Annotated in this window: 96 protein-coding genes and 1 CRISPR repeat array (2 of these 97 running past the window's edge); of the genes, 44 read left to right on the top strand and 52 right to left on the bottom strand. The window is 48.1% G+C overall.

The window, feature by feature from the left end:
* From C5O19_RS21295 to C5O19_RS21275, 5 genes are all read right to left on the bottom strand, one after another.
* Positions 1–449: the 5' portion of a LytR/AlgR family response regulator transcription factor gene (locus C5O19_RS21295; protein ID WP_207766498.1), read on the bottom strand. Its footprint begins 334 nt before the window's first position; 449 of the gene's 783 nt are visible here — the first part of the coding sequence; it begins with the start codon at positions 447–449; its stop codon lies off the left edge, out of view.
* Positions 446–1,585, bottom strand: a complete 1,140-nt coding sequence (locus tag C5O19_RS21290) for a sensor histidine kinase (RefSeq protein WP_104715396.1) — start codon at positions 1,583–1,585, stop codon at positions 446–448. Before C5O19_RS21290 ends, C5O19_RS21295 begins: the two co-directional genes overlap by 4 nt.
* 13 nt (positions 1,586–1,598) lie before the next feature.
* A complete protein-coding gene (locus C5O19_RS21285) occupies positions 1,599–2,999 on the bottom strand; it encodes an efflux transporter outer membrane subunit (RefSeq protein ID WP_104715395.1) in 1,401 nt (466 codons plus the stop codon).
* Between the two features lie 123 nt (positions 3,000–3,122).
* The gene (locus C5O19_RS21280) at positions 3,123–6,257 is read right to left on the bottom strand and encodes an efflux RND transporter permease subunit (RefSeq protein ID WP_104715394.1); all 3,135 of its coding nucleotides are present in this window, start codon (positions 6,255–6,257) and stop codon (positions 3,123–3,125) included.
* Between the two features lie 44 nt (positions 6,258–6,301).
* The gene (locus tag C5O19_RS21275; protein WP_165796088.1) at positions 6,302–7,420 is read right to left on the bottom strand and encodes an efflux RND transporter periplasmic adaptor subunit; all 1,119 of its coding nucleotides are present in this window, start codon (positions 7,418–7,420) and stop codon (positions 6,302–6,304) included.
* A 237-nt stretch (positions 7,421–7,657) separates the two neighbouring features.
* Here C5O19_RS21275 and C5O19_RS21270 point away from each other — a divergent pair, with 237 nt between their 5' ends.
* The 4 genes from C5O19_RS21270 (at position 7,658) to C5O19_RS21255 (ending at position 14,320) form a co-directional block, all read left to right on the top strand.
* Positions 7,658–8,113 carry a hypothetical protein gene (locus C5O19_RS21270; protein WP_104715392.1) on the top strand — a complete coding sequence of 152 codons (456 nt, stop codon included), beginning with the start codon at positions 7,658–7,660 and terminating at the stop codon, positions 8,111–8,113.
* Between the two features lie 215 nt (positions 8,114–8,328).
* Positions 8,329–9,477, top strand: a complete 1,149-nt coding sequence (locus tag C5O19_RS21265) for an alpha/beta hydrolase (RefSeq protein WP_133163416.1) — start codon at positions 8,329–8,331, stop codon at positions 9,475–9,477.
* 369 nt (positions 9,478–9,846) lie between these two features.
* Positions 9,847–11,280, top strand: coding sequence for an arylsulfatase (locus C5O19_RS21260; RefSeq protein ID WP_104715390.1), 1,434 nt, complete (start codon positions 9,847–9,849; stop codon positions 11,278–11,280).
* Positions 11,281–11,506: 226 nt separating this feature from the next.
* Positions 11,507–14,320 carry a glycosyl hydrolase gene (locus C5O19_RS21255; protein WP_104715389.1) on the top strand — a complete coding sequence of 938 codons (2,814 nt, stop codon included), beginning with the start codon at positions 11,507–11,509 and terminating at the stop codon, positions 14,318–14,320.
* A gap of 147 nt (positions 14,321–14,467) precedes the next feature.
* Here C5O19_RS21255 and C5O19_RS21250 read toward each other — a convergent pair whose 3' ends face one another.
* The 3 genes from C5O19_RS21250 to C5O19_RS21240 are packed head-to-tail and all read right to left on the bottom strand — an operon-like array spanning position 14,468 to position 16,534.
* Positions 14,468–14,914, bottom strand: a complete 447-nt coding sequence (locus C5O19_RS21250; RefSeq protein ID WP_104715388.1) for a hypothetical protein — start codon at positions 14,912–14,914, stop codon at positions 14,468–14,470.
* A 52-nt stretch (positions 14,915–14,966) separates the two neighbouring features.
* Entirely contained in the window at positions 14,967–15,836 is an 870-nt protein-coding gene (locus C5O19_RS21245; protein WP_104715387.1) for an AraC family transcriptional regulator, read from the bottom strand.
* An 8-nt stretch (positions 15,837–15,844) separates the two neighbouring features.
* Positions 15,845–16,534: an SIP domain-containing protein gene (locus C5O19_RS21240; RefSeq protein WP_104715386.1), complete on the bottom strand. Its 690-nt coding sequence runs from the start codon at positions 16,532–16,534 to the stop codon at positions 15,845–15,847.
* Between the two features lie 633 nt (positions 16,535–17,167).
* Here C5O19_RS21240 and C5O19_RS21235 point away from each other — a divergent pair.
* Positions 17,168–19,534 (top strand): ABC transporter permease, encoded by a 2,367-nt coding sequence (locus C5O19_RS21235; protein WP_104715385.1) that lies wholly within the window; start codon positions 17,168–17,170, stop codon positions 19,532–19,534.
* A gap of 64 nt (positions 19,535–19,598) precedes the next feature.
* Here the strand turns inward: C5O19_RS21235 and C5O19_RS21230 are convergent, their stop codons facing one another.
* From C5O19_RS21230 to C5O19_RS26080, 5 genes are all read right to left on the bottom strand, one after another.
* Positions 19,599–20,516, bottom strand: coding sequence for a helix-turn-helix domain-containing protein (locus tag C5O19_RS21230; protein ID WP_104715384.1), 918 nt, complete (start codon positions 20,514–20,516; stop codon positions 19,599–19,601).
* Between the two features lie 47 nt (positions 20,517–20,563).
* Positions 20,564–21,349, bottom strand: a complete 786-nt coding sequence (locus C5O19_RS21225) for an SDR family NAD(P)-dependent oxidoreductase (RefSeq protein WP_104715383.1) — start codon at positions 21,347–21,349, stop codon at positions 20,564–20,566.
* Positions 21,350–21,510: 161 nt separating this feature from the next.
* Positions 21,511–22,473 (bottom strand): AraC family transcriptional regulator, encoded by a 963-nt coding sequence (locus C5O19_RS21220; RefSeq protein ID WP_104715382.1) that lies wholly within the window; start codon positions 22,471–22,473, stop codon positions 21,511–21,513.
* Between the two features lie 135 nt (positions 22,474–22,608).
* A complete protein-coding gene (locus C5O19_RS21215; RefSeq protein WP_104715381.1) occupies positions 22,609–23,448 on the bottom strand; it encodes an SDR family NAD(P)-dependent oxidoreductase in 840 nt (279 codons plus the stop codon).
* 142 nt (positions 23,449–23,590) lie between these two features.
* Complete coding sequence (locus tag C5O19_RS26080; RefSeq protein ID WP_165796087.1) at positions 23,591–23,911, bottom strand: hypothetical protein; 321 nt, start codon at positions 23,909–23,911, stop codon at positions 23,591–23,593.
* 629 nt (positions 23,912–24,540) lie between these two features.
* Here C5O19_RS26080 and C5O19_RS21210 point away from each other — a divergent pair.
* Positions 24,541–24,819, top strand: a complete 279-nt coding sequence (locus C5O19_RS21210) for a BfmA/BtgA family mobilization protein (protein WP_317046521.1) — start codon at positions 24,541–24,543, stop codon at positions 24,817–24,819.
* Positions 24,776–25,375: a TraM recognition domain-containing protein gene (locus C5O19_RS21205; protein ID WP_104715379.1), complete on the top strand. Its 600-nt coding sequence runs from the start codon at positions 24,776–24,778 to the stop codon at positions 25,373–25,375. The genes C5O19_RS21210 and C5O19_RS21205 overlap by 44 nt, the downstream gene beginning before the upstream one ends.
* On the opposite strand, the gene C5O19_RS21200 is transcribed toward C5O19_RS21205, so the two are convergent.
* Complete coding sequence (locus C5O19_RS21200; RefSeq protein ID WP_104715378.1) at positions 25,372–26,325, bottom strand: hypothetical protein; 954 nt, start codon at positions 26,323–26,325, stop codon at positions 25,372–25,374. The two genes, C5O19_RS21205 and C5O19_RS21200, sit on opposite strands and share 4 nt — an antisense overlap.
* 89 nt (positions 26,326–26,414) lie before the next feature.
* Here C5O19_RS21200 and C5O19_RS21195 point away from each other — a divergent pair, with 89 nt between their 5' ends.
* Positions 26,415–26,822: a helix-turn-helix domain-containing protein gene (locus tag C5O19_RS21195; RefSeq protein ID WP_165796086.1), complete on the top strand. Its 408-nt coding sequence runs from the start codon at positions 26,415–26,417 to the stop codon at positions 26,820–26,822.
* Between the two features lie 83 nt (positions 26,823–26,905).
* Complete coding sequence (locus C5O19_RS21190) at positions 26,906–27,256, top strand: hypothetical protein (RefSeq protein ID WP_104715376.1); 351 nt, start codon at positions 26,906–26,908, stop codon at positions 27,254–27,256.
* A gap of 132 nt (positions 27,257–27,388) precedes the next feature.
* Here C5O19_RS21190 and C5O19_RS21185 read toward each other — a convergent pair whose 3' ends face one another.
* The 3 genes from C5O19_RS21185 to C5O19_RS21175 form a co-directional block, all read right to left on the bottom strand.
* Complete coding sequence (locus C5O19_RS21185) at positions 27,389–27,805, bottom strand: hypothetical protein (protein ID WP_104715375.1); 417 nt, start codon at positions 27,803–27,805, stop codon at positions 27,389–27,391.
* On the bottom strand, positions 27,802–28,005 hold the full coding sequence (locus C5O19_RS21180) for a hypothetical protein (protein ID WP_133163414.1): 204 nt from the start codon (positions 28,003–28,005) through the stop codon (positions 27,802–27,804). Before C5O19_RS21180 ends, C5O19_RS21185 begins: the two co-directional genes overlap by 4 nt.
* Positions 28,006–28,717: 712 nt before the next feature.
* Complete coding sequence (locus C5O19_RS21175) at positions 28,718–29,155, bottom strand: outer membrane beta-barrel protein (RefSeq protein WP_104715373.1); 438 nt, start codon at positions 29,153–29,155, stop codon at positions 28,718–28,720.
* A gap of 167 nt (positions 29,156–29,322) precedes the next feature.
* On the opposite strand from C5O19_RS21175, the gene C5O19_RS21170 reads away from it, so the two are divergent.
* From C5O19_RS21170 to C5O19_RS21165, 3 genes are all read left to right on the top strand, one after another.
* Positions 29,323–29,664 carry a restriction endonuclease subunit S domain-containing protein gene (locus C5O19_RS21170; RefSeq protein ID WP_207766496.1) on the top strand — a complete coding sequence of 114 codons (342 nt, stop codon included), beginning with the start codon at positions 29,323–29,325 and terminating at the stop codon, positions 29,662–29,664.
* A gap of 6 nt (positions 29,665–29,670) precedes the next feature.
* Positions 29,671–29,796 carry a restriction endonuclease subunit S gene (locus tag C5O19_RS26560; RefSeq protein ID WP_207766515.1) on the top strand — a complete coding sequence of 42 codons (126 nt, stop codon included), beginning with the start codon at positions 29,671–29,673 and terminating at the stop codon, positions 29,794–29,796.
* 74 nt (positions 29,797–29,870) lie between these two features.
* A complete protein-coding gene (locus C5O19_RS21165) occupies positions 29,871–30,881 on the top strand; it encodes a PDDEXK nuclease domain-containing protein (RefSeq protein ID WP_104715372.1) in 1,011 nt (336 codons plus the stop codon).
* Between the two features lie 428 nt (positions 30,882–31,309).
* Here C5O19_RS21165 and C5O19_RS21160 read toward each other — a convergent pair whose 3' ends face one another.
* Positions 31,310–32,113 carry a helix-turn-helix domain-containing protein gene (locus C5O19_RS21160; protein ID WP_104715371.1) on the bottom strand — a complete coding sequence of 268 codons (804 nt, stop codon included), beginning with the start codon at positions 32,111–32,113 and terminating at the stop codon, positions 31,310–31,312.
* Positions 32,114–32,167: 54 nt separating this feature from the next.
* Positions 32,168–33,046 carry an SDR family NAD(P)-dependent oxidoreductase gene (locus tag C5O19_RS21155; RefSeq protein ID WP_104715370.1) on the bottom strand — a complete coding sequence of 293 codons (879 nt, stop codon included), beginning with the start codon at positions 33,044–33,046 and terminating at the stop codon, positions 32,168–32,170.
* A 923-nt stretch (positions 33,047–33,969) separates the two neighbouring features.
* Here C5O19_RS21155 and C5O19_RS21150 point away from each other — a divergent pair.
* Positions 33,970–35,412: a mannitol dehydrogenase family protein gene (locus C5O19_RS21150; protein ID WP_104715369.1), complete on the top strand. Its 1,443-nt coding sequence runs from the start codon at positions 33,970–33,972 to the stop codon at positions 35,410–35,412.
* Between the two features lie 32 nt (positions 35,413–35,444).
* Positions 35,445–36,764, top strand: a complete 1,320-nt coding sequence (locus C5O19_RS21145) for an MFS transporter (RefSeq protein WP_104715368.1) — start codon at positions 35,445–35,447, stop codon at positions 36,762–36,764.
* Positions 36,765–37,420: 656 nt separating this feature from the next.
* Here C5O19_RS21145 and C5O19_RS21140 read toward each other — a convergent pair.
* Complete coding sequence (locus C5O19_RS21140) at positions 37,421–38,110, bottom strand: DUF1949 domain-containing protein (protein WP_104715367.1); 690 nt, start codon at positions 38,108–38,110, stop codon at positions 37,421–37,423.
* Between the two features lie 204 nt (positions 38,111–38,314).
* On the opposite strand from C5O19_RS21140, the gene C5O19_RS21135 reads away from it, so the two are divergent.
* The gene (locus tag C5O19_RS21135) at positions 38,315–38,686 is read left to right on the top strand and encodes a hypothetical protein (RefSeq protein WP_104715366.1); all 372 of its coding nucleotides are present in this window, start codon (positions 38,315–38,317) and stop codon (positions 38,684–38,686) included.
* Between the two features lie 178 nt (positions 38,687–38,864).
* Positions 38,865–40,499, top strand: coding sequence for an alpha/beta fold hydrolase (locus C5O19_RS21130; RefSeq protein WP_165796085.1), 1,635 nt, complete (start codon positions 38,865–38,867; stop codon positions 40,497–40,499).
* 108 nt (positions 40,500–40,607) lie between these two features.
* Here the strand turns inward: C5O19_RS21130 and C5O19_RS21125 are convergent, their stop codons facing one another.
* The 18 genes from C5O19_RS21125 to cas6 all read right to left on the bottom strand — a co-directional run bounded on the left by C5O19_RS21125 (position 40,608) and on the right by cas6 (position 61,504).
* Positions 40,608–41,522 (bottom strand): alpha/beta hydrolase, encoded by a 915-nt coding sequence (locus C5O19_RS21125; protein WP_104715364.1) that lies wholly within the window; start codon positions 41,520–41,522, stop codon positions 40,608–40,610.
* A gap of 90 nt (positions 41,523–41,612) precedes the next feature.
* Positions 41,613–42,491: a helix-turn-helix domain-containing protein gene (locus C5O19_RS21120; RefSeq protein ID WP_104715363.1), complete on the bottom strand. Its 879-nt coding sequence runs from the start codon at positions 42,489–42,491 to the stop codon at positions 41,613–41,615.
* Positions 42,492–42,562: 71 nt separating this feature from the next.
* Positions 42,563–42,883, bottom strand: a complete 321-nt coding sequence (locus C5O19_RS21115) for an Imm32 family immunity protein (protein ID WP_104715362.1) — start codon at positions 42,881–42,883, stop codon at positions 42,563–42,565.
* A 61-nt stretch (positions 42,884–42,944) separates the two neighbouring features.
* Positions 42,945–44,174 (bottom strand): multidrug effflux MFS transporter, encoded by a 1,230-nt coding sequence (locus C5O19_RS21110; protein ID WP_104715361.1) that lies wholly within the window; start codon positions 44,172–44,174, stop codon positions 42,945–42,947.
* 211 nt (positions 44,175–44,385) lie between these two features.
* A complete protein-coding gene (locus C5O19_RS21105; RefSeq protein ID WP_104715360.1) occupies positions 44,386–45,303 on the bottom strand; it encodes a DUF4267 domain-containing protein in 918 nt (305 codons plus the stop codon).
* A gap of 55 nt (positions 45,304–45,358) precedes the next feature.
* Positions 45,359–45,970: a Crp/Fnr family transcriptional regulator gene (locus tag C5O19_RS21100; RefSeq protein WP_104715359.1), complete on the bottom strand. Its 612-nt coding sequence runs from the start codon at positions 45,968–45,970 to the stop codon at positions 45,359–45,361.
* Positions 45,971–46,179: 209 nt separating this feature from the next.
* Positions 46,180–47,217: a ClpXP adapter SpxH family protein gene (locus C5O19_RS21095; RefSeq protein WP_317046519.1), complete on the bottom strand. Its 1,038-nt coding sequence runs from the start codon at positions 47,215–47,217 to the stop codon at positions 46,180–46,182.
* A gap of 377 nt (positions 47,218–47,594) precedes the next feature.
* Entirely contained in the window at positions 47,595–47,786 is a 192-nt protein-coding gene (locus C5O19_RS21090; protein ID WP_104715358.1) for a cold-shock protein, read from the bottom strand.
* A gap of 24 nt (positions 47,787–47,810) precedes the next feature.
* Positions 47,811–48,251, bottom strand: a complete 441-nt coding sequence (locus C5O19_RS21085; protein ID WP_104715357.1) for a cold-shock protein — start codon at positions 48,249–48,251, stop codon at positions 47,811–47,813.
* Between the two features lie 6 nt (positions 48,252–48,257).
* Positions 48,258–49,403 (bottom strand): DEAD/DEAH box helicase, encoded by a 1,146-nt coding sequence (locus C5O19_RS21080; RefSeq protein WP_104715356.1) that lies wholly within the window; start codon positions 49,401–49,403, stop codon positions 48,258–48,260.
* Between the two features lie 730 nt (positions 49,404–50,133).
* Positions 50,134–53,051: direct repeats of the CRISPR family, unit length 30 nt; unit sequence ATTTCAATTCCACTCTGGTACGATTAAGAC.
* Positions 53,052–53,265: 214 nt separating this feature from the next.
* Positions 53,266–53,529 (bottom strand): CRISPR-associated endonuclease Cas2, encoded by a 264-nt coding sequence (gene cas2 / locus C5O19_RS21075; protein ID WP_104715355.1) that lies wholly within the window; start codon positions 53,527–53,529, stop codon positions 53,266–53,268.
* A 61-nt stretch (positions 53,530–53,590) separates the two neighbouring features.
* Positions 53,591–54,601, bottom strand: a complete 1,011-nt coding sequence (cas1b, locus tag C5O19_RS21070) for a type I-B CRISPR-associated endonuclease Cas1b (RefSeq protein WP_104715354.1) — start codon at positions 54,599–54,601, stop codon at positions 53,591–53,593.
* Positions 54,602–54,641: 40 nt separating this feature from the next.
* Entirely contained in the window at positions 54,642–55,148 is a 507-nt protein-coding gene (cas4, locus tag C5O19_RS21065) for a CRISPR-associated protein Cas4 (protein WP_104715353.1), read from the bottom strand.
* Between the two features lie 9 nt (positions 55,149–55,157).
* Positions 55,158–57,485: a CRISPR-associated helicase/endonuclease Cas3 gene (locus C5O19_RS21060; protein ID WP_104715352.1), complete on the bottom strand. Its 2,328-nt coding sequence runs from the start codon at positions 57,483–57,485 to the stop codon at positions 55,158–55,160.
* Complete coding sequence (gene cas5b / locus C5O19_RS21055) at positions 57,469–58,152, bottom strand: type I-B CRISPR-associated protein Cas5b (RefSeq protein ID WP_104715351.1); 684 nt, start codon at positions 58,150–58,152, stop codon at positions 57,469–57,471. Before cas5b ends, C5O19_RS21060 begins: the two co-directional genes overlap by 17 nt.
* The gene (gene cas7i / locus C5O19_RS21050) at positions 58,152–59,225 is read right to left on the bottom strand and encodes a type I-B CRISPR-associated protein Cas7/Cst2/DevR (RefSeq protein WP_207766494.1); all 1,074 of its coding nucleotides are present in this window, start codon (positions 59,223–59,225) and stop codon (positions 58,152–58,154) included. The genes cas5b and cas7i overlap by 1 nt, the downstream gene beginning before the upstream one ends.
* Positions 59,226–59,233: 8 nt before the next feature.
* Positions 59,234–60,655, bottom strand: coding sequence for a type I-B CRISPR-associated protein Cas8b1/Cst1 (gene cas8a1 / locus C5O19_RS21045; RefSeq protein WP_104715349.1), 1,422 nt, complete (start codon positions 60,653–60,655; stop codon positions 59,234–59,236).
* A 54-nt stretch (positions 60,656–60,709) separates the two neighbouring features.
* The gene (gene cas6, locus C5O19_RS21040) at positions 60,710–61,504 is read right to left on the bottom strand and encodes a CRISPR-associated endoribonuclease Cas6 (RefSeq protein WP_104715348.1); all 795 of its coding nucleotides are present in this window, start codon (positions 61,502–61,504) and stop codon (positions 60,710–60,712) included.
* A 128-nt stretch (positions 61,505–61,632) separates the two neighbouring features.
* Here cas6 and C5O19_RS21035 point away from each other — a divergent pair, with 128 nt between their 5' ends.
* A complete protein-coding gene (locus tag C5O19_RS21035) occupies positions 61,633–62,631 on the top strand; it encodes a helix-turn-helix transcriptional regulator (RefSeq protein WP_165796084.1) in 999 nt (332 codons plus the stop codon).
* 66 nt (positions 62,632–62,697) lie between these two features.
* On the opposite strand, the gene C5O19_RS21030 is transcribed toward C5O19_RS21035, so the two are convergent.
* From C5O19_RS21030 to C5O19_RS21010, 5 genes are all read right to left on the bottom strand, one after another.
* Complete coding sequence (locus C5O19_RS21030; RefSeq protein WP_104715346.1) at positions 62,698–63,132, bottom strand: DUF3997 domain-containing protein; 435 nt, start codon at positions 63,130–63,132, stop codon at positions 62,698–62,700.
* A gap of 89 nt (positions 63,133–63,221) precedes the next feature.
* Entirely contained in the window at positions 63,222–63,746 is a 525-nt protein-coding gene (locus tag C5O19_RS21025; protein ID WP_133163413.1) for a hypothetical protein, read from the bottom strand.
* Positions 63,747–64,037: 291 nt separating this feature from the next.
* Complete coding sequence (locus C5O19_RS21020; RefSeq protein ID WP_104715344.1) at positions 64,038–65,282, bottom strand: hypothetical protein; 1,245 nt, start codon at positions 65,280–65,282, stop codon at positions 64,038–64,040.
* 29 nt (positions 65,283–65,311) lie between these two features.
* On the bottom strand, positions 65,312–65,650 hold the full coding sequence (locus tag C5O19_RS21015) for a potassium transporter KefB (RefSeq protein WP_104715343.1): 339 nt from the start codon (positions 65,648–65,650) through the stop codon (positions 65,312–65,314).
* 346 nt (positions 65,651–65,996) lie between these two features.
* Entirely contained in the window at positions 65,997–66,599 is a 603-nt protein-coding gene (locus C5O19_RS21010) for a hypothetical protein (protein ID WP_104715342.1), read from the bottom strand.
* 468 nt (positions 66,600–67,067) lie between these two features.
* On the opposite strand from C5O19_RS21010, the gene C5O19_RS21005 reads away from it, so the two are divergent.
* The 6 genes from C5O19_RS21005 (at position 67,068) to C5O19_RS20980 (ending at position 75,383) form a co-directional block, all read left to right on the top strand.
* Positions 67,068–69,326 carry a S9 family peptidase gene (locus tag C5O19_RS21005; RefSeq protein ID WP_207766492.1) on the top strand — a complete coding sequence of 753 codons (2,259 nt, stop codon included), beginning with the start codon at positions 67,068–67,070 and terminating at the stop codon, positions 69,324–69,326.
* Positions 69,327–69,387: 61 nt separating this feature from the next.
* Complete coding sequence (locus tag C5O19_RS21000; RefSeq protein WP_243406467.1) at positions 69,388–71,067, top strand: DUF885 family protein; 1,680 nt, start codon at positions 69,388–69,390, stop codon at positions 71,065–71,067.
* A gap of 36 nt (positions 71,068–71,103) precedes the next feature.
* Positions 71,104–73,821, top strand: coding sequence for a DUF5695 domain-containing protein (locus C5O19_RS20995; RefSeq protein WP_207766490.1), 2,718 nt, complete (start codon positions 71,104–71,106; stop codon positions 73,819–73,821).
* A gap of 141 nt (positions 73,822–73,962) precedes the next feature.
* Positions 73,963–74,295 (top strand): ArsR/SmtB family transcription factor, encoded by a 333-nt coding sequence (locus tag C5O19_RS20990; RefSeq protein WP_104715338.1) that lies wholly within the window; start codon positions 73,963–73,965, stop codon positions 74,293–74,295.
* Positions 74,292–74,765, top strand: a complete 474-nt coding sequence (locus tag C5O19_RS20985) for an SRPBCC family protein (RefSeq protein WP_104715337.1) — start codon at positions 74,292–74,294, stop codon at positions 74,763–74,765. The genes C5O19_RS20990 and C5O19_RS20985 overlap by 4 nt, the downstream gene beginning before the upstream one ends.
* 51 nt (positions 74,766–74,816) lie before the next feature.
* Positions 74,817–75,383: a DUF4256 domain-containing protein gene (locus C5O19_RS20980; protein ID WP_104715336.1), complete on the top strand. Its 567-nt coding sequence runs from the start codon at positions 74,817–74,819 to the stop codon at positions 75,381–75,383.
* A 91-nt stretch (positions 75,384–75,474) separates the two neighbouring features.
* Here C5O19_RS20980 and C5O19_RS20975 read toward each other — a convergent pair whose 3' ends face one another.
* The 3 genes from C5O19_RS20975 to C5O19_RS20965 form a co-directional block, all read right to left on the bottom strand.
* Positions 75,475–77,829 (bottom strand): glycoside hydrolase family 127 protein, encoded by a 2,355-nt coding sequence (locus C5O19_RS20975; RefSeq protein WP_104715335.1) that lies wholly within the window; start codon positions 77,827–77,829, stop codon positions 75,475–75,477.
* Between the two features lie 276 nt (positions 77,830–78,105).
* Complete coding sequence (locus C5O19_RS20970) at positions 78,106–79,215, bottom strand: serine hydrolase domain-containing protein (RefSeq protein WP_104715334.1); 1,110 nt, start codon at positions 79,213–79,215, stop codon at positions 78,106–78,108.
* Positions 79,216–79,506: 291 nt separating this feature from the next.
* Positions 79,507–80,424: a polysaccharide deacetylase family protein gene (locus tag C5O19_RS20965; protein WP_104715333.1), complete on the bottom strand. Its 918-nt coding sequence runs from the start codon at positions 80,422–80,424 to the stop codon at positions 79,507–79,509.
* 209 nt (positions 80,425–80,633) lie between these two features.
* On the opposite strand from C5O19_RS20965, the gene C5O19_RS20960 reads away from it, so the two are divergent.
* The 3 genes from C5O19_RS20960 (at position 80,634) to C5O19_RS20950 (ending at position 82,846) form a co-directional block, all read left to right on the top strand.
* The gene (locus C5O19_RS20960; protein WP_104715332.1) at positions 80,634–81,140 is read left to right on the top strand and encodes a hypothetical protein; all 507 of its coding nucleotides are present in this window, start codon (positions 80,634–80,636) and stop codon (positions 81,138–81,140) included.
* Positions 81,141–81,480: 340 nt separating this feature from the next.
* Positions 81,481–82,440 carry a bestrophin family protein gene (locus C5O19_RS20955; protein ID WP_104715331.1) on the top strand — a complete coding sequence of 320 codons (960 nt, stop codon included), beginning with the start codon at positions 81,481–81,483 and terminating at the stop codon, positions 82,438–82,440.
* A gap of 103 nt (positions 82,441–82,543) precedes the next feature.
* Positions 82,544–82,846, top strand: a complete 303-nt coding sequence (locus C5O19_RS20950) for a hypothetical protein (protein ID WP_104715330.1) — start codon at positions 82,544–82,546, stop codon at positions 82,844–82,846.
* 120 nt (positions 82,847–82,966) lie between these two features.
* Here C5O19_RS20950 and C5O19_RS20945 read toward each other — a convergent pair whose 3' ends face one another.
* The gene (locus C5O19_RS20945) at positions 82,967–84,766 is read right to left on the bottom strand and encodes a glycoside hydrolase family 15 protein (RefSeq protein ID WP_104715329.1); all 1,800 of its coding nucleotides are present in this window, start codon (positions 84,764–84,766) and stop codon (positions 82,967–82,969) included.
* A gap of 143 nt (positions 84,767–84,909) precedes the next feature.
* On the opposite strand from C5O19_RS20945, the gene C5O19_RS20940 reads away from it, so the two are divergent.
* Positions 84,910–87,030 (top strand): alpha-amylase family protein, encoded by a 2,121-nt coding sequence (locus C5O19_RS20940; RefSeq protein ID WP_104715328.1) that lies wholly within the window; start codon positions 84,910–84,912, stop codon positions 87,028–87,030.
* Positions 87,031–87,176: 146 nt separating this feature from the next.
* Here the strand turns inward: C5O19_RS20940 and C5O19_RS20935 are convergent, their stop codons facing one another.
* Positions 87,177–88,334: an iron-containing alcohol dehydrogenase gene (locus tag C5O19_RS20935; protein WP_104715327.1), complete on the bottom strand. Its 1,158-nt coding sequence runs from the start codon at positions 88,332–88,334 to the stop codon at positions 87,177–87,179.
* A gap of 457 nt (positions 88,335–88,791) precedes the next feature.
* On the opposite strand from C5O19_RS20935, the gene C5O19_RS20930 reads away from it, so the two are divergent.
* The 11 genes from C5O19_RS20930 (at position 88,792) to C5O19_RS20880 (ending at position 105,716) form a co-directional block, all read left to right on the top strand.
* Complete coding sequence (locus C5O19_RS20930) at positions 88,792–89,484, top strand: YetF domain-containing protein (protein WP_104715326.1); 693 nt, start codon at positions 88,792–88,794, stop codon at positions 89,482–89,484.
* Positions 89,485–89,503: 19 nt separating this feature from the next.
* Entirely contained in the window at positions 89,504–90,202 is a 699-nt protein-coding gene (locus tag C5O19_RS20925; RefSeq protein WP_104715325.1) for a DUF421 domain-containing protein, read from the top strand.
* Positions 90,203–90,240: 38 nt separating this feature from the next.
* Positions 90,241–91,845 carry an alpha-amylase family glycosyl hydrolase gene (locus C5O19_RS20920; RefSeq protein ID WP_104715324.1) on the top strand — a complete coding sequence of 535 codons (1,605 nt, stop codon included), beginning with the start codon at positions 90,241–90,243 and terminating at the stop codon, positions 91,843–91,845.
* A gap of 53 nt (positions 91,846–91,898) precedes the next feature.
* Complete coding sequence (gene treZ, locus C5O19_RS20915; protein ID WP_104715323.1) at positions 91,899–93,749, top strand: malto-oligosyltrehalose trehalohydrolase; 1,851 nt, start codon at positions 91,899–91,901, stop codon at positions 93,747–93,749.
* 288 nt (positions 93,750–94,037) lie between these two features.
* Complete coding sequence (gene glgX, locus C5O19_RS20910; RefSeq protein ID WP_104715322.1) at positions 94,038–96,167, top strand: glycogen debranching protein GlgX; 2,130 nt, start codon at positions 94,038–94,040, stop codon at positions 96,165–96,167.
* Positions 96,168–96,170: 3 nt separating this feature from the next.
* Positions 96,171–98,015, top strand: a complete 1,845-nt coding sequence (gene treZ / locus C5O19_RS20905) for a malto-oligosyltrehalose trehalohydrolase (protein WP_104715321.1) — start codon at positions 96,171–96,173, stop codon at positions 98,013–98,015.
* Complete coding sequence (gene treY, locus C5O19_RS20900; RefSeq protein ID WP_104715320.1) at positions 98,008–102,120, top strand: malto-oligosyltrehalose synthase; 4,113 nt, start codon at positions 98,008–98,010, stop codon at positions 102,118–102,120. The genes treZ (C5O19_RS20905) and treY overlap by 8 nt, the downstream gene beginning before the upstream one ends.
* Positions 102,121–102,390: 270 nt before the next feature.
* A complete protein-coding gene (locus C5O19_RS20895) occupies positions 102,391–103,383 on the top strand; it encodes an aldo/keto reductase (RefSeq protein WP_104715319.1) in 993 nt (330 codons plus the stop codon).
* A 64-nt stretch (positions 103,384–103,447) separates the two neighbouring features.
* Positions 103,448–104,431 carry a helix-turn-helix domain-containing protein gene (locus tag C5O19_RS20890; protein WP_104715318.1) on the top strand — a complete coding sequence of 328 codons (984 nt, stop codon included), beginning with the start codon at positions 103,448–103,450 and terminating at the stop codon, positions 104,429–104,431.
* 98 nt (positions 104,432–104,529) lie between these two features.
* A complete protein-coding gene (locus tag C5O19_RS20885) occupies positions 104,530–105,081 on the top strand; it encodes a hypothetical protein (RefSeq protein ID WP_104715317.1) in 552 nt (183 codons plus the stop codon).
* A gap of 266 nt (positions 105,082–105,347) precedes the next feature.
* The gene (locus tag C5O19_RS20880) at positions 105,348–105,716 is read left to right on the top strand and encodes a hypothetical protein (protein ID WP_207766489.1); all 369 of its coding nucleotides are present in this window, start codon (positions 105,348–105,350) and stop codon (positions 105,714–105,716) included.
* 373 nt (positions 105,717–106,089) lie between these two features.
* Here the strand turns inward: C5O19_RS20880 and C5O19_RS20875 are convergent, their stop codons facing one another.
* Together C5O19_RS20875 and C5O19_RS20870 are read right to left on the bottom strand one after the other, a co-directional pair.
* Positions 106,090–107,001 carry a helix-turn-helix domain-containing protein gene (locus C5O19_RS20875; protein WP_104715316.1) on the bottom strand — a complete coding sequence of 304 codons (912 nt, stop codon included), beginning with the start codon at positions 106,999–107,001 and terminating at the stop codon, positions 106,090–106,092.
* Between the two features lie 2 nt (positions 107,002–107,003).
* Positions 107,004–107,822 (bottom strand): SDR family NAD(P)-dependent oxidoreductase, encoded by an 819-nt coding sequence (locus C5O19_RS20870; protein WP_104715315.1) that lies wholly within the window; start codon positions 107,820–107,822, stop codon positions 107,004–107,006.
* A 599-nt stretch (positions 107,823–108,421) separates the two neighbouring features.
* On the opposite strand from C5O19_RS20870, the gene C5O19_RS20865 reads away from it, so the two are divergent.
* The 4 genes from C5O19_RS20865 to C5O19_RS20850 all read left to right on the top strand — a co-directional run bounded on the left by C5O19_RS20865 (position 108,422) and on the right by C5O19_RS20850 (position 112,311).
* On the top strand, positions 108,422–108,964 hold the full coding sequence (locus tag C5O19_RS20865; protein ID WP_133163412.1) for a hypothetical protein: 543 nt from the start codon (positions 108,422–108,424) through the stop codon (positions 108,962–108,964).
* An 80-nt stretch (positions 108,965–109,044) separates the two neighbouring features.
* Positions 109,045–109,290, top strand: a complete 246-nt coding sequence (locus tag C5O19_RS20860; protein WP_102203106.1) for a hypothetical protein — start codon at positions 109,045–109,047, stop codon at positions 109,288–109,290.
* Between the two features lie 263 nt (positions 109,291–109,553).
* Positions 109,554–110,615 (top strand): 3-oxoacyl-ACP synthase III family protein, encoded by a 1,062-nt coding sequence (locus C5O19_RS20855; protein ID WP_207766488.1) that lies wholly within the window; start codon positions 109,554–109,556, stop codon positions 110,613–110,615.
* A gap of 88 nt (positions 110,616–110,703) precedes the next feature.
* A complete protein-coding gene (locus C5O19_RS20850; protein WP_094815965.1) occupies positions 110,704–112,311 on the top strand; it encodes a Na+/H+ antiporter in 1,608 nt (535 codons plus the stop codon).
* 58 nt (positions 112,312–112,369) lie between these two features.
* Here the strand turns inward: C5O19_RS20850 and C5O19_RS20845 are convergent, their stop codons facing one another.
* Positions 112,370–113,506 (bottom strand): acyltransferase family protein, encoded by a 1,137-nt coding sequence (locus tag C5O19_RS20845; protein WP_104715314.1) that lies wholly within the window; start codon positions 113,504–113,506, stop codon positions 112,370–112,372.
* 242 nt (positions 113,507–113,748) lie between these two features.
* Entirely contained in the window at positions 113,749–114,102 is a 354-nt protein-coding gene (locus C5O19_RS20840; RefSeq protein WP_207766486.1) for a winged helix-turn-helix transcriptional regulator, read from the bottom strand.
* A 106-nt stretch (positions 114,103–114,208) separates the two neighbouring features.
* Between C5O19_RS20840 and C5O19_RS20835 the strand changes: the two genes are divergently transcribed.
* Both C5O19_RS20835 and C5O19_RS20830 read left to right on the top strand, forming a co-directional pair.
* On the top strand, positions 114,209–114,964 hold the full coding sequence (locus C5O19_RS20835; RefSeq protein ID WP_104715313.1) for an SDR family NAD(P)-dependent oxidoreductase: 756 nt from the start codon (positions 114,209–114,211) through the stop codon (positions 114,962–114,964).
* A 108-nt stretch (positions 114,965–115,072) separates the two neighbouring features.
* Positions 115,073–115,343, top strand: partial view of an SDR family NAD(P)-dependent oxidoreductase gene (locus C5O19_RS20830; RefSeq protein ID WP_104715312.1) — the 5' end (the start) only. It continues 731 nt past the right edge of the window; 271 of the gene's 1,002 nt are visible here — the first part of the coding sequence; its start codon is at positions 115,073–115,075; its stop codon lies off the right edge, out of view.

The raw sequence follows: 115,343 nt of genomic DNA, 5'->3' as shown, positions 1-115,343 counted from the left end.
CGGGATGGTTTCATCTGCTTCTGATACAAGGCTAGAAACTCGGCGTAAAGCGTAGCTGAGTCGGTGGTGGGTTGGGTAGGATGCAGCTGATCGAACTTATCCAGGGCCTGAGCTAGTTCGTCGGCGTCAATGGGTTTTAACAAGTAATCAATGCTGGTAACCTTAAAGGCCATCATCAGGTACTCATCGTAGGCTGTCGTAAAAATGATGGGGCTACTGACGGGTACCTGCGAGAAAATGTCGAAACAAATGCCATCCGCCAGCCGAATATCCATAAAAATTAATGGTGGCTTCGGCTGCGTTTTCAGCCAGGCCACACTTTCGCTAACGGTACCTAAAACCGCCAAAATCTGATGATTTGGGCGAAGGCTTTGCAGCAGTCGAATCAGACGGTTCACATTGGCTTGTTCGTCTTCAATAATCAAACAGGGCAAAAGGCTCGTATTCATTCGTACGTAGTGCTCAGGCTAAGACTGGATTGCGGGGCGTGTGGAAAATCAAATAGGGGGAGTTCTACCCAGAAGTGCTGACCATTGGCGTTTACCACCGGTACCTGACTGGAAAGAATGCGATACCGATTCTTAATGTTTTTCAGTCCCAAACCCGAAGAGGGTAGCGGCGTCGGAAAGGGCTGGATGTTGTTGGTCACGCACAGGCGATTGCCCACTTGTTCGATACAAATAGTTAAGGGTTCGGCTAGGGTCGCCCGGTTGTGCTTGATGGCATTTTCAATCAGTAATTGAATGGAAATGGGTGGAATCCACTTATGACCGAGTGACGGATTAAGGTCCAGTTCAATCAGCACCTGTTGCCCGTGCCGGATGCCAATCAGGTATTGGTAGGCTTTGACAAAAGCAATCTCGTCCTTCAGGGGTACTAAATCCTGCTTCATGTTCTGGATCATGTAGCGGTACACCTTGGCCAATTTATCCAGAAAGAGGGAAGCCTTGGAAGGATTTTCCAGAATCAGTTCGGATAAAGTACTGAAGTTGTTGAAGAGAAAATGCGGATCGAGCTGAAGCTTGAGCGATTGTAACTCCGCCTGCAGGGCCATTTCTTTCAGTTCCAGCGTCTTTACTTTCAGTTCGGCCGCTTCTTCCAGCGTGGTTTTCCAGCGGTTCAACAGAAAGTAACCCGTATGATAGGTGCTCACCATGAGAGCTACGATTAGATTGACGACGAGAAACTGCCAGGCTTCCAGTACTTCCTTAGGCGTGGGCGTTTCCGGATAAATCCAGGCATATACCTGATCCTCAATCAACAAAATGATCACACTGGCCAGTAGCGTACAGACGGTCTGCACAATAAACCGCAGGAGCGGTGAGCTCGACCAGGGAAACCAGCCTTCCAATCCATCGGCAATACCGATACTCACTTCGATCAACAGCCAGCAAAACAGGAAGGTAATGGTCAGATCCGTCGCCCACTGTTTGCAGACGAGCGTACTCCCAATATTCCAGAGCGAGCTTTCCGGATTAATGAGGTAATACAGCACGTGAATGGCCAGCATGACCACCGGGGTCAGGGCCAGTCGAATGTACCGTTTATAGGTACGACGATCCAGATGCAAAGGAGTGCCAGGCATACGCTTGTTGGAATTAACGCCAGCCACCGCCCAAAGCCCGGTAGAGCTCAATGGTAGCACTGGCTTTTTCGCGTTCTAATTGGGTGACGGCCAGTCGGGACTGCAAGTAATTACTTTGGGCGGTAATAATTTCCAGATAGTTCGCCATACCGTTTTTAAACAACAGCTCCGTTGAGCCGATGCCTTCTTCGAGGGCTTGTCGCCGGTTGGTAGCTGATTGAATCTGTTCTTCGAGTTTCTGGTTGGCTACCAGGGCATTCGATACTTCCATATAACCCGTGAGTACGGCCTGCTGAAAGGTAATGGCTGCCCGTTCCTGATCAATACGAGCTTGCTCCACCTGCGTTTTCAACTGGCGACGCTGGAAGATGGGCTGGGTGAGCCCTCCGGCGATGTTCCAGAAAAACGATCCCGGTACACTCAGCCAGTTTGAAGCCTGGAAGGAAGTAAGACCACTCTGTGCGGTAATGAGTAAGCGAGGATACAGGGCCGTTTGAGCAATACCCAGCCGGGCGTTGGCCGAGCGAAGGGCGTATTCGGCGGCGTGAATATCGGGCCGGGCTGCTAGTAGGGATACCTCATAGCCGCCTTTGGGGTTAATCGTAAATTCCGGACCGGTATGGGCCTGACGTAGAATCGCTTTGGCGTATTGTCCGCAAAGCAGACTTAAGGCGTTTTCCTGTTGGATAATACTTTGCTGAATTTGCGGAATCAGTTGCTTGGTGGCTTCGAGTTGAGCTTTGGCTTGCTGAATGGCCAGTTGCGTCGCTTCCCCGACGCGGTACTGGATGTTCGTAATCCGTACGGTAGAGTCACTCAACTCCTGACTATGGACGGCAATTTTGAGCTGTTCATCCAGCATCAATAGGTTGTAAAATCCACTGGCTACATCAGCTACCAGCCGCGTTTGTACGCCACGTTTGATTGCTTCGTTTTGAAGCAAATCCGACAAGGCTTGTTCTTTTTGTCGTCTGACGCGACCCCAGAGATCAATTTCCCAGTTCAGGCCCATATTCAGACTAAAGTCGCTGACATTTAGCGTACCAATAAACGCTTCATTACCCAGACCGGCGAAGCTGTTCCGGGCCGTTCGGTTGCGACTCACCTGCAATTGAGCGTTCAGATCAGGCAGGTAATTGAGTTTCACCTGCTTTAACGTGGTCTGAGCGTATTCGATGTTTTTAATGGCAATCCGCAAATCGTTATTGGACGTCAGGGCTGTATCAATCAATGCCTGAAGTAAGGGATTGGCGAAAAAATCCCGGAGGTGAGGCAGCGTAGCCAGACTAGAATCGGCGGGCTGATCGTTTCGAAACTGCCGGGGCGTCTGAGTATCGGGGCGTTTGAAATCCTTACTCACCCGGCAGGAGGTAAGCAGAACAAACACGAGTAGTAGGGAATAAAAGGCTTTCATGTGCTAATCAATCGATTAGATAAGGGAAATGTGGATGGAAGCAAACTCCGAACCCGCCTCACAGGCCAGCAAAAACGGGCCGGAGCTTACTACTCATCTATCGTTAACCTGGCTTATTTACGCCTATACAGGTTGGGGCCGGGAGCGTTTCCGGCTTATTTTTTCCTGTAAAGACTGGCAAAGGACAAACAGTAGTGGAATAATGAGCAACCCTAACAGGACGCCGGTGATCATTCCTCCCGCTGCACTGGTACTGATGGAACGGTTACCTACGGCGGAGGACCCCGTTGCAAACATTAGCGGGATCAAACCTGCCACGAAAGCCAGCGAAGTCATCAGAATGGGACGGAAACGTTGCCGGGCTCCTTCTACGGCCGCCTCCACAATACCCAGCCCCGACTGTCGGGCTTTGAGGGCAAATTCAACGATCAGAATCGCATTTTTAGCCAGCAATCCAATCAGCATGATCAAGCCAATTTGCACGTAAATGTTGTTAGTAATACCCGCCATGCCGATGGCCAGATACACGCCCAGTAAACCCGTCGGAATGGATAAAATAACGGCTAGGGGTAGCAGATAGCTCTCGTACTGAGCCGCCAGCAGGAAGTAGGTAAACACCACGCACATGCCGAAGATGAGTACCATCTGGCCCGCGGATTCTTTTTCCTCCCGGCTCAGTCCGCTCCATTCGTAACCGTAGCCCGCGGGTAATTTTGCCTGGAGAATACGCTCGGTAGCATCCATGCTTTGGCTGTTGCTGTAGCCTTCCTTGGCCAGAATATTGACGGTAATGCTGTTAAACAAGTTGTAGCGGTTGACCACGTCGGGGCCGTATACCTTGTGTAAGCGAACCAGGTTGCCAATCGGGATCATCTGACCACTCGCATTTTTGACAAAGACCTGATTCAGGGATTCTTCATCCATCCGGAATTGGCCTTCGGCTTTGACGTTCACCCGGTAGAATTTCCCGAAGCGAACAAAATCACTCGACTGGGCACCGCCGTAAAAGAGTTGCAGCGTCGTCATGACCTCGCGGGGCGTAGTGCCCAGCTGGTAGGCTTTATCTTCATCAACAATCACTTCAAACTGCGGGAAGTCACTGCGGAAAGTGGTGAACGCCGCTCCAATGGCCGGGTCCTGATTCAGAGCTCCAATGATTTGCTGAGCCTGGGTGTTAAAGCTGCTCAGATCGCCGCCCGTTTTGTCCTGTAGCACGAGTTCTGAGCCGTTTACGCTGCCAAAACCTTCCACGGGAGGTGATCGGAAGAGACTGAAATCCCCTTCCTTGACGTTGGCCAGCCGCTGGTTCATGGCTTCGATAATCTCGTTCATGTCCTGAATTTCTCCACGGTCCTTAATCGCTTTCAGCCGAATGAAGCCAACAGCGTAGGCGGGACCAGCACTGTTACTCAACAGGTTAAAACCGGATACGCTGGTTACGGATTCTACCTCCGGCATTTTCTTAACGGCCTGATCGATGCGGCGAATAGCGGCGGTCGTGAATTTTAGGTTATTGCCGGGAGGTAAGGAAAGCGAGTAGACAATGAAGCGATCGTCTTCGTTGGGTACGAAATCCTTGGGTGCCCGGCTCATCAGGAAAAAGGCCAGTCCGGTGACCAGGGCCAGAGCGGCAATCCCCACCCATTTGCGGGCAATGAGAAACTGGATGATACGGATGTACTTGGACGTCAGGTTGTCAAAACCCGCGTTGAAGGCCGTTACAAAGCGTTGACTGAAATTCTGCTTGGGCGTCTGACCATGCGTATTTTTCAGAAACAGGGCACACAGGGCCGGACTTAGCGTCAGGGCGTTGACGGCTGAAATCAGAATGGCACTCGCCAACGTAAAGGCAAACTGCTTGTAGAAAATCCCCGCCGGACCGCTCATAAAGCCTACGGGAAGGAACACGGCCGCCATCACCATGGTAATCGATAAAATGGCTCCCGTAATTTCCTGCATGGCGGAAACTGTAGCCTGTTCGGGTTCCAGATGTTCTTTTTCCATTTTGGCGTGAACGGCTTCCACCACGACAATGGCATCATCCACGACAATCCCGATGGCCAGTACCAGAGCAAAAAGCGTCAGTACGTTAATGGAAAAGCCGATAATCTGCAAAAAGAAGAAGGTACCCACAATGGCCACGGGTACGGCAATTGCTGGAATTAGCGTGGAACGCCAATCCTGCAAAAACAGAAACACCACAATAAACACGAGAATAAAGGCCTCCACCAGCGTCTGCTTCACCTGATCGATGGATTGATCGAGGCGTTCTTTCACGCTTTGGATGATGTCGTACTGCACGCCCTTGGGGAAGCGTTTACTGCTTTCATCGAGGGTTTTGCGAACGGCAATTTCAATTTCATTGGCATTGGAACCACTGACCTGCTGAATGGCGAGGGTAACGGCTGGTTTACCATCTTCTTTGTTATCGCTGTCGTAAAAAGCGGAACCGAACTCAATGCGGGCCACGTCCCGAAGCCGGAGTAACGATCCGTCGGGTTTGGCTTTCAGAATGATGTGTTCAAACTCTTCGGGTTTGTTGAGCTTGCCCTTGTATTTGACAATGTACTGTAGGGGAGCCTTCGATTCTTCACCCAGTTTCCCCGGCGAAGCTTCCAGACTACTGTTAGCAATGGCGGTTTCAATATCCTGCGGAACGAGGTTGTTTACCGTCAGCTTTTGCGGGTTCAGCCAGATTCGCATCGAGTAGTCCTTACTGCCGAAAATCTGCACGTTTCCTACCCCTTTGATCCGCTTAAGGGCCGGCACCAGGTTAATTTTGGCGTAGTTCTGAAGGAAAAGCTCATTAAACTTAGCCGAATCCTGACTCATCACGTTAAAGAACATGATGTTACTGTTCTGCTGTTTGATGGTCGTAATCCCCGCCCGAATCACTTCCGCGGGAATCTGACTGTTGACCTGAGCAACCCGGTTTTGTACGTTTACCGCTGCCTGATCGGGATTTGTGCCCTGATTAAAGATGACCTGAATGGAAAAGGAGCCATCGCTACCCGCCGTAGACTTGATGTACTGCATGTTTTCCACCCCGTTGATGGATTCTTCCAGGGGCGTAATCACCGAACGCGTGACGCTTTCACTGTTGCCACCAGGGTAGAGACCGGATACGTAAATGGTTGGGGGGGCAATGTCGGGGAACTGCATGACCGGCAGCTGGGTCAGGGAAATAAGGCCCAGCAGCACCAGTACAATGGAGATGACCGTGGCCAGTACGGGCCTATGAATAATTTGTTGAAGCATAAGGAGAAATGATTCGCCAGTGAGTACTGGCTACAGGAGATCGTTTACTGAACCGGTTGTACCTGCTCGCCTTCCGTTACCATTCCGGCGTCTTTGGCAATGATGCGGTCACCCGCGTTGACGCCTTTAACCAGCACGTAGTTATCGCCGCTTTTTCCGTTGACCTCAATCGGTACCCGCTCGGCGTGGTTATCCTTGGTCAGACGGAAGACGTAGAACTGATCCTGAATATCAGCCACGCCCTGCGTTGGGATGAGAATGACACTCTGCCGGGTTTCGGGCAGTACAATGCGACCCGTATTGCCCGAGCGGAGCAGATACCGGGGGTTGGAAAAAGCCGCCCGAACGCTGATACTACCCGTGCCCGTGTCAAACTTTCCGTCCACCATCTGTACTTTGCCGGGCTGCTCGAAAGGCTTCCCATCGGCGAGTACCAGCTGTACGTTCGGCAATTTTTGGAGGGTTTCGCTGAGGGACTGCGTAGAATTTCGGCTGAGCTGAAGAAAGTCCTGCTCGGTCATTGAAAAATAGGCGTAAACCTGACTGATGTCCGAAAGCGTCGTCATGGGTTCGGTATCGCTGCGGGAAGCCAGGTTACCGAGGCGTTTAGGAATCCGGCCAATGTAACCGCTGACGGGAGCCTTGACCAGGGTAAAGCCCAGATTGATCTGAGCCGTGGCGACGGCAGCTTGCTGCAGGGCCACGTTGGCCTTGGCCGTTTCGTAGGCGGCTTTAGCCGTTTTTAGCTGAAATTCGGAGGTGACCCGGTTCTGACTGAGTTCGGTGAATTTTTCAACTTCCAGCGTCGCTTTCTTTAATTCCGCCTGGGCGGCTCCCAGGTTGGCCTGAGCCGTATGCAGGGCTTCGCGGTAGGGAGCATCGGCTATTTTGAACAGCGGCTGACCCGCCCGGACAAACGCTCCTTCTTCAACGTAAATCTTTTCCAGATAGCCTTCTGCCTGCGGACGAATGTCAACGTTGACCTTGCCTTCAATGCGGGCGGGGTATTCTTTGTGAAGCGTTACGGAACGTTTCTGCAGGGTTAGTACGCTGCGTCGTTGCGGGGCAGCGGCCTGCGTGGTTTGGTTTTCTGCGGAGGAATGGCAACCAGCCAGGGTTATAAGAGCACCCAACAGCACCAACAACAGCGTATCGTTTTTCAAGAATGGGAAGTGTTTCACTTTGATTGCATTTTTAATGCAGCAAATATAGATAGGCCGCAAAGGTAGGATTCCTTTTTTGTTACCCAGTCTGTCAAACGGCCTACTCAGTCGGAAAGAACGCCGACTCATTCGTCTAGTTTAAAGAAGAATATGCAGGGAGTACAAAAAATTTACTTTCTCTTTGCCAACTATAGGTTGTATTGACGTGTCTGAGCGAAGTAACAAACCAATTTTCCTATGAAACGACTGCTCTCAGTACCCGTAGCATTAGTAGCGATGTATGCACTGGTGTGGATCTTCAGTGCCTGCCAAAAAGATGAACCAGAAGCGGTCTGTAAGAATACCTACGAAAATGTGGATGCCCTACTAAGCGAAGCCCAGGGAAAATGGGCTCTGGTCTCTTCTCAATCAGGCTGGACCAACCAAACTACTTTAATCGAAGATAATATTCGGATACAATTGGCTCAGGATCAGTCTATGATCGTTCTTAAGAACGATTCAACGGTACAAACGCTTCAATTTACGATCACTAAAACCAACGGGGTATTTGAGTACGCTCAAAGAAAGCAATCCGATGATAGAAGGGTATTGTTTTTAAGTAATGGGGAAATTTCACTTTGTGGGAACAATCAGCTTAGGTTAGATAACCGAATGGTGGACGGACCTTTGTACGTTTTTAAAAAAGTTGACTAAGGCGGGATAGAACTAGCTGTTGTTGAGGGAAATGGAGCGTTAACTCTAGTATTGAACCAATGAATGGGCGGTACGTAAGGTTCATGATTTTAACGTAAGAATACGGGCTAAGCGTATTTTTGCCCGTATTCTTAGTAGCAAACGAGACTCCTTTTGTAACTTTTCTGCCTACGCAGAGTAATCAGGTGTGTGTTCAACTTTTACCGGAAAACCTGATGAAATCGTATCGTTTCTTTTCCACTCTGTTGGGGTGGGCCGTCCTTCTCTTTTTGAGTTTTAGTACCTCTGCTCAGTCTACCGCCGCTACTGATTTGTTACTCCCCGCACCTAGTGGTAAGCATGGCGTCGGGCGGTACTGGTTATGCGTGAGGGATAGCTCCCGGGGAAACCGGGAAATCTCCGTATTCGCTTATGTTCCGACTGAGAAAACCAACCAAAGACAATTCGTAATTCCAACGCAAGCTTGGCGGAGTGCTTATTTGCCAGTACTGCAAAAAAAGCTGGGTGAGTCCGCCGCCAACGCGGTGGCGACGAGTAAAGCGTATCTAACCGAGCATCCAAGCCTGTCCGGCCGAAAGAAATGGCCTGTTATTCTGTTTGCTCCCGGTTTAGGCTGGTCTACGCTTGAGTACAGCTTTATTATTCAGGAACTGGTCAGTGCGGGCAACGTCGTTGTCGCGGTGAATTCTTCGCCGGTATCACCCGTCGTGCAAAGCCCAGTCGGTTCATTCGTAACGGAAAGCGTTTCCGGGGATAAATACCAGGTAGTGGCGGACGATCTTAGCTACGTGCTAAATCAACTTCACACAAAAGCGGCCGAGTTTCAACCGATTCTAGCACACGTTGACTTTCAGCGAATGGCGGTGCTGGGCCACTCCCTAGGCGGAGCAGCGGCTCTGTTGACGGCGAGTACGCACGAAAATCTGAAAGCGGCCATAAATCTGGATGGGGACCTAATGGAAGCCAGTGCCCAAGCCAAGCCGCATTGCCCGGTTCTGTTTCTCAATCAAATCCCTGCTCCAATGGAAAAACGGTCCTGGCAGGCTCTGAAGCAGGATTCGGATCGGGGCTGGCGGTATGAACAAATGGCAAAAACAACGGCTCAGGCTTCGCAGGGCCTGTACATCTCCATTGCCAGTATCTATCATTCCAATTTTCAGGACTACGCCTTACTAGCCCCCGATTTAATTCCCGAAACCATTCGAAAGGTGCGGTTAGGTCCTATCGATGGACGTACAGGGCTTCAGCGAATTACGTTTCTCTTGCGTACCTATCTCGATCAGGTATTAAAAGGTACAAAAGTGGATTGGCAGAGCATAAGCCGACAATATCCGGAGGTTCGGATTATAGATACCAAATCCTGAAGCAGTCGTTTGTCGTTAAACCCAAAGTCCTTCGCCCGCTGTACACTAAACGTTTCTGGCGGAGGATTTTTTGTTGCTTTTTCTAAAGTAGCCATTGAGTTTAGGTCATATAATGTATTGATAACCATTAATAAATTATTGTTTGAATATGAATTGTTCGCCATTGAATGTTAAAAAAGTTGCCTCAGTCTTTTTATCTGCTTTTATTTGCCTATCAATTTAGTAGATTAATAGGTTTTGTTGGGTCTTTCTTCCCTTTTGAATCAATGAACGGTTGTCACGAGCTTTCAGCGTGCTTTCTACGGCTTGAGTAAGGGAGTACCCCACCGGTTGTGCGTCTTTTTCAGACCTGTTTCAAAACTCTTTGTCATGCGATTTACCTTCAGCTATACGGTTATACTTATACTGTCCTTTGCTTCGATAGTTCAGGCTCAAAAAGCTCCCCGGCCCAACATCGTCTTTATTATTGCGGACGATCTGGGCTACGGCGATGTAGGATTCAACGGCCAGAAGAAGATCAAAACGCCCAACCTTGATCGGCTGGCCGCCGGAGGCATGCGGTTTACGCAGTTTTACGCCGGTACCTCCGTTTGTGCCCCTTCGCGGTCCTCTCTCATTTCAGGCCATCACACGGGGCATACGTACATCCGGGGCAACAAGGGCGTATTGCCCGAGGGGCAGGAGCCCATCGCCGACTCGGTCGTAACCGTGGCCGAAGTATTGCAACAGGCGGGGTACAAAACTGGGGCGTTTGGGAAGTGGGGCCTCGGACCCACGGGCTCCGTTGGCGATCCGAATCGCCAGGGCTTTGAGGCTTTCTACGGCTATAACTGTCAAACGCTGGCCCATCGGTACTATCCTAACCATCTCTGGGAAAATGACCGAAAGATTGTTTTGGAAGCTAATGAGAGCCTTCGTCAAACGAAGCAGTACGCTCCTGATCTCATTCAGGCCAAAGCACTGGACTTTATCGAAGCCCAATCCAACGACCAACCCTTCTTCCTGTTCTTGCCCTACATTCTACCCCACGCCGAATTGCTGGTTCCCGACGACAGTCTATTGCAGTACTACAAAGGGAAGTTTCCCGAAAAACCCTACGTGGGGCAAGATTACGGTGCCGAAGCGACCCGGGGCGGATACACTTCGCAGCCCTACCCACACGCTACCTTTGCGGCCATGGTGGCAAGGCTGGATTGGTACGTGGGGCAAATCGTAGCTAAACTCAAGGAAAAAGGGCTGGATAAGAATACCCTTATCATTTTTACCAGCGATAACGGACCTCACATCGAAGGCGGAGCCGATCCGGATTTTTTCGATAGCAACGGACCTTTCAAGGGGTACAAGCGGGATCTGTACGAAGGAGGCATTCGGGAGCCGTTCGTGGCCTACTGGCCCGGTACGATCAAAGCGGGTTCATCGAGTGCCTACCTGGGAGCCTTCTGGGATTTATTACCCACGTTCGGTGAACTGGCGGGTACGAGTGCTCCCCAAGGCATTGATGGGCTTTCGTTTGCGGCGACCTTGACGGGGCGTGGCAAGCAGCCTCAGCACAGTTACCTGTACTGGGAATTTCACGAACAAAACGGCAAGCAAGCCATTCGCCAGGGCAACTGGAAAGCTGTACGATTAAACGCGGGTCGTCAGCCGAATGGCCCGGTTGAACTATACGACTTGTTAAAAGATCCCGGTGAAACTACTAATCTAGCCTCGAAATACCCCGCGAAAGCCAAAGAACTGGGTCAGTTGATGAACCAGTCGCACGTTCCCTCGGCTTTATTCCCTTTTGGAACGGCGGAGAAGTAGCGTATCGTTTTACGAAGTGCATACATACGAGTTAAGACAAATCCCTGCTCAAACGCTTCTCTAAATCCCAGAAAAATTTTGCTGGATCTTAAAACGTATAGAGAATAGAGTTAGTGCTGATTCTGACGTAACGGTCTATTGTCTGTAAGGGTAAAGTCCGGTAAAAATAGATCACTTTAGTAACGTACCCGCGTGCCCGAATTCCGGTGCCCTGATGTAACTGCCTATGAAAAAAACGACGCTATCCGCCTGCTTGCTGACCTGCTTACTGAGTGTCGCCGGAGCCAGTCAGGCTCAGGTGAACTGGCCCGTAATTACCTTTCAGCATAAACCCTGGTCCCGTTGGTGGTGGGAGGGCAGTGCCGTTAAGAATCAGGAACTTCGTAAAGCCCTGGAAACTTACCAGAAAGCCGGTTTGGGTGGACTCGAAATTGTGCCGATTTACGGGGTGAAAGGCTACGAAAAAGATTTTCTCACTTATTTAAGTCCGCAATGGATGGAGGCTTTAGCGTATACCCTCCAGGAAGCCAAACGCCTGAATCTGGGGATTGATATGTCGCAGGGCTCGGGCTGGCCCTTTGGTGGCCCCTGGGTTACCGAGAAAGATGCCGCCAAAACGGTATATCACCAAACCTACGAACTCAAAGAAGGACAACACTTGGCGGAGAAAGTACTTTACTCGGTACCCGGATTCGTTCGAACGGCGAATCCAACGAAACTGGAGTTGTCGCAGGTAAAAGCCCCTTTATCCGCTAATACTAATCTGCAGGAGCTAGCTCTGGATCAGATTCAGTACCCCGCACAGCTCAAAGCCCAGCGGCTGGTGGCTCGAAATCAGCAGGGTACCACGCTGGATCTGACCAGCAAACTCGACGAGAATAATACCCTCAACTGGCAGGCACCCGCCGGATCATGGAAACTACTAGCTCTCTTCGAAGGCATGCACGGAAAGATGGTTGAACGGGCGGCCCCTGGCGGGGAGGGTTACGCCATCGATCATTTCTCGAAAGTCGCTACGGATCGGTACCTGAACCAATTTGATCAGGCATTCAAGGGTCATACGCTGAAAGGCTTACGGGCGATGTTCAACGATTCCTACGAGGTGGACGACGCCCGGGGCCAATCCAACTGGACGCCGGAATTCTTTGCCGAATTCAGGAAACGTCGGGGCTATGCACTGGAAGAGCACCTCTTCGATTTATTAGACAAGGGCGAAAACCAACTCGGCGTTTTATACGATTACCGACTAACCATCAGTGAATTATTGCAGGAGAATTATACATCAGCCTGGCGAAAATGGGCGAATCAGCGGGGCTATCCCATTCGTAATCAGTCCCACGGCTCACCCGCCAACATTCTGGATTTGTACGCCACCTCCGATATTCCAGAAACTGAAGGCCGGGATATTTTCCGTTTTAAGTTCGCTTCCTCGGCTGCTCATGTAACGGGCAAAACGCTCGTTTCCTGCGAGGCGGCTACCTGGCTTAATGAGCACTTTGTCTCCACGCTGGGCGATGTCAAGCGGGCTACGGATCTGTACTTTCTGGGCGGCGTGAATCACCTGTTTTACCACGGTATTGAATATTCGCCTAGTACCGACCCCTGGCCGGGCTGGTTGTTTTACGCGGCTGTCCATTTTCAGCCCACCAACCCCTTCTGGCACCATTTCCCAACGCTCAACCAGTATATTGCCCGGTCGCAGTCCTTTCTTCAGCAGGGTCGGGCCAATAACGATGTCCTGCTGTATTATCCGCTAGCCGATAAGTACAACGAACCCGGTCGCGAGTTGCTGCAACACTTTGATGGCATGGAGAAGGGTTTTAAAGGTACCGTTTTTGAAGCCAGTGCCGAAGAAATGCAGGCGAAAGGTTACGCGTTTGACTATATTTCGGATAAACAAATCCTGACGTTACAGACCCAGCAAAAGCAGCTGATTAGCCAAGGAGGCCGCTACCAGACGCTCGTCTTGCCCGCCGTGCACTACCTGCCCCTAGCAACGCAAAAAGCTCTCTTGCAACTAGTACACAACGGAGCCACGGTCATCTTTTACAAAAACCGTCCCGAGCGGGTGCCGGGCCTTTTCCAGCACGAAAGCCAGCAAAAGGCTTTTGACGAAGGTTTCGCGGGTTTACAATGGTCGAAATCGGAGGCTGGTCAGCGGGCCGTCTGGGGTAAAGGTCAACTGTTGTTGGGTAATGATTTGACCGAGTTATTTGAGCAGGCTGGGGTACGGCGGGAAGCGATGGTAGCCGAAGGGATTCAGTTTAGCCGCCGGTTGATCGGATCAAAGACCTTGTACTTTATCCTGAATACCAACAAAAAAGCCTGGGATGGCTGGTTGCCGCTTTCAACCAGGGCCGCCTCGGTTGCTTTATACGATGCGTATACGGGCAATAAGGGACTCGCCCGCCTGCAAGACGGAAAAGTTTGGGTTCAACTAGCCGCCGGAGCCTCGTTGTTGCTGGAAACGGCACCTACCCAACAGACGGGCACACCCTTTCCCTATTACAAAACAGCTGGAGCGAAAACAGCCCTGAAGGGTCCTTGGAAGGTACACTTTAGGGAAGGAGGCCCAAGGTTACCGGCAGATCTAGAACTAACTATATTAAAACCCTGGACGGAGGTCAACCAACCTGAATTACTGGAGTTTTCGGGACTGGCTAGTTACCAAACTACGTTTACGAAACCCGAAGGTTCAGCCAAACGCTGGTTGTTGCAACTGGGTAAACTTCATGGCAGTGCCGAAGTGCTGGTAAACGGAACATCAGTGGGCACTTTATTGGAAGATGATCAGCAGGTAGTGCTCGAAGAACGCTGGTTAAAAGCTAGTAATAGTCTGGAGATCAAAGTAGCCAATGGCATGGCTAATCGCATTATTAGTCTGGAGAAGCAGGGTGGGGCGTACAAGAAGTTTTATAATACCAACTTCCCGGCCCGGCTCAAAGAAAACGTGGGTAAAGATGGCCTGTTTACGGCCAAAGACTGGAAGCCCCTGCCGTCCGGACTGGAAGGGGAAATCACGATTCAGCCCATTGAGTAAGTTGCCCGTACAGGTGAAGGTTTCATTCACTCGGGTGGAAGCTTTATTTCGATTCAAAATGAACAGGAAGGAATTGGATAGTCCGCCCCCCTATTCAAGCTACTCTTTTAAACTTGAGTCCGATCGGACAGATCGTAAGTCAGGTATTTAAGCAAAAAGGCCAAGCGTTTTACACCAGGCAAAAAATTGAAAAAGGGCGGTTTGGTTTAATTCTGGGTACGTGAAGATTTTATGAATCCGGGATACATCAGACCGGAGATTCGAGGAAATACCGTCCTGCAAAAAGAGAAAAACCAGTTTTTGCTGGTGAAGTAGCTGTCGAATCGATAACCGGTCTTCGGTACGGGACGCAAGGGTGTCGTTGCCTTTAAGGAGGTCCGGGGTAAGGAATGAATAGGCTGAGCTTACGGTAGCTAACGCGGGCTGAACGATCACAATAGCATCCGAAATTTTTAACCCCGGTGTTTCCGCGTCAGACTGGTCGGCATCTAAACTTTGTAAATAAATTTCATTACCCTTATTCCATAGATAATCCGCTACATCAAACGTTAGCGAATCTTCCGCCTGGGTGTCTCCGATGATTAGAAATTTCATAACTAAGTGGGTCTGTTACTGCTATAAATCGGGGTGTCTCTTACCGAGAGGCTTACTCGGAAACGTGTAGTTTTCGGAAATCCGTGGGGGACTTCCCAACGAGCTTGCTAAACAAACGGGTGAAATACTTCCCGTCTTCGTAACCCAGGCCATAAGCAATTTCCTTGACGCTTTGGGTCGTGTAGAAAAGCTGTCGTTGAGCCTCCTGGATTACCTCCTGCTGAATAAAATACGTCGAAGGAAAACCCGTAACCGATTTTACCGTATCGTTTAAGTAACTCACCGTAATGTTGAGCATCGCGGCGTAATCCGCGGGTCTTTTCAGGTTCAGAAAATGGACTTTCACCAGTTGCTGAAATTTCTTCGATAGGTCAACGCTTCGCAGGGTATGCTGCTGAATGCGTTGCTCTTCCTGGATCTGAAAGAGATGAGCGGCCTGATAAAAAAAGGCATTCAGCAAGTGCTGCAACAGCTGAACCTGAAAACGCTCGGGCTGCCCGGCATGGACCCGCGTATGAATGAGCTTAAACAGGTGAATGAACCAATCCAGGCTGGACGCGTCCAGACGCATGAGTACGATTCGGGAAAAAGCCTGATCAATCACGGTGCGGGCTTTGGGATCAATCAGAGCCGCATCGCAGGCCAGCATCCAGCCGTGAGCCTGCCGGGCAAAACCCAACTGGTGGACTTGTCCGGGACAGGAGATTAACAGACTCGATGTACCGACTTCCATCTGCTGAAAATCAATGCTAAAATTAACCGCCCCCCGTTCCAGCAAAAAACAGCAGTAGTGATCATGGCGATGAGGAAGCATGCTTCGATCCTGGTCAAGTACCTCGATTTCATCAAAAGAAAACGACTGAATCTCAATGCCCGATAGGCTTTCAATGAGCGAGTAAAGGGCTATGGTTTCCTGGGTCATGGCTGTAGTCAGGACCAAAAGCCGAGTGCATAAATTTTAGCGTGCACGTCCGGCATGGTTTTTAGTTTTTTTCGCAGGCCTTGTACCAGCGGGATATTTCCGGCAATATAAATGCTAGTATACACTTGTAACGACTGCGTTTGAAGCCATGGTTCCAGCTCCGCCTGTCCATTGCCGTGACTTTTTACTTTAAACTCAAACTCGGGGTACTGCCAGGAGGCCGGAAACGCGTAATCATCCGTGAGCAGAACGCAACCTTGCATGGGATAATGTTCCCGGTTTGTGAGTTGTCGCAAGCTCAAAAAGTGACCCAAGGCACTGGCGTCCCCCAGACAAAGGATTTTCCCCGGCTTTTCGGGCAAAGGAGCCGCATGAGCGAGGCCCAGCAAAATGGTATCACCCGCTTTGAGTTGCCGGGCCCAGCGACTGCCAGCCCCCGCGTGCCCCGTTTCGATGTAGAAGGTACATTGCCGGGTGTCAACGTCCCATTCGGCGGGCGTATAATCGCGGTACGTAAGTGTTTCTACCTGACACTTGAAACGTTTGATACTTTCCCACTTTTCCATGGCAACGGTTGGGGTATGAATGACAATTTCGTGCAAGGTGGATGGTTGCCAGGCCCGGACGCTAACTACCTGAGCCGGAGTAAGCATTCTTTCCATTAAACCCGACGCCGCTTTTTTAAGAAGATTGGCCATAGTTGATTGATTTGTTGGCAAAACTACGAGCCCATCAACTGCCTTTTGTCTAACAAAGAACGGGGATAGGTGGACAAATGGCGGTAAATGAGAGCAGAACGGAATTGCAACCCTGGTCTAAGAAACCTTCAGTCGTGGATCTGCTGTCGGATGTACTACTTTTCAGTACGGGCTTATTTTAAAGTCAGGGGCACGCGATCGCATGAGTTTTGATCACCTTGTTAGGAAGGCCATTCAATAAAATGATCAAAATTGGTGTAAAAGGGTAGAAAGATCGTGGTACACGGATCACTATCGGTTCTGATGATAGTGCTTATCTGCTCGCGTACCTGACCTTATCCATAGCGTTCATGGCTATGCAGAGCGGGATGGTACGGGCGAAACTAAAATACCTAAGATGTTCAAAAGTGAACAGGAATTGTACGTTTTTGAACATCTTAGGTATTTTAGTTATTGGTTATCAGTAGATTATATTTGACTGTGCTAGTGGGCATAGTTTTAAACGTATTCTTTACAAAGGTGCCTCATCCGTGCGAAGTCTTTTCCGGTACTACGCTTCAGCAAGTAGAGGCAACTCGTTTGATTGGTTTGATTGAAAAGCGTCCTCTTGCGAAGTTTTAAACTACGACCTCTATGTTGGTTAACCATTTTAAAATTGCCAAACGAACCCTAAGCCGAAATAGGGTCTTTTCAATTATTAACGTGATTGGTCTGACTTTGGGGATGGCTAGTAGTCTGCTCATCTACTTATGGGTACAAGATGAATGCAGCATCGGCAAGCACTATAAAAACGCTTCTCATTTGTACCGTGTTTACGAGCGTCATGATCGTAATGGTGAAATCAGTGCCGCTGCCGGAACCCCTGCATTACTCCCTGCTGAGCTTAAGCAACAATTTCCCGAGGTCGTATACGCAGCGGGCTTGACCTGGGAGGAGCCGCACTTGGTACAGTTTGATGAAAAAACGGTGCGTTTACTGGGTAGATCAGCCGGCGTCGACTGGTTTCGCATGTATGATACCCCACTGCTAGCCGGTAATCCAGCTACGGCTCTTCAGGCTCCCAATAGTATTGCTATTTCTCAAGCAATGGCTCAAACCTTATTCGGAGGCGTTACTCAAGCGTTGGGTAAAAGGGTACTACTCGATCATCAAAGGGATTATCAGGTCTCCGCAGTATTTGAAAAGAGTCATGATTCCGCAGAAGACACGTATGATTTTTTAGTAAGCTGGTCTGATTTTATGAATCGAACGGCCTGGGCAAAGGAATGGGGAACGAGTAGCCCTCAGACGCGTATTCTACTCAAGCCTGGAACGAATCCGGCTGCTTTTGAGACAAAGATTAAATCGTTTTTGAAGGGTAAACACCCAGGAATCGGATCGGGTTTTAGTACGGAATTATTTTTGCAGCCGGAATCAAAGGCGTATCTGTACTCAGATCTGTCCAGTGGTTATGCCAAGGGAGGCCGAATTCAGTACGTACGATTATTCAGCGTAGTGGCCCTCTTTCTCCTGCTGATTGCCTGCATTAATTTTATGAATTTAGCTACGGCTCGCTCCATAAAACGAGCGAAAGAAGTTGGCGTAAGAAAGGTAATGGGGGCCAGTCAAAGCGAGCTAGTGGGACAATTTCTGAGCGAAGCTCTAATATTGGCGTTACCAGCCTTGGTATTAGCTCTTGAACTTGCTTCCCTGGTTTTGCCGGCCTTTAATACGTTGACCGGAAAACAGATAGAGTTGCCATTAACCAGCCCGACTTTCTGGATGGCATTAATTGGGCTTTGGGCATTCGTAGGCTTGATCTCAGGAAGTTACCCTGCCCTCTATTTATCTTCTTTGCAACCAAGCCGAGTACTCAAAAGTGCCTTCCGTTTGACGGGACGAGGCCTCACGTTTCGGCAGGGTTTAGTCATTTTTCAATTCACCCTATCCATTCTTTTGATGATTGGTACCGTGGTCGTGTATCAGCAGCTTGATTATATGAAGACCAAGAATCTGGGCTATGAGAAAGACAATTTGATTTATGTAACAGCGGAAGGAGCGGTAGCCTCCAAGTACGAAACCTTTAAGCAGGAGCTTTTGCGTCAGCCTGCTATTTTGAGTGTTACGCGAGTCAATGATCGCTTATCTGATTTTGGTAATAGCACCAACAGCGTTCATTGGAAGGGTAAAGCGGCTGATCAAAATACGGACTTTCAAATTCAGTCCGTGGGGTATGATTTGGTAAAAACATTGAAGCTACAGGTCAAGGGGCATGATTTTTCATCCGCTTTGGCCACGGATTCAACCCATTATTTGATTAATGAAGCCGCCGCCCAGCGTTTACCTTATCAGGATCCGCTGGGTCAGGATTTAACCGTTTGGAATAAGCCCGGTAAGATTATTGGTGTTGTGAAAGATTTCCACTTTGGGTCTTTGCATAAAGCCATAGAGCCGCTAATTATTCGGCTTAATACAGAGGCTTCCGAGCAAACCATCATGATTCGGACGCAGCCCGGTGCTACTGAAACCGCACTTGCTCAACTACGCACCACCTATCAACGGTTTAATCCAGAGTACCCTTTCAATTACCAATTTGCGGAGGCAGATTATGAGCAATTATACCAGAAGGAACGGGTAATAGGCGTATTGGCTAACCTCTTTGCGGGTCTAGCCATCGTCATTGCCTGCTTAGGACTTTTTGGACTGGCCGCCTTTATGGCAGAGCAGCGAACCAAGGAAATTGGCATTCGCAAAGTACTGGGAGCGTCCACGGCGGGAATTGTCGCCCTGCTTTCAAAAGATCTGTTAACCTTGGTTTTATTAGCTGGTGTAGTAGCCGCTCCAATCGCCGGATATAGTATGAATCAATGGCTTGAAGGCTTTGCGTATCGCATCGAATTATCGGGCTGGATTTTTCTCGGAGCGGGTTTATTCGCCCTGGTGGTAGCCTTACTCACGGTTAGTATTCAAGCAATGAAAGCGGCTCGTTTGAATCCGGTTAAAACCCTAAAAAGTGAGTAGTCGGATTGCGGATCGGATACGATTGAATTCCGCCGTTTAATCCTTCTGGGTAGATTCTCCTACCTTAGTTGAACGTGGCCCTGAATTCCAGTGGAGAAAGGTTGGTCTTACTTTTAAAAAGTTTACTGAAAGACTGAGAATGCTCGAAGCCCAGTTCGTAGGCAATCTCACTGACGTTTAGCTGCGTAGTAGAAAGTTTCTCTTTCGCTTTTTCGATCAGCTTATAGCGAATATACTGTTGGGCGTTTTGGCCAATCAACGAACGTAGTAGATCACTCAGATAGCCAGGTGAAATATGCAGGTGTTCGGACAGAAACTGAACCGTAGGGATGCCCTGGTGTAAGGGTAATCCCTTTTCAAAATACTCATCCAGAATTGTTTCTACGCGTTGCAGTACGTCATGGTTGACCGATTTACGAGTAATAAACTGCCTTCTGTAAAAGCGGTTAGCGTAACTGAGCAGCAGTTCAATCTGGGCGATGACGATATCCTGACTAAATTCATCAATTCGGCCCTGTAGTTCTTTTTCAATGATTTGATAAACAGATAGAATAATTTCTCTTTCGCTGTCTGATAAATGAAGGGCTTCATTGGCCGTATAGGAGAAGTAGCCGTATTGCTTAACCTTATGGGCCAAGGGATAACCGAGAAAAAAGTCGGGATGGATGAGCAGGATATAACCCTCGGAATTTTCCGCGTAATTGCCGCTACCGACCAACTGATTCGGAGCCACAAAGAGCATACTGCCCTCGTCATAGTCGTAATGACCCTGACCATACCGCAGCTGGCCGCTTAATTTGGTAATGAAGGTCACCTTATAGAAATTCAGTACATCGTAAGCCGGTAGTTTCGTAAGATCAGGGCTATCACCGAGCGTAAAATTCATTACACTAATCAGCGGATGTTGCGGCTTGGGCAGTCCAAAAATCTGGTGTACTTCCGATATAGAGTTGATCCGAATGAGCTTTTCGTCGTTTTTCATAGGCATAGTCCTTACGGCCCCTTAGACCGTAAGGGTAATAAGGGTTCTTACCAAGGTATAATGACCTCACCAGGACCCGTGAACTGGCCGGAATGTCCGTCCTCATCCAGGGCGACCCGTACGGGCTCACGCGATCCTTCTTCCACCGTATCCGTGCCCTGAAAATTATTAAGGGCCGTGGCTGTAAAGCCCGGACTGACCGCACGAACGTTGATGTTTGCCTCTTTCAATTCAAGAGCGAGGGCTAACGTAATGGCATTCAGGGCAGTTTTGGAAGCTCCGTATATGACTTCAAATGATCCGTAAAAAGGCCAGGATGGATCCGAATTCAGGGTTAACGAACCCAGAGCACTCGAGACATTGACAATACGGGCAGCTGACGATTGACGCAGGAGCGGTAAAAAGGCTTGCGTAACCGCCAGGACACCAAAAACGTTGGTTTCCCAAACGTTACGCATTTCCTCCAGCGAAGCTACACTGGCCCGGTTTGCCTGCATAACCGCTTCAAGCGTACGGCCGGGTTTCCCGGCGTGGGAGATGGCAGCGTTATTTACCAAAAGATCAAGACGTCCAAATTCCTTTTCCACCTGGGCTACAGCGGCCTCTATAGACGAGGGGACGGTGACGTCTAACTGAATCGCTTGTGCCCGGCCTCCGATGTCTTGCGCGGCTTTTTGACCATTTCCCCAGTTTCGTGAACCTACGTAAACCATGTAGCCGTTATCGGACAGTGCTTTTGCGATTTGAAAACCTACGCCTTGATTGGCCCCGGTTACGAGTGCAATTTTTGATTGACTGGGTACGTGCGAATGAGCGATAGCTGATTGATGCATTAGATACGAATTAAGTGATGCAGCAAAGCTCAGGGTTCTCGTGCTAGGGTTTGTAGCCAAAGTCAGACTCTTTGTAGCTGAATCGAGGATGTTACGGATACCTTATAGGCCAATGGATTGACAAGGCAATCCCATCTTTATAGTAAATAACCCAACTCTTGCTAAGCCATGTGTTGGAGGATGGATTGATTCGCCAACGAACTGTTTTTTCGAAACAACGAAGGGGACACATTAACCTTTTTTCGGAAAAAGGCAGTAAAGGCCGACTGCCCCGAGAAGCCCAGCCCGTCGCTGATTTTATTGATATCCCAATCGGTTTGTACCAGCAGGGACTTTGCTTCGTGCAACAGGCGATCCTGGATGTGTTCCCGCAACGTTTTGCCCGTATGATTTTTAATCAGAGCATTTAAATAGTTGGGGTGAACGTGTAATTGGTCCGCGAACTCGGCGGCGGTTTTCAGCTTTATGGAATCGTCAGGGGCCTGTACCCGAAAGGAAGATTCCAGTAGGGATAAGAAGCGATAAATGTAGCCGTAGTTTTCAGAAACGGGTTTTTGGATGCTGTTCTTTCCGGCCCGTTTACTTTCTAGTAACACAAGCTGTAATTGTAATACAATGGCCTGCTTTTTATCTTCCGCCTTGCCCCGCTCTTCGCTAAGCATGGTAGCAAAACACCCATCAATTACCAGTGATTGACGATCTTCTAACTGAATAACGGCCTGGTCGGCTTGGAAATAGGGAAACTGTCTCAATAGCTGCAACACATGCTCTGCATCGGGGCCGAAATAGTGCGGATGAATTAAGCAGAAATGACCACCGGTTTCTTCCGAGGTCGTTTGCCAGGACATGATTTCGTCAGGATGTACAAAGGCGATTTCATGGGGCCCCATTTCATAGCGATGCAGTCCAATGGTAAGAATACCCGTACCCGAAGTCATATGGAAAATCTTGTAAAATTTTCTGCGGTGCGGAGAGATGTAATCCTTGACCGGATACGCATTACGGTTTTCAACGATGAAATGACTGGAATGAACCGGATAATGCTCCACTTTCAGCAAGGGGACTTTGTACTCTTCAGCTGCGAACGTTTCCAGTTCAATCCGGGGTATACCGATATTTTCCATATACACTAATGGTCTAGAGCACATAACAATAATCCGCTCGCTTGGGCTGAGCGGAATCACCTTTACAAAAATGGGCATGAATCGGTAAAAACTAGCCACCCGACTGCATGATCAGGTGGCTAGCGACAGGGCCATTTAAAAATCAGTGGACTTGCTCACGCGTTCAAAGGTTTTCAAATCATTTTGCAGCATCTCGATCTTACTATGAGCCATGGCGAAGGCATCGGAACCGAGAAACAGATGGAGTGGCTTGGTTTCCAGTTCTGCCACCTGGATAAAGGCCGCGGCCGCTTTTTCAGGGTCACCGGGTTGGTTGCCAATGATGTGCTCGTTATGAACGATTTCCAACTCGCGTGCTTCCGTGTAGTCGGCGATCGGATGAGCCGCCGTACGCAGGGATCCTTGTAGCAGGAAGTTTGTTTTAAAGTAACCGGGGTATACGACCGTTGCGGAGATCCCCATGGATTTGGTTTCGGCGGATAAGGCTTCGGTTAAGCCGACCACCGCAAACTTAGTAGCGTTATAAATGCCCCATCCCGGGAAAGTACCCATAAAGCCCGCAATGGAAGAGATGTTGAAGATTGAGCCAGACTTCTTTTCGCGGAAGAGCGGCATCACGTGGCGGATCACGTTCAGAGTTCCGAATACATTTACATCAAAGTTCGCCCGAGACTCTTGGTCACTCAGTTCCTCCAGGGTTCCCAACTGACCGTAACCGGCGTTGTTGACGACTACGTCGATGGTACCGAACTGGCTAACAATCTGCCGAATCGTATCCGCCATAGCCTGGCTATCATTCAAATCGACCTGGAGGGGCAGAAACGCATCACCCGTAAAGCCTACTTCTACTTGCAAAGCCCGGGCATCGCGTGACGTGGCTGCTACTGTATATCCTTCAGTCAACAGGCGTTTTACCAAGGCCAATCCTAATCCTTTCGAGGCTCCGGTAACGAACCATACTTTTTTTGTTGCCATGATTTTCTTTGTTTTTGTGTGATACAAAGTTGGCATGGTTCAGCAGGCCGGGGTTTGTTCCAAAGAAAGCAGTATTTGTTAGTTTCAAAGATTCACTCCCGTCTATGAAATCAGGTCTGCGGTTTAGGGGCAAAAGCTTAGGCTATAGACCTAAGCCAGGGTAGCGGAGAAGAAATACGCTTAGAGAGGTAGCAATGGATAATATAACTGCGTAGCCGCTACTTTTAAAGGTCAAATTTTTAGCCATGCCGAGAAAATCAACCGCTATTCCTGTAACTCCAATGGCCCATGAATTAGGTTGTGAGAGGCTATTGAACGATTCACGGTCAAAAATGCGGCGTATTGTGCTTCGCCAGCGACGGGAAATGGCGGAACGATAGCCATGGTCGGCGGCGGAGCTCTGGCGGATGTCCTTGAGAAAAATAATGGCGATTACAAGGCTGCCTTTGATGCTTATAATCAAGGATTACCGTCCTTTGTAAAAGAAGTGTAGGCAGAGGCTAAAGAGAATGTAACCAAGTATTTGGTCCCTAGAACGCAGGAGGTAATCCGGGAAAGAAAGGAGGGTCGGTTGTTAGAACGAAGCACCCGAATGGCAAGAATTAAAGATAGATCCCATGAGTAGTTGCGGCACGTATACGAGTGTAAGCTGAAATTTGTTTAGTAGTACATGCAAGGCTTATGATTGTCGCTATACGAGTTTAGGACTTCCTTTTTCCGAGGATTGGAATCAACTCCTGGAAGACCTGATTCCTTATTTGCGAGGTCCGTTAAATTAGATCCAAACAACGCTGGGATGTAATCGTTTTGAGGCGCCTGATGCTCCGAGTCGGGTAGGGAATATCTAAGTGCTACAAAGGCTTTTTTCTACTAGCAAGCCGTAATGCCGCTTGGGCGTCATACAGCTTGCTTTATAGAGATAATTATATGATTATCAGACATTTATATTTCTTATTTAAAAATCGAAAATTAAGTGAAACTTAACAAGCAGGGTTAAGTCATTGATAATCAGTGTTCTAATCTTAATTTATTCTTAATGATGGTCGAAGAAAAAGTCAAACATATTACTATTAGCGAGGCTGCTTTAAAGACATTGAAAGGTTAACTCCTAGCTATAAACTCTATCATAAAGCGCTGTTGGAAATCATGATCCACTACTTCAAAGTCAATGATGTCGACACCCGGGAGCCGCAGGCGGGAAATCCCACTGATGCCATCAAGGGCCTGGATCGGCGGCTGATTAGCTTGATTAAGCAGCAGGAAAAAGAGCAGCTGCGCCGCATCAAAGGCGAGCTGGTGCTAATCACTAAAAAGTTCTACGCGTTTGATGATGAAGCAGAGGATCTGGGTAAAGGTCGCGACCATCTTTGAGGCCCAGGATATAAGTCAGATCAAGGACCTCTACGGAACGGCCAAAAAGAATGCCCTTTTGGCCACTCTAAACAATCAGTTTTTTGGAAGAGTGGCCAGTTATCCGACGGCTCAGTACGTGGTGAATCTCTGGGGAAAAGCCTACGTCAAGTCTGAGTCGGTGAGTGAGCGTAAGTCCAGAGACAAAACCTCCGTTTCCAAGACGCAGCGTCTGCACGAGCGCAGCCGGGTGACGCTGCAACAAGTGCTGAGTCTGGAGACGGGCGAGTTTTTAGGCCAGCTGGTGGAATCGAGTATGAGCAGCTTTAAAGCCAAAATCCGCGTGCAAAGTAGAGGAGAGTGCGTGCCCCTTCCAGCGTTTAGAAAGGTGGATGCTACGTTGATAAAGGCAAACTTTAGTCGCATTCGAAGGGAAGTAAAAGCGTTGTTAGAGAAGAAGGAAGACCCGGTCAGGCGAGACCCGGTCAGGATAGATCCGGCCGGGCTAAACCCTACTCAAGCACCCTTGAAGGTAAAGCCAACGGATTCATCGGAAAGCGAAGGCCTAGACTTTTAAACCGCGTTATCCTGACTTATAAACAAAAGGTAGCAAGCTTCCAAAAGCCGGGTGAGCTGCTGCGTGAAAGGCAGAATCAGCTCGGGCTCTACGATGGTCGAAAAGCTTTCTTTAGCTAGTGCCGCCCGCAAAAGATCGTGCAGCAATATTTGCCACTCTTCTAAATCAAAGCGTTCACAACATTCTTTGATGACCAGCAGGGGATTCTGCCATTCGGCCGGACTTAAATGCAGCGGAAAGTCTTCTACCTGCTTGAGACGAGTTTCGATTACAGCCAGTGCAGAGGACACGTTTAGGGTGGGAGAGGGAAGAAGCTCTGCTTCTAAACCCTGCGCTTCATACAGCTCAAAGGCGGCCTTGGTGAAGGCGAGCATCTGATCGTGCAGAAAGAGCAGATTAGCGGGCCGCTCACAGACCTCCTCCGTAGCCATGGCCGTAGCGAGCCAATCTTCCAGCTCTGCTCTTAGGTCGGCTACGTAATTTAAATCAAAGAAGTCCTCAAAGGCGGGGTGATGAATGGCGGGTGAAAGAGGAGTGGTACTCGGTTGCTCAAGGCTAGGTTCCATTAGCGACGCACTTCCATTAGGCTGATTACCCTTGGCTGAGGCCTTCTCAGCAAAGAGCAGGTGACTAGCTTCTAAATGGCAGCACAGCTGCTCAAAAAAGTAAACCAGGGTAGAAGCCGGTGCCTGGCAATGATAGCCATCGACGTTGCCCTTCAAAGCGCCGGAGAGGAGCTCCCAAAGCAGAAAGCGGCATTCGGGGATCTCATAGCCGCCCCAGAAGCTTTCCAAAAAGCCCCTGGGATCCTGTTTTTCCGTTTCATCCAGCCAGACGGGTAGAGCATCTGAATCGATATAGGTCGTTTTTCGCATGGCAGAAAGCAATTCAGTAAAACCATGCAGTGAAATTGGACCGGCGGGCGTTTCTAAACTATCCTCTACTGGCATAGTTTAGAAGCAGAGAATGCGTAATTTAGCTACTTGGAAGTCTTTCACCCACTATAGCTACCTTTGCCATGCAACCAACGAAAAGTCACATGCCCATTCACCACGGAAGAAATGTCAAGCGGTTTCGGGAGATGCTCGGCCTCAAGCAGGAGGGCCTGGCCTATGAGCTGGGTGAGGAGTGGACCCAGAAGCGGGTCTCACTTTTAGAGCAGAAGGAAGTCATTGAGCAGGAACTGCTGGAGCAAATTGCTCAGGTGTTAAAAGTACCCGCCGAAGCCATCAAGAACTTTGATGAAGAAACGGCTATCTATAATATTCAACATAATTATGAGGGGTCGAATAATCAAGGGGCTATCATAGGACATCAAGTTAACTTTAACCCTTTGGACAAGCTCATAGAGGTCATGGATGAGAACAAAAAGCTGTATGAGCGACTGTTAGAGTCAGAGAAAGAGAAAGTAGCTCTATTGCGCGAAGTGCTGAAGGGGCATGACTAAAAGTAGGGCTTGAAGAGTTTTCTTCAGGCAGAAAACTTACCCTTGCTCCAGTGAAAAGAAGCTAGGCATAAAAAAGATGAAGGTTGCATAAGTTGCCTGGCATCGCCCAGAACAATACCAGCGATAAAGAGCGAAGCCCAGAAGCGAATGCTGCCCAACAATTCATTCATGAATCGATTAAGCTTGCTTTACGTACAACGAAAGTGAAAAGCTTTGCAGAGCTGAAAGAGGAGCTTGAAAAGAAAGGGATTGAGGTCAAGCTCATGGAAAACAAGAATGGGGTGTCTGGTATCTCGTTTCGAGCACAGGGCTTTGCCTATAAAGGGCAGGATGTCAACTTCAAAACCGCTGATCTAAAAAAGCAGCTCGAAAAGAATCAACTGGCCGAAGAGAAAAAGCAAGCGCTAGTGTTTAAAAGAGGACCTCGGTTATAGGAGGTGAGATTTATAAAAGATGATTATTAGTAACCCATTGAGGTATGTTTTTATGGAGAGAGGTTAGCTCAGTGACCGAGTTATAGGTTACATCGACTAATCGCATTTCATGAAATAAGCTTCTATGCTCTATTAGAAGTGGTAGTGTGTTCTTATACATTTCCTTAATGCTTCAGCTTTTACCTCATGCCCTCCATTCAGAAAACGTATGGCCGCACGGTCCAGGCACAAGTTCGCATCATCCGTGAAAAATAGTACCAGATGGATACGGTTTGATGGGTTATAGCGGGCTAGGGATTTCAAGAAACCATAATGTGATGCAAAACCCAGATTTAGCTCAAGAGCAAAATCCTGTTGAAGAGCCAGAAACGATTGAACTCGCTGGTTACTGGCTAGGGATGCTGCATCCTGAGAATCCGTAAAACCACGTTTTTTATATTGATACGCGGCGAGATCGTGATCAATAATGGGAACGCCCGCTGGAATAAAAGCTTTCCCATTCGTACTCTTTCCAATGCCGGGAGGCCCCGCAATTAAATACATGATCATCGGATGATCATAATTCGGCCGTCCTGATGTTCGGCTACAATATGGCCATCACGCTCGTAGACTAAGGGCTGGCCAATAGAAAACAAATACTCTTTAGCCTTTTGAGCGATCTGTTGTTGCCAAATGGTACGTTCCTGTTCATCCATGGAACTGGGACTTTTGACCATTTCGCCCACTTTAAGTATGATCTCGTCTTTCATGGATTCGGTCTTTTCTACAAAGATACACCAAGGAAGTTCTTTAAGTTCGTAGTAGGTAGAGTAATCAAATGTAGTAAAGCAAGTATCGTAACGGACGTACATCGATGTCTTACCACACAAGGTCCGGGGCGTGGAAGCCGATCTGACTCAACACAGGGGCTCAGGAACACCGGAAACTCTAATTCAGACCTGTCTCATAATCCGGGAGGGGCTCAAGCTTATCAGAATACTGAAAGAAGGTAGAGCAGCCGTATGGGTTTCGGACGGAACAGGTATTTGACTTAATTCTGTTGGTTAGAAAGGAATAGAGGTATTTTATAGAATTCATTGATCCTATAAAATACCTCTATTTAGCAATATAATTATAAACAAAGATTAACTTATGCTGGTACAGAAAGATAATAAATAATATCTAACAAGCTATAACTGACTTAGTTGAAATAGTTTGCATTAATTGGAAAATGCATAGTCATAACAAATTTTATGCTGTAATACTCAAAATATTTTTATTCTTAAATACAAATCAATTATCTATAATGAATTTATTAAAAAATTAATGGGAATAAATAAACTTAATTACAAGGCTTGATTTTTCCAGGAATCTGCGTAATCTGGGTTAGTTAAATTTCTTTTGGAAAAGCTTTTTTCATAACTTACCTTAATTGTAAAATAGTCGCTGTCGGATAAAAGAATCTTGTTGCCCAGGCAAAGCTCACCCCCCCCCCCAATTAAGTTTTTTAAACCGATTCCTAGCATTTTCTACAAAATCTCCGCCTTGAGTATTAGTGTAGATATGTCTAGAAACACCAAGAATATAACCCGTGGATAAGCCTATAGAAACAAATGGTTTAAATGAAGGTCTTTCTAATAATGATACTTGTATAAAGGGTTTAAGCTCCAACATCTTTAATCTGTATTCCAACCTCCAAAATATTATAGTTTGATTATTTAATGGGTCAATACCTGAGTCAGTTTTATTATCTGCATACGAAGAATATGTCAAGCTTACTCCAGCATCAATAAATGAATTTAACGAATAGATGTTTGTCAGTCCAGCTTTAAAGCCAACACCAGTTTTAAAAGGGCTGATACTTTGGTTAATGGAAGTTGCCCCAATAGGCCCCTGTATGCCCCAATAGCTACTCTTCATGTGTTGATTAGCCCGAAAGGAATTTTCCTGTTCTCTTGAAAGAAAAAAAGATAAGCAGTAATATAAAAAAGGGCGTTATGTAGCAACTCCTTAGCCATAAAGATGAAAAAGGGAATGATTATCCGAATTGGGAGTTGAAGAAGTTGAGGGGGATCGCAAGTAATATCATGTATAGTCTTAATGCCGCTTCTAAAGAATTTGATGGAGAGAACAAGTATATTAGAATTATGGATATTAATGATAATTTCAGACCTTTTATAAATAATGGTATAACTTCTCCAGATTGTGAATTGGATGATAAATATCCTTTGAAAGAAGGAGATTTGCTATTTGCTCGCACTAGTGTTGTTAAATCTTATCTATATAATTCCAAAGACGGTAAAGTTTATTTTGCAGGATTTCTAATTCGATTATCTTTGCAGGGTAATATTCTTTATTTTATTTTTCAGCAAACATTACAACCTTCCTATAATAAGTGGGTAACTAAAATGTCAATGCGTTCTGGGTAACCTGGTATTAATGCAGAAGAGTATAAGAGCTTTCCGATAATATTACCTTGTATAGAAGAACAAACCAAGATCGCCAATTTCCTATTCACGATTGACGAAAAAATAGAAAAAGAACACGCCTGGATTAAATAGGCCGAAGCTTGAAAAAAGGCTTGTTATAACAGTTATTTGTATAGATCGCTCTCTTTTTATTTATTTGTATAGGTATGACGAACGTAGAACCGCAGTTTCAGCACATTACCCGTCTGATCGGGGAGGCCCGGCAGCGGGCTTTTCTGGCGGTGAATCATGAACTAGTGCAGCTCTACTGGCAGATTGGGCAGTACGTAAGTCAGCAGGTAAGTAGTAAAAGCTGGGGTAAATCCGTGGTGAAAGAACTGGCCGAATACATCCTCCAGACCGAGCCCCAGCTCAGTGGTTTTTCCAGTCAGAATATCTGGCGGATGAAGCAGTTTTACGAAACCTATCAGACCTATCCGCAACTCACTTCGCTGCTGAGCGAAGTGAGTTGGACGAATCATTTACTGATTTTACCCTGTTCCAGTCCCGAAGAACGCGAATTTTACCTGCGGCTGGCTGCTCGCGAACGGTACTCCAAGCGGGAACTCAGTCGTCAGATTACCAGCTCGTATTACGAACGGGTGATGTTGGGTACTCAAAAACTCGCACCAGTGGTGCGAGAATTACCGCAAAGCCTGACCGACTCGCTCAAAGACACCTACGTACTGGAATTTTTGCAACTGCCCGAGTTGCATCTGGAAGGAGAGTTGCGGAAACGCATCAGTCAGAACATTACCCGTTTTCTGCTGGAGTTTGGCCGGGATTTTGCCTTTATCGGCGAAGAGTATCCCCTTCAGGTAGGCGATCAGGATTTTCGCATCGATCTGTTGTTCTACAACCGAACGATGAATTGTCTGGTTGCCATCGAATTAAAGGTTGAACGTTTTAAGCCCGAACACCTCGGTCAGCTCAATTTCTATCTGGAAGCATTGGATCGGGACGTCCGTAAGCCGCACGAAAACCCCTCAATTGGCATTTTACTCTGTAAGGGAAAGAACGATACCGTTGTGGAATACGCCCTTAATAGAAGTCTGTCGCCCACGCTAGTCGCCGATTATCAGACCAAGCTCCCCGATAAACGCCTGCTACAGGCCAAATGGCAGGAAATTCTGGATACGCTGACAGAGGAAGCCGACGGAGAAAACTCAGTTGTATAAACGCACCCGTTTAATAACATAACCCCTCCGTCCCGCACTACCCCTATGAATACCTCCGCTTCGGAATGGCCAGATGAGATCACGACTGAACGCTACGCCGCGGAAAATGCGGTTTCAACTGCTACCCTGGGTATTAGCTGGCATTAGTGACGTTTTTTGATCGGGAGGGTAATGGCCGGGAAGGTCTGTCAGGCTCTGATCTGGACAAACGCCGGATCTGTAAAGAGGTAGAGGTCAATCAAGCGGGTACATAATAACTTATTACAGTGAGGATTGCCCCTCTCAAATTGGGCCGAAGCCTGAAGAAGCGGCGTATAGGGAAGCGAAATGACAGGCTGTCCCTGCCAAATGGCTGTGGGCTAAACTAAGCAAAAATAAACGCGAGCAACGCGTATTTCCAGCGCTGGATCGACGGGAGGTCAGGGCAGCTATCCTAAGGTTTTGGGAGCATACCCAAACTGTTTCTTGAAAGCATACGAAAAATGCGACAAGTTTTCAAAACCTACTTCCCGGTAAACCTCTACGGGTTTTTGTTTGCTTTCTGAAAGTAGAAAATAGGCCAACTGCAACCGTTTCTGCGTGAGCCAGCGCTGGGGAGTAGTTTTATATATTTTTTGAAAATCACGCTTAAAGGTTGTCAGGCTTCTTCCCGTCAGATGGCTAAATTTTTCCAAAGGCATATTAAACCTGTAATTATGCTCCATAAACGAAGCAAGATCAATTTTGCCCGGTTCTGAAAAATCGGCTAAAAAAGCATCGATCCCTGCATCAATGGTACGTAAAATCGTTAGTACTTCCTCGATTTTCAACGCGATTAGCTTTTCCGGCCATTCCTGCCTCCATTCCAGATAGGGCTCTAAAGAAGCAAAGTAACTCTCCAATAGGGGATGGTGCTCATAAGCTATCAATGCTGACGAACGTTCATTTCTTTCAACCGCAGGATTTCGGGAATAGTATTCTTTGAGTCGTTCATTCCTAAGAATAATAAGCACGCACTTATAGGCCTGATTATCTTTCGGGTACTGAATCACCGTTGAAAGTTGACGTCGGGGCAGCAGGATGGTAGCACCGGGTCCAAAAACCTGGCGGGAATTGGTTTGAATGATTTTCAACTCACCCGAGAGGATCCGAACGAAGCAATGATCTTCTAGTAAGACTTCATTTTTCAAATATTTTTCTTCCAAACAAGCCAGTACTACTTCCGCCGCCGGATCTTTTAACCGCTTTTCCATCGATTCAATTTACAAAAATTAGGAAAGTGAACCAACGTTCGTTGGTTCACTTTCCTAATTTTTTACGTGCATTAAGTGACTCATCTGAAAGGCCTCGTACACTTTTTCGTTCGCTTTTTCCAGTTGTTCATTCAAGGGAGCAACCAGATCACCCATAAACATGCGGTCTACTTCCGTGCGCACAGGACGCTTGCCGTGCGGCAATTTGAGCAGATTCACCAGGGCTTCGGCAACTAATTCAGGCCGTTGCTCGGGGTTGGCTTCAAACACCCCTTTTAAGGAGGCTAGTAAGGTGGCCGGCAATTGATTAATGGCTCCGTAATCCAACGCGCGTTCCTGATCGCTAGGTTGCAACAAAGAACCGATGAACGCCGTAGGGAACCCACCCGGCTCAATAATGCAGGTTTCAATACCCAAATGGGATACTTCCAGGCGATAGCTTTCGGCTAATGCTTCAGCCGCCCATTTGGAAGGACTGTAAGGACCCTGAAAAGGTACAGAAAGCCGGGCACTCAGACTCGAAATCAGAATTAAAAGCCCGCGCTGCCGCTGTTTCATATAGGGCAAGACCGCCCGCGTCATGCGTTGGACACCGAACACGTTCACGTCAAACACTTTTTTCCAATCATCGGCCGTAAATCCTTCCTGAATCCCGCCCGCGCCCAAGCCTGCGTTATTGATCAGAATATCAATACTTCCCATGTGTGCTGCTGCCTGCTGCACGCCCAATGCCACGCTTTCATCACGGGTTACATCGATTTCAACGATCGTTACTCCCTGGCTGCGTAAGGTTTCAGCCACCGCTTTATTGCGGCCATTACTATCTCGCATTGCGCCGGTTACGGTATAGCCTTCCTTACGTAAAGCTTCAATAATAACGCCGCCAAAGCCACCCGCAGCACCGGTAATGAGTACATTTTTCAGTTCTTTCATGGTTGATTAGTGTTTATTACCTTCGGCGGACAAAAGTAGCGGGTAGCTGATTTTGGGGCTTTGTTCAAACGTCCTATTTTCATTTGTTCAAACGGCTGGGTAGAAGGGTACATGCCCGTACGAAAGCATCTGGCAACCGATCACTTCAAGCATAGGGCGCCAGGCTAAGGTCAAGGTCTGGGTCAGACCTATAGGGGTGTCCTGCTTCGAGGCTGGTGCTCCCGGTAAGGTCGGTGGTATTGGGCGTTCTCCAGCGTTATGAAAACCTGGGGAAAGCCATGAAGCCGGCTCTTTCCATCCCTGTTTTCTGAGGCTGGGCTGCAAAAGGTATGGAGGTAAGTTTCCACCGTTTTTGGTTTACGACCTAAGACCTCATCTAAATCCGGGCTTACTAGTTCGTCGTTTCCTTTTTGAACCGCCTCTTGCATACCCCCTATGGCTTAAGTCAGTGACTCATCGAATCTCAGGCGCCTTCAGGATTGCTTGAACGCTTCGACTTCGGGTAGCTGTGATGAACAGGTCGGCGGGAAATACCACTTAATAGCTTTGTAATGAAGGGGCATAAGACGAGCTCAGATCTGGTTAATGGGATGAAACGAGGTACATAAGGACTCTGCGTATCCGCACCTTTCCCCTTTGGTAAAATACGTAGTAACTGCCCATACGGAAACGTTGGCGGAAGTGCTTTCTGCCCTCGTAGCCTGGGGACATTTGCACCGAAAAAAGGGAATGAATCGTGGATAGCTAAGCCCGGCAGGCTCGTTTCCGGGTTAAAAGAACGGTATTCTCTTTACGGCTAGGACGTCCCATCGATGCATCAATATATCTCCTAAGGTAGGATTTTAAGAATTACCGGCCTTCTTACGTTGGGATGGAATACGGTTTTTAGCATACTACTGACGAATCCTACCTAAAACACACGTATGCATACCTCTGTTATTTCGTACCGCTATGACCGCCGGGACATCCAGGCGGGTATTCTGCACATCGGCGTAGGAAACTTCCACCGGGCCCATCAGGAGTTTTATACCCATCAGGTTCTTGAGTCGCCCGATCAGCGGCATTGGGGCATTTGCGGCGTTGCCCTGCTACCCTCGGATGAGACCCTGGTTGGTAAGTTAACCCAACAAAAGGGCGAATATTCACTCACCGTCTGCGGACGCGAGGGCCAGGACCAAGTGTATGTCATGGGGTCTTTAATCGAAGTGATCTGGGGTGTTTCAGACCCGGAGGCAGTACTTAATAAAATGGCCGATGAAGCCATTCACATCCTTACACTGACGATTACCGAAGGAGGTTATAATCTGGATAAGGCGACGCAGGCCTTTAATTTTGAGCACGAAGGGGTCAAACACGACCTAGCGTTTCCGACTCAGCCCCAGACCGTTTTTGGGTTTGTTGCGGAAGGACTACGCAGGCGTAAGGCGGCTGGTCATCAGGGCCTGACGATTCTATCCTGCGACAACCTGCAACATAACGGACATACAACCCGGAAGGCCTTTCTAAGTTTCATCGAAGCCCAGGATGCTTCGCTGGCCGAATGGGTGAAAAGCCACGTGACGTTTCCCAGCAGTATGGTGGACCGAATTACCCCGGTTACCTTACCCGAAGACGTCCAGCGGCTCAATGCCCGAAGTGGGTTGAATGATCAGGTACCCGTGTACTGTGAGGACTTTAGTCAGTGGGTCATTGAAGATAACTTTGTTGGGGGCCGACCCGCCTGGGAACGGGCAGGGGTTGAATTTACCGAGGATGTGAGTGCCTACGAAACTATGAAGCTTAGCCTGCTGAATGCTTCGCATACCTTGTTGTCCTATCCGGCCTTTTTAGCCGGGTACCGTAAAGTAGACGATGCCATGCATGATCCGGTCTTCGTCCAGTTTGTTCAGAATTTTATGGATAGGGACGTCACGCCTTACGTTCCTGCACCCGGGAATACCAATCTGGAGCTGTACAAACAAACGCTGGTGGAGCGTTTTGCCAATCGGTCGGTCAGTGACCAGCTAAGTCGACTGTGTTTCGATGGTATTTCCAAATTCCCCGTGTATATCCTGCCCAACTTGGCTCACATGATTCGGGATCAGAAAGATCTGACGCGGCTAGCCTTTCTATTCGCTTCTTATCGACATTACCTCAAATATAAAACGGATGATAGCGGGGAGGCTTTTGCCATAGCCGAACCCTGGCTGACGTCCGAAGATGAGCGGGTTATTGCGAGCGAGGATCCGGTTGAGTTCTTAGCCCTTTCTGCTTTTCAAAGCCTGAACCTTGAGTCGGTTAAGGACTTTGTCGGACCGTATCGGGCATTTGCCAAGCGTATTCAGGGTGAAGGGGTAAAAGTTACTCTGGATTCGATTCTCCACTAAAGCATCCCGCGGACATTCTAGCTCGACAAGGTATGGAATCTAAATCTCAGCCCAGCATCGTACCCTTTGCAATCATTACCTTCATTTATTTTATTATTGGATTCTTAACTACGATCAACGAACAGCTTCAGGCTCCGCTAAAATTTACCTTGTTGGCGGATGCCGGAAGTTTACGGAATACACTAACGACGCTCATTTCCTTTTTCTTCTTTTCTGGATACCTGATCAATGGGACGCTGGGCAGTCGGTGGGTGAATGCCGTGGGGTATCAAAAGACGATCCTGCGGGGGCTGGGATTTACCATCGCGGGTTTGCTCATGTATTTCACTTCTTCGCTGGTAAGTGATCAGTTTCCTGATCTGACCTTTAGCGTGACCGATGCTCAAATTCCGACCGGCTACCTTATTTTTCTGCTGGGTTCCTATCTAATGGGCACTTCGGCGGCAGTAGTCCAGGTGGTGGTCAATCCTTACGTAGCGTCTTACCCGTTACGGGGAACCCAGCCCGTTCAGCGGTTGAACATTACAACGGCCATTAATTCCATCGGTACGACGTCAGCTCCTTTTTTTGTAACCGTGGTTATGTTCAGTGGAATTCCCATTGATCGGATTCAGATTCATCAATTGTTATTGCCCCTGAGTTTGTTGATATTTACTATCCTGTCGGTAATTCTGATTACCAGTCGCCTTCACATTCCCGACCTGGAAAACACCCGAGCCGGATCCACCGAAAAATTGGAACGAAGCATTTGGTCGTTCCGCCACTTTGTCTTGGGAGTCGCGGCTATTTTTTTCTACGTGGGAACGGAAGTAGCCATCGGTGCCAATATCAACCTGTATGCCTTTGAACTCATGGATTCCGGTCATCCCATTACGTTTTTTGGTCGAACCGATCTGACCATTGCCGGACTGGATTTGGGTATTCACGCCCTGCTTTCTACGCTTTACTGGGGAGGATTTTTAGTAGGGAGGGCTATCTCCAGCTTTTTCACCACCATTTCGGCCCGAACGCAACTGATCGTCACTACGGTTCTGGCGACGCTACTGGCCGTTTTCGCCATGGTTGCCCAAAACCTTTGGTTTTTAGTAGCTATTGGTCTGTTACACTCGTCCATGTGGAGCTGTATTTATTCGCTCTCGATCCGGGGATTACAGAAATATACCTCGAAAGCGTCCGGCGTATTTATTTCCGCCGTCTTTGGTGGAGCCGTTTTTACGCTAATTCAGGGCGGATTAGCCGATCTTTTCGGCTCTTGGCGTTGGACCTGGTCGCTTACCGTTTTGTGTGAGTTGGTGATGCTGGCGTATGCCGTATTCGGGTACCGAATCCGGGAGCCGGATCAGCTGAATTGAGAATCGGGGGTAGTAGATCTCCTGCCACAGCGTAGAAGTGTAGTATAGCAAAGCTCCCTTTGCTGATACCCGTGTAAGGCAGCGTTCAACTTAATGAACTTTAAATAGCTTAATGAGTAAGAAGTGGGTTGCCATCGCTACCTCCTAACGAGGTGACAAATCCTCCGTAAAATTACTTTTTACGTATACGCAACCTCCTGGCTGATCCAAATATCTTTATTCCACTGAATCAAGTGGGTCTTGTAGGATCTTTGACTCAAACGCTTCCTTTATTTCAGCTGACTTTTTCTCTGTGAAATCAATCTTAATCTTTGCCTTCGTAGTGGCTCCTTGGTGTCTTCGGGCACAGCCATCGAACCTACAAAAGTTAAATGCCTTTTTTGATTATATAGAGCATCATAACCCGGTAAGGGGGGCTTTCGCTATTTACAAAAACGGTCATCCTGTCTACAGTCGCCGCTTTGGAGTGGCTTCTGATCAAGTCTTGAAGGAGTAATTACGTTAACGAAAGAGTAAGACTGCACAGGCAAGAATAAATCACTTTCGCCGGGTGCTTCAATCGTTGAAAGGTGGGCAGGATGAATACATGCATTTAAAGCTTTCGGAAGCCTGACTTTCAATAGCGTGAATGAGCCTCCCGAAAGCTTTCCGAGAGACTATAGGGGTTCAAACCGCTCTACGGTAATAAAAGCTACCTGCTTATCCTGGAAATGAATTTGTACCTGATCAAACGAGCGGTTATCTTTTGGATAAACCAAGGTCCAGGGTAGACGGGCCTTAACGGGATCGTAGATAGCATAGCTGTAGCGGGAGGTAAGTACCATCTTCTGAAATTTAGTGGCATAAGCCGGTTTTTTACTTAGCTCCACCAGTTTGCTGTACAATTGTTCGGGGGTGTCACCCACTTGGAGAGCACTTTTGGAGTCGATCGCCTCGGGCCATTGGCTTAAGGAGCGGCGATTATTGAGCGTCAGGCTTTTGACCTTACCCGCGGCTAGTTCAATCTGTACGCCAGAATCCGTGTCGTATGATTCATCCAGCGTCAGCCAATCAAACTGGCGAAGGCGATTTTTTAAGTCGGTAAGATCGGAGAAATACGTATTGACTGCACTGAGATAAGTCACGGACTTTTGCTGCCGATGCTGCTCAAGAACCGTATAAGCTTCATCGACAAAACTATGAATTTCCACTCCCTCATAACTCCCCTGCCGAATGGTATCACGGGCGACGAGCTTGACTGTGATTGGAACGGGAGGATCTACGATTACGGGTTCCAGCTGCTCTTTTGAGCAAGCCATCAGAGTAAACAGAACAAATAAAGAAATGCCGGTCGAAAAAAGTCGCATACGGAACATTGGTTTAAAGATTTTCTCTAAGACCCTGATTGTCTGCTTTACGTTGTAAGACGCCGCCTGATTTTTATCGGAATGGTACGCAAGGGATCGTAAAAAACAAGGCAGCTGTCAGAGGCGGATGCAACGTTAAGAGGAAGTTCTTCATCTCTTGAACGTAACTGAATCCGTACTTAAACCCGTTTAACGGCCTTCGCGATGAAACGATTTCTTGTATACGCTACCATTGCCTTGCTATTGAATTCTTGCACTTCCACTAAAAACTGGCAAGGCTCTTCTACCCCTGAACGGACCCAGGCAGAATTCAAAGAACTAAACGGTACGCAAAACTTTACGCTCCGGGTACCGGATAATGATACCTATCTCGCGTACCAATTCAAGGAAACGGGGGGTGAATTAGAGGCTTCCATCCAGTCGCCTTCCTCAGTTATTCTCAATAAAAAAATTGATTCGCTGGAAGAAAAGCGAATCCATCTGGTGAATCAGAAAGGAGCCGAGTATAAGGTGACCATCAAAGGGAAGCAGGCTTCTGGAGCAGTAGATGTCAGGTTTGTAGATACTGATAAATAAAAGTTAGTTTCCAGTACATAATGGCCTGATTGATTCATTTAATACAAGCTTTTTCGCTTCCAAAGGAGCTTTCCTGGATTACTCAGCCTGGAGTAGAGGCCAGCAAGCAGTCATTACTGAAATTTTTGTTCACCAAAAGCTTCAGTAATGACTCGTTCGTTTGGCAAGTATGAATGGTATGAAAAATAGTATCTTCCTTCTTTTTCTTAGTTTGTGGTATTACCCATCGTTCGCTCAGACGAATCTGACGGGTCGAGTAGTGAATCAGGCGGGTGAAGGCATTCCGTATTGTGCCATTGGGATCCGACGTACGTCGATTGGGACCTTAGCCGATGAGCAGGGCCATTTTAAACTGACCCTTGCTGATTCCTTACGTAATGCTGAAGTCATTTTTAGTGCCGTAGGCTACCACGATAAGGCCATCGCCCCTTTTCCCGCCGGACGCGAATCGGTCGTGGTTTTAGAGCCGAATGCCCGGGTGCTTCAAACGCTGGTCGTTTCAGCCCAAAAAAACAAAGCGAAAGTAGTGGGCGAAAAGTCACGTCCCATGTTGACGTTTTCGAGGATGTTCGATCAGCACGCTCCTGCCGTTGAGCAGGGGATGTTGCTGACTGTTCCGCCGGAGGCCTGGCTGAATGCCTTCAATTTTTACATCATGCCGAGTTCAAAGTACGCCGAAATTACCCTGAAGCTCAATATTTACGAGGCTTCGAACGGTACCCCGAGCCAATCTTTACAGCAGACACCGATCCTGTACAAAACCACAACTACTGGCTGGCAAACGATCGACCTTTCCAGCTACCAGCTCAGAGCAACCCGGACGGGGAAAGTTGCCTTTACCCTGCAACTCGTTCAGTATACGGCCTCCGCTCAGGATAACTTCATCTTTGGATTATCGGCTAAAAAATCGCTCGCGAACCAGTTACTGTTCCGCTATCAAAGTCAGGGGAATTGGGAAAAACATGCCGGTACTTTTATTGCCCATGTGGCCGTTAGTTACGCGAAACATACGACGGAAACGCCAGCCGACCGTTCGGCCGAACCTTCGGAAGAGCCGGACGCAATGACCCGTACCATGCTGCAGGTATACCAACATCACGAAGCAGCAAAAAAGACTCGCTACGGGCAGGATTCCAGTGGAACTTATGCGGATCTGGGAGATGCCAAGCTGTACTATGAAATCTATGGTCAAGGAGAACCACTGGTCTTATTGCACGGGAACAACGGGAGTATGGCCGATTTTTACCAGCAAATTCCGGCTTTGTCCAAACAGTATCGGGTGATTGCTTTGGATACGCGAGGACAGGGGAAAAGTACGAATCGGTCTCCCGCTGACTATACGTACGACACCTTCGCCAGCGATCTTTGCAAACTGATGGCCCAATTAAACCTCCCCAAAGTACACATCCTGGGGTGGAGCGACGGTGGAAATACGGGTCTGTCTTTTGCCCGAAGCTATCCCGAAAAAGTAGGGAAAGTGATTGCCATTGGGGCCAATGTTTCGCCCGATGGAATCAAAGAAGAAGTACTGACGATGTTTAAAAATCAGCTAAAGCAGGACTCCGGGGATCACCGCCTGCTTCGCTTGATGCTTACCCAGCCGCAGTTGACGGCGGCGGACCTTCAGAAAATTACCAGTCCCGTATTGCTCATTGCGGGTCAGAACGACGTTATACTAGAATCGCATAGCCAGCTGATGCAGAAACTGATCAACAACGCCCGACTGGAAATTTTCCCGGATGCTACCCATTATTTGCCTTTTGAGCAAGCCCCAAAACTCAATCAGCTAGTACTTTCCTTTTTAGGTGAATAAGCGTAGGCAATGACGATTTGAAAATTTTCGGAACTTAGCTAAAGTACATACCCCTGAATATTTAGAAGCGAGTACAATCTTCGTAGACCGTACTCGCTTCTTTTTTAGTTATACCAAATTGTTGCGGAAAAAGGGAATAAGCTGTTCAAGAGCCTCACCCGTAGCCTTTGGATCATCGTACAGATCGTAATGGCCGGCTCCAGCCACCACATGAATCTTTTTAGAGGTAGAGGCCGCTTTATTGTAAAGTTCAAAACCGTCCCGATACGAACCAAAGCCACCGACTTTGTCACCTACCACAATGCATAAGGGCTGTGTCAGTAACTGATCGGCTAGGTGGAAGGCATCAAAAACAAGGGCTATGCTGATGCCTGTATACAGAAGTTTGTTGTCCGAATTGGGATGTTGTCCGCGGGGCGTCCGGTAATAGTCCACCGCCTGGAGTAGATCCATCTCTGTGGCTCCGGCCTGCCTGGCTTCTTCGGGCGTATGGGGAATCCAAGGAGTAATCAAGGCTTCTGCTCCGTTGGCTTCAGCCGTTCTTTGCTGGCTTACGGCTTCAAGAATCTCAATCGCATTCCCCTGTTCGTGATATACCCGGGCGAAATTGCCCGGAACGACGACTCCCACGGCTCTGAACCTGCGTTCCGTTAACGCGGCATTCGCTGCGTACGTACCACCCGCACAGATGCCTAGAATTCCAATTCGATTCCGATCAACGAAGGCAAGCGTGGTGAGATAATCGACCGCACAGCGAATGTCCTCCACCCGGGTAGCCGGATCTTCCAGGTGACGGGGTCCGCCACCACTTGCTCCCTGAAAGGAGGCGTCAAAAGCTAGAGCGATGAATCCCGCCTGGGCTAATTTGGCCGCGTAAAGCCCTGCGGTTTGCTCCTTTACGCTACTGCCGGGGTGAACACAAACGATGGCCGCATACGACTGACGCTCATCAAAAGCTTCGGGCACGTGAAGATGGCCCGCTAGTTGCCAGGTTTTGTGTTTAAATGTTACTTCCTGAATCATGATCGGTTTGCGTTAGCTGTCAATAGACGGGCAAAGTTCACCAATCGAAACCCCCTAAAAAGAAGGATAGCAAACAGAAAACGATACAAATCAAACCACGGCAGCCGTTCGAAACGCATGAGGCGTGACGCCCTGCATTCGCTTAAAACATTGAATGAAGTAGTTGGCGTAATCAAAGCCCAGAGCAAAGGCAATGTCGGCGATAGGCCAATCCGTGTGCAGCAGTAGGGCTCGGGCCTCGGCAAGGATTCGCTCGGCAATGTGATCCCGGGTGGATTGCCCCGTGATTTGCTTAACGGAGCGATTGAGGTGGTTAACGTGAATGTTGAGTCGCTGGGCGAAATCCTGGGGATTTTTAAGCAAAAGCTGCTGCTGTCGGTTATCGATGGGAAACTGCCGTTCGAGCAAGTCCAAAAATAAAGTGGAAATCCGGGAAGCGGCGTTTCCGGCTACCGTACTGCCGGGAACGGGTTGTAACTTATGAGCCTGATGGACGATCAGATTCAGGTAGTTACGGATCAATTCATCCTGGTAAACATAGCTGGAATCCTGTTCTTCCAGCATTTGCTGAAAAAGGACTTTTACGCGCGTATACGCCTGATCGTCGAGGGTGAACAAAGGGGAACCCCCTACTTTAAAAAAGGGCGATTCCTGGAGACTTTTGCTCCGATCACTGCCTTTAATAAAATTTTCAGTAAACAGACAGGTAAAGCTCGTATACTGAGTGGATTCAATCTCCCAGGAATATGGAATTTGCGGGGTAGCGAAAAATAAACTATGCTGTCGAACGAACAAAGTTTTGTCAGCATAATGCACCAGACTATCCCCACTGAAAAGGCATATTTTATAAAAGTCTCGACGCGAATAGTCAGGTATCCCCGGTGAAGACGGATGCACCTCGTACATTCTAAAGCCCTTTAGCTTTAAATCCAGCGGCTGTAATCGCTTGACCTTAGGTTCAGCTTTCATCGTGTGCAGTGACAAGGATCCATCATCCTTGATGGCAAGTGAATAGAGTGTTGCCAATGGATGGAGAACATTTATTGATCTTTTGGGGTATACCGGGCATAAAATTCACCCGTACCCTTAGCATCGAGTCTACCTATGATCACCTCCGAAGAGCTTTTACTTAGATCGACGTTAGGAATTAGGTGCAGGTGTATTCTGGCTTCCTCGGGAAGGTCGCTCTCTTGGTTCTGATCCAATTCGGCCAACTGAAGCAGGAGTTGACCCAACGATTGCAAGCCCGCTGAATCCCCATGAATCAGGATCTGCAGCCCGTGCGTACGCTCTTCTTCAGCGTTGTCTTCTGGATCAATTACTATCAGGTCCAGATGTCCTTTAATTTCGGATTTTTGCATGAGAAAGTTTTTAAAGTGAACACCGCACTAGCCGTTTGGTTGCGTAAAGCAAGAGTCAATATTAATGTAAAAAGGCTGCTTCCGCGTCCTGTTGCACTTCCACTTGCTGTTTAATGGTTTTCTTACCCACCAGTAACACAAGCAGGGCGAGACTGGCAGAACCCGCCATAGCAGCTACCATCGGTAAGGCCGAGGGTTCTTCAAACTGGCTCATCAACACCGAGATCAGGGTTCCCATGCCCATTTGCACGGCTCCCATTAATGCTGAGGCACTACCCGCATTTTTAGCGAAAGGGGCTAATGACAAGGCGGAAGCATTGGGATTCGTAAAACCAATACAGCTTAGAAACAGGAATAGAAAAACAAGCGTAATGGGCAACGTCAGCCATCCATTCAAGGCTACCACTAAAAAGGTAAGAGCGATAAGCACCTGACTCATCAGGGCTACCCTGACAATTTGTTCGCTCTTGTATCTATTCAGCACTAATGTATTGACTTGGCTTGATCCAATAAAGCCCACGGAAAGAAAGGCAAAGATCCAGCCGTATACCTTTTCATCAGTATGAAAGACTTCCATAAATAAAATGGGCGAACCAGAAACGTAGGCAAAGAGTCCGGCAAAGGCAATGGCTCCGGTGAAGGCATAGGTATAAAACTGAGGTTCCCGTAAGACCTTCCAGAAGTTTTGCAGAATGGGTTTCGGCTTCAGGGAAATGGAGGAGTCGGGCTGGTAACTATCGGGTAACCACAGGAAAACGGCCAGTAAAATCAGCAGTCCCATCCCCATCAGGATCATAAATACCATCTCCCAGCCAAATACCGAAGTGACGTAACCACCGACCGTAGGGGCAATCATGGGGGAAGCACCTACCACCAGCAGGAGTAGTGAAAAGACTTTGGCGTTGTCCTTTACCGGGAACAAATCGCGGACCATGGCAATGGAAGCAACCGAAGCCGCACAACTACCAATGGCCTGAATGACCCGCATGAAAATCAGACTATCGATACTCTCCGTATACGCACAGCCCACCGAAGCCAGGATGTAGATCACCAGTCCAACGTACAAGGGTTTTTTACGCCCAAACCGATCAAGTAAAGGCCCATACAGCAACTGCCCGAGGGAGATGCCAATAAAAAATCCGGACAGGGAAAGCGAAACTTTCGCAGCCGTGGTATGCAGATCTTTAGCAATGGCCGGAAAGCCCGGCAGGTACATATCAATGGAAAAGGGTCCTAATGCCGTGAGGCTACCTAAAATTAGGATTAGGAAAACATACGTTTTGCGAGACATGGGAATAAATTGAAGTACTAGCGTAACAAGAGAAGACCAGGTAGTCAGGAGAAATTGAAAGTATGAAGCGATGCCTGACTACGAGTTATACAAATATTTCGCTTTAATAATTCAATACCCGCAAAATAGAACTTATATCTAATTGAAATGAGTATACGAAAACCCAGTTCAAAAATGCTCAACGTAACTAGCACGGATGGAATACTAGGGCTTAGCTAATCGCATAGTTCGCTTTAAGTTTAGCTAATCGGCCTTGTTGCGTAGCATAACTGGCTAGAAGACGAAAGAAAGGTTCTGCTAGTTTGGAAAAGCCGATCATGTGTGAATCATTGAGATGGATGAACAAGGCCAAATCCAATAGCTTTTTCGGCGTTCCGCTCGTGCTGGCGAAACCATCCTTCGCCAAACCCTTATAGATGAGCAGGGATTCCTCAAAGTTCTGATTTCCGGGCGAAACCGTTACTTGAATCAAACATTCCTTTCCCGATGTGTTACTAAAAAAGTGCTTCTGCCCTAGCTCGATGGTAGCCGTTTGTCCCTCACGTAAGAGAAGCGTTTGTTTACCCCGACCCACGGTTAATTCGCCTTTCAGTATCTGAAATGTTTCAGAAAATAATTCATGGTAGTGCCAGGGTGTATGTTCGCCGGGTAGGATCAGTAATTCCAGTATACTATTGCTGCCTTCTGATAGGGACGAAAGGCGTTTAACGGAAGCATGTTCTGACGAATTTGGCTTCAATGGAGGTATAGTCTGTGCTAAGAAGTAACAAAGAATCCATAGGGTGAGTGCGGTCCCGCCGTGAATCAGCATGGCCCAAAGATTACTGCCGGGCGTAACCCAGACGATCAGCATATCCGTCAGAGGTATCAACGAACCGGCCAGAAAGGCTAGCAAGAGGGGTTGGCGGTAATGGTACCAGGCCAGCAGGAGTATCATCAGGCCGGAAAAGATATCGCGTATGCCCTTAATGGCGTGGAATGCGTAATTCGGCTGCTGATACTGCAGGCCGAAACCGACTTCACCGGCTTCGGGAGCCAGTAAAAAGCGGCCACCAATGAAAAGCATACTTAAGCCAAGCAGGAGACTAATCAATCGGAGCGGGGACGGAATACGTTGCGTGGTGATCATTGTTGTGCGTATTAAAGTACCTCACAAAATTGATCAGCCTCGTTGGCCCCTGCATTCACTCAGGTGAAGAAAGACGGGTATAAGGCTTACCCGCCCAGCGGGCCCGAATCCGGCTTAACGACTGGGGTTTGACTCCTACGTAAGAAGCAATGTGATATTGGGTAATCCGGGTTGAAAGGGTTGGATAGTGCTCTAGAAAGGCCTGATAACGGGACTCGGCAGAGTCGGTATACAGAGAGACGAGCTGTCCCATCGTCTGGACGTAAATCTGCTCGGTCACGATTCGGCCAAAGCGTTCGCCATGGGTCAATTCGGTGAATAAACGTTGGAGGTTCGCCGGAGAGATGATGATCAACGAGGTGTCTTCGATAGCCTGAATGGCCCGGCGGCAGGGCCGTTGTGAAAGAAAGCTTTCGTAGTCGCAGACAAAGTCATTTTCCAAACCGAAACTATAAATCTTTTCGTCGCCATCCTGATTGACAAAATACCGCAGTAAGCCCCTATCAATGAAACCAACGCAGGGGCATACCTGTCCTTGCTGGACGAAGTAATCCCCCTTTTTCAGTGACCAGGGCTGGAATAAGGTTCCAATCAGCGTACGATCGGCTTCAGTGAGTGGTACGGTTTGAAGGATCGTTTGAATAAGAGCAGTCAGCGGCTCACGCATCGGTTTTCTGTTTAAATGCCTACTAGATCCATCGTACCACATTTCCCTGGGAATGCCTTATAAAGGAAGCAGAAAACGGCCATTTCTAAAGGCCGAATGTAATAGATTACTTATAAATCGAATAGTCCTTCAGGCTTAGCGTTTCCGTATTTTAATACAAAACGGAGGGCGTGATTTAAGAATCACGCCCTCCGTTTTGATACAATCAGTTATCGTTGATAAGCTGCTCTTTGAAAAAGGGGTCCATTTTTGGACGGTACTAGTTTGATTTTATGTTCACTCGCTAAGTTTTTCAAAATAGCTTCTCCTTCTGCCAGCGGTAGCTCACTGAGTTCAGAAAATTCGCGTATCGTCAGAGTAGGATAGTGCTGAAATAGATTCTCCCAGGAAGCATCAAAGGTTCGTTTTTCGATCGAAGGATAAATGGCCTTTATCGCGTTTTCAAAGGTAGTATACGGTTTAACCCCATAGACGAATTCCTGCTTTCCTGTCGCATCCGTAACAAAAATGGAAGGGAAACCCCGAACACCCAGTTGACGGGCCAAGGCCAGGTCCGCTTTGAATAAGTCCTGGGCCTGGTGCTCATACGCCTCCTTGAGTTCTTCCGCATTCAAGCTTACCACCCTAGCCGCGTGGGCCAGGTGCTCCCATTTCGTAATGTTCTTTTTTTCCAGGAAAACCATTTCCCGAAGTACTCGCAAAAACGAGATGGCTTTCGCTTTATCCTGTAATTGGGCGGCTTTGAAGGCAATGGAGGGTGGATATGAAGAGTCCAGGGGATCTTCCAGCCAGACATCGCCATCAATAGGCATCTTGTAGTGAGCACTTACTTCATCCCAGTGATGAGCCACGTCAGAAGGTTTACTGATGCCACCGCTGTTGTAACTCCAGTCGGGAAGCAATCCACCCATGTGGTACTCAAATGCTACGGAGTGGCCGTATTCCAGTTTTAATTTTCGCAACTGCGGCTCGATTCCCCAACACGACGAACAAATCGGGTCGGTGAAATAAATGATCTTAACGGGTTTATCTTCTGCTTTGACAGGATTGATACGCTTACTTTCGACTTGCTCCGGCATTTCGCAAACGCCCGTTTCGGGATCACACAACAAGGGATTAGTATTCATGGCTTTTGGATTTTGAGCGTGAGCATTAAGGCAAAGAAAGAAAAACAGGTAGGCCGTATGTAAAAAACTAGCTCCGGTGACTTTGTTTGCTTGTAAATAAACGAGTACTTGATCTTTCATAGTCCACCCTTTACTAGCCGCTTTTCAAATAGCGGACGCTTTTCTCCTTTTGATTTTCCTTAGACTATGCAAAGATTAAACGTCAGGAAAGCAGAGTCAATAAGTCAAAAAAAACTGACTAGTAGAAACAGGGGTCGTGTGATTAACATGCGAAGGGCTATAGGTCAGGTATAAACGCCAGAACTCGGGTCTGGTAACCTTTAACAGATACTCAACGAGCCCAAGCTCTGGAGCAGTTAAGATGAGGTAGGCGTATACAAAACGAACTCCCGAAGGTGCGGTCTGTAACCACGCTTCGGGAGTTCGTTTACTCGGTGCTCATCGGGAAAGAATCCGGATGAACCTACACTAAGATGCCTACCAGTTTATAGATAAACCTAGACAACGCGTACATTAATTGCGTTGAGGCCTCTTTTGCCGTTTTCTACTTCAAAAACCACTTTGTCGTTTTCACGGATGTCATCCGTAAGACCGGAAATGTGAACAAAGACATCTTGGCCACCTTGCGTGGGGGTAATGAATCCAAAACCTTTGGTTTGGTTGAAGAACTTAACGATTCCTTCTTGCATGAAAATGGATGTTTAACTGATTTATTACTTACTTACTTTATTAATGCGTACGGCACTGAATCCTCGGGCCGTTTTTTCTTTTTCGAACGTAACGCGATCCCGCTGTTTAACGGGCTGTGCGAGCTGGCTGGAGTGGAAGAATAAATCTTCCCGGGTTTCATCATCCGTAATAAAACCAAAGCCTTTGGCTTCATTATACACGGCAACAATACCGGATCGCTGCGGATCCTCCTCGATAATGGCGGCTGCCCCTAGGCGAATATCGTCTGGATTGATTTCTTTCCGATTACGCATATCCGGTGGTGTAGAAGTCAGATTGCCATTTTCATCAATGTAGGCCATCATGTCTTCCATGGCCTTGCCCTTGTTATTGTTGGTCTTTCGCTCTTCTATTTTCTGAGCTTTATCCTGCTTCTTCTTCGCTCTTTTCTTTTGGTTTTCTTTCTTCGAAAAAGATTCACTCATAGTTGGTTATTTATGGTTAATAGCATCTCCTGCGGGGGTGCTGTACTTCATCATAGGCATGCGGAGGCCAATTAATTTTTGGATGTTCATCCAATCCGCTTTTTCTTCCGAATCACAAAAGGAAACGGCCACGCCATTGAATCCGGCCCTACCGGTGCGGCCAATGCGGTGAACGTACGTTTCGGGTACTTCGGGAATTTCATAATTTACAACGTGGGGCAGTTCGTCAATATCGATGCCTCGGGAAGCAATATCCGTTGCGACGAGCACGCGTATGCGACTGTCCCGGAAATCATTCAATGCTTTCTGACGGGCATTCTGTGACTTGTTACCGTGAATAGCCGCGGCCTGAATACCCGTTTGAGCCAACTGTTTTACCAGTTTGTCAGCCCCGTGTTTGGTACGGGTGAAGACGAGGGTACGGCGAATGGAGGCATCCTTCAGTAGCGTCACGAGTAAGCCCGTTTTCTGCTTTTTCTCAACGAAATAAACCGATTGCTGTACGGTTTTGGCCGTGGATGAAACCGGAGTCACGTTGATTTCGACGGGGCGGCGTAGGATCGTATTGGCAAATTTCCGAATCGCCGTCGGCATGGTTGCCGAAAAAAACAGCGTCTGTTTAGCAGCGGGGAGCTTCGTCAGTATTTTCTTTACGTCATTGATAAAACCCATATCCAGCATGCGGTCGGCTTCATCCAGAATCAGTAACTCAACCTGAGAAAGGCTGATGTGACCCTGTTGTATCAGATCCAGCAGGCGGCCCGGTGTAGCAATGAGAATATCGACACCCCTTTTTAACGCGGTTACCTGCTTGCCTTGGGGAACTCCACCAAAAATGGACAGACGTTTTATAGGCAGGTATTTACCGTATGTTTGAAAATTTTCGTCAATTTGAATGGCCAGTTCCCGCGTTGGTGTTAAGACCAAAGCCCGAATACCGGGTTTAACGGGTGCTTTTTGGTGTAAAAGCTGGAGGACCGGAATGGCAAAGGCGGCGGTTTTACCCGTACCCGTCTGTGCACAGCCAATCATATCCTTTCCTTGCAGAATCGGAGGAATGGCCGTGTGTTGAATTTCTGTTGCCTGGGTATAACCCGTATCGGTTAAGGCCCGGAGTATCGGTTTAATTAGATTTAAATCTTGAAAGTTCATAGTCTATTCTATTTGTATCCGATATATAGGGTATGAGCTAATGGATTATTTATTCCGGTTATATAACTTTTATTCAAGCCTAGCTTCCGTCCGTGACAGTATTTACGAACAATAACTTCCCTGCTTGAACCGAGAAAATAATGGAGTGGGGATAAGCCTGCTTTAGTCGCATTACTGGCTGTATGATAGCTCAGTAATAGCTCTATAGCTGTCAAAATCAGATTAAGTAAGAAAATCAAAGAATTCAAAACGTCTGGTTTCTAGCGGGTAACGCCCGAAAATCCAGTTTAAAGTGGAATAAATGGTGGTAGCTGAGAGAGCGAAAACTGTTGATAGAGGAAAGAATAATCCCAAACTATATCAGAAAAAGCAAAGGCAGGAACCTGTTATTGCGTAAAGGTACGAAATAATAAGGGAATCGGATGGGAAATAGTTCAAATTCGATTACTTATTCTTTAAACGTAAGGTCTGGAATCGGTGTGAACAGTTTATGTTTACTTATAATGAGCCCTTACGCAGGGTTTTGACTGATTCAGTCAGCTAGGGGCACATTTGGGGAAGAGATATACTTCAGCAAAGGAAGCTCGCATGGTTCACTCCATACATTATCAACCACTACTTAGCTGAGCTTAATTACACTTTCATTTTACGTATATTTATATACGGTGGTCTTTAATTCCCAAATAAAATTCGTACGGCTAATAATATTAGGTTTCTCAGTTATGAGCTTATTTTAATTACACTCTTGTACGATTAAGACAGCCGATGCCCCAGAACCCGTCAAAGCCCTGGTAAATTTCAATTCCACTCTGGTACGATTAAGACCCCCTTCCTGAATGATGTAGGAGGATCCTATCAGCTATTTCAATTCCACTCTGGTACGATTAAGACCTTCTTTATTACGGGCCGTTTCCACCTGGTTTACTAATTTCAATTCCACTCTGGTACGATTAAGACATGACCCCAACCCCGTTCCGCCGCCCCCTTCCCCTAATTTCAATTCCACTCTGGTACGATTAAGACGATTTTGAGTTGAGCGACCGTAACGTTTGCTTGCTTATTTCAATTCCACTCTGGTACGATTAAGACCGTATTGCTCGTCAAGAGCTTCGAGGTTTTTATCTATTTCAATTCCACTCTGGTACGATTAAGACTAGCGAACACCGATGTTCAAGCGGGAAAGACTCTGATTTCAATTCCACTCTGGTACGATTAAGACCAGTCCCTTATCCACCCGCTCTTTCACTGTAGCTTCATTTCAATTCCACTCTGGTACGATTAAGACCCCTAAGCGTAAACTCAACCGTGAGCATTTAGTTCTATTTCAATTCCACTCTGGTACGATTAAGACCCTATCTACCATAGCCAAAGAGATCATTTCAAAATAATTTCAATTCCACTCTGGTACGATTAAGACAAGGGTATTCATATCGTCGGACACGTTTTAATCGAATTTCAATTCCACTCTGGTACGATTAAGACATTACCCTATGGGGCCGACAGTAGCAGAACAATTAGATTTCAATTCCACTCTGGTACGATTAAGACCCTCACCTGCACTACGTCAAATGGGAGATAGATTACATTTCAATTCCACTCTGGTACGATTAAGACACACTCGCAAGGCACATCGTAATAGCCCCAAAGCTGATTTCAATTCCACTCTGGTACGATTAAGACAACGCTGGAAAAGCTACATTGGCAACCAGCCGTTTAATTTCAATTCCACTCTGGTACGATTAAGACATCCTGAGCCGCCCAGCGAAACCACTGCTTACTGTATTTCAATTCCACTCTGGTACGATTAAGACAGGTATCCGAATCGCAGATATTACCTTCCCCCAATATTTCAATTCCACTCTGGTACGATTAAGACGGCAACGATGGCATCTTCCTTGCCCACGTTCACCAGATTTCAATTCCACTCTGGTACGATTAAGACTGTATTCAGCGGCATCACCGTAGTACTTCAGATCAGATTTCAATTCCACTCTGGTACGATTAAGACAGAAATACCAGGCTACCCGTCGGGTCGTCCAATATCATTTCAATTCCACTCTGGTACGATTAAGACTGAATCATGAATCTGAACTGGTACCTCATTGACTATATTTCAATTCCACTCTGGTACGATTAAGACCCGAACGGGCAGCATACCTTTCGTAGCCTTATCGGATTTCAATTCCACTCTGGTACGATTAAGACACTTTCCCAAGCCTATTATAGCCTATACGGCTTACGATTTCAATTCCACTCTGGTACGATTAAGACTGTGGGGTGTAGATGTTTATCCAATTAGAGAACAAATTTCAATTCCACTCTGGTACGATTAAGACGCCCTGGGAATAGGGCATACACTAAATCCCCCAACAATTTCAATTCCACTCTGGTACGATTAAGACAGGGCGTTGGCTTATCCGCGTTTTCGGCGAATCCTTATTTCAATTCCACTCTGGTACGATTAAGACGCATTGGCTCCGTAACACGTCTTGGTGATGAGTAGAATTTCAATTCCACTCTGGTACGATTAAGACTTTGATCTCGTACTCGGCCTGGATTTCGTCGATTTATTTCAATTCCACTCTGGTACGATTAAGACTGCAGGCCACCGTTAGTGCGATTGGCCAGCTGACAGATTTCAATTCCACTCTGGTACGATTAAGACCTCGTCGGTGGGAATTCGCAGGTAAAGAATAAATTATTTCAATTCCACTCTGGTACGATTAAGACGAAAGAGGTGTTAAAGCGAACAAACGCACAGCCTAATTTCAATTCCACTCTGGTACGATTAAGACTTTCATTCACGAATCGAATAAAAACCCAGCATTACGATTTCAATTCCACTCTGGTACGATTAAGACATTCTTTCTTAATATTACCTAGCCAAGATTTGCCACATTTCAATTCCACTCTGGTACGATTAAGACTATTCTTCTAGGGTCATGGGTTGTTTTTCTTAAGTATTTCAATTCCACTCTGGTACGATTAAGACCTGCCCGGATAGTCATCGGCGTGCAGCTGAAGAAAATTTCAATTCCACTCTGGTACGATTAAGACTCGACAACGGAACATCGTCATTTGAAGGGGCACCTAATTTCAATTCCACTCTGGTACGATTAAGACTTGCTTCAATTCTCCGGAGTTGATCAAGACTTAAGTATTTCAATTCCACTCTGGTACGATTAAGACACGATCTCGGGAATGCCCGTAAGTCAGTACGGTATTATTTCAATTCCACTCTGGTACGATTAAGACTAGAAGTAAGTCTCTCTGAAACTATCTGTGCTGCCATTTCAATTCCACTCTGGTACGATTAAGACTCCGGCGTATGTAACCCATACGTCGGTTTTACTTTATTTCAATTCCACTCTGGTACGATTAAGACTGAACGCCCTGATCAAACGTTGGGGCATTCGAAATCATTTCAATTCCACTCTGGTACGATTAAGACCCTATTAAGAACGCCGATGGTGACAGGTCTTGACCATTTCAATTCCACTCTGGTACGATTAAGACGGTTGCTCCCAACTGGCAGATCATGGACCCCGCCACATTTCAATTCCACTCTGGTACGATTAAGACCCCGACGCGGAGCCCTTGCCCCCCTGCCGGAAGATCATTTCAATTCCACTCTGGTACGATTAAGACCCCATTCGGAAATAGGTAAAAAAGGCCTTTTCAGGCCTCTGTACGGGGTTTGTTTTTCCGAAATTAAACTGAAAAATCGTCGATCTCCAAAGGTATGAAAATACCCGTCGATCGACGACTCCTCATAATCAGGGACTTATGCAAATACAAGGGTAGTGAATGCCAGAAAGAGGTGACTGCCAGTGAGCCCTATCAGTCGATCGACGATGCAATCCTACAAAAAATCGTCAGTTGATTGCCGCTCGATGCCGACGATTTGCTTGTCCATCCACTTCTGATCCCGGTTTTTAAAGAGAATCAGGCTGTCCTGCTCTTCATTCATGATGCGTTTGGCTTCGTGCAACATCTCTTTCAGCTGTACTTCGGTCATCTCGCCTTCAAAGACGGAATTCTGGATCCAGTTCAGATACCGCCGACAAAGCTTCAGCATCTTCCCCACGCGTTTCTGCCCAAAATCATAAACCAGAATGATATACATAGTGACTTCCTTTTACTTATTGAATTCTGGATTTTTATACCTCCTGCCCTTAACTCAACCCTTACCACCACGCCTTAAAGGGCTTGTATGCATCAATTCCCAACAAATGCCGCTGTAGTTTGTAACATTCCAGCTTGATCAGGTGCTTGTAACTGACACTTCGGCCCAGCGAGCGGTGTTTGATAGTTTCTTTGAGCGAGGCGTCGAATTCCTGCACGAACCGCTTCCGGGCGGATTCTTTCATCAGGCAGCCTTCCACTTCCATCCGAAAGTCCGAGGGCTGCAATTGTCGCTTGTTGACCATGCGGAAAATGAGCCGATCAATCAGGATGGGTTTAAAGATTTCGGCCATGTCCAGAGCCAGCGAATACCGACGGGCACCCGGCTCGTGCAGATAGCTGATGGTGGGATTTAGCTGCGTATGGTAAATCATGCCCAGACAGGCCGAGTAACACAACATGTTGCCCAGCGAGATCATGGCGTTGAGCTCGTTTTGCGGCGGACGCTTGCTACGTCCATCCAGACAAAAGGTTTCGCCCAGAATGGCATCGAAGCACCGGTAATAGATTTGCCGGATGTTGCCTTCAATGCCCATCAGCGTGGGTACATCCGGTACTAGTGGAATAGAAGCCATCAGCTGCTCGATGGTGGCGATGGCGTCTGCCAACGAACCCGTTTTCCGGTTATCGTAATATTTGAGCACCCGTAAAATGTTAGTGGCCGCACCTTCCACAAACGCTCGTGCAAGTACGATACGCTTTTTGGGGAAGGTGTAATGCTTCGTTTGCTCCACCTGCATTTTGCCAGCCAGCAGGTATTCCCGCGGCATAAATGAGCCCGTATAATGCTCGTAATAATCAAAAAAATGAACGGCAATGCCTTCCTTACCCAGGAAGTTATACAAGGCCGAGTTGGCATCTAAACTCCCGAAAACATACAGATCCGAGACTTGCTCCACGGGTAGAAAACGCGGTTGTCCTTCGTTGCCGGCTTCATCTACGGGCGTAAACTTGAGGGTATGATCCTGTCGGCTCAACCGACCGGGATTCATCAGGTACTTGGTTTGTTTCATAAAAGGTGAAGGGAAAAGTTATTCGGTGATACAAAGAGGTTTATTCCTCTTCGGCGTAACAAAATTCGAAGTAACTGCACGAACGGCAGCGACTTTTGGCAATCCGTCCGGGACACTGTTCGGATTCTACTATACGTTCAATTTCCGACACCCAATTTTCTACTTGTGAAATGTCTTCCTCGGCGAGGGTTACGGTTTGCGTTTGTCGGAGTTTGGGGTATTCAATTAAACCAGTGGCTCCTTTCACGCCATTTTTCCAGAGCAGGTACAGATAAAATTGCACCTGAGCCACGTGCGAGTGCTCCAGCTTGTCAGACTTCTTGATTTCGTGGACGACTTTGTTGTAAGGGTCGTAGAAATCGATTTTGGAACCGTCAATCAGCATTTCCCGGTAACGCTCGGCTCGCTGGGGATACGACTTTTCGCCAATAAACGAGCCTTCGGCTACCAGTTCCGAATTGTGTTCCATTTCAATTTTATGATGGAACAACCAAAGTTTGCGAAAGCAGACTTTGTAGTATTTGATGTAGGTGCCGGTGATGGTCATAGGGTAAAATCAAAGCCAGATAGACGTATCAATCCATTCTTCCTGCTGATCGTAACATAGCCCTAGTTCAGCGTCGTACTTTTTGGTGAGAACAAAGTATTTTATTTCAAGTAGCGTACCATCTTTCTTCTCGATTGCATAAGACTCTGATCGAAGGTTTTGGTCATTTTCTCTTAATAACTGAGCAAACTTGTTTTTACGGATTTGTACTTTAAGACTTTCTGCACCAATGAAATCAAACTGTTTGAGACGTTCAACAAAAGCATCCTTTAGAATAACAGGTAATACTTTTATACCGTCAAATTGCTTGTAAAAGTCTTCCTCACCCAACTTTGATCGATACATGGGAACCAGACGTTCTGCTGATACCGACAAGCTATTGTAAATCAGATCGAATTGCTCCTTTTGCTTAAGTTGCCAGTCAGGATACACAAAATCAATATACTGCTGTAGTCGAGCTTCGTCGATGATTCCGTCTGTTTCTGCAATGATTTCTTCGAATGCCTGGATGGTGCGGTTTACTAGTTCATTCGGATAGATATATTGATCAGTTGCATTAGATGTGCGGAAAACTACTACCGGACTTTGTCCCTTTTCGCGTTTCCGATTAACCCGCCCGAATCGTTGAATTAGTGCATCAATAGGAGCTGGTTCTGTGTAGATGATATCGTAGTCAATATCCAGACTCACTTCAATCGCCTGAGTTCCTACTAGTAACTGAATTGATCCATCTTTTTCTCCTTGCTTCAATTCTAATTCATGACGAGTCCGATCAATACCATTGAATGCACTATGTAACAACACCGCATTACAAGCATCTCTCCGCAACTCATTGAATACAGATTGAGCATTTTTAACGGTATTACATACTACCAATACCTTCGTTCCTGCCTTCAATGCGTTACGAATCAAATCCAGATTCTCCGTTAACAAACCCTCCTGTAGTTCGACCCGATGTCGTACGAATTGGCTATACAGGCTTTCCGACGCTTTTACCTCCGTAAATTCTCCAATCGCCTCTTCCAGCTCTTTTTTTAAAAACGTCGGCATGGTTGCGGTCATGACCATAACCCTTACCTGTAAATGCTTTACGGTATATTGGAGCAATACTTTGATTTGTGCAAAAACATCGGCACTGTACGCATGGATTTCATCGAAGATAAAATAGCTGCCTACCATTTCAAACAATCCCTGCTCAAAGCCTTTCAGACCAAACAAGTGCTTTAGAAGCTGAAAGGGTGTTACGACTTTAACGGGTGTTACCAGCGTTTTAAATTTATCCTTCAACGCATCAATTTGCTCTTTCTTTTGACTAAGGGAATATTGAAAATCATCGAAATAGTCGTAGAGATAATCACTGAGCTTCCCATGTAACATTCCGACATATTCTGGACCCATTTCCTTTCCCAACCGTTCATACATGGCATTAATGGAAGCCGTAAATGGAAGAATATAGAAAACCCGGCCTTGTCCGAAGTGTTTCATCTGCTGATGCAGCCATAAAATCGAGCTTTCTGTTTTACCAGAACCAGTCGGCGAAGTCAAGATCAGATTACCGGTTACATTTCCGCAGGCGAGCTGATGATCGTAAAAATCCTTTTTCTTGGTTTGAAGATCGGTACGCTTACGCTCTAGAAACTGAAACTGTGTTTCGGAAAGTTGTAGTAATTCCTGAATTCGGGCGGAACCCAGATGATCGCAATGCTTCAATCCTCCAAACAATAGTAGCAAGTCAAAATAACCAGGATTAGAAGCGTTCATTTTTCCAATCTGAGGCTGATAGGTTAAGATTACCTGTTCAGGATGTTCAATCGTGAATGGTCTAATCGTGACGTGATACGCTTCTTCGGCTAATTGAAGAAGAAGTTGGGTCTTCACGTTTTTTCGAAACTCTTCTTCGTAATCAACCCGTCCTTCAGCACCCGGTATACCAAACATATCATTTTCAGACTGATAAAAATCGCAGATATACCGTTTCCAGAGTTGGTCATAATCTTTGTGATGTCCTGCCACAACTAATCGGATTAGTTCACGAATCCGTTTCTCTTCCTGTAACCCTTCGATAAAAGGAATTGAAAACAATTCATGCCGTTGTTTACGCCATCGATTGGGATGGTTTTGTAGTAATTTTTGAAAATCAGCATGACCTTTTCCCAGATCATGGCAAACAATAGCCAAACGCAGAACTCGCCAGAAGTCATACGAGAGGGATAGTCTGCTGATTTGAGGAAAGTTTTTTTGTAACAGTCCCCAAATCAGCAAGCAATCATCAACGTGTTGTTGTAAGGTGAGCTGCGGATCTGATTTAGCCAGAATTTCGTCATACGGCTTGGTCATGCTCCGAAAAGTCTAATTGGTGTAGGTAAATATCAGTACCTGCCTTTCCTAAGTTTTTATCGTGAATAGCGGGTAAATTAGCCTTAACGAAAGTGAGATGACTGATAACTGAGTAAGGCTCAGTGCCAACGTTCTGTCTCGGAAAGGTATCCGTAAAGTATTTAGGAAGGGCCTGAATTTGGCCCGCTAAATAATTTTCTCTGAAGGGAATAACCTGACCCGCTAGGCGAGAAGCGTAAGCAACTTCGGGTAAATCAAGGGTTGTGATCTGCTCGACTGTTGCTAAGTCATTCATTCGCCCAAGAACCAGGGAGTAATAAGGCTGACGAAAGTAATCCGCTAGCTTTGGGTCAGTTAGATAGATTCTCAATCGAGTATTGAACAGAAATTCACGACGAATGATATTGGACTTCGCATTATTGGTGGCTCGTCCATTCGTACTGTCAATCTGATAAATCGATTCCAGATCAACAGCTTTCGCATCAAACTGGAAGTAATACCCTATTTCCAGCTTCTGATGGTGCAGATATTGTCCCGCCGCTGCATTAAGTAAGCCTAATACGGTACTGACGGGGGGCACTTCCAGCGTAGGCTGAACCCCACTGATCAGGTTAGGGTACCGGAAACTGGCCGTCCAGCTGCTTAAGTCTATCACGTGTACTTGCATCAGGAAAACTGATTTTCGAGTTGAGTACAGTACGCGTCAATGGTCTCATTGATCGTACCCAGCTGAATGGTCGGATAGGCATCGCCAAGGGCAAGCAGCTCTCTAAGTTCGTCATTGTATTCATTTAAAAACCCGCTACGCTTCCCAATGAATACCGTACCAACGATTTGCTCTTTGTAGTCTTTTAATACTTCTTTCAGACCATCCAGGTTCAAGGCTACTCTATCCAGATTCATGCCTTCACTCGTTACAATGTGCGAAAAGGGGTGATTACCACTAGTTGTACTAACGAGAATGATAAACTTTGGCGTTACATCACTCATGTTGTTCGTTTGCATGGCTCCGCCAGAGATAGTCTTCAGAGCTTGAATGGTATCCTTAGCCCGTTGCAAGCGTATATTCCTGTTTAATTGAACCAGCTTCTGGGCATTTCCTTTACTATCTTTCACGAAAGGATCGTCAATTTCAATAGCTCCCTGACTTAGAGCATCCATTTTTAGCTTTTGCGTAATGTTCTTGAAACCGGTTTTGTTATAACTCGCAAAAGTGCCAAGCTGAGCTAGATCAAGCGAGAACATTCCCTTCATGATGGCACTGTACTCTTCTTTGCTGTAAGGTACTGAATCACCATCCTGCCGAGCCATGCTAGACCAGTTTTCAACCGTCCGAGCAGATCCAACCGATACAATCGCTGAATTTTTAAGAGGCGAAACACGGGTTACCGTAGCATCTACTTTCTTAGCTTTTCCTTTTTCGTCCAGCACCTCTTCTTTAACGGCTTTCATATAGCCAAAAACATCGTCATCCGCATATAACAGAGGGTTTGCCTCAGTAAAAGCAATTTTGTTATCCCGCGTAATCGGTGATAAAGACCAGCCTACATTTTTTTGTAAGGCTTCTCGCCACCAGTACCGCCAAGCTTGGCCAGATACGTAAGTATAGGTACGACCATTTTTTAATATCTTTTTGGTAGCAACCGCATTTTCAAAATTGCTGGTAGAACTCTTTCCCGCATTATTTAAAGCGACAACATCAACGTCTAGCAGGACAAATCCTTGGGTTTTCAGGTTCATAGGTATGATTAATCTAAAGGTTCAATTACTTCGTTTTGTTCTTCAAATTCAGTAGCGATCTGCAGGTTTTTTTCGTGAAGTTTTTCGTAAACGGCGATTAATAATAGATCTCTGATCTCCCGCCAGCTTACCGTTTCGGGAAATAAATACTCTACTTCATCGATTTTAAGCAAAGGTTCCTGTGAACCCCCTTTGTAGTTGTCATCAATGAGCTTAAGCAGATACTGTCTCACTTCCTGCACATATTTTGCTCGGTTTAACCTCAGGATAGCTTTCTTAATACTATCCTCATCGCGGCTAACGATGAAGCCCGCGATGTCCTTGATTTTTTGTACGGTTCGTTTATCCATCTGGTTTATGTAAATAAGGTAAGTCTCAATAAGTTGAAAAGGAAAGCGATTCGTACTAATCCATGCTTTGAAGTAGGGCACCAACGTTTGTCCATTCAGTAACCGCTCCAAAATAGGATTACGCCAGGTACTGTATGAATCATAAGCCAGTTCCTCTTTGGGAGACACCCATGTATCTGTACCTTGATTATACTTAGCATCCTTGAACTTTGAGTTTCGATAATGCGATGCTACGAATGGATGCCAGATTTCGTAATAAGTGATGGATTGGCAGAGTGCATAAAAGCCAAACACAGTAGCTGACAACTGGTATAGCACTACCTCAGGTTTGGCTCCAAAATTGGTAAAATGGTATAAACTCAGGCTAGTGTTTCGGGCCTCAACCACATTTTCAGAGGGATTGGCATAAATGGCTGTCCTAATATTTTTGAGGCAGGAATCAACGAATGCAAAAAGAGCATTAGCTGGAATCCCGTAATTTGAACGGGCAACACCGCTGGATAAACCCCGGCCCACAGTATTCAAATGTCCATCAGGTCCGGTCAGGAGTTGCTCTACGTAATAGTTGGCGACAATCGTATTATTACTGCTAATTAGTCCAAGTTTGTCACCTAACTGCATTACCCCCAGCGGGACGAAGAAAAAACGGACGATTATTTCTTTTGATACATATAGTCCGTTCTCAAATCCGTGATGAAAATTGATAAATGTGCTTGATCCGGATAGAATATGGTTATCTCTCCCCGCTACGAAAAGGTTGGCTTTGCGTCCTGAAAAACGGCAATATCCTATTTTCGAAGGAGCCGTTTCATTCAGTATGCTTTTATAATAGGTAAGCGTTTCCTCCAGCTTTCGCTTACTATCGAAAGCGGGTTGCGTAATTTTCGAGTTGAGAAAGAAGGCATGTAGATTAGCATTCCATTGATTGATGTAGAGGTTAGCTACGTACTCAATCAACCCTAGAATGTCTTTATCTTTTAATGCAGGCTCTTTCCAGAGGCTTGCAATGACATACCCGCCTGCATCTGCGAAGGGGTCGCCAGTAGGGTGAGTTAAATTTTCCTTTAATACAAGCTCCATAGTACTCTAGGTTAGTAGTGGTATAGTATATAAACAACTTGTTGATGGGCCGTTTTAGCTTATTCCCACACACCCAAACCCCTCTGCATTATACCGCCCCACACCCGCAAGTACAGCCAACTCCAAAACCTCCTTGGGCCCGGACAATTCAAACGAAAACCCATAATATCCCCGCACTTTCGTCTCCTCCCGGGAGTTCTCCTTGATTGTGACCAGCCGGGATTTGGGTTCGGTACGGCCCCGAATGAATCGAAACCTCAGTGAATCTTCCGTAAAGTCTTCCTCACTTCCTGTTAATACTAGCACGCTCTTCCATTTGGCCAGCAGATTCGAAACCAGTAAAGGCCCGAAGGCTTCATCAGCGGGATGCAGGTATTGATCCATGCCCCGTTCGTCTTTTTGAGCGATGACTACCGGAGAAAGGGTTCGAAGTTGTAGGGTATTTTCTGTAAGGTTAAGGGGAAGAGCTTCTACCCGTTCGACGATAAATTCTGCCCGATGGCGGGGGGAAGCAATGACGCACTTCTGATCCTGAAAAAGCCCCATGATGAAATGCTGAGCCGCCTGATCGACGTAAAAACTTACCACCCATTCGATCGTAGGGCTATTCACCCATAAGCCACCGGCTCTGGCATCCACACGGGCCTGGGGCATGATCAGATCCGAAAACGTAAAAAGCTTGAATCGCCGGGTTGAGGAATATTCGTATCCCTGATTATGTAAGAATTGGGCGTACTGAGCATCGGTGTCGGCCAGTACGCTGTAAATGAAGGCACTCAGACGATACGCGTAGTTAAACGGTACGAGCGTCTGAGTAGAAGTAGGTCTGAGGCTTAAGCGAAATTGCATATCTACTTATCAAAATTTGGGTCAAAAGGTTAACACGAAGTACAAAATTTCTCTTCGTTGGCCTGACAAAGATTCGTAAGTTGCGTGCAGACTCCATGCACGATGCTGGATTTTTCCATTTTTATTTCATGCCTTTCTCTCAATCGCAACGATTTCAAGCTATTAACGAACAGCTTCGACGCGGAGCCGCCGTCCGTACGGCTGATCTCATGAAGCATTGTAGCGTAGCTGAACGTACCCTTAAAGAAGACATTGCCCGGATGCGGGAGCGGTACGCGGCTCCCATTCAGTATGACCGCCGACGGGGAGGCTACTGTTATACCCAATCATTTGATTTGAAAACGGTCGAAATCGAGCTAACGGATCAGGACGTAGCCGCCCTAAAAAATGCCGTAGCAACGCTGAATCAATTCCGGGATTTGGCCGTATTTTCTGATTTTCGGGGAACCGTTGAGAAGATTGAACAGGCCGTACGTTTCCGTTTTAGTCAACCTACGCAGTCGCAGGCTCATATCATTTTCGAAGCCGTGCCTTCGGGTCGAGGCCATGCGTTGCTGGATGTAGTACTGGCGGCCTGTCTGCAGAAGCAGGTGATAGAATTCCAGTATCAGAAATACGGCGAATCCGAATCCCGGTTGCGAACGGTTTTTCCGCACCTGCTCAAGGAACATCGCAACCGCTGGTACATCATCGGCTATGAGCTGGATCCGCCCCAACTAAGGGTTTTTGGTTTAGATCGGGTAGTAACGGGAACGCTTAAGCGGAGTGAACTATCGTTTGATTCCCCACGGTTTGATGCGGAAGCTTACTTTCGTCCTGCCTTAGGGGTAGCCGTATACGATCATCCGGCCGAAGAAGTAGTCTTATCTTTTTCGCACCGGGAAGGCCTTCGCTTTCGGGCTCAGCCTTTTTATCCTTTTCGGGAGGAGGATATTTTACTAGATACACCGGAAGAATTTCGCGTAAGACTATCGATCATTATTAACCAGGAGTTAGTCTTCGAACTGGCCCGTCTCGGCGATTCCGTACGAGTACTCTCGCCGCCCGCTTTGATTGATTCGCTACGGCAGTTTCACAGGCGGGCCGGACAGCAATACGAAGCCTTACCGCCGGATAAACCGAGCTAGCAAACGCCCTGACTATGTATTTCTACTAGGGAACTACACTAATGTTGGTAAAGCCAGTCTCCCCTTTTATTTTAGAACTAGAGAAGCCGGGATACGTAATGCTCGTCTTTGCTGCTGGTACTCGTTTTCACTGAAAGGTCCGTAACGTTTACCGGTGTGATGGTTGATAATCCAGTAATTTTCTTTGGCAGAGAAGATGCGTTGATAAAGGGAATCTTCAATGGCGATGTGTTGATACTCGCGATAGTCGGGCTTTTGTCGGGCGATAATGTAGGTATCATCATACGCATACTGGACGACCTTACCACCAATACTTTCTTTGCGTAAAGGAGCTAGAATTGCATCTCCATCACCACCCCGAAAGAGATACCTATTGGGCAGGTCTTCGTAATAATCCATGCCGCCTGCCCCAAGCATGAGTAAGGCTAAAATGGGCAAAAGGAAAATCAGGCCTGCCAGGGCTAGCCCTAGTAACAGTTGCCATAATAGACGAGTACGCATAGGAGATAAAGTCAAGAACCAATTGAAGCGAATCCGTTTTTATAAAGGAGTGCTAGTCGACTACCGATAAAGCCTATACGGGAAAATAATCAGAACAAACCACAGGGGTCAATCTGATTAAAAGCCTCTTGTACTTCAATCACATAGTAGTAAGACTTGTACTTTTTGGCTTTGTAGATGTGGTCGTAAAATGGTGACTTGTGGTGGACAAAGTTGGATACCCAATGCACGATATTGATGTACTTATCACGATCCGTTCGGTGGGCAATTTGTATGGTCACTTCTCCATTACTGCATACCTTGTACGATAAGAAATTTTGCTCCTCGGGGCTTAGATAGGTAGCTAACTGGTTCTGAACGGTTTTAGGGAGTACTACCGGAAATGATTCGTTCTTCGCTCGCTCTTCGGTGATAAACGTATAACAGCCTTCCGACTCCCTCTTTAATGTATCTTTTAAAGCCTCTTCGAGCAAAGCATTCTTTTGCTGAAATAAAAGGTCGATGACTTTGCTGTACCGGGGCATATTCAATTCCACACGTTTGTAATAAGTCGCTTTCTTCAACTCCATTTGCTTTTCGGGCCAGGGAAGAGGTTGTTCGTTATAGGTGGACATGATCAAGACAAATGCAGCCCAGCTCAGAACGGGCGTAAAAACAGTAACAGACAAATGATAATCAGGACGATATAGAAACCTTTCATTGGTTAATAAAGGATGCAGGTTGATAGTTTTGGGTTGCAGTTATTAAGGAACACGGATGTCCTTGTTATTCATACGGAACAGGGGTAAGGATATCCATTTGAGATACGGGTGAAACCGGGAAGCTTGTGTCTATTACAAGCGTTCATTCTGCTTGGAAGAGAGGTTCGAATAGGTATACTGGAAACAGCCTGTACATCACCGGACTTACTTAAATCCGAAAAACAAGGGAAAAAGGAATGTAACGATTACCGTCCAAACGCTATAAATGGGCAAGTAAAAGGCTATGACCTTGCCCACGTCCGTGAGGTCTGATTTTTTGGCGATGACGTTAAAAAGCCGAAGCGTAACGAGTAGTAGGTTGATGAGTATCAAAATATTACTACCCAGCACGGCCAGCCGATTGGGCGTGATACCCCATTCTGAAATTCGGAATATAATCGCTGACAGAGCGATGCTATTCACTATGATGGTAACTACCGATAAGAGAGCGAGTATCCAGACCTCAAACATTCCCTGCTGGTTTTTGCTTGTTTCCGCTATCGAAAAGAAGATGAGGGCCATTACGCCAATCAATAAAGCATTAAACAGCAGCAAGAATTCGCGATCCTGGTAAGGGTCTTTCCCCGAGTAGAAAATGGCTACCAGATAAATCACCAGCATGATGAGTACCAGCGGACTGAATAGTTTAGCAATCACGGGAGATACCTTGCCAACGAGCTGGGGATTGGTCTGCGTCAGATAGGTACCCATCAAGGGAGCCGCAGGTAAGCCAAAAATGACTACGTACTCGAAGTAAAACTTCTGAATGTGCAGGCCGATTAACTCAAATAAGCCCAGGGTTAAACCCGTTAAAATACCCCCCGCAATCAAAATCAACGTAGTTATGACGATCAGATCGCCATTGTAACGTAAATAACTGAGCCGTTTTTCCGGGTCATTTTTTACCGTTCCTACAAACGTAAGGCCAAGAATTGACCACAGAAACAACACCAAATGAATACACGATAAGACGAGTGTATCACTCTTGGGTACATCCGGGAAAACATTAATGAACACCAAACCTCCCACACTCAAAGCGATGATGATTGCAATGTTGGACGTAGATAAGCGATGCTTCCAGGCAAAATAGGCCAGTAAGGGAGGAAAGGCAATGAAACCGATATTCCGGGGATAGAAAAATTCCTCGCGGATTCCAAAGATGACGGGAAATTTAGCAATTAGTCCTGCCAGCAAGGCAGCTACCCCAATGAATAGTAATTCGCCGCGGCTGCCCCAGTGCAGTTCATCGCCTTCATACTGAAGCCGTTCATACCAGAAGTCGGCCAGGGGATTACCCCGTAGTTCGGGATAAAGACTACTAAATTCCCGTTTAAACGATCCTTTGTTAGTCCGGTACAAGTGTTCGAGTTGCCGGGGGTTGTGCAGCTGACTACGGATTTGCTCTTTCATGGAAGCTTTCCTTAACGCCTATCGAATGATTAATTCCACAAAGTGCCATCCAGGCCCACAATCGTACCCATCCATACGGCTACCAGGAAACCAAACACGCCGATCAGCGTAGCCACTACTTTTTTCCAGGTTTCGTGTTGTCCCCATTGTCTGACCACGTAAAAGAAACCACCGCCCAGAGCCCCCGCGACGGGAACCAGTACCAGCGGACGAACCATCCAGTACGCAGGCCAATTTGGATTAGGATGCTTCACACCCGCCAAAAAAAAGGAAATCAGCAGTAGAGCAAGCGTGGCTCCCACGACCAGATGTTTAACCAAAGAAGCAGTAAAGAACGATGGGCTGGAGAATAAGCGGATTGGTGTCATGGTCGTTGCGTGTTGAATCGATTATGAAGTTAATTAAAGTACTTTGCAATACAAAGTGAATGAATAAAAAAATAGGGCTTTTACGGTACTACTAAGCACTCACGAAAGCTCAGATGTCCAGAATTAGGAAAATACGTTTAAGGTAATCCATCGTGCCTTTAGTAGTTGATTAAAAGTACTTTGCGGTTCAAAGTTATTAATGGTTTTTATTTTCACCAATAGTCACTCCATTTTTTGCTAAAAAATTTTATTCTATTTGATGGAGATGCTTGTCCAAAGGCTACACGCAATTTCTAGGAGATAGGTAGCATGCTCAACGCTCGGGCAAAGCTGTTCGGGGCATTCGTCAGTAACCGCTAAAATTCTGTAGTAAGTTGCCCTTGTTTCTGGTACGGTATAAGTTCAGACAGGCTTTGATGTAGTGATAGAGGAGGGGATAAGTGTTTTCCTGAGGAGATACAGCGTGAACGTTTTTAACCTTCCTATGATTTGTTATAATCCAGGAAAAATAAGTACCGTCTAAGGTAAGGTACCTTTCTTTGGCACGTAGATTCGTATTTAGGTCTTTTTCGGAAAGGATAAGCAGTGAATCGAACAGCTGCGTGAACCTGGGTTCATCATCCGCTTTGAAACGTAAACTGTCTTTCGTATAATAGGTACAGCTTTCCCGCAGTGCCGAGTACTCGTCCAGTCTTTTTTTCTGTTCTGAACCAAATTCTCCAAAATTAGTGGCAATCATATGTAAGGTGATTCCGCGTTGCTGGGCTAGTTTGTTTAGCTTTCGGCCATCAGTCGAGTCTCTTCTGGCATATACCACCTGAAACGTATGTTCCCGTTTGGTGGCAGTAATCCAATAGTTATCTCCCTGACCTATTACATGCATCTGTACGGATTGGGCGGATACGTGAAGAGAAAAAAGAGCTGATACAATGAGTAAGAGCGTTTTCATACACTAAAAAGGTTGGATAGGTTGGTCAACTATAATGGACGCGAAGTACGTACGTAAAATTGAATGTACTGACGCAAATTACGTATATCGCTTGATTTCAATCCGTTTCTACAATATGAGCCTAGCTTACGACTCTTGACCGCAAGTTTTGGCAAACTTCCCGGAGCCATTGGCTCGACCTATCATTTAAAGTTGGGTTTCAACCCGACCCATCTTTTAATGGATTTCATTTCAAGTTACGATCCGATATTCCTTTTTATTGATAATAGATCATCCAGTACTGATAAATATTTGGCAGATATTCTAAATAACCCTAAAAAACTAGTGAAAAAAGTATTAAAGCCTAGTAAATATGGGGAGTTAGCATAAAAAGCGGTTATCTACCTTTGAAGATATGCAAACGGACACGAGTAACGAAATCGTTTGCGGCCAATATTACACTAACCTCATTTGTATCCGCCTATGTTTATGCGATACCTCTTCATCGGGCTCCTTTGCTGTACACTTACTACGGCCCACGCCCAGGGAACCTTACGCGATTATCAACGAAGCGAAACGTTAAAAAAGCAGCTCGCTGACCGGGCTTACCACATTCCCCGACAGATCAACTGGCAGGAAAACGGTACTAGCCTGGTGTATATGATCCAAACTACGAAAGGCAAGGAGTATATCCAGGTGGATGGTCAAACGGGCAAACGCAGCAATGCTTTCGATCAGGAGGGATTAGCCAGACAACTCGGACAAGCCCTGGGCAAAACCATTCCTGCGTACCAGCTTCCCATCCAAAGTCTGAAACGCACGCCCACGGGTTTCTCTTTCGACGCCGAAGGCTCCCAATGGACGTACGACGCCGGACAACTTCGCAAGAAAGGCAGTCTGTCGACCCTGAATCGCTACTGGGGCGATCGTTCCCGTGGTGAGCAGGTTCGACGTTTGTACACGCCCGACAGTAGTCATTCGGCCATCATCAAAAATTACAACGTTTACATTCGCAACGAACGCAGTAAAGAGGAGTTTCCAATGAGTTTTGACGGCTCGGAAGGGGAGTACTACAGCAGTGATCTTCGCTGGTCGCCCGATGGTACGAAGCTGGCGGGAACGAAAACGCGTAAAAACACACCGCATCTTATTTATCTGATTCGTTCCTCGCCCACGGATCAGCTCCAGCCCAAACTGGAAACCCGTAATTACCTCAAACCCGGCGATGCCCTGCCCATTCAGGAACCCGTGCTGTTTGATATCACCTCGCGAAAGCAGTTGCCCATTGCGATGGACCTGATTGCTCAGCAGTACGAACTGAGTGATCCCGACTGGCGAGCGGACAGCAAAACGTTTACGCTGGAATACAATCAACGCGGCCATCAGGTGTACCGGGTGCTGGAAGTAGAGGCTAGTACGGGCCGCATCCGTCCGCTGATTGAAGAAAAAAGCAAGACCTTCATCGACTACAGCGGCAAGCGTTTTCGCCACGATACGCCCGATGGCCGGGAAATCATCTGGGCTTCTGAACGCGATGGCTGGAATCACCTCTACCTCTACGATGCGGCCAAGGCTCAGGTCAAAAATCAGATTACCAAAGGAAATTGGGTCGTTCGGAATGTCGTTCACGTGGATGATGCGAAACGGACCATTCTGTTTGCCGCCAGTGGCCAAACGCCCGACGAAGATCCGTATTACCTGCATTACTACCAGATTAATTTCGATGGCAAAGGCCTGAAAGCCCTTACGCCCGAAGTGGCTCAGCACGAGGTTATGTTTTCGCCGGATTTTTCCACCTTCGTCGATACGTATTCCCGCATCAATCAGGCACCGGTCACCGTGCTTCGCAAGACTACCGACGGGTCAATTATCACAACGCTGGAAAAAGCCGATCTTACCGAATGGGAAAAAGCGGGCTGGAAGGCTCCCGAACCCTTTGTTGCCAAAGCTCGTGATCAGCAGACGGACATTCACGGCATCATCATTCGACCCACTAATTTTGATCCTTCGCGGAAATACCCGGTCATTGAAATGATCTACGCGGGTCCGCAAAGTGCCTTTGTGCCGAAAGCTTTTTCGACCAATACGGCCATGCACGAACTAGCGGAACTGGGTTTCGTCGTCGTACAGATCGACGGCATGGGGACTTCCAATCGCTCCAAAGCGTTTCACGATGTCTGCTGGAAAAATCTGAAGGATGCGGGTTTCCCGGATCGAATTCTGTGGATGAAAGCCGCCGCCCAGAAGTATCCGTACCTTGATCTGGAACGGGTGGGCGTGTATGGGACATCCGCCGGAGGTCAAAATGCCGCGGGAGCCGTCCTCTTCCAACCTGATTTTTACAAAGTGGCCGTCGCGTCCTGCGGCTGCCACGACAATCGCATGGATAAGATGTGGTGGAACGAGCAGTGGATGGGTTATCCCATTGGTCCGCAGTACGCCGAATGCTCCAACGTTACGCACGCCGATCAGCTACGCGGTGAATTACTACTCATCGTGGGTGAAATGGACGATAATGTCGATCCTTCCTCTACCTACCAGCTAGCCGATGCGCTGATTCGGGCGAATAAAAACTTTGAATTGGTGGTCGTACCCAACATGGGCCATTCGGCGGGTGGTGACTTTGGCGAACGCAAACGCCGGGATTTCTTCGTGCGTCATTTGCTGAACGTACAGCCGCCCCGCTGGAACGCGGCCCCGGTAGCAGCGGAAGAAACGCCCGGGAAAACGTCCCGATCTGAGCGTTAGTACTGACCACTCTTAACCGTTCCCGTTTATGCACGTTCGGCGTATCACTTTTCTTCTTCTCATGAGCGTAAGTACCCTTGCTGCGGCTCAGGGTCCCACTGACCGGACTCAACTAAGCCAGCACATTATTCAATACGAGGCCGACCTGGGCAGTCTGCGTCGGTTTTATACCATTGCCAATTCACCCGAACGACGCCAGCGGTTCAGGGAGCTGAATCAGCAGTACCTCTCGCAACTGGATAAGCTCGATTTTAAGGCGTTAACGCCCAACAATCAGGTTGATTTCTTATTGTTTCAACGGGATTTGAAAGAAGACCTGCGGCTGTATACCGTAGCCGATCAGGAATCCGAACGCATCAAAGGCTGGTTCCCTTTTGCCGAGTCGATTTACGCGTTGGAAAAAAAGCGTCGGCGGGGACTGGCTCTCAACGCGGAAACACTCGCCCAGGACTTCAATACCTGGACGGCACAGGCGGCTGAGGCCGAAGAAAAACTGGGAAAAATGACCAGTATGGACCCCGTACTGGCTAGCCGGGCGGAAGAAACGGTGAAAGGACTGGAGCAGGCCATTAAAAGTGTATTCGAGTTTTACAACGAATATGACCCCGCCTTTACCTGGTGGATGGCCAAACCGTACCCGAAACTCATCGAACAATTACAGCAACTAACCCGATCCATTCAACCCCGGGCCCAGCTGGGCGAAAAGGCCAAGGACGGCAGTGGAATTGTTGGCGTAGCCGTCGGACGTGAGGAGCTGATGCGTCAGTTGAAGATGGAATACATTCCCTACACGCCCGAAGAGTTACTCACCATTGCCAATCAGGAATTTGCCTGGTGCGACCGGGAATTACTGAAAGCCAGTCGAGAAATGGGTTTTGGCAATGACTGGCGGGCGGCTCAGGAAAAAGTCAAAAACAGTTACGTACCCGCCGGAAAGCAACCCGAACTGATCCTGCGACTGTATCAGGAATCCGTGGACTTTCTCAAGCAGCACAACCTGATTACGATTCCACCGCTGGCGGAAGAAACCTGGCGAATGGGGATGATGACCCCCGAGCGGCAACTGATTAATCCCTTCTTTCTCGGCGGCGAACAGATTCTGATTTCCTACCCAACCTCTGGGATGGAACACGCCGATAAACTGATGAGTATGCGGGGAAACAACCCGCACTTTTCCCGCTCTACGGTGCACCACGAACTCATTGCCGGCCATCACCTGCAAATGTTCATGAACAACCGGTATCAGACCCACCGCCGCCGCTTTTCGACGCCCTTCTGGATTGAAGGCTGGGCTTTGTACTGGGAAATGGTACTCTGGGATAAAGGATTTCCGCAATCACCGGAAGATAAAATCGGTATGCTGTTCTGGCGAATGCACCGCTGTGCCCGGATTATATTTTCTCTTAATTACCACCTCGGCAAATGGACACCTCAGCAGTGCATTGACTTTCTGGTGGACCGAGTCGGGCATGAGCGGGCCAACGCCGAGGGAGAAGTACGCCGTTCCTTTGTGGGTGGTTACGAACCGCTGTACCAGCTGGCGTACATGACGGGTGGCCTTCAGTTCATGGCCCTCCGCCGGGAACTGGTCGATTCCGGAAAAATGACGGATAAACAGTTTCACGATTCCATCCTTCAGCTCAACGAGTTGCCCGTGGAATTCATCCGGGCCTTGCTGACCCAACAGCCGCTTCGAAAGGATTTTCAGACCAGCTGGAAGTTTTATTCTTTTGCTAAATAACCCCTGAACAACTACTTCACAATGAACCTGAAAACGATGACTCATTGCGTGTTAGTAGTGAGTGCATTAGCCCTTACTACGCCGGTCTGGGCTCAACAGTCTCCCTGGAAAAAACTGGAGGAAAAACCATCGACGCTCCATTTGGAAAGCGGCTATATAACCTTGCCGGGCCCAGCCTTGGAGCTGCGTCTGGTAAAGGCCTCGCAAACGGTGGCTTCGCTGAAACCTAATGAAGAAAAAGGCTTTGATTTTACCCCCGGTGACCGACTGAAAGTCCGTAGTAGCGATGGACTCTATCACTTGGGAGACATTAATCTACGACTTCGCACCCCTGGGCAGTCGGACTGGCAGGCCTATTCTTCCGCCCAGAAGCGGGGCGATATTAAGACCTTGACTGCTACCAAACCGGCAGAGGCTTCCGCTGATTTGTCGCCTAGTTTTCCCGCCGAATTCCCCCTGGAGGTCAAACGAAGCTGGGAACAGTCGGGTAAAGGCTGGGTGGTACGCTTCACGCTGAAAAACAAAAGTACGCAGCCCGTAGAAATCGGTTCGCTTGGGTTTCCGCTGATTTTCAACAACATTCTGGAAGGGAATACGCTGGAACAGGCCCACGACCGCAATGTGTTCTATGATCCATACATTGGCAAGGAAGCCGGATATTTGCAGGTAACCCGATTACACGGCAAAGGTCCGGTATTGCTGGTGTTACCCGAGGGGAATACGCCTTTTGAAGCCTACAATCCTTTACTCGATGACCCCACCCCCCGGGGTATTACGTTTGAAGGGTTTCACGAGTGGATGGTTCACAGTAAAGCCCACGCGGAAAAAGACTGGTCGAAAGCTCAGCCCTGGAATCAGCCGACGTCACTGACGCTGCAACCCGGCGAAAGTAAACGTTACGGTCTGAAGCTAGTTCTGGCTCCGGCCATTCGCAGTATTGAATCGACTTTGGTGGAACAGAAGCGGCCCGTATCAGTGGGTATTCCCGGTTATGTCGTTCCGCAGGATGTGAACGCCCGACTTTTTCTGAAATACCCTTCGGCAGTGAAATCCGTGCAGGTAGAACCTGCTGGAGCTTTGAGCTGGCAGGTTGATCTGGCTACCAAAAACGGCTGGAAAGCGTACCTGATTCGCGGGAAACAATGGGGACGGGCTCGATTGACGATTCAGTATCAGGATGGCTTGACGCAAACGATTCATTATAAAGTAGTGAAACCCGAAGCCGAAACGATTGCTGATTTCGGAAATTTCCTGACGACGAAGCAGTGGTTTGAGGTACCGAAAGATACGTTTCATCGCAGTCCTTCCGTGATTAGTTACGACTACGAAACCCAGCAGCAGGTGACGCAGGACAGCCGGGCCTGGGTGGCAGGTCTCAGTGATGAAGGCGGGGCCGGAAGCTGGCTCGGAGCGATGATGAAACAACTGGTAGTGCCCAATCAACAGGAAATTCAGAAACTCGAACGCTTCGTTAACCAGACCCTCTGGGGCAATATTCAGCACAACGAAGGCCCGGAAAAGTACGGCGTTCGGAAGAGTCTGTTTTACTACCAGCCCGATTCCATGCCGCCGAATACTTACAGTACGGCAGTGAATTACAAGGGCTGGTCGGCCTGGCCCCGCAAGGAAGCCGAATCGCTGGGTCGTTCATACAACTATCCGCACGTCGCCGCGGCTCACTGGGTCATGTACCGAATGGCCCGTAACCACCGCAATCTGGTAACGCAGCAGGACTGGAAATTTTACCTGGAAAACGCCTGTCAAACGGCTCTGGGCATGGTGAAGTTGGCTCCGTACTACGCTCAGTTCGGACAGATGGAAGGCACCGTTTTCTTTCTGATTCTGAAAGATCTGAAACGCGAAGGACTTACGGCACTGGCTTCCGAACTGGAAGCGGCCATGAAGAAACGGGCCGATCTCTGGAAATCGCTGGCGTATCCCTTCGGCAGTGAAATGCCCTGGGATTCCACGGGTCAGGAAGAAGTCTACATCTGGTCGTACTACTTCGGCTACCGCGACAAAGCCGAGGTAACGCTGAACGCCATTCTGGGTTACATGCCCACGATACCGCACTGGGCCTACAATGGCAACGCCCGTCGGTACTGGGATTTTCTTTACGGTGGAAAAATCTCCCGGGTCGAACGGCAAATTCACCACTATGGCTCGGGTCTCAACGCCATTCCGGTACTGACGGCCTACCGCGATCAGCCGGACGATTTCTATCTGCTTCGCGTGGGCTACGGTGGCCTGATGGGAGCGATTGCCAACATTACGGAAGACGGATTCGGACCCGCTGCTTTTCACTCGTTCCCGTCTACGCTTGCGAATGACGCTCTTTCGGGCGATTATGGCTGCGGATTCTTTGGATACGCGGTGAATACGACCGCTTTCCTGACGCAACATCCGGAGTTTGGCTGGCTGGGTTTTGGCGGAAACGTGACTAAAAGCAAAATAGACGTGACGCTGACGCTAACTACGGCGGCCCGGACCAGCGTATTTCTGGCTAGTGTAGGGCTGGATATCAGTTTGGATGCCGGAAAGATTGAACAAGTAACGCTTAACCCGCAAACAAAAACCGTTACGCTTACCCTTGAACCCGCTACGGCCACCACGCCAACGGCATATCTTCGACTGAAAACGGGTAAGCAGTCCTATCATCCGAAAACGGCGTTTGCTCAGGAACGGGAAGCTTACGTAATTCCCCTGACCAATCAAACGCAGACGATTACGTTGGTATCGTCAGCGAAGAAATAAGCAACCTGCATTCAGGTACGTTTGAAAACCCTGGCCCCTTGAGTGGCCGGGGTTTTATTATTTAAAAACCAGCTATTGAATGTAAATAAAATTTGCGTAGTTAAATAGCTACGCTTTTATTTGTAGTCAAATGACTACGCAATGAATTTAAGACGAGATGTATTCCAGGCAATCGCTGATCCCACGCGAAGAGCAATCCTCTTGCTGTTGGCCGCTCAAGCCCTGCCGGCGGGAGCAATCGCCGCCAACTTTGATACCGCCCGCCCGACGGTTTCCAAGCACTTACAGATACTGACGGAATGCGAGTTACTCAAAGCCGAGCCCAACGGCCGGGAGATCTACTACCAACTGAACCCGCAGAAGATGAAGGAGGTCGCTGATTTTATCGAGCCTTTCCGTCAACTATGGGAGGAGCGGTTTAACACACTGGAAGCCCTTATGAAAGACTATTCCTCAAAAACCAATGAGTCATGACGCAGAAAACGAAAATTCAGGCCGAAGCTGGTAAGCAGGAATTGATCATTACCCGGGAATTTGACTTACCCGTAGCCTTGTTATTTAAAGCTCACGTAGTGCCCGAACTCGTGGAGCAATGGATGGGCACCAAGGTATTGAAGCTGGAAAGTAAACCCCACGGTAGCTGGCAGTATGAAACGACGAATCCCCAGGGACAGGTCGTATTTCGGGCCAATGGCGTCATTCATGAATGTATCCCAGACCAAAAAATCACCCGAACGTTTCAAATGGAAGATTCTCCTTTCGATGTACAACTGGAATTTCTGGAATTTGAAGCTTTGACCGGTGCAACAAGTAGACTTACCATGCATCAGGTATTTCGTTCGGTTGCCCTGCGGGATCAGCTCCTTCAATTGCCTTTTGCCAAGGGCTTAAACTGGGCTCATGATCGGTTGCAGGAAGTGGTGAGCCAACTGATTGAGCACTAAGTAGAACAGGCGAACGCCTGCGTATCTGTGAAACTTAACCTTACAACGGTGATGAATAATTCCTCTAAATCTTTGTCTGCTGAAGAGCAGGAAGCCTTATTAAACACGCTGAAGGCTCGTTTTGCGAAAAACCAACAACGCCACTCAGGCCTTGAATGGCCTACCGTACAAGCCCGACTGGAAGCCTATCCCGAAAAACTCTGGTCGCTTCAGTTGATGGAAGAAACGGGCGGAGAACCTGACGTACTGGCTCAGGATGCAAAGACGGGAGAAATCCTTTTTTACGATTGTGCCCCCGAAAGTCCCAAAGGTCGTCGCAGTCTATGTTATGATCGGAAAGCACTGGATGCGAGGAAAGAATATAAACCTGAGGATAGTGCTCTCGATCTGGCGGCAGCGATGGGCATTGAACTATTGACGGAAGAAGACTATCGGGAGCTTCAAAAATACGGAGCATTCGATCAAAAAACGTCCAGCTGGATAAAAACCCCCGACGAAATCCGGAATCTCGGCGGGGCCCTGTTTGCGGATCGCCGCTACGGGCAGGTCTTTGTCTACCACAACGGAGCTGAGTCGTACTATGCGGCTCGGGGCTTTCGGGGTTTGCTGCGGATATAAAGTTTGGGGGAGGGTAGAGGCTTCGTTTTATCGCTTTGCCTCTACCTTTTAAACCCTCGTGGTCCTAGTAAGATGCCGGACTTAGATTTCTCTACTCCTTGAGCATTCGAATACCATACACCGGCCCCGCCTGATTGCCTTTTTTAGCCTGGAAAGTAAGAACTACGGACGTTTTGCCGCTAGTCATTTCAGTAGGCAACGCGTAGGAAATATCATAGAAACGGCTCTCTTTGTATTGGTTAAGATCCTCGCTGCTGAGCTTTTTGCCATCTACCAGAATGTCAAACTGGCGACCGCGGTTATCCATGCCCCAGTACGTAGCAATCAGCGTATTTTTCGCATCAGGAGCAACTTTCATGGTGAATTGAAAGCTACCCCCCTCATTGGCTACCCGGAATTTTCGCGTATGCGACTCACCCGTTTCCAGCTTGTCGCCGGAAAAGTCGTGATCGCGTTCGGGCTGCATTTCACCCACGCGAAGGTTGTCTACCGTGCGAAGCTCCAGTTCACGAGCCTGGCGGCGTTGCTCTTCGTAGCGTTTCTGCTGCTGCTTCCACGTCTGGCTGTTGAATACATCCCAATAAACACTGTAATGATCATCCTGAAGAGCATAAAATGGCTGTAAGGTCACCGTACCTTCTTTTCCCAGGGCCGTCGTCTGAAATTCCAGGGGCCGACCCGTAGCCTTGATCCAGTGGTTGGGATTGGGGTCATTGCTGACAAAAACGGGTACGCCCTGAGCGGGATCAATTTCCTTGGGGCCCAGATTGCCCGCCAGAATCAGTGGACCGTAGAAATACGCCTTCCGATCCGGATTATCGGGCATGGCTACCGAATATAGTTGCGTGGGTAGTTTGAGTTCGAGTACATCGCCCGTTTTCCAGGTTCGGTCAATCACTAGATATCCCGCTTCTTCGTTGACCTGCGAAAGCAATTTGCCATTCAATAGTACCACGGCTTCCGTAGCCCAATGGGGTTTGCGGATACGTACGGGCAGCGAAACGGCTTTGCGAGTAGTAAAGCTCAGCGATAGGGTAGAGTCGGCGGGGAGGGTAGTTTGTAAAGTTACGCCCAGCCCTTTTTCAGCCCAATTGAGTTTGGAGGGGATGAATAGATTGACGTACAAACTGCCGTCATTTCCCTGAAAATAAATGCTTTCGTTGTACTTCGTATGGTTTTCCATGCCCGAACCCACGCAGCAGGTGAAATCGTCGTACCGACTGCTAAACGGCTTCCGGGCCCCCATTCGCAGGGGAACGAAGTAACACATCATACCCGTGGTATGGTTTTGCGAGGCCAGAATGTGGTTGTACAGGCCGCGTTCGTAGTAGTCCATGAACGTCGCCGAAGGTTGCAGGGCGAACAAATGCCGGGTGAGTTTCAGCATGTTGTAGGTGTTGCAGGTTTCCATCGTATTCTCCGTCAGCTTGTCGTTAAGTTGATCGGGGGTGCTCAGATACTCGTAATTGCTGTTACCACCGGTCGCGTAGGAGTGATGGTTGACTACGGTATTCCAGAAGAAAGAAGCACTTTCCAGGTCTTCTTTCTTTCCGGTTAGCTGATAGCGACGAACCGTACCAATCAGCTTGGGAATTTGGGTATTGGAATGCTTGCCGGGGAGAATGTCTTTGTGATGGGCCAGCGAATCCAGAATCCAGCGGTCATGAAATTTGTAGGAGAGATCCAGAAACTTCTTGTTCTTCGTCAGAGCGTAGGTATTCACCAGTACATCATTCATGCCGCCGTATTCACATAACAGCATTTTCTGAATCTGCTCGTCGTTGAGGTTTTTCAGCGTTTGATCAACCCAATTCGCCATCCCGACATTGATAGTGAGTGCTTTCGCATTGTCGCAATACAGGTACGCATCTAGCAAACCCGCCATGACTTTATGCACCGTATACCAGGGTGACCAGGCTCCGTTGAGGTCAAAACCCCGGGAGCGGATATCGCCGCGAGCGACTTCCGCAAAAACCGTATCTTCTTTAGGAATAGCTCCGATGTATCCCGTTTTACGGGCTTTCTGGCATTCCGCCAATTCATCCACGATGTAATTTACCCGCTTGAGATATTCCGGGTCTTTACTGCTGGCGTAATGCATGGCACAGGCCGACAGGTAATGGCCCAGCGTATGGCCCGCCAGTCCGGAAGATTCCCAGCCTCCGTACTTTTCGGCTTTGGGTTTGAGGCCCGAATGGCTTCGAAAGTCCGCTAACAGCCGGTCTGCTTCCAGGTCTTTCAGGAAAGCGACATCGGCCTGCATGGCCTGGCGGAAAGGACTGTCGAGTAGTTGGACTTGACTCAACGGGAAGCCGTATGCCCGGATCGGTACGACGGGCTGAACTTTTATCTTAGCATTCGTTCGTTCGGGCATGATGGACTGGCCACACACCGGCACAGTAGCCTTGCCCAAAAGGATAGCCGCAGCGAATAGGAATCTTTTCATGAATCAGTACGCATTATAAATGACTGGCAAACCCGTATTCGACCGGAGAACCTTTGCAAAATTGTTCGAAAGTCGATGGAATCTTAGGCTTGCGTTTCGCGAATACTGATACAATTCTAACCTCTCCCTCCAGTAAGGGCGTATAGGTATTGAGGATAGAATATATACGGATAAAAGAAAACTAGTTAGGGACTAAAAAAGGAAGTATTTGGCGAGTGCTTTGGGAATGGATTGGGTTTGCTTACCACGAGTGGTGGTTCAAACCTCTAGTACCCACTAAGGCCTTCGATAGCAAAGGTCGATTAGCTTCCGCCAATCGGTGTAAGACGTGAGATCACCATTGGATAAAATAATTAAACCCTTTTTTGAGAAGGGGTCATACAGCATATACGTGGATACACCGGGTTCATGGCCATTGTGACTGTACATCGGCGTTTCGGTATTGAATATATACATAAACCAGGTGTGAAAACCCAGACTCATATCTTTCGGGGTAAGTGTTTGCACGGCTCCGCTGTCAATAATGGTTTTCCCCTGAAAAGTACCATCACTAGTCCAGCCGATCAGAAATGTAGCGAGATCGTCCAGACTACAACGTAATTGGCCAGCTGGATAATCGGGAAACGTACGTTGCGATTGCGGTAGATAGGCTTGTAAGGAGTCAGAGAATACGTAGGGCGTTGCCAGTGTATGAGCATCCAACTGTTTAGGAAACCAGGCGGTTTGGTTCATGCCCAGCGGTGCGAACAAGTTTTTTTGACAGTAGGCATCAAAGGGCATTTTCGAGATTTGTTCTACCAAGTAGCCCAAGAGAGCATACCCCATGTTTGAATAATCAAACGTACTGCCCGGAGTTGCCGGAATGAAGTTCTTTTCGGGGTGATAGTGGGTGCCTTGGGTAGTCAGATAGTTTCGTAAGAAAGGTTCTAAGTCAAGGGGCGGACCTTGATACGCTGCTTCCCAAAAAGGCAGCAGATAATCCAGATTATCATGAATGGAAGATCGATGCCGTAGTAAATGGCGAAAAGTGATAGGTTGATTAGGCCGATGTGGGTTTTTCACTGAAAACGGTAAAAAGCGGTTAATGGCGTCATCCAGTGAAAAATAACCCCGTCCGCTGAGCTGCATAAGGGCTGCTGCCGTGATGGTTTTGCTTAGGGAAGCAATGTGAAAAACGGTTTGAGCAGAAACCGGAATCTGCTGTTCCAGATTCTGATAGCCGTAGTAACCGGACCAGGCGACTTTACCCGCTTCCACCTTCGCAACGGCCAGACCCGGTAGTTGCAAACGCTTCATCTGTACGAGCATTTCTCGATCAAAATCCGATTCCTGAGCCCACGCGTTGATGCTTGTTAGGATAGCCAGGATAAGAATAAAGGGTCGCATGCAGAAGGTCTGTTAACGCATAAAGGCAATACGATATAAACTGGGTAAAGATACGAGTAGCAGATATACAAGTTTAAAAGAGACAGCGAATAGGAATTATTTAGAATACTATAATTTGTTATATAATTGACCTTATGTTAAATAGTTGTGAAGTTAATCTTTAACTCTTTCCTACCAATTTGACCCTATCCCACCCTTTCTAGCTTACAACTAAAGAAATCTAAGGTCAGTATAGCGGATTTGGATAAAACTGAAACTCGGATTGGATAAAGTGTGAAAAGTTATATTGATTCATTTTGCCTCGGCAAGTGCTGCAATGGCCACGGGCACCTCTGGTTCGCCCTTGAAAAAAGCTCCTTTTTTACCCTGGCTCAGGGCCCAGCGATGAATCCAGGAAATACCGGCTTCGCCAACGTAGTTATCCGCCATTTGGTAAGCAGAATCCTGTAACGCGTCCGCAAGGGAAATAAACTGGTAACCCCGCTCCCGCAGACTTGCCAACAAAACGCTTAAATAACGAGCATTGATCGGATTGGCATGGATGCCCAGAATCTGGGCTATTGGTCGGTGAAATAAAGCCTGGGTTTGTGATTCATAGTAGTCCACTACGGCTAGCATATAGTGCACGTACTGCTGCCCAATTGAATCAGCTGAACCCGCTTTTTCGTAAGCTTTTGAAAATAGGTAATCCCCGTTATCAATGGTTACGGGGGCTTCCTGATAATGTAATTGAGCTAGATAGGAAACTAGCGAATCGCGTTTAGCCAGCGTATCACCGCGTTGTAAATACGGATGACGGAAGTACCGCAAGGGTTGATTTTGCTGAATTAACCAGGGACGTAACAAGGCATCGGCTTCCCAGACATCCCGTTGATAAGCCTGTGCAGAAATCGCATTGAAGCCCCGGTGAGCGAAGGTGTGATTACCCAGTTCCATACCGGCCTCCAACCACCGTTGTAAAAGAGCTCGTTTTCCCGGATCAATCTGCTGATTGCTTACTAACTGATTGCCAATAACAAACCCTACGGCAGGAACGCGGTATTCTTGCAGCGGTGCAAGCAATTGTTGCGTGAGTAAATCCTGATCTGCCGCCGTAAGTGGATGATAAGCCACGCCCGGCAAATCATCGATTGTGATGCAGATCTTCTTCTGGGCCAGTACCGGTTGCAGAAACAGCGTTAAAAACATAGCTAACCAGTAAGATTTCATACGAGTCAATTTTTGCTCCAAACCAATAGATTAGACGGGGGCGTTATTAATAGTAAGGAAAGTTTCTGGTACCATCAAGCGTACAATTCAACCTAAAATCGATTGAATTCAGCCGTAATTCCAGACAGCTGAAGCGGATAGGACTGGGTAATGGTTAGCGGTTGTTCTAGGTTGCATTCAAAACAAACGTTTTCCTTCAATCAATCCTTATGATTTTTTCGTTCAAACAGCTTTTGATACTGGTATTTGTTTTCAGTACGACAACACTAGGGGCCAGTTTGCCACCGACGGGAAAATGGAGTTACGGCCGCTTTTCTCCAAGCAGCTTTTGGGGAACCGACGGCAGTTACAAAGGAGCTGCCAACGAGCAAGCGATGGCTTTGCATCTACAGGCTAATGGTACGTTCGAAATGTACGTTTTAAATTCGGCAACCTACTACAATTGCAGCACCAGTTCCTACACGTATTGGAAAGGTAAAATGCAGCTGGGCGATCAGACTTTCACCCTTACGCCTCAACAAGGAACCTACCGGGGTGAGTATAGTTGCTATGCCGGCAAAAACTTCAAAAGGCCAGCAAATGCTACGGAGATCGCCGCCGCTCGAAAGCAATACCGTTACGTTTGGGAAAAAGATCTAGAAGGCCGTACGGCTCTACGTATTTTCTTTGGATTGGAAGATCATCGGGGTGTAGTATTTACTCAGGCTAATTGGTAAACTAATCATTCAACCTTTAAAAAAAGTACAGTATAAGGGGTTAAATGATTAGTGTATATAAATATTGTTCGATAGTGAGGGAAGAAATGGTATTGATATGATTAAGTTATTAAATAACATTATAACGTTTCTATTACGTTATAATATCTTATTGATTTAGTTTGTCCGTTATACTATTATGCTTAATCACACTATCTATTTCCCTTTTATTACTCTTACTTTTTTCACTCTTCCTGTATTAAAAACTTTTGATTCTTTTTTACGTTAATATCCTGCATTAAATCTTTTAATGCTGAAAATTCTACATAAAGCTTAGTTGCCTTCGCTTGCCTTAAAACGTATGTTCATTAATCGAAATATTGGATGGAAAGTCATTTTCCATTACACCTGGAAAGGACTGATCTATTACACGGTGCTTTCAGTCACAGTCTATCTACTGCACGATTACTATAACCTTTTTCACTTACACCTGCCCTTCACCACGATCACCGCTATTAGTACGGCTCTGTCTATCTTTTTGGGCTTCAAGAATAATAATGCGTATGATCGTTGGTGGGAAGCCCGGCAGATTTGGGGCTTGTTAGTCAACTACAGTCGGGCTTGGGCTCGGGAAGTACTGATCATGATTATTCCCGAAGATGCCGAGCAAGCCGCTGAAGTGCGTGAACTGCAACATCGGATGATCTATCGACACATTGCTTTCGTTCATGCGTTGCGGGTATTCTTACGCCGACCTCAACCCTACAATAAAACCGACCTGGAGGAAATGTATGAAGACCGCAATGAATATTCCGATACCGAATCCTTTCTGTCCCCGTCGGAGTACAAGGTGTTTTGCAAGAAAAATAACCCGCCCAATTATCTACTCAACTTACAGGGTGAAGATTTGAAACGAGCTTACCAAAGAGGCTGGCTCTCGGACTACCGATTTACCAAAGTGGAAGAAATTCTGGTTGAATTCAATAACATCCAGGGTCGTTGCGAACGAATTAAGAATACACCCTTTCCCCGGCAGTACAGTTTTTCATCCCGCGTCTTCGTATTTATCCACGCCTCTCTCCTACCCTTTGTCTTCGTCGAGGAGATCGGCTGGGCCAGTATGCCCGTCTCTGTTATTATTTCCTTTGTCTTTTTGACGCTGGATCTGTTGGGCGAACGCATCGAGGATCCGTTTGAAAACCGGATGGAAGGTATTCCGATGACGGCCATGAGTCTGACCATCGAAACCAATCTAAAAGAACATTGGGGAGATAAGGACTTACCTAAACCGCAACCAGCCGTAAAAGGAATCGTACTATAAGGCAAACTAGGAGCCAAATCCAGCTTGGGAAAGAAAAATAATTAACGTTGCCATGGCGTTATGACAATTTTAGTACCTTTAGGGCTCACAGACCTTTACACGTATGCCCCGTTTAAGCAAAGAAGGCTTCAAGCATAATGCGAAAATCTTCGAAAAAACCTGCCAGTGGTGCGGTACGCCCTTTTTTGCCTCCCGCTCCACGGCCAAGTTTTGTTCATCAACGTGCCGGGCGTATTCGCATCAGGCCGATACCTTAGACACGGCCGCTCCCTGGCAGGAAACGGAACGTACGGTAGATGCCCTTTTACACCAGATTGCCTTTCTGAAATCGCAAATTGAGTCGCTTTCGCGGGATAACCTGCAGTTACGGCAGGCATTAGAGAAACAAAATCAGCCGGAGGCTTAGCTTATTTTCTCGGTTTCCGGAAGTTAGCTATGGCGTACGTTTGCTATACGAGGGGTAATCCTTCGGCTCGTTAATCAGGCGACTAGGCTTTACCTAGCCGCCTGATCCATTTCTAGTGCGTTAGCTTCCCAGATTTCGATCTAGTTCAATGGCTGCTGTAATCAGAGCGAGGTGCGTCAAAGCCTGCGGATAATTTCCCAGCTGTTCACCCCGTTTACTCAACTGTTCCGAAAACAAGCCTAGGGTATTGGCGTAGCCAAGAATTTTCTCGAAAAAATTACTGGCTCGCTCAATCTGTCCTCCCTTGGTTAAACACTCCACGAACCAGAATGAACACATTGTAAACGTCCCTTCTTCTCCGTCTAGTCCGTCAATCTGCGTTTCTTCGTTGCGGTACCGGTAAATGAGAACATCCAGTTTGAGTTCGCGTTCGATGGCCAACATGGTTTTCTGCCAGTGGGGTTCATTAGGCGTAATGAACTGAACCAGAGGCATGAGCAGTACGGAGGCATCCAGGGCATGTCCGCCGCGAACCTGTACGAAAGCTTCTTTTTCCTCACACCAGAATTCGTTAAAAATGAAGTCGTAGATTTCATCGCGTACCCGATACCACTGTTCCCTGGGGTAGGGAAACGAGCGTTCGTCCCCAATGCGGATGGCCCGATCCAGGGCTACCCAGCACATCATAAACGAATGCAGAAACTGCTTTTCTTCGCCTCGAATTTCCCACATCCCGTGATCAGGTAGTCGCCAGTGTCCGCAGACAAATTCGACTTCCTTGCTGAGTTTTTTCCAGAACTCATACGTAATGTGGCCGCCGTATTTATTGAAAAGATAAATGGTATCAATCAGCTCTCCGTAAATGTCCATTTGTCGCTGCGTAACCGCTCCATTCCCAATCAAAACCGGTTTGGAATCATTATGACCCGAAAAATGACTGAGTTCCTCTTCCTGCGGCGGCGTTTGGCCGTCGATGGTATACATGAGTTTCAGGGATTCGTTGAGGCAATGCTGTTCCACCCAGTCCATAAAGCGGCGGGCCTCATCCAGGAAACCTAGTTTCAGAAACGCAAACATCGTAAAAGCCGAATCCCGTATCCAGGCGTAGCGATAATCCCAGTTGCGTTCCCCGCCCAAGCTCTCGGGCAAGCCGAAGGTAGGGGCCGCCACCACCGAGCCGTGTTCATGTGAGGACATGAGTTTCAGCGTAATGGCGGAGCGAATCACGATTTCCCGCCAACGTCCTTTGTAGGTAGATTGCCGGGTCCAGGTTTTCCAGAACGCATGGGTGGCGTCGTAGTACGTTTTACATAAGTCAGCGATACTGGATTCGGGCGTTTTGCTTTCCTTACAAAGCTTACTCTCCTCGCAGAGGATAAAGCATAATGTTTTGCCTTCCTCCAGTTGAAATCGCGATACGACGTCTGATTCGGATAGCTCCAGCGGAATTTCGCTGTACAACTGTAACTCCTGACCGTCCGCATCCGTAAACCGGATTCCCATTTCGTTCGTCTGAGCTTCGTGGCTGATTCGACCGTACGAAAAACGGGGCTTACACTGGATTTCAAACTCGATGTTTCCCCGTACGGCCATTAGCTTACGAATAACCGTCATCCGGGAACCCTCTTCGTGCACGGGCATGAAGTCCGTCAGTTCGGCAATGCCGTCATCGGAGAAGAAGCGGGTCACCAGTATAGCCGTATCCGTTAGGTAAAGCTGCTTGTAGGTTAAATCCGAAAACGTGGGCCGGATGGAAAAGTAACCGCCCTTTTCCGAGTCGAGTAGTTGGGCAAATACCGTGGGTGAATCAAACCGGGGCAGGCATAGAAAATCAATGGTTCCGTTGCAGGAGACCAGAGCCGCCGTATTCATGTTTCCGATTAAGCCGTGTTGATCGATGGGTGTCTGATTCATACGCATAGCGACGAACGCGTAGGTTCGTTCCGAGGGGATTGGCAGATGATAAGTGTCAACTGGTGGTGGGCGGGTTTTGTTTTTGGGTCGGCCGGAAGCTGGCTTTGCTGATTTTCCGCTATTTTCGTCGGAAACGCTAACCTCTATACATGTTAAAACGATTCATTCCTCTGATCCTGCTTCTCTTGGGAAGTATGGCCTACGGTCAATCCCATACGGACTGGCCCCGGTCGATGCCCTGGTGGAAAGCCAATAATCTCCGCGTGATCCAGTTCAACATGCCTGCGTACGAAGCCGCTACGATGCAGCCAGATTCCATCGTCGAGGATCTGCAGCGAAGCTCAGCCAATACGCTGTTGATCAATATTGGCGGTATCATGGCTTTTTATCCCACCAAGCTGGATTTTCACTACCAGAATCCCTACCTCCGCTCGCCGACGCTGATGGATGATTTGATTCGGAAATGCCATCAGCAGGGCATCCGGGTAATGGTACGCTTTGATTTCAGTCGGGTGCACGAAAGCATTTTCAAGGCTCATCCCGACTGGTGTTACCTGTCTCCCAAGGGTGAGCGGGTATACAACACGGACATGGTGATGGTTTCGATCAACGCTCCTTATGTACAAACCAAGGCTTTTGAAATCATCGCCGAAGTCATGGACCGTTTTCCCATCGATGGTATTTTCCTGAATATGCCGGGGTATCAGGTCAACAATCCTTACGAGGGGGTATACCACGGCATTGATCAGAATGAACACGATCAAAAGCGATTTGCCGCATACAGCAAGGGCCTTCGCTTACCAGAGAAAGAAAACAAAGGCGATTCCGTGTACAAGGTCTACGAAGCCTTTAAAAAATTCACCGTCGATGACTGGACCAAACGCCTGCACGAACTGATTAAATCCAAAAATCCGCAGGTGGCCCTTTGTACCTACATGGACGAGTACGTGGACATCATCCGCCACGAATCCCAAAGCTCGACTACGCTTCCCTACTGGCCCTATACGGCATCGGATAATGTCAACAATGCCGTCCATTCCTATCCGGATCACATCATCAGTAACGCCAGCATTCAGCAGATTTCTTTTCAGTCGCGATACAATGCCGTCGAACCGGAAGAGGTCAGAATCCGCCTCTACGAAAATATTGCCAACGGTTCAGGACTGGATATCAGCATGATGGGTGACATGCGAGGCTACGAAGACGAACGTAATTTTAAGGTCATCCGTCAGGTCTATGCCCATCATAAAGCCTACGAAAAGTATTTTGGTCGCTACCGTTCCGTGGCCCGCATTGCTCTGATTGCTCCGGGTTCCTGGCCCAGCGGTTTACCCATGCAGGAATACCGGGGTCTGCAACTCATGCTTAAGGAAGCTCACCTACCCTTTGATATCATTGAAGATTCGCAGCTTGCCCGCCGGGTCCAGGACCTGAAAAAATACCGGGTGCTGTTGCTCCCCGACCTTACCTACCTGAGTGCGGCTTCGGTGGAGGCGTTAAAACAAATCAGTCAGCAGGGGACCAGCCTGCTGGCGACCAACCGTACCCTTTCTGATCATCCAGTAGCCTTAGCCGAATTATTCGGGGCGAAAGTGGTGCAGGGCGAGCACGACGGGAGCGGTTTCTATTTAACTCCCGAGCGGCAAGCTCCGTTTAAACGCTTTCCGGGACAGAAAATGCTCTTCTGGAAGTTCAATCTGGGTCTGTACGATTTTTCGGCAGCCGACACTACCTACTTACCCATTTTGGCGAAGGGACGACCCGGTCCGCCTGAAATCATTGGCGGCCATGACCCCACGGGTTACTACGCCATGGGCCTAAAAACCTACGGCAAAAGTACTAATGCCCTTTTACCCATTCATCTGGGTCGCCTGTATTACCAGCACGGGTATCAACAACACAAAAACCTCCTGCTCGATGTGCTGGACCGCCTGTACCCGTCGGCGGGCCGTCTCGTCCAAACCAATGCTCCCGACCGGGTAGAAGTCATTGTCCAGGAATTTACCGAAAACACGCCTCAGAAAATTCAGCAGTCGGCCAGCGATGGCTGGATTGTACACCTGGTCAATCTGACGGGTTTTAGCGGGAATACGTATTTTGCACCCATACCCCTCCAACAACTGCGTTTCCAGATGGCCTGTCCTTTCAAACCCAGCCGGATTCACGTATTGGGTCAGAAAGGTACGCTTCCGTTTTCCTACCAGAAAGGTACCGTTGCATTTACCCTGCCCTCGCTGGCTTCCTTTGCTGGTATTGTATTGGCTCGGTAATAGCCAAGCGTATTGTCAACGAAAAGCCCCCGAAAACTTCGATTTTCGGGGGCTTTTCGTTGACGTATCAGGTTTGAATTAGGATAGAATCAAACTTGGAACCTACATCGACTCGTACATCAGTGTTCAATCTAATAATATCTCAGTTAATAACTCATTTCCACAATGGTTCGTACATCTTGAGGCGTTAGTGATTTATGTTCGCCTAATCCCAGCCAACCCCGCTCCGTAAAACGTTCCTCAATGCGTTCAGCCGTACCTTCGTAATTTTCGGTGTACTGGGAGAGTTTGGTTTTGATGTCGAGCGAATGGAAAAATTCTTCCGTACGGCCAATGGCCCGAATGGCCACTTCTTCGGGAGGCCCCGTCAAACCCCATACGCGTTGGCCGTACTGAGTCAGTTTTTCGCGTTTGGTGCGGAAGTTATACCGATAATGACTGGGAGCGATGATGGCCAGCGTTCGGGCGTGATCAATGTTATAGAGAGCTGTGAGTTCATGACCCATGGCGTGTACGGCCCAGTCAGTCGGTACCCCTTTCTGAATCAATCCGTTAAGGGCCATTGTACAGCAGTACATAAAATCACCAGCGGCATCGGTATCAGCCGGGTTTTGCATAATCACGGGAGCGATTTCAATCAGCGTTTGCATAATGCTCTCCGCAAAACGATCCTGCAGTCGAGCCCCGACCGGATAGGTCATGTATTGCTCCAGCACGTGCGTAAAAGCGTCGGTAATCCCATTGGCCAGTTGTCGCTGCGGTACGGAGCGAACCACTTGAGGATCTAGAATCGAAAACGCCGGAAACAAACCTGGTCCCCCCATGGATCGCTTTTCCTGCGTTTCGGCCCGGGTGATAACCGCTCCGGAGTTCATTTCTGAACCCGTAGCTGGTAGGGTGAGTACCGTACCAAAGGGCATGCCGTGTTCCGTACGGATTGACTGACTCAAAATATCCCAGGGTTCGGGACCGGTGTAGTACGCCGCCGAAGCCAGAAACTTGGTCCCATCGATGACCGAGCCACCGCCCACAGCCAGTAAATACGTAATCGATTGTTCTTTAATGACCGACAGGGCCTGTAGTAATACTTCGTATTCGGGGTTGGCCGGAATCCCGCCAAATTCAACGATGTCGTAGCTAGCCAGAGCCGCTTTAACCTGATCATAAATGCCATTGGTTTTAATACTTCCGCCACCGTATAGCAGCAGTACACGGGCATCGGCGGGTATTTCCTGGGCTAACTGGGCAATTTTCCCCGTTCCAAAAATAAGTTTGGTTGGGTTTTTAAACTCAAAATTTAACATGGCTTTACGGTTGATTGGGGTATTTACTGGCCGGGTAACGGCGGCCCACAAACGATTAGTTCCAAAAGCCTGCTACCTAACCAAAGCGGAGCGATCCTAAGGACCGCCCCGCCGGGTGTTCAAAGATTGAAGGTTGATTCGTATAAGTGTGGGTTAAAACAAGCAGCTCTACTGGTTTATCACCGGGAAACAGGAAAGGTTATCACGCTTGTGAAAAAATAATTTTACTTTTTTCATAGCTGCTTTTTTTACGAATGAACCGCCTGGGAGCATCCCTAGTTTTCGGGGCAGTTTTACCTCATTCCCTCTAAATTTAGGGGTGGTGTTTTAAGCTATTTTCGGCAGTAGTCAGTACTGTTCTTTCTACTTCTTTCTTCTCATTCCGGGGAAAAGCTCTACTGCCCTGGTAGGCATTCTTTTTTTTGGGCTTGTTCACTACGTTTGACTCCACATTCTCATGAAAAAGAGTGATATCCAGCTCGACGACTGGAACCGAATTCTGTGGGGCATGGCTCCGCCCATATTTTTTCTGGAAGTACTCTTTCGGACTCTGATTATCTATTTGTTCTTGTTGGTGATGATGCGGTTGTTGGGCAAACGCATGAATGGACAACTCTCCATTACCGAAATGGGCGTCATGCTTACTACCGGGGCCATCCTTTCCCCGTCTATGCAGGCTCCGGACCGGGGCATTGGGCTAGGTATATTTGCCATGATTTGTGCCCTCTTGTATCAGCGATATACCACCTTATGGGGATTCAAAAATAAAACCGTGGAGATGATCATGCAGGGCACTACCACCGTTCTGGTTAGAGATGGGGTTTTGGACGTAAGCGAGCTGATGGGAAACCGCATTTCGCATCAGCAGCTCTTTAGCGTTTTGCGGACCGAAAAGTACTATAACCTTGGGGAAGTCAAGCGGGTATATCTGGAAGCCAGCGGGCTATTCAGTATTTACCCCGAAAAAGAACCGAAACCGGGCTTATCTACCCTGCCGCCCAATGTGAGTGATACGTCCATTCATACCATTCAGCGGGAAGTAACCGAATTAGCCGTTTGCTGCAATTGCGGAAAAACCGTCGAAAAAAAGACCCACCCCGGCCCATGCCCCCACTGCCAGGCTGAAGACTGGGGTACAGCCATTCTCTAATGCTTTCTTCCTAGATCTCATGAATCCTGATGATATTAAAATTGACGACTGGCTCCGGATCTTTTACGGTGAATTGCCGGCTAGTTACTTCATAGAAGTCATCATTCGGATGACTTTTGTGTACCTGCTGCTCATGGTTTGTATCCGAATCATGGGGCGGCGGATGGCCTCCCAGCTCAACCGCAATGAAATGGCGGCTTTGACATCCCTGGCCGCCGCCATTGGTATGCCCGTACTCTCGCCTGACCGGGGGCTACTGCCCGCCATCGCCATTGCCATTATTATTGTAGCGGGTCAACGCTGGATTTCCCGTATCGCTTCCCGAAATGAAAAATTTGAGGCCATTACGCAGGATGATATGGAAATTCTAGTGAAAGATGGGGTGCTGGAACTCAAAGCCATGCAGCATTCCCGTATTACCCGCGAACGCCTTTTTGCCGAACTCCGGGCTGCCAGTATTTTGCATCTGGGTCAGGTTCGACGCCTGTACATCGAAGCCAACGGTAAATTCACGCTTATTGAAAACGAAAAGCCGAAGCCGGGGCTCTCCGTAATTCCCAATGAGGATCAGGAACTTATTGAAGAACAACCCAAGGCAAACGACCGGCTTGTCTGCAAGAATTGTGGAAATACCATGTTTCAACCCCTGAAACCCGAGAATGAGTGTAATCATTGCAAAGACGTAAACTGGATACCTCCCATTAAATCGGAAGCATAGTTTTTTTACCGCTTTTTTCTTCAACCAATCCCTAATTTATGAACGAAGCCAATCCCCTTTGGTGGCAATCGGGTATTGTATACCAGATTTACCCCCGTTCCTTTCAAGACAGTAATGCCGACGGCGTCGGTGATTTACGAGGCGTCATCAAACGCCTTGATTATTTAAAATGGATGGGTATCAAAGCCGTATGGCTTTCCCCCATTTATCCTTCTCCCATGGACGACTTTGGGTATGACATTGCTGATTACCAAGGCATTCATCCCTTATTCGGTAACATGGAGGATTTTGATGCGTTACTGGAAGAAGTACACGCCCGGGACATGAAACTCCTCCTCGATCTGGTTCCCAACCATACCTCCGATCAACACCCCTGGTTTAAAGAATCCCGTTCGTCCCGCGATAATCCCAAACGCAACTGGTACCTCTGGAAAGATGCCCGGCCCGATGGCTCCGAGCCTAATAACTGGTTGAGTGAATTTGGGGGCAGTGCCTGGCAGTGGGACGAGACGACCCAGCAATACTATTATCACGCCTTTCTGGCTTCGCAGCCTGATTTAAACTGGCGAAATCCCGAAGTACAGCAGGCCATGTTTGACGTCATGCACTTCTGGTTGAAAAAAGGGGTAGACGGATTCCGCGTGGATGTGATGTGGCATATGATCAAGGACGAACAGTTCCGCGATAACCCTATCAACCCCGATTACCAGCCTCATGAATCGACCGTTAAGAAAGTACTGGCTGTGTATTCAACGGATCAGCCCCAAGTACACGAAATCGTCCGCAAAATGCGGAGTGTACTGGACCACTATAAGGAACGCATGATGATCGGGGAGATTTACCTTCCCATTCAACGCCTGATGACCTATTACGGTACGGATGGCAACGGAGCCCACCTACCCTTTAATTTCCAATTGCTCAATCTGCCCTGGGAAGCTCCTCAGCTGGCCGCCGCCATTAGTCAGTACGAGGGAGCCTTACCACAACACGGTTGGCCCAACTGGGTACTCAGTAACCACGATCAACCCCGGATTACCAGTCGTGTGGGGATTCAACAATCCCGGGTAGCGGCGATGTTACTGCTAACGCTACGCGGTACGCCGACGATTTATTACGGAGATGAACTGGGCATGCAGGATGTGCCCATTCCGTTTGAAGAAGTGCAGGATCCGCAGGGACTCAATATGCCCGATAAAAACCTGAGTCGCGATCCGGCCCGTACACCCATGCAATGGACGGAAGGCAGCTACGCGGGGTTCAGTACGGTTAAGCCTTGGTTGCGACTGGCCAATACGTTCCGGCGTGTAAACGTGGAAACGCAAAAACGCGATCCCTACTCTATGCTTACGTTGTACAAGCGACTCATCGAACTTCGGCAATCTGAGCCCTCGCTGATGTGGGGTTCGTACATTCCGGTTTATTCCGATCAGCAGTTAGTAGCCTTCATTCGTGAAGCTTCTACGGGCTCTCGCTTTCTGATCATTCTCAACCTTACGCACCGGCCTGCGTACTTCAAAGCTGAACACATTACGCTGGAGGGCATCGTTGAAATAGCCACTTTCCCCGAAGACGAAGGCCAACGTATTAAAGATTATATCACCCTTAGCGGGGACGCTGGTCTACTGATCCGACTCGATTCATAGTTAAACATTCATTCTCCACCTTCAACGCTTTTAGACGACGAATCCCCACAGTCATGAAAAGAATTGGTTCTGATTATCAAGGCAACAATCAATGTACATTTAGGGTATGGGCTCCCGAAAAGGAACGCATGGTCTTGGACATAGTCCTCCCTCAGCCCCAAAGGATCGAGATGCAACCGGAAGCCGAGGGGTATTTTTACGTAGAAGTATCCGACTTGCCGCCCGGTTCACAGTATTTTTTTCGCCCTGACGATCAGCAGTCCTACCCTGATCCGGGTTCTCGCTTTCAGCCCCAGGGTGTACACGGGCCTTCCGAGGTAGTTGATCCCGCCGCCTACGCCTGGCAGGATGCTGCCTGGCGGGGTATTCCCTTACCCGAAGCGGTAATCTACGAATTGCACGTGGGTACGTTTACCCCGGAAGGCACTTTCGAAGCCATCATTCCCCGGCTTACTGAGCTGGCGGATATGGGTATTAATGCGTTGGAAATCATGCCGATTGCTCAATTTCCCGGTCGTCGGAACTGGGGCTATGACGGCGTATTTCCCTACGCAGCCCAAAACTCGTATGGCGGTCCCGAAGGGCTAAAGAAACTCGTGGATGCCTGTCATGTCGCGGGCATTGCCGTGTATCTGGATGTCGTCTATAATCACTTGGGCCCCGAGGGAAATTACCTGTCGGAATATGGTCCCTATTTCACGGAAAAGTACTGTACACCCTGGGGCAATGCCCTGAATTTTGACGGAGCCTATTCGGATGGTGTACGGGATTTCTTCGTAGGCAACGCCTTGTACTGGATCGAAGATTTTCACATCGATGGGCTTCGCTTTGATGCCATTCACACGGTGTTTGACCAGGGGGCCCTTAACCTCTGGGCTTACCTGTACAGTAAAGTGCATCAGCTGGAATTGAAGCTGGGACGTACGATTACGCTGATTGCCGAAAGCGATCTGAACAGTCCCCACATTCTCAAAAAACCGGAAGCGGGTGGCTTTGGCTTTACGGCTCAGTGGCTGGATGATTTCCATCACTCCTTCTACGCCGTTCTGGATGAAAAAGAAGGCAAGAAACGTTACGGGGATTTTGGCCGGATGGATCAGATTGCCAAAGCCTATACCGACGGCTTTGTGCACAGCGGGGAATATGTCAGTTTCCGCAAGCGTAAGTACGGGGCCTCTTCAGCCGGTATCCCGGGCGATCAGTTTATTGCTTTTCTGGATAATCACGATCAGGCGGGCAATCGGCTGTTGGGCGAGCGGCTTTCCTCACTCATTGACACCGAGCGTCTGAAGGTAGCGGCGGCAGCCCTCTTGCTAGCCCCGTACGTTCCCATGTTGTTTATGGGTGAAGAGTACGCCGAGCGGGCTCCTTTCCTATACTTCATTCATCACTCCGAGCCGGAGTTAATCAAAATGGTGCAGGAGGGCCGTAAAGAAGACTTCAAATCGTTCAGCGAAGATCAGGCCCATGTGGACCCGCAGGACGAACAAACGTTCCGTGATTCAATTTTGCACTGGGAAGAACGTACACAGGGCAGACACGAGCTCATTCGACAATGGTATAAAACCCTGATCGGGATGCGACGGGAAATTCCCTTGCTTCAGAACTACTGCAAAAATGACGTACGGGTACACGTCATCGATGAATCCGGTTATGTACTCTTTCGACAGAACGATTCCGGCCAGGAACACCTGATGGCCGTTTTCAATCTGTCCACTCAGGATATTTCCTATACCGTACCGCCTCTGGAACATACCTGGAAGAAAATTCTGGATTCCAAGGAAGCCAACTGGCTGGAAGACAGTCAGGCAAGCCCTGCCATAGATCACGTATATGACAAGACGTTACTTACGGTATCTCCTTGGAGTGTGACCGTCTATCAAAGCCAACCCGAGCGAGTGTAATGCGTATTATGCTCCATAAAAAAAAGGGCTGTATCCATCGAGATGATGGATACAGCCCTTTTTTTTATAAATTCCAAAACATTTTTAGCTATTACGCATTGGGTGATACGTAGGTATTTTTGCCGCACTCTCTCCCCATTATTCCTCAATTCGCGTATCGGATACTTTTTTTACAACATTTAATTGGTTCATGCCACCCATTCTGCCCCCTTGCAGATCGCAGAAAAAAACTCGCTCAACCAGCATCCGGGTGCTGCCTGAACCATACACTAACACCCATATTTGCACATGAAGTCCACTACTACGTATCCTGGTGATCCCTTTCCACTAGGTTCTAAATACGATGGCAAGGGCGTAAATTTTGCCATTTTTGCTGAAAATGCTACTGGTATTGACCTTTGCCTCTTCGATGAAGTTTCCAACGCCAAAGAAACCGTTCGCATTCCTTTAGAAGAACGAGCGTATCACATTTGGCACGTCTATGTACCCGGTTTGAAACCCGGACAATTGTACGGTTACCGCGTTCATGGTCCGTATGAACCCGAAAACGGGCATCGATTCAATCCCAATAAATTACTCATTGATCCCTACACCAAAGCGTTGGCTGGTACGGTCGAATGGGATAATTCCTTGTTTAGCTACAAAATAGGTGAAGATGATCTTTCTTTCAATGAAGAGGATAGTGCACCCTTTTTACCTAAATCGGTAGTAGTCGATTCGAGTTTTGATTGGGAAGATGACGTAGCTCCTAAAGTACCGTATAACAAAACCGTTATTTACGAAACCCACGTCAAAGGCTTTACGCAGTTACACCCGGACATTCCCGAAGAAATCCGTGGTAGTTATGCAGCCTTAGGTCACCCGGTTACGATCAAGTATTTGAAGGATCTGGGTATTACCTCGGTGGAACTGATGCCGATCCACGCCTTCGTCAAAGACAGTCATTTGGTCGAAAAAGGCCTGACGAATTATTGGGGCTACAATACCATTGCTTTCTTCGCTCCGGACGCGGGTTATTCCAGCAGCGGTGTACAAGGCGAACAGGTTACCGAGTTCAAAACGATGGTGAAGGAACTCCATAAAGCGGGTATCGAAGTCATTCTCGATGTGGTGTACAACCACACCGCCGAAGGTAACGAAATGGGTCCTACGCTTTCGTTCAAAGGCATCGACAATGCCGCTTACTACCGCCTGCACGATGGCCGGTACTACATGGATTATACCGGTACGGGCAATACGCTGAATGTGATGCAACCCAACGTACTGCGGCTCATCATGGATAGTTTGCGTTACTGGATTCTGGAAATGCACGTGGATGGATTCCGGTTTGACCTGGCCTCAACACTGGCTCGGGGTCTGCACGAAATTGACAAACTCAACTCCTTCTTCGACGTTATCTATCAGGATCCGATCATTTCACAGGTGAAACTCATTGCCGAGCCCTGGGATGTGGGTGAAGGTGGCTACCAAGTAGGTAAATTTCCTCCGGGTTGGGCCGAATGGAACGGTATGTACCGTGACTGCGTACGCGACTACTGGCGGGGAGCGGATAGTAAACTGGGCGAATTTGCTCAACGTTTTCTGGGAAGTCCCGACTTATATCAGGAAGGGTACCGCAGCCCGACGGCCAGTATCAACTTCATTACAGCTCACGACGGCTTTACACTCAATGATCTGGTTTCGTACAATGACAAACACAACGAAGCCAATGGTGAGGACAACAAAGATGGCGAAAGCCACAACCGATCCTGGAACTGTGGGGTAGAAGGTCCCACGGAAGATGCCGAAATCATAGCCTTACGAGCCCAGCAGAAGCGAAATCTCATCACCACGCTTTTCCTTTCCCAGGGCGTAGCTATGCTCGTGGCCGGGGATGAAATGGGTCGTACCCAGCAGGGCAACAATAACGCCTACTGCCAGGATAATGAGATTTCCTGGGTGAACTGGGAGGCCGCTGATCAGGAGTTGCTGGAATTTACCCGTAAGGTGATTCGCTTTAGCAAGAGTCACCCCGTATTTTGCCGGCGGGGTTGGTTCAAAGGTCAACCCATCAAAGGTACGGGAGTGGAAGACATTGCCTGGTTTTTACCCGAAGGGACCGAAATGAGTGATGAAGACTGGCAAAACGGCTTCGCCAAATCGCTGGGAATCTTCATGAGCGGACACGCCCTGCGATCCGTCAGTGCTACGGGAAAACGCATTGTGGATGACAATTTTTACGTTCTCTTCAATGCCCATTATGAGTCGATTGATTACAAAATTCCACCTGAAAAATGGGGCACGACCTGGATCAAAGTACTCGATACGAGTACGGCTCTGGTAGACGAAGAAGGAGAAAAGTTCCAACCCGATGATACAATCACCGTGGCTGCTCGCTCCGTCGTTGTGCTCAAAAATCCACTTTCTACGCACAAGTAAATTATGCAATCCATTAACCTGAGTTCTCGCACGCTCGGGGTTAATTTCAGTTCTACGGGGGAAGCTCACATTGTTTTGTGGGCTCCCCTCCTGGAACACGCCGCTATCCATCTGACCAAATCCAATACGATGTATCCACTGGTAAAAGATGGCTTCGGCTACTGGGAATTAACTACTACCGAGCTTCAACCGGGTGACACCTACCAGTTCGTATTAAACGATGGTAAACACCTGCCCGACCCTACCTCTTTGTCGCAGCCCGAAACGGTCCATAGTGTATCCGAGGCTGTTGATTTATCCGATTACGACTGGCACGACCAGCACTGGCAAAATTTGCCGCTCGCCGATTACATTTTTTACGAACTTCATGTAGGCACTTTTACGCCCGAGGGCACTTTTGCGGCTCTGGAAGAAAAACTGGATCATTTAATTTCCCTGGGTGTAACGGCCATCGAACTCATGCCGATCGCTCAGTTCCCCGGAAAACGGAACTGGGGCTACGATGGCGTGTATCCGTTTGCCGTTCAGCACTCGTATGGTGGCGTACGCGGCCTGCAACACCTGGTAGACCGCTGCCACGATAAAGGACTGGCCGTAATTCTGGATGTCGTATACAACCACATGGGCCCAGATGGCAATTACTTTGGTCAGTATGGGCCGTATTTTACCGATAAATATTCCACGCCCTGGGGAGATGGGCTAAACTTTGATGATGAACACTGCGATGGCGTACGGCAGTTTTTCATCGAGAACGTGTTGATGTGGTTTCGTGATTTTCACATCGACGGCCTCCGTCTGGATGCCGTACACGCCATCCGCGATTTTAGTCCGTACCACATTCTGCAGGAAATCAAGCAGCACGTAGACGCGTTGAGCGAACAAACGGGCCGTACTCACTATTTGATTGTGGAGATGGACCTGAACGATACCCGTTACATCAAACCCATGGAACAGGGCGGATACGCCATGGATGCCCAGTGGAGTGATGAATTCCACCACGCCCTCCGCGTAGCGGCCGGGGAAGAACGAATGGGTTATTACGAAGAAATGAATGGCATGAATCACTTGGCGAAAGCCTTCCGTGATGCTTACGTATATACAGGTCAGTACTCCTTTCGCCGTCACAAGAAATTTGGCGTGCATACGGACCAGATTCCGGGTGAAAAATTCGTGGTATTCTCTCAAAACCACGACCACGTCGGAAACCGCATGATGGGCGAACGTACGAGCCAGCTGGTAAGCTTTGAAATGCTTAAATTACTGGCCGGAACCGTATTATGTAGTCCTTACCTGCCTTTACTGTTTATGGGTGAAGAATGGGCCGAGGAGAATCCTTTTCTGTACTTCGTCGACCACACCGATCCCAAACTTTCAGCGTTGGTACGGGAAGGTCGCCGCAAAGAGTTTGCCTACTTCCATAGTGGTGATGGCGAGGCTCCCGATCCGACTATTGAAGAAACCTTTCAGCAATCCAAGTTACAGTGGGACTTACTTGAAAAAGAACACCACCAAACCTTATTCCGGTATTATCAGGCACTGATTGCCCTTCGTAAGGCTCATCCGGCTCTTAAAAATCTGGATCGTAGTCAAATGGAGGTGGTCGCAGACGAAGACCGGGATTTACTGATTATTCGTCGCTGGCACGAAAAACAGGATATTCTCATCCTTTTGAATTTCTCTAAGCAGCCTCAGGCCGTACCCGTACCGGAGGCGAAGCTGGCCTGGCATAAACGCTGGGACTCCGCCGATGTTCGCTGGAACGGCCCTTTAGGTGCTCCTGAGGTCATTTTACCTGATTCAGGGCTCACCATTCAACCGGAGTCGATTCTCCTATACATCCATGAATAACCCCATCGCTACTTATCGATTTCAACTTCACAAGGCGTTCTCCTTTAAGGAACTCGAAGCCATTATACCCTATTTACAGAAACTGGGCATTCAAACGCTGTACGCCTCGCCCATTTTCGAATCAACGCCCGGCAGTACGCATGGTTACGATGGACTGAATCCCCACCGGATCAATCCTGAAATTGGAACGGAAGCAGATTTACTGCGGATTCAGTCTCAGCTCCAGGAAAAAGGCATTGGCTGGTTGCAGGATATCGTACCCAATCACATGGCTTACACCCCTTCGAACCTGTGGATTTGGGATGTTTTTCAAAAGGGCAAACGTTCGGTTTACGCTTCATTTTTTGATATTGACTGGGATAATCCCGTCAGTCCGGGCCAGATTATGGCTCCCTTCCTCGGTGAATCGCTGGAAAAGGTAATCCAAAAGGGCGACTTGAAAGTTGCCTACCACAACAAGCAGTTGGTGCTGGTAGTGAATGAAATGGATTTCCCCTTGAGTACACCTTCGATTGGACGAGTACTGGAAGCCCTGCCCAAAGCGGCCTCCCTTTCGAAAGCCTTTCAGCAACTGGAACGTATCGAAGACGATGGTTTATATGGCGTAACACTCGTTGAACAGATCTGGACGCCTCTGGCCGAGCAAACGGAGCTACATGCGGATCTGGAGGAGTTACTGGAAAGCTGGAACAAAGACCCGGAAAAAATTCAGCAACTCGCCGACGAACAGTATTACCGCCTCTGCTTTTACGCGGAAACCGATACGCAAATCAACTTTCGGCGGTTCTTTACGGTAAATGGCCTCATTTGTCTCAACATCCAGCAACCCGAGGTATTCGAGCATTTTCACAAGTACATCCAGACGCTGGTGGACACGGGGGTCTTTCAGGGCCTCCGCGTTGATCACATCGACGGGTTATATGATCCGACCGCGTACCTGCAACAGCTACGGGAACTGGCCGGACCGGAAACGTATCTGACGGTAGAGAAAATTCTTGAGCCGGGTGAAGAGTTACCCGAATACTGGCCCATTGAAGGCAACACGGGTTACGATTTCCTTTCGTACGTCAATAACCTGTTTACCAACACCGCCAGTGAAGAGGCTTTTACCAACTATTACGAGAAACTGACGGGCGATCGTACCCCCATTACCGAACAGATTCATCGCAAAAAAGCGGCTATTCTTTTCGATCATATGGCGGGCGAGCTGACCAATCTGGTGCGGTTATACGGTCAACTGGACCTTCCCGAACTGGCAGAAGAAGACTTGCGGGAAGCCATTGCCCAGTGGCTGATTTATTGTCCGGTGTACCGCAATTACGGTAACCAGTGGCCCCTGGAGCCCGCTGAACAGGAAGCGATCCGTGCGGTATTTGCTGCCATTGAATCGGATCAGCCGAAATTAAAGAAGACACTGACGGCTTTACAGGATACGCTGTTTAATCAGTCTGAATCTCTGCCCTTCTACCAGCGGTGTATGCAGTTTTCGGGACCGCTTATGGCGAAAGGCGTGGAAGATACCCTGCTGTATACCTATCACCGATTCATTGGTCACAATGAAGTGGGTGATTCCGTAGCCGAATTTGGCCTTAACCCGGAGCACTTCCACCAGCTCATGCGGGATCGGCAGCAAAAATGGCCTTTGTCGCTGAACGGTACCTCCACGCACGATACCAAGCGGGGCGAGGATGTACGAGCCCGACTTAACGTACTCACCGATTTACCGCAGCAATGGCTTAAGACCGTGCAAGAATGGTCAGCGGCCCATCGCCACGCGGAACTGGACCCCAGCGATCAGTATTTTATTTTCCAAACCGTGCTCGGGGCGTACCCCATGCCGGGGCAGGACGAAGATGAGTTCCCACAACGGCTCAACGAATACCTGCAAAAAGCCTTACGGGAAGCTAAACTCCACTCCAACTGGACCAAACCGAATGAGGCCTACGAGCAGGCGGCTCAGGATTTTGCCGGACAATTGCTGGATCAAGAAGGGGAATTCTGGGCCGCATTCGAGCCCTTCCACCGGAAAATAGCCGATTGGGGCATTGTCAATTCCCTGGCTCAGACGCTATTGAAATTTACTGCTCCCGGCGTACCGGACGTGTATCAGGGTACGGAATCCTGGGATTTGAGTTTAGTAGATCCGGACAACCGCCGACCCGTTGATTACCAGCTTCGCCAGCAATGGCTGGATGAACTGGATCGGGTTACGGTAGCTGATCTGTGGAAACGTCGCTTTACCGGACAAATTAAACTCTGGTTGACGCATCAGCTCTTTCTGAAACGCGGCGAACATGCGGAAACCTTCGCGGAAGGATTGTATCTGCCCTTGCAGGTGACTGGAGCATACGCCGAGCACGTCCTGGCTTTTGCCCGCCGGTACCAGCAAAACTGGTTCATCGTAGCCGTACCGCTGCACGCGGCCCAACTCGGGGAAAAGCAGAAGTGTTCGGTTCTGGAAATCGATTGGAAGGATACGCAGATCGTAGTACCCGAAGAAGCTCCCCAAACCTGGCTGAATTTGCTGGGAATGCCGGTCGAATCATTACGCGTACAGGATTTATTCCATCAGTTACCCCTGGCTTTATTACAGGGCGAACCGGAAATGCTGGACCGCAATGCGGGTATCTTACTTTCCGTCACTTCGTTGCCGTCCAACTTTGGTATTGGTGATCTGGGACCTCAGGCCCAGGCCTTCGTGGATGCCCTTTCCCGCAGTAAACAAAGCTACTGGCAGCTGTTACCGCTCAATCCAACGGGAGTCGATCAGGCGTATTCGCCGTATAGTTCCATCTCAAGCCGGGCGGGCAATCCCCTGCTGATTAGTCCGGAAAAGTTACAGGAACACGGCTGGCTGAAGGACCTGGAACCGTATCAGCTCCCGGCTCAGTCGCAGGTTGATTACGAGCAGGTCAATGAGTTGAAGACCCAGATGCTGGCTAAGGCCTACCAGAAGTTTCAACAATCGGCTTCCATTTACTGGCGAAACGCATTCCGTGAATTTTGTCAGCAGGAATCCGAGTGGCTCGACGATTACGCCTTGTTTGTTGTACTCAAAAATTACCAGCAGCAAAAGTCCTGGTCTGAGTGGCCGCAACCCTATAAAATGCGGGAGTCGGGAACCCTGATCGCATTTGCCTGCGAACACGAAGCGGAACTTACCTACGAGAAGTGGGTGCAGTTCATTTTCTTCCAGCAGTGGCGGGAGTTGCGGGCGTATGGCAATCAGCAGAATGTACAATTCCTGGGCGACCTGCCTTTTTATCCCAGCTACGACTCTGTGGATGTGTGGGCCAACCCAGAAATTTTCTACTTGGATGAACAGGGTGAAATGACCTGCGTAGCGGGCGTACCACCCGATTATTTCAACGAAGAAGGGCAACGCTGGGGCATGCCCCTGTACCGTTGGGACGTGCTGAAAGCCCGCCAGTACGACTGGTGGATCGATCGGATCGAAAAGAACATGGAATTGTACGATCGCCTGCGATTGGATCACTTCCGGGCCTTTGCCAGTTACTGGGAAGTACCCGCCGAAGAAAAAACGGCTAAAAACGGAGCCTGGAAGCCCGGCCCCGGAGCCGAATTTTTCCAGGTCTTGCAGGAAAAACTGGGCAGTCTGTCGCTGATTGCCGAAGACCTAGGCGATATTGGTGAGGATGTGTATCAATTGCGGGATGAATTTATGCTGCCCGGTATGCGGGTACTGCATTTTGCCTTTAGCGACGACATGCCTCGTTCGGTCAATATTCCGCATAATCACCTGCCGCTGAGTCTGGTGTATACGGGTACACACGATAATAACACGACGAAGGGTTGGTTCCGGCAGGATTTGTCCCCGGAAGAGCACCGCAACCTGGAAAAATACGTGGGCGGCTCCTTGTCCGAAGAAACGATTCATTTCGTTATGATTCGGCTGGCCTATGCTTCCGTGGCCCAAACGGCCATTTTGCCCTTGCAGGATGTACTGGGCCTGGATGAAAAGGCCCGGATGAACACACCCGCCGGAAACAGTGCCTGCTGGAAATGGCGATTACTGCCCGAGCAGTTTACCGCCGTTCACGAAAAGCAACTCCGCACCTGGGCTGAGATTTATCACCGGGGCTAAAGATTTGAAGTTCTTTAAAACCCGTATCAAAAATTTAAAAGTAGTACTTATTGAAAAAGCAGGAGTCTGACACTGAGTTGGACTCCTGCTTTTTTTTTAGGGTTTCAGAAAGAAAGATCCTTCGGATTTGATCCGCTTCTTTCTACCATTTGTATCCGGTAAAACCTCACCGAAACGCGTTTTGTATTCGATAAGCTCCAATTTGTATAATCCGGACGTACGCCCTATCGCGGACCTTTGTCGTGTGCTAATTATTAACCATCCAACGCTATGAACACGCTCCCCTCTGTTGCATTAGGTAGTCAGGGATTACAGGTTTCTATTGAAGGGCTGGGTTGCATGGGTATGTCGCCCGCTCCCATGGGTACGATTTACGGTCCTGCCGATGACGCCGAAAGTATTGCCACCATTCACCGGGCCCGTGAATTAGGGGTGACCATGCTCGACACTGCCGATATTTACGGACCCTTACACAATGAAACCCTGATTGGTCAGGCCATTGCTGGCAGACGGGATCAGTATATCCTGGCGACCAAGTTTGGCTTTCATCTCGATGAACAGGGCCACTGGGATTACGGATTTAACGGTCGGCCGGAGTACGTTCGTACATCCATCGAAGGTTCGCTCCGCCGACTCAAAACGGATTACATCGATTTATATTACCTGCACCGGCTGGACCCTTCAACGCCCATTGAAGATACCGTAGGAGCCATGAGCCGACTCGTTGAAGAAGGGAAGGTCCGTTACCTCGGCTTATCGGAAGTGGATGCGGATACGCTCCGCCAGGCTCATGCCGTTCATCCCCTAACCGCCCTCGAATCAGAATACTCGCTTTTTGACCGCAGTGTTGAAGAAAACGGGATGCTGGCTCTTTGCCGGGAACTGGGCATTGGTTTTGTTGCCTACTCACCCTTAGGACGAGGCTTTTTATCGGGTGAAATTAAAAGTCCGGATGATTTTGCTCCGGATGATTCCCGTCGGTATTTTCCAAGGTACACGGGTGAAAACTTCTATAAAAACCTCGAACTGGTTGAGAAACTCAAAAGCTGGGCTCTTACTAAAGATACAACGCCCGCTCAGCTAGCCCTGGCTTGGGTGTTGGCTCAAGAAGTTGTGTGCATTCCCGGTACGAAACGGCGGACGTACCTGGAAGCAAACGTAGCGGCGGCCTCCCTCACGCTTTCCCCCGCTGAATTAGCCGAACTGGACGCCCTGCTCCCCGTGGGTAGTACCGCTGGCGAAGCGTACCCTTCATTCAGCTAACTTGATCAGGCAGAAACAACAACCTTAAGTCCGTTGTTTCTGCCTGCAACGGATTAAACTGCGTATGAAAGCAAAACCGACTCCCTTTACCGTACTGGAAACCGTCACCGCATATACGCGGTTTTACGACTTACCCGCTCCCCTGCATCCTCTGCTCACCGTGCTGGATTTACAGGCTACGCATCAGCAATCTATTGACGTGATTCCCCCGACCGTTCTGACTCCGGTCATACAGCAATTTTATCTGATTTCACTTAAACAGGGTTTGGGTAAGGCGGCTATTCGCTATGGACACACTTCCTACGATTTCAACGAGGGAGTCTTAAGCTTTCTGGCACCCGGACAAGGATGCTGGCTGGCCAATGCGGCCAGTGCGGAGGAGCTCGCCGAAATCTTTGAAAGCCTGAAGGGCTGGAGCTTACTAGTTCATCCCGACCTGCTGGCTAAATACCCCTTGGGTCAGAAAATTATGCGTTATGGTTTCTTTTCCTACGCAACCAACGAGGCCCTGCACTTGTCGGCTGCTGAAGAAGCTACGCTTAATCAGCTCATCGATACCATTCGGGCGGAAGTAGAGCGGCCCATTGATTTGTTTAGTCAGGACGTGCTCGTCGCTCAGATTGACCTGTTGCTAACCTATGCCGACCGATTCTATCACCGACAGTTTCTAACCCGCCGGAATGCTGCATCCAATCGGGAGCCGGATTCACTACTGACGCGTTTTGAAGCCCGTCTCGCGGCTTACTTTGCTCAACCGGGCGATCATTCCATTCCTACTGTACAGCAACTGGCCAATGACCTGAATGTATCATCGGCTTACTTGAGTGATATGCTTCGTACGCTTACGGGTCAGAATACCCAGCAGCACATTCACCAGACCCTGATTGAAAAAGCAAAACGATTACTCCTGGTCACCTCCGCATCGGTCAATGAAACGGCCTACCAGCTTGGTTTTGAATATCCGCAGTACTTCAGTCGTCTATTCAAGAAAAAAACGGGTATGACGCCCGCCGAATTCCGACTATCGATGCAAATTGCCTCTTCTTAGCAAGGAAGGTATTGAATAAAAACGAGGGACATCTCGTTGAGCATTGAGTCTTTTAGAATCGTTTCATTTTACACCGAAATTTTACCGAGCCAGCTTGTATGTCGGATGCCTTACGTACGCTTTTCGAAGCGGATCAGAACGAACGGATTCATCACCCGGAGGTAGGTACTCCGGCCTACGAGACCTTACGAACCAGAGATCGGGAGCGGCGTAAACAGGTTCAGACCCTGATTAACGAAGGGCAAGTTACTACCGCTCAGGATTACTACCACGCGGCCCTCATTTTTCAGCACGGAGATACCATCGACGAAATCTGGTCGGCTCACCAGTTAGCCTTGAAAAGCGTAGAATTGGGCAATCCGGCAGGGAAATGGTTAGCCGCAGCCGCATTGGACCGCTGGCACATGTACCAGGGTCAAGCCCAAAAATACGGTACGCAACTGGTTCCCGATGGAGTTCGGTACCGGTTATGGGACATAGACCCAAGTACCACGGATGAAGAACGAGCCCAGTGGAACGTACCCTCATTAGCTGAAATGGAACGTCGGGCCATTCAACTCACGTCGGAAAACAAAGGTAAGATGCCACCCATGGATCAGGCTCCGGAATGGTTAAAACAAGCCGTCAAACGCTGGGGGGAGAAGGGGTAAGCTTTTTTATTCTAGCTGTACCTTTAGCTAGGGGGATACAACTTCATTTACAATAAGCTTTGACGAGCGTTTTTTACTCCCTTTTCAAAATTGAAGGTGCTTCTCTGATCTGCGATCCTGCGTGTATCGTTTGATTGCTCGACAGCTAGGATATACTTAACGAAGGTTTTTGGTTTTTCAACGATAGTTTTTGCCGGTCTACAGAATAGCAAAATCGCCCGGAAAGAATGCGCTTAGTTTTACATCGTAAAAAAACCGAAAACCTCATGGAAATCCAGCAAACACCCGAAAATGCATTGTCCCACTCAACGGTGACCGCTTTGATTAATGCTCCGATTGAAAAGGTAAACATCGCCGACTGGCTACTAAATCTGCCCGACGCCGAGTACCAGCGTTGTTCGACCCAGCATATTGGAGCGGGAATTACCAGCACTTACGATGGTCAGCCGATGTCGATAAACGTAGAGACAATTGGCGATGCCCTGATGGTTCAGCATTACGTGGCGACGGTACATCGGCCGGATTACTGCCGGATGTTGTCCATTTCCGATTCCATCACTAAGAACGGTCGGACTAAGGTACAGGTGTTATGGGAGCTAAAAGCAACCAGAATTGACGAACATACCTGTCTTTAAACCAACGAGATTCATGCCACGGCTACGCCTGAAATGCTTGCGTATCTGAATGCACAGGGGCTCCAACTTGCAACCGCCGCCGCCGCAAGACAGGCCGCTTCTGAGGCCCATAACCATGAAGAAACGCCAAACTTTGCAAAAAGCATTGAGAACAAAGCCTTAACGGGTCAATATAATCAACCCTTCTAGTAAGCTTACGGGCTAGGTGTTACGAATTGGGTATCAGATTTCTAGCAGTTCAGTAAGTACGACAGTTCTTGCCTCCTAAAAGCGTCTGGCTTACTGAATGCTTTATCCTTGTTTGTTACTGAATGCTATCCTTAGTATTCAGTAACAAACAAGTCCAACTTTTGCACCAGGGTGAACAATCCAGCTAATTATAAAAAGCCCTGAATTCCAGTGGGGTTTGGTTGGTTTTGGCTTTGAAAAGCTTACTAAACGACTGCGGATACTCAAATCCTAGTTGATACGCAATTTCACCCACGGAGAGGCTGGTTGTCGATAGCTTTTCTTTGGCCTGTTCGATGAGTCTTTCGTGAATTAACTGCTGAGTCGTGCTGCCCGTCAATTGTTTCAGGCAGTCGCTCAGGTATTTAGAGGAGAGATGCAGACTTTCTGCCAAGTACTGAGCGGTCGGTAAGCCCTTATTAGATTCCTGGGAAGCAAAGTACTCGTCCAGTAGTTTTTGAACCTTATCCAGTAACTCACTGCTGACGGCTTTCCGAGTGATAAACTGCCGATTATAATAGCGATTGCAGTACGTTAACAACAGTTCCAGGTGAGCAATCCAGGCATCCTGACTAAATTGGTCAATGGGAAGCAGGGATTCTTCCAGCATTTGAAGAAAAATGATTTCAATCCGGCGTTGCTCTTCTTCGGAGAGAATCAGGGCTTCGTTGACCGAGTAATCGAAAAAGCCGTAGTTTTTGATTTTGCTGCCCAGCGGGTAATTCCGCAGAAAATCCGGATGAATGGAAAGTTGCCAGCCTGCCGTTGCGAAGGCAAAATCCTGATCGATAAAGTTTATCTGCTTGGGAGCGAAGCAGGCCATCACACCCTCGTCAAAATCAAACAGGCTCTGTCCGTACTGAATCTTACAGGGACATTGCTTTTTTAATGTGATCTGGTAACAGTCCGAAATCAGCCGGGTTCGCTGTTCAATTTTAATCGCAGGGAAATCTTCAAACCGAATCAGGCTCACCAGCGGATGCCGGGGTTTGGGTTGCTCCAAAAGCTGGTGCAGTTGCGTGATGGAATGAATATGAACGGTGGGCGTCGTTTCCATACTTACGAAGGTAGTGATTGTTGAGCTAGTTTTTTCCGGTACGAACGAGCCATGTACCGGGCAATCGTAGTATGAGGCATTAAAGCGACGAGCCGAAAGCCCAGGCGGTTTCTACGGCCGGATACGTAAAACTGTTTTTTCGTATCCCAGGCTTGCAGTAACTCATCCGCCACTTCTTCGGCAGTCTGATGCACCGCCGTTTGATAGTCCGAGCTTAACCCAATGGATTTTTCATTATTGATCCCGGCGGATTCGTTGAAATTCGTTTTCGTTAATCCGGGAGCAAAGAGCATCAGATGAACCCCATAAGGCTGGCATTCTTCGGCGATGGCTTCGGTAAAGGCACGCACAAAGGCTTTGCTGGCGGCGTAGGTAGCCATGTAAGGGATGGGAGCAAAGGCGGCCATGGAGGCCACGTTGATAATCGTGCCACGTCTGCGTTCTCGCATGGGTTTCAGAAAGAGGTGAGTCATGGCCACCAGCGAGGCGTTGTTGAGTTGCAGTAAGGCTAGTTCCGACGCCAGCGAAAGCGTAGCAAATTCGCCGCCGGACCCAATCCCCGCATTATTAACCAGTGCATCAATTTCCCAGTTTTGCTGTTGCGTTTCACGGAAAATCTGGTCAGCAGCGTCTGGCTTGGACAAATCGGCTGCGATGAAAGCTACCTGAATCCCATACTGCTGCTGAAGCTGTTTACGCATCTCAGCGAGTTTTTCGGCATTTCGGGCGACGAGTACCAAGTTGTGTTTTCGCTGGGCTAATTTTCGGGCCAGTGCTTCGCCAATGCCAGCGGATGCTCCGGTTACAAGTGTGTATTTCATTGGTTCGATGACTAATGTTTAGGCAAAGAACGGCGGCACGGGCGAGTCGCTTGTAGCCAAAAGTCGGCTTGTTGTATCCAGCTTTCGATTCCCCACACCAATTATATCCTTGACACGAGAACACTTCCGCGGAACCCAATTCAACAGCTTTTCAGGCCCCGCCCTACCGAAGCGAATTTATTTCTTTTACTACATAAATGAACCGGACCGGCAGTAATCCAGTTAGGATACTAGAATGTACCTGTATTCGGAATCATTTCCCTACTCCAGGTTCTGTTTTTCAGATCTTCCCAGATCTATTTTTCTTCACATACTGCCTCGCTTTGGGTTAGCATCCTGATTCGGTTCGGTTACTACCAACGATCATGTCTACGTTCAAAACGAGCATTCGCCGCCTTTTTACCTCATTTCTTTCTCAGGCATTTATGCCCTATTTCCAGTACGTCCCGTTCTAGAATTTCCGGTATTAACTGCCGCCCCTTAAGGAAACGTTAGGTACAGCCAGTACCTCGTTTTTTGATTCTTGGTTTATACCCTGGATAAATGATTCTTCTTTCTGGCCATTCCATTTCCTCTTTTCACTGACTACCCCTCGTACTATGGACACTTCTCATATGCTTACTCGTTTACATACCTTACTCGACAGCCCATCCTTTGCTCCTGATTCTTTGGAGGAGGGCCCCTGGAAAAAAGATTTTGCCGAACTCATTACACTTACCCATGACCTACTAACCAGAGCCGAGGAACGAGGTCACCGCATTGATTTTAGAGAAGGTGTTGGCGTAGCGGGTAAAGTGCAGGACATAACCTCCCTGGTGGAATGGATGCAAAAATGTCTTCCGGACGTATCTACGGAATTAGCCGGCGACATACCCGCGAATCGACTCAATCGTTATTTCAATGCGGGTACCGGTTATTTCTCGAATGGCTCATTCTTCACCGTTGAGCAGGACCAGGAGCTTGGTTTCTTTATCGATAATCAGCGAATTTATCTGAATAAACATCTGAAACGGGTGGCCGTGGAATTAGGCGATTTCTTCGGTACGTCCGATAATCACCCCGTGGGTGGTTCATCCCCGAAACGTCAAGAGCTGTACAGAAACTGGCGGCTCTTTTCTGCTCCTTTCAATTCTAAAGCCTAGTCTATAATCATTCGACTAACAGGCTTGTTGCTTTTCATTTCCCGGACTTCAGCGTCTAGTCATCCTTATCTACTTATACTATGAAACCCAATAATCAACAGATCAAAAAGACGATTTCTTTACTTCGTGAAAAACTCAAAGATATTCGTACTGCGGAACAGGACTCCGAAGGCTTTCAGGAAGCTTTATCCATTCTGATCGATGGCCGGACAACGTACCGCTCTATTCCCCTGTTGCAAACCCGACAAGGTCGTGCCATTGCTCTGTTAGCCATTGATTATATGAACGGAGCCTGCGAGTCGCGTACCTTGTTACGGTTCAACTAAGCCTGCGTTTTAGTTCTCAATTTCCGGCTACTTGTAGTCAGACCTCGTCAAACCGGACGTTTGCTACGCCCTTCATTTCAAGGCTAGAGCGTTTTTCTCCGTTGTAAGCTTGCCTTTTCAGGAAGCGTACGAATGGACCTTGTGTGAAGCAACCATTCGATGCCCCTTTTCTGTGGCATCGAATCCTTTTTTATTCCTAACTAAATTTGTTTTCCGCCAGGACTTGTTTTTAGATTTTCTGGAACGTTAAGAAGCATTATGTTATGATTCGATCCCTCATTACAGGTACGGGTGCCTACCTGCCCTCGCTGACGATTACCAATGACGCATTTCTGACGCATGAATTTTATGACAGTAATCAAACACCCCTTCGCCAGCCGGTAGAAACCACACTTAAGAAATTTACGGCCATTACGGGTATTCAACAACGGCGGTATGCTGCCCCGGGGGTTACGGCATCGCTGATGGGTTTGCAGGCCGCTCAGCAAGCCATTAGTCAAGCACGGATTGACGTAGAATCCATCGATCAGATTATTGTCGCTCATAATTACGGCGACATGGCGTATGCCGGGGCACCCCGCGATCAGGTACCATCGCTGGCCTCGCGGATCAAACAGGGCCTGGCCATTAAAAATCCGTTCTGCGTGGCATATGACCTGGTCTTTGGTTGTCCGGGCTGGTTGCTGGGTATGATTCAGGCGGATCAGGCCATTCGAAGCGGAGCAGCCTCAACCATTCTGGTCATTGGTAGCGAGACACTATCCCGCGTAATCGACGCGAGTGATCGCGATTCCATGCTTTTTGCCGATGGTGCCGGAGCCTGTGTGGTAACCCAAAGCCTGACCGATCAGGGCGGGATCCTACATGCGGTGGTCCGTTCTGACACGCTTACCGAAGCGGACTATATTTATTCGGGTAAAGCCAATGCCGACCACGACGGGTCGCCGCAATTTATCAAAATGCACGGGCACAAAGTATACGAATACGCTCTTACGCAGGTGCCCGGAGCGATGAAGAAGTGTCTCGATGAAAGTGGCATTCCGCTGGAAGCTCTCAAAATGATCTTTATTCATCAGGCTAACGAAAAGATGGATGAAGCGATTCTCCGGGAATTTTACCGCCTGTACGGACAGACGCCTCCGCCCGCCATCTTGCCTATGAACATTCGCTGGATGGGCAATAGCTCCGTTGCCACGATTCCTACGCTGCTGCATCAGGTCATGCAGGGTGAATTGCCGGGGTATTCCCTGCAAAAAGAAGATTATATTTTACTGGCCTCCGTAGGAGCTGGTATGAATATCAATGCGTTAATCTATCAGGTGTGATGCTCCGCAAACCTGGATACTCCACTTACCCCAATCCGTAACTATCTGACTTTAACCCATTGTTTTAGTTCAATGACTCCACTGGCTAATGATCCATGAAAATCTATTACTGATTTTATCCCTGTTTTTTATTATGGCGTTGCTCTACATGCTTAGTCAACGCCTGAACATATCCTACCCCATTTTTTTAGTGATGGGTGGTCTGGGGATCAGCTTCATTCCCGGTATCCCTTCCATGACCATTGACCCGGATCTGGTCTTTTTGATTTTTCTGCCTCCACTACTTTTCGAAGCTGCCTGGGAATCTTCTTGGACGCAGCTCTGGAAGTGGAAACGGTCCATCCTTAGTTTAGGCTTCGGCCTGGTTTTAGCGACTTCACTGGCGGTTGCCTACTTCTCCACCGCCCTGATTCCTGGCTTTACGCTCGCTCTGGGTTTCTTACTTGGCGGCATTATTTCGCCTCCTGATGCCATTGCGGCTACCTCCGTGCTACGCGGACTGGATGTACCCAAACGGGCCCAAACCATACTGGAAGGCGAAAGTCTGGTAAACGATGCGGCCTCACTGACGGTTTTTCGCTTTGCCCTGGCGGCCTTACTGACTGGAAACTTTGTCTTTCAGCAGGCTATTGTCGACTTCCTGGTGCTTTCCGTCATGGGTGTATTCGTAGGGTTCAGTATCGCTTTTCTGCTGTACTGGATCATGCGTTACTGGGGAGGCACTTCCCGCATCATTACACCCATTACTCTGATCGCTCCGTATTTGATGTACTTGGTTGCTGAACAATTTCACTGGTCCGGCGTATTGGCCGTTGTTAGTGGCGGCCTGTTACTCTCGGCCCGTTCGAGTAAGTTTTTGAATTATCAGACCCGCCAGCAAACGCAGGAAGTCTGGGCTACGGTAGGTTTTCTGCTCAATGGATTTGTATTTACGATTATTGGATTGCAACTACCCCTCATTATTCAGGGTTTGGAAGAGTACACAGTTCTGCAGGTGATCTACTACTCGTTGTTGATAAGCGGCATGGTCATCATTATTCGGATAGTATTGGTATATCTTTCTTTTTTTCTGCCCCGTTTGTTGGCGGCTGGAAAACCCTACTCCGAACCTCACCCTGGTCTTAAACTGTCCCTGCTCATTGGCTGGGCAGGTATGCGGGGAGTTGTTTCACTGGCATCAGCCCTGGCCATTCCCCTGACTCTGCTCGATGGCATAAATCCGTTTCCGCATCGAAACCTGATTCTTTTCATCACGTTCGTAGTCATTCTTATCACGCTCGTATTCCAGGGCCTTACGCTTCCATTGTTCATGAAATGGCTTGGCATTAAAGAAACCGAAGAACAAATTCCGGCTCAGGAGCAAATTGAATCACTTCGGCAGGAACTCACTCAGCTTTCCCTGGAACATCTAGACACGCATTATGCCTACGAAATGGAACAATACGAAGTGGTGGGGCGTATCAAGGCTCAACTGATCTCCCAGGTTTCAGTGACCAAGAATGCCTTACAATCCAATGATCAGTCGTCCGGGTTATTGACCGTTCAGGACCTCTACCGTAAAGTGATGCTAGACCTTGTCGAAGTAAGGAGATTAGCTTTGGAACGCCTGAAAAAGGAAAGCCGTTTTGATGATGAAATTCTGCGGGCGAAAGAAAGTGAACTGGATTATGAACAAGCTCGCTGGTCGAAAAAGTAAGGGATGAACGAACCCTGAAGAAACATTCGTTCATCGTTTTTAAGACGCCTTACGGATACTATTTTCCTACGCGTAGCAGACGATTCGTCAGATACCGACGGACGGGTTCATCGTATAACTTCAGGCAACCATACGCCAGGATTACCGAACCCACGACCAGGGCCAACGCTCCGGGCAATGATTGTTCAAAGGTGAGCTTTTCATTTTTCACCCAGGCGAAGTATAGGTAGATCAAGGGGTAATGAACCATATACAAAGGATACGAAAGGTCCCCTAAAAAGGTAAATAGCCGAGTCATACGTTGGCTAATGGTGGTTTCTGAGGCACCCAGATAAACCAGTGCCGGAAAGACGATCGTTACGCAGAGGGTATCGTATAAACCGTTCATCCACAGGTATTCACTACCACCAATGCGTGGGATCGCTGATAAAACGAGTATGGCCAGACTACCGACCCAGAACGTCCCTTTGACCGCGATCGGTTTGAATACGCGGGAGAGTAGTAAACCCGCCGAGAATGAAAACAGCAGGCGTAACGAGCCGCCGAGCATGTTGTCACCCGTTATCGAAAAACCCACGCACAGGTCACCATAGGGTCCAACTATCGCAAAGGCGGCCAAACCAACTGCCGCGAGGACAACCAGAACGGTCAATGCTTTGGTGGAAAGCTTACGGAGCCAGAACGCGTAGAGGAGATTACCGATATACTCGAAAAACAGCGACCAGCTTGGCCCATTTAAGGGAAACATTTCGCCGACGCCCCGAATTTCAAAACCAGGCGTCGCGGGAATAAGCAGGGCGTTGATTAACGTCGCTACCAAAAGCATCGAAATGGATACTTTGGATACATCCCATACTGAACAACCCTGCGTATAAAACATAATAGCTCCGATGATGGCCCCTAATACCACCATGGGGTGCAAACGAATCAGTCGGCGTTTGATAAAGTCCAGGACCGTCATCTTCTCCCAGCGATCATCATACGCATAGCCCACCACGAATCCCGAGAGAATAAAGAAGAAGTCTACCGCCAGATAGCCGTGATTAATAATCTGGTCTAAGTGACTGGTGGCAAAGGCTTCAAACACGTGAAAACACACCACGCTCAAGGCCGCTACGCCCCGTAATCCATCCAGAATGTGGTAATGAGGTTTGGCATCCGCAAAGGCAGTACCAGGAATTTGGGCATTTGACATGGATACTCCTCTGGTTATCACCTCACTAGCTATACGTCTTTGTACAGGCCGTTCTCAGGTATCAGCAAAGCCTCAAAATTACTACCCGTATTAGCGTGATCCTACCGCTGGCCCATCGAAAAAGAATTTGTTTTTTCCTTGAACAGCGGTGTACTACGAAAGCACACGGAGATCAGACCGGGTACTACCAACGAATATCCAGTAGCATACGGAATACCACTAGCGTAACAATAGCCAAAATTTTAGCTTTCAAAAATCTTCTTCCGGTGCTCGATGCCCCAGTTCGTCAGGTTCTCAATGATGGTCCTCAGCGACCAGCCGTGATCGGTCAGTTCATACTGTACGGTTACCGGCTGGGTATCCAGCACCGTTCGCTTGACGAGCTGATTGATTTCCAGCTCTTTGAGTTCCTTGCTCAGCATTTTGTTCGAGATCCCGTCCACGTCGTTTAGAATGTCCGAAAATCTCCTTTTGCTGTAATAGCAAATGGATGAAATAATGGCAATTTTCCACTTTCCATTGAGTACGTCCATGCAGTCCTGCACTGCCCGCATCTCTTTTTTGTGTTCGTCGCTTTTACGGGGTACACACGTCATACGTTACTTAGTTACTTTAGGGTAACTGTTACTTTTAGTTACAAAGTTACTAAAATAAATCAAGCCGCTCTAGCTTTGCTGCTCAAACAATAAATGAGCAGTAACCATGAGTAAGTTAATGAACAAAGTGGCCCTCGTGACGGGTGCTTCCAAAGGTATCGGTGCCTCCATAGCTACCTATTTTGCGGCAGAAGGAGCTAAAGTAGTCGTAAACTATGCCTCCAGTAAGGCCGGGGCAGACCAGGTGGTTCAGGCCATCACCGCTAGCGGTGGTACCGCCATTGCTGTACAAGGCGATGTATCCAACCCAGCCGATGTGAAAAGACTGTTTGAAGCAACTAAAGAGGCGTTCGGTAGGCTGGACATTCTGGTTAATAATGCGGGGATTTACATCTACGAGCCTATCGAACAGGTCTCCGCCGAAACGTTTCAGCAACAGTTTAACATCAATGTACTAGGTTCCATTCTTACCATTCAGGAATCGTTGAAACTGTTTGGTGAGGAGGGAGGTAGCATTCTTAACATCAGTTCCGGTGCCAGCCGCATGCCCATACCGATGGGCTCCGTCTATTCGGCCACCAAAACGGCTCTAGATGCTCTTACCATTGCCTTGTCCAAGGAATTTGCCGGACGAAAGATCCGCATCAACTCCATTCTGCCCGGTTCAGTAGAAACGGAGGGCACCCATGCGGCGGGCTTTAGCGGCAGTGATTTCGAGAAGAACCTCATTGCTCATACCCCACTGGGTCGCATCGGGCAGCCCGAAGACATTGCCCGCGTAGCGGTATTCCTCGCTTCTGACGATGCGGCCTGGATTACGGGTGAAAAAATCTCCGTTTCGGGTGGTATTTACGGTCTGTAAACGGGTAGCTCCGCCCGGCTTTAAGTCAAGGGTGGTACTATAACCTGATTATCATTTCCAAGGCAAAAGTTGGCTGTCAACTTTTGCCTTGCTATAGACTCTGAAAATATGGAAACGTCCCAAACGAATGACGCAGGAGCGTTACAAAAGCCTATCGGTTCCGGCTTTACTGCTGCCTCTACCACACAAGAGGTTATCAAAGGAATTGACCTTGAGGGTCAAGTCGCCATCGTCACGGGTGGCAATACGGGAATCGGTTTAGAAACGGTGAAAACGCTGTCGCAGGCGGGAGCCACCGTTATCGTACCAGCCAGAGATGTGGCAAAGGCCAAGCAGAATCTGAAAGGACTTGCGAATGTCGAAATTGAAGCACTCGATT

The organism is Siphonobacter curvatus, from assembly GCF_002943425.1.
Taxonomy (GTDB): Bacteria; Bacteroidota; Bacteroidia; order Cytophagales; family Spirosomataceae; genus Siphonobacter; species Siphonobacter curvatus.
This window is presented reverse-complemented; position numbering and strand designations above follow the sequence as displayed.

Excerpts from the sequence above, each read along its gene's own strand:
- C5O19_RS20950 (WP_104715330.1), top strand. The coding sequence starts at position 82,544 with ATGCCCCGTTTAAGCAAAGAAGGCTTCAAGCATAATGCGAAAATCTTC.
- C5O19_RS20945 (WP_104715329.1), bottom strand. The coding sequence starts at position 84,766 with ATGCGTATGAATCAGACACCCATCGATCAACACGGCTTAATCGGAAAC.
- C5O19_RS21235 (WP_104715385.1), top strand. The coding sequence starts at position 17,168 with ATGTTGGTTAACCATTTTAAAATTGCCAAACGAACCCTAAGCCGAAAT.
- C5O19_RS20875 (WP_104715316.1), bottom strand. The coding sequence starts at position 107,001 with ATGGAAACGACGCCCACCGTTCATATTCATTCCATCACGCAACTGCAC.
- C5O19_RS20970 (WP_104715334.1), bottom strand. The coding sequence starts at position 79,215 with ATGCGACCCTTTATTCTTATCCTGGCTATCCTAACAAGCATCAACGCG.
- C5O19_RS21170 (WP_207766496.1), top strand. The coding sequence starts at position 29,323 with ATGTATAGTCTTAATGCCGCTTCTAAAGAATTTGATGGAGAGAACAAG.
- C5O19_RS20960 (WP_104715332.1), top strand. The coding sequence starts at position 80,634 with ATGATTTTTTCGTTCAAACAGCTTTTGATACTGGTATTTGTTTTCAGT.
- C5O19_RS20925 (WP_104715325.1), top strand. The coding sequence starts at position 89,504 with ATGAATCCTGATGATATTAAAATTGACGACTGGCTCCGGATCTTTTAC.
- C5O19_RS20880 (WP_207766489.1), top strand. The coding sequence starts at position 105,348 with ATGGAAATCCAGCAAACACCCGAAAATGCATTGTCCCACTCAACGGTG.
- C5O19_RS21180 (WP_133163414.1), bottom strand. The coding sequence starts at position 28,005 with ATGAAAGACGAGATCATACTTAAAGTGGGCGAAATGGTCAAAAGTCCC.
- C5O19_RS21090 (WP_104715358.1), bottom strand. The coding sequence starts at position 47,786 with ATGCAAGAAGGAATCGTTAAGTTCTTCAACCAAACCAAAGGTTTTGGA.
- C5O19_RS21135 (WP_104715366.1), top strand. The coding sequence starts at position 38,315 with ATGAAACGATTTCTTGTATACGCTACCATTGCCTTGCTATTGAATTCT.
- C5O19_RS21110 (WP_104715361.1), bottom strand. The coding sequence starts at position 44,174 with ATGTCTCGCAAAACGTATGTTTTCCTAATCCTAATTTTAGGTAGCCTC.
- C5O19_RS20920 (WP_104715324.1), top strand. The coding sequence starts at position 90,241 with ATGAACGAAGCCAATCCCCTTTGGTGGCAATCGGGTATTGTATACCAG.
- cas7i (WP_207766494.1), bottom strand. The coding sequence starts at position 59,225 with ATGAACCTGAAAACCCAAGGATTTGTCCTGCTAGACGTTGATGTTGTC.
- C5O19_RS21145 (WP_104715368.1), top strand. The coding sequence starts at position 35,445 with ATGGAATCTAAATCTCAGCCCAGCATCGTACCCTTTGCAATCATTACC.
- C5O19_RS21080 (WP_104715356.1), bottom strand. The coding sequence starts at position 49,403 with ATGAACTTTCAAGATTTAAATCTAATTAAACCGATACTCCGGGCCTTA.
- C5O19_RS21160 (WP_104715371.1), bottom strand. The coding sequence starts at position 32,113 with ATGGAAAAGCGGTTAAAAGATCCGGCGGCGGAAGTAGTACTGGCTTGT.
- C5O19_RS21285 (WP_104715395.1), bottom strand. The coding sequence starts at position 2,999 with ATGAAAGCCTTTTATTCCCTACTACTCGTGTTTGTTCTGCTTACCTCC.
- C5O19_RS21140 (WP_104715367.1), bottom strand. The coding sequence starts at position 38,110 with ATGCGACTTTTTTCGACCGGCATTTCTTTATTTGTTCTGTTTACTCTG.
- C5O19_RS21200 (WP_104715378.1), bottom strand. The coding sequence starts at position 26,325 with ATGCCAGTAGAGGATAGTTTAGAAACGCCCGCCGGTCCAATTTCACTG.
- C5O19_RS20885 (WP_104715317.1), top strand. The coding sequence starts at position 104,530 with ATGTCGGATGCCTTACGTACGCTTTTCGAAGCGGATCAGAACGAACGG.
- C5O19_RS21230 (WP_104715384.1), bottom strand. The coding sequence starts at position 20,516 with ATGAAAAACGACGAAAAGCTCATTCGGATCAACTCTATATCGGAAGTA.
- C5O19_RS20845 (WP_104715314.1), bottom strand. The coding sequence starts at position 113,506 with ATGTCAAATGCCCAAATTCCTGGTACTGCCTTTGCGGATGCCAAACCT.
- cas2 (WP_104715355.1), bottom strand. The coding sequence starts at position 53,529 with ATGTATATCATTCTGGTTTATGATTTTGGGCAGAAACGCGTGGGGAAG.
- C5O19_RS20870 (WP_104715315.1), bottom strand. The coding sequence starts at position 107,822 with ATGAAATACACACTTGTAACCGGAGCATCCGCTGGCATTGGCGAAGCA.
- C5O19_RS21130 (WP_165796085.1), top strand. The coding sequence starts at position 38,865 with ATGAAAAATAGTATCTTCCTTCTTTTTCTTAGTTTGTGGTATTACCCA.
- cas6 (WP_104715348.1), bottom strand. The coding sequence starts at position 61,504 with ATGCAATTTCGCTTAAGCCTCAGACCTACTTCTACTCAGACGCTCGTA.
- C5O19_RS21010 (WP_104715342.1), bottom strand. The coding sequence starts at position 66,599 with ATGAAAACGCTCTTACTCATTGTATCAGCTCTTTTTTCTCTTCACGTA.
- C5O19_RS21270 (WP_104715392.1), top strand. The coding sequence starts at position 7,658 with ATGAAACGACTGCTCTCAGTACCCGTAGCATTAGTAGCGATGTATGCA.
- C5O19_RS20895 (WP_104715319.1), top strand. The coding sequence starts at position 102,391 with ATGAACACGCTCCCCTCTGTTGCATTAGGTAGTCAGGGATTACAGGTT.
- C5O19_RS21105 (WP_104715360.1), bottom strand. The coding sequence starts at position 45,303 with ATGATCACCACGCAACGTATTCCGTCCCCGCTCCGATTGATTAGTCTC.
- C5O19_RS21035 (WP_165796084.1), top strand. The coding sequence starts at position 61,633 with ATGCCTTTCTCTCAATCGCAACGATTTCAAGCTATTAACGAACAGCTT.
- C5O19_RS21025 (WP_133163413.1), bottom strand. The coding sequence starts at position 63,746 with ATGTCCACCTATAACGAACAACCTCTTCCCTGGCCCGAAAAGCAAATG.
- C5O19_RS21250 (WP_104715388.1), bottom strand. The coding sequence starts at position 14,914 with ATGAAATTTCTAATCATCGGAGACACCCAGGCGGAAGATTCGCTAACG.
- C5O19_RS21030 (WP_104715346.1), bottom strand. The coding sequence starts at position 63,132 with ATGCGTACTCGTCTATTATGGCAACTGTTACTAGGGCTAGCCCTGGCA.
- C5O19_RS21280 (WP_104715394.1), bottom strand. The coding sequence starts at position 6,257 with ATGCTTCAACAAATTATTCATAGGCCCGTACTGGCCACGGTCATCTCC.
- C5O19_RS21185 (WP_104715375.1), bottom strand. The coding sequence starts at position 27,805 with ATGATCATGTATTTAATTGCGGGGCCTCCCGGCATTGGAAAGAGTACG.
- C5O19_RS21015 (WP_104715343.1), bottom strand. The coding sequence starts at position 65,650 with ATGACACCAATCCGCTTATTCTCCAGCCCATCGTTCTTTACTGCTTCT.
- cas4 (WP_104715353.1), bottom strand. The coding sequence starts at position 55,148 with ATGACCATCACCGGCACCTACATCAAATACTACAAAGTCTGCTTTCGC.
- C5O19_RS21260 (WP_104715390.1), top strand. The coding sequence starts at position 9,847 with ATGCGATTTACCTTCAGCTATACGGTTATACTTATACTGTCCTTTGCT.
- C5O19_RS21120 (WP_104715363.1), bottom strand. The coding sequence starts at position 42,491 with ATGAAAGCTGAACCTAAGGTCAAGCGATTACAGCCGCTGGATTTAAAG.
- C5O19_RS21005 (WP_207766492.1), top strand. The coding sequence starts at position 67,068 with ATGCGATACCTCTTCATCGGGCTCCTTTGCTGTACACTTACTACGGCC.
- cas5b (WP_104715351.1), bottom strand. The coding sequence starts at position 58,152 with ATGCAAGTACACGTGATAGACTTAAGCAGCTGGACGGCCAGTTTCCGG.
- treZ (WP_104715321.1), top strand. The coding sequence starts at position 96,171 with ATGCAATCCATTAACCTGAGTTCTCGCACGCTCGGGGTTAATTTCAGT.
- C5O19_RS21215 (WP_104715381.1), bottom strand. The coding sequence starts at position 23,448 with ATGGCAACAAAAAAAGTATGGTTCGTTACCGGAGCCTCGAAAGGATTA.
- C5O19_RS21240 (WP_104715386.1), bottom strand. The coding sequence starts at position 16,534 with ATGGCCAATCTTCTTAAAAAAGCGGCGTCGGGTTTAATGGAAAGAATG.
- glgX (WP_104715322.1), top strand. The coding sequence starts at position 94,038 with ATGAAGTCCACTACTACGTATCCTGGTGATCCCTTTCCACTAGGTTCT.
- C5O19_RS21195 (WP_165796086.1), top strand. The coding sequence starts at position 26,415 with ATGCCCATTCACCACGGAAGAAATGTCAAGCGGTTTCGGGAGATGCTC.
- C5O19_RS20985 (WP_104715337.1), top strand. The coding sequence starts at position 74,292 with ATGACGCAGAAAACGAAAATTCAGGCCGAAGCTGGTAAGCAGGAATTG.
- C5O19_RS20940 (WP_104715328.1), top strand. The coding sequence starts at position 84,910 with ATGTTAAAACGATTCATTCCTCTGATCCTGCTTCTCTTGGGAAGTATG.
- C5O19_RS20990 (WP_104715338.1), top strand. The coding sequence starts at position 73,963 with ATGAATTTAAGACGAGATGTATTCCAGGCAATCGCTGATCCCACGCGA.
- C5O19_RS21245 (WP_104715387.1), bottom strand. The coding sequence starts at position 15,836 with ATGACCCAGGAAACCATAGCCCTTTACTCGCTCATTGAAAGCCTATCG.
- C5O19_RS20860 (WP_102203106.1), top strand. The coding sequence starts at position 109,045 with ATGAAACCCAATAATCAACAGATCAAAAAGACGATTTCTTTACTTCGT.
- cas1b (WP_104715354.1), bottom strand. The coding sequence starts at position 54,601 with ATGAAACAAACCAAGTACCTGATGAATCCCGGTCGGTTGAGCCGACAG.
- C5O19_RS21175 (WP_104715373.1), bottom strand. The coding sequence starts at position 29,155 with ATGAAGAGTAGCTATTGGGGCATACAGGGGCCTATTGGGGCAACTTCC.
- C5O19_RS21020 (WP_104715344.1), bottom strand. The coding sequence starts at position 65,282 with ATGAAAGAGCAAATCCGTAGTCAGCTGCACAACCCCCGGCAACTCGAA.
- C5O19_RS21150 (WP_104715369.1), top strand. The coding sequence starts at position 33,970 with ATGCATACCTCTGTTATTTCGTACCGCTATGACCGCCGGGACATCCAG.
- C5O19_RS20835 (WP_104715313.1), top strand. The coding sequence starts at position 114,209 with ATGAGTAAGTTAATGAACAAAGTGGCCCTCGTGACGGGTGCTTCCAAA.
- C5O19_RS20890 (WP_104715318.1), top strand. The coding sequence starts at position 103,448 with ATGAAAGCAAAACCGACTCCCTTTACCGTACTGGAAACCGTCACCGCA.
- C5O19_RS20855 (WP_207766488.1), top strand. The coding sequence starts at position 109,554 with ATGATTCGATCCCTCATTACAGGTACGGGTGCCTACCTGCCCTCGCTG.
- C5O19_RS21255 (WP_104715389.1), top strand. The coding sequence starts at position 11,507 with ATGAAAAAAACGACGCTATCCGCCTGCTTGCTGACCTGCTTACTGAGT.
- C5O19_RS20955 (WP_104715331.1), top strand. The coding sequence starts at position 81,481 with ATGTTCATTAATCGAAATATTGGATGGAAAGTCATTTTCCATTACACC.
- C5O19_RS21290 (WP_104715396.1), bottom strand. The coding sequence starts at position 1,585 with ATGCCTGGCACTCCTTTGCATCTGGATCGTCGTACCTATAAACGGTAC.
- C5O19_RS21060 (WP_104715352.1), bottom strand. The coding sequence starts at position 57,485 with ATGACCAAGCCGTATGACGAAATTCTGGCTAAATCAGATCCGCAGCTC.
- C5O19_RS20995 (WP_207766490.1), top strand. The coding sequence starts at position 71,104 with ATGACTCATTGCGTGTTAGTAGTGAGTGCATTAGCCCTTACTACGCCG.
- C5O19_RS20850 (WP_094815965.1), top strand. The coding sequence starts at position 110,704 with ATGATCCATGAAAATCTATTACTGATTTTATCCCTGTTTTTTATTATG.
- C5O19_RS20965 (WP_104715333.1), bottom strand. The coding sequence starts at position 80,424 with ATGAAATCTTACTGGTTAGCTATGTTTTTAACGCTGTTTCTGCAACCG.
- C5O19_RS21165 (WP_104715372.1), top strand. The coding sequence starts at position 29,871 with ATGACGAACGTAGAACCGCAGTTTCAGCACATTACCCGTCTGATCGGG.
- C5O19_RS21265 (WP_133163416.1), top strand. The coding sequence starts at position 8,329 with ATGAAATCGTATCGTTTCTTTTCCACTCTGTTGGGGTGGGCCGTCCTT.
- C5O19_RS21000 (WP_243406467.1), top strand. The coding sequence starts at position 69,388 with ATGAGCGTAAGTACCCTTGCTGCGGCTCAGGGTCCCACTGACCGGACT.
- C5O19_RS21115 (WP_104715362.1), bottom strand. The coding sequence starts at position 42,883 with ATGCAAAAATCCGAAATTAAAGGACATCTGGACCTGATAGTAATTGAT.
- C5O19_RS20840 (WP_207766486.1), bottom strand. The coding sequence starts at position 114,102 with ATGACGTGTGTACCCCGTAAAAGCGACGAACACAAAAAAGAGATGCGG.
- C5O19_RS20975 (WP_104715335.1), bottom strand. The coding sequence starts at position 77,829 with ATGAAAAGATTCCTATTCGCTGCGGCTATCCTTTTGGGCAAGGCTACT.
- C5O19_RS21100 (WP_104715359.1), bottom strand. The coding sequence starts at position 45,970 with ATGCGTGAGCCGCTGACTGCTCTTATTCAAACGATCCTTCAAACCGTA.
- C5O19_RS21205 (WP_104715379.1), top strand. The coding sequence starts at position 24,776 with ATGATGAAGCAGAGGATCTGGGTAAAGGTCGCGACCATCTTTGAGGCC.
- C5O19_RS20865 (WP_133163412.1), top strand. The coding sequence starts at position 108,422 with ATGGACACTTCTCATATGCTTACTCGTTTACATACCTTACTCGACAGC.
- C5O19_RS20935 (WP_104715327.1), bottom strand. The coding sequence starts at position 88,334 with ATGTTAAATTTTGAGTTTAAAAACCCAACCAAACTTATTTTTGGAACG.
- C5O19_RS21085 (WP_104715357.1), bottom strand. The coding sequence starts at position 48,251 with ATGAGTGAATCTTTTTCGAAGAAAGAAAACCAAAAGAAAAGAGCGAAG.
- C5O19_RS20980 (WP_104715336.1), top strand. The coding sequence starts at position 74,817 with ATGAATAATTCCTCTAAATCTTTGTCTGCTGAAGAGCAGGAAGCCTTA.
- cas8a1 (WP_104715349.1), bottom strand. The coding sequence starts at position 60,655 with ATGGAGCTTGTATTAAAGGAAAATTTAACTCACCCTACTGGCGACCCC.
- treY (WP_104715320.1), top strand. The coding sequence starts at position 98,008 with ATGAATAACCCCATCGCTACTTATCGATTTCAACTTCACAAGGCGTTC.
- C5O19_RS20930 (WP_104715326.1), top strand. The coding sequence starts at position 88,792 with ATGAAAAAGAGTGATATCCAGCTCGACGACTGGAACCGAATTCTGTGG.
- treZ (WP_104715323.1), top strand. The coding sequence starts at position 91,899 with ATGAAAAGAATTGGTTCTGATTATCAAGGCAACAATCAATGTACATTT.
- C5O19_RS21155 (WP_104715370.1), bottom strand. The coding sequence starts at position 33,046 with ATGAAAGAACTGAAAAATGTACTCATTACCGGTGCTGCGGGTGGCTTT.
- C5O19_RS21220 (WP_104715382.1), bottom strand. The coding sequence starts at position 22,473 with ATGGAAAATATCGGTATACCCCGGATTGAACTGGAAACGTTCGCAGCT.
- C5O19_RS21095 (WP_317046519.1), bottom strand. The coding sequence starts at position 47,217 with ATGAAAGATCAAGTACTCGTTTATTTACAAGCAAACAAAGTCACCGGA.
- C5O19_RS21125 (WP_104715364.1), bottom strand. The coding sequence starts at position 41,522 with ATGATTCAGGAAGTAACATTTAAACACAAAACCTGGCAACTAGCGGGC.
- C5O19_RS21225 (WP_104715383.1), bottom strand. The coding sequence starts at position 21,349 with ATGCATCAATCAGCTATCGCTCATTCGCACGTACCCAGTCAATCAAAA.